We start from the raw sequence: 113389 nt of genomic DNA, 5'->3' as shown, positions 1-113389 counted from the left end.
GGCGCGCGGTGGAGGGTTGCGAGTAATCGATGATCGCCAGATGGCGTGAGGGGCGCGCGCCATTGTTGACCGCGCATTGCATGGCGTTCAAGGCGCCTTTGAGCGCTTGGGGATTGAGTTCCGGCGCGGCGTGCGCGAGGCTGGTGAAAAGAACCGGCGATGGCTTGCCGGCGGCGAAAGCTGGGCTGCTCACGGCGACGAGGGTCGCGCTGGTCAGCAGAAGTCGGCGCAAAAACGTCAACATTTATACAGTGTCCTCACTGGCTACTTATTTGGCACTTTGGCTCCTGACTCCCAGTCATACCCGACAGACCCCTGTTTCGAGCCTGACTGTTCAGCGCACCTGATGTAAGGTTGACCGTCAATGAGACGGCCACGGATTGGAGTAAAGCAGTTGTTCAAAAAGTACGCATGCTACTTGAGCATTTGTTTGCTCGCTGCGCCGTTTGTCGCTTGTGCCGATGAACCCTTGCCGCCGTTGCAGACCCTGCCGACGCCGCCGGCGCAAATGCCGGTCGAACCACAAAGTCCGCTGCAAGCGGTGCTGATCGGTTTGCCTCAGGCATGCCCGGCGATTGCCGCACAGCTGAGTGGTCCGGCGCTGGCGCAACTGCAAGCGTTCTACCAGCAGCAGGACTGGCTGCCGGTGTGGGCCAGCGAGTCCGGGCGTTTGCCGGCCTTGCGCGCGCAGTTGCAGCTGTTGGCCGACGATGGCCTCAATCCCAAGCGCTATCCGGTGGCCGTCAATCCACCGCAGGACGGCGAGTTGTGTGCCGATATCGACATCAGCCGCTTTTATCTGCAAGCGCTGCAAGACCTGCATTTCGGGCGTCTGTTGCAGTCACATTTCGAGCCGCTGTGGCATGCCGATGACACCCCGCGTGATCGTCAGGCGGAATTGCTGGCGATCGCGGTACCCGGCCTGCACGACATCACAGCCGCGTTCGATCTGGCGCGTCCGCGTCTGGCGCAGTATCAAAGCCTGCGTCATCTCTACGCCAGCCAACGGTTGCAGGCCTTGCCGCATTGGCAGGCGGTGGGCAACGGCCCGCTGCTGCGCCCGGCGATGGAGGACAAACGCGTGCCGGAACTGGCCCAGCGCCTGTTCAACGAGGGCTATCTGACCCACGTCACCGGCACGCCCGGCAATGCCTATGAGGGTGTGCTGGTGGAAGCGGTGAAGAGCTTTCAGGCCAACCATTCATTGCAGGCCGACGGGGTAGTCGGGCCGGGGACGATTGCCGAGCTCAACATCAGCCCGCTGACGCGCCGCGAGCAGTTGCGAGTCAACCTCGAACGCTTCCGCTGGCTGGCGCAGGACATGGAGCCCAATGGCTTGCTCGTTAACGTCGCCGCCGCCGAACTGACCCTGTATCAGGGCGGCGTGCCGGTCTGGCAGACCCGTACCCAGGTCGGTCGCGCCGAACGGCAGACCCCGCTGCTCAAATCCCGGGTCACGCGCCTGACCCTGAACCCGACCTGGACCGTGCCGCCGACCATCTGGAAAGAAGACAAACTGCCGGCGATCCGCAAGGATCAGACCTTCCTCAGCCGGCAGAACCTGCAAGTCCTCGACGCCCATGGCCAGCCGTTGGCCGCGGCGGATATCGACTGGGACAATCCCGGCAACATCATGCTGCGCCAGGAGGCCGGGCCGCGGAATCCGCTGGGGCAACTGGTGATCCGCTTCCCCAACCCGTTCGCCGTGTACTTGCACGATACGCCGAGCAAGGCCCTGTTCGACAAAGGCCCGCGCGCTTTCAGTTCGGGCTGTGTGCGGGTCGAGCACCCGATGCAACTGCGTGACTTGCTGTTGACCCCGGCGGAACGTACGCGCACCGACACCTTGCTCGCCACCGGCAGCACCCACGAATTCCGCCTGTCGGCACCGGTGCCGATCCTGATGACCTACTGGACGGCGCAAGTCGGCAAGGATGGGCAGGTGCGTTATGCGCCGGATATCTACAGCCGCGACAGTGCGCTGCTCGCCGGCCTCGACGGGGCACTCTGACCGATCTCTGTAGGAGCTGCCGCAGGCTGCGATCTTTTGATGTTGATCTTGCCCCTCAAAATCAAAGTCAAAAGATCGCAGCCTTCGGCAGCTCCTACAGGGTTTGTGTGATTCCGCAAGCTTGCGCAGCGTCTAGCCCCAGTGTCCCCGCAATCCCATGGGGCGAGACTTCGGAACCCGGCATGCAAGCGCTGTTGAACGAGATTCTTGACGCTGTCCGGCCCCTGATCGGGCAGGGCAAAGTGGCTGACTACATTCCCGCCCTCGGCACCGTGCCGGCCAATCAACTGGGCATCGCCGTGTACGGCAACGACGGCGAAATGTATTGCGCCGGCGATGCCGAGACGCCGTTCTCGGTGCAGAGTATCTCCAAAGTGTTCAGCCTGGTGCAGGCCATCGAGCATTCCGGCGAGGCGATTTGGGAGCGTCTGGGTCACGAGCCGTCCGGCCAGCCGTTCAACTCGCTGGTGCAGCTGGAGTTCGAGCGCGGGCGCCCCCGTAATCCGTTCATCAACGCCGGGGCGCTGGTGATCTGCGACATTAACCAGTCGCGTTTCGCCGCGCCGGCCCTGTCGATGCGTGATTTCGTGCGGCGCCTGTCGGGCAATCCGCAGGTGATCGTCGACGGCAAAGTCGCCGAATCCGAATACCAGCACCGCGCCCGCAACGCGGCCATGGCGTACCTGATGCAATCGTTCGGCAACTTCCACAACGACGTCGAAGCGGTATTGCGCAGCTACTTCAGCCACTGCGCGTTGCGCATGAACTGTATCGACCTGGCGCGGGCGTTCTGCTTCCTCGCCAACGACGGGTTCTGCAAGCACAGCGGCGAACAGATCCTCACCCGGCGCCAGACGCAGCAGGTCAACTCGATCATGGCCACCAGCGGCCTGTACGACGAGGCCGGCAATTTCGCCTATCGCGTCGGCCTGCCGGGCAAGAGCGGGGTCGGCGGCGGGATTGTCGCGGTGGTGCCGGGGCAATTCAGCGTGTGCGTGTGGTCGCCGGAACTCAATGCTGCCGGCAACTCGCTGGCGGGGATGGCGGCGCTGGAGATGCTCAGTTCGCGGATTGGCTGGTCAGTCTTCTGACCCGATCTTCCAAACACTGCAAAACTTTGTGGGAGCTGGCTTGCCAGCGATAGCGGTGGTTCAGCAACGTCAATGCCGGGCTTGCCGGCCTCATCGCTGGCAAGCCAGCTCCCACAGGTTTGCTGGTGTTTGTAGAAGGTGTGTTTCAGCGCAGAATCCGCTACATTTTCCGGCCGCCCCTCATATGGTGAATCCGCTTCATGTCTCTTGCGCTCGAACGTCTAGTCGCCGGCACGCCGATCCCTTTCGCTGGTAACCGCGTGACCGTGGTCAGCCCCGAACTGGCGGCGCGGTTTCAGCCCGGTGACCACCTTTTGGTCGAGCAGGTGAGTGGCGAGCTGTTGCTGATTCCGGTGGTCGATCAACAGGCCGCTGCGGTAGCCATCGAACGCGCTGAAGCGGCTTTCACTGCCTTGTCGGCGGTGACCGACCAAGCCATCAGTCGTTTCTTCGATCTGTTCGCCCAACGTCTGGAAACCCCGGAATGCTGGAGCCTGATCGAAGCGGCAAACCTGGCCGACATCGAACGCGCCAAGGCCCGTGGTCGCTCCACCACCCGGCTGCTCGCCGACGAGCGCATGCGCCGTGACATGATCGCCGGTCTGCGCGCTTGGCGGGATGCGCCGGCCACGCGCGGCAAGGTCATCAGCAGCGTCGAACACGACGGCTGGAAGGTCGAGCAAGTGGTGTCGCCGCTGGGCATTGTGGCATTCGTGTTTGAAGGACGGCCGAACGTGTTCGCCGATGCCGCCGGCGTACTGCGCACCGGCAACACTGCGGTGCTGCGCATCGGCAGCGATGCATTGGGCACTGCGCAAGCGATCGTCACTCACGCGCTGAACCCGGCGCTGGCCGATGCCGGTCTGCCGGCGGGGGCGGTGTCGCTGGTGGAAAGCGTCAATCACGCCGCCGGTTGGGCGATGTTCGCCGACCGGCGTCTGTCGCTGGCGGTGGCCCGGGGCTCGGGGCGTGCGGTCAGCCAGTTGGGCAGCATCGCCCAGCAGGCGGGCACGGCGGTCAGCCTGCATGGCACTGGCGGCGCATGGCTGATTGCCGATCGTGATGCCGATGCCACACGCTTCGCCGCCGTGGTGCGCAACTCGCTGGATCGCAAAGTCTGCAACACGCTGAACGTTTGCCTGATTCAACGCGACCGTGTCGCCGAACTGCTGCCGTTGTTCCTCGATGCGCTCAAACAAGCGGGCACGGCACGCGGGCAGGGCTGCAAACTGCACATCGTCGCCGGCAGTGAAAGCTACCTGCCGGCCGAGTGGCAGAACGCGACGGTCGAGGTCTATCGCGCCGAGGGGTATCAGACCGAGGCCTTGGCCGAAGCGCTGGCGGAATCCGATTTGGGCCGCGAGTGGGAATGGGAAGAAACCCCGGAAGTCAGTCTGATGATCGTCGATGATCTGGATCAGGCGATCGCGCTGTTCAATCGCTACAGCCCGCAGTTCACGGTGTCGCTGATCAGTGAGGATGCGGCGGCCCAGGAACGCTTCTACAACGCGGTGAACGCGCCGTTTGTGGGCAACGGGATTACCCGTTGGGTCGATGGGCAGTACGCGTTGAACAAGCCGGAGCTGGGGCTTTCGAACTGGGAGAGCGGGCGCCTGTTTGCGCGCAGTGCGATTCTTTCGGGGGATGGGGTGTTTACGGTGCGTAGCCGTATGACGCAGGTCGACCTCAGCGTAAAACGCTGAAAACGCCTTATCCCGATTGATGCACACCGGCCCTGTGGTGAGGGGATTTATCCCCGATGGGGCGCGAAGCGGCCCCAAGAGATCGGGCCTGCTGCGCAGTCCATCGGGGATAAATCCCCTCGCCACAAGTTCCTCTTCACCTCAGCGGATTTGTATCAGGCGGCTGCGCTGGCGTTTGCCTGAATGGCACACGTCGCCGGTTGCTCAGCCAGCGGCACAAACGTACGGCGATCCGCCGCCAGCGCGTCGATTGACCCGGTCTCGATGTCATAGACCCAGCCATGCAGGTTCAGCAGGCCTTTTTCCTGGGCCAGGCGCACGCTCGGGTGGGTCTGAATGTTCGCCAGTTGCGCGATCACATTTTCCCGCACCATCGCACTCAATTTCGCCGCGTCATTGGCGTGCGGTCGTGCCTCGTTCACCACTTTCGCCGACTCGGCATGTTGCAGCCAGCCGCTGACGGCGGGCAGGTGATCCATGCATTTGCATTGGGCAATCGCGGTCATCGCGCCGCAATCGGAGTGGCCGCAGATCACGATGTCAGTCACCCCAAGCACCGCCACCGCATATTCCACCGTCGCCGACACCCCGCCCGGATGCGGGCTGTAGGACGGCACGATATTGCCCGCGTTGCGGATCACGAACAGTTCACCGGGTTCTTGCTGGGTCAGCAGTTCCGGGACGACGCGGCTGTCGGAACAGGTGATGAACAAGGTCCCGGGTTGTTGAGTGGTCGCCAAGTGTTTGAACAGTTCGGTGCGTTGCGGAAACGCCTCGTTCTGGAACTTCAGGAAGCCTTCGATCAGGTTTTTCATGGTGTTGTCCTCTCAGTTCGAACAGCCGGTGCCGAATTCGCTGTATTGAAGAATGTGTTTTGCGCCGTGGCTGTCGAGGTAGGTCATCTCGACCGGTACAACGCCGCAGACGTCGGCGACCGGGGTGATGCTCACGACTTCAGCAATATCCAGCGCCATGCCGTAGCGGTAGGCAATGGCCTCTTCATCAGCCTGGGCCTGGGCGGCGAGGCCGGCGAGCAGGGCCAGGGTCAACAGAATTTTGTGCATGGGGCAGCCTCCAGGCGGATGGGGGGACGATTTGGTAATTCGGGTTTGGATGGGCCCGCACCTCAGGTGCGGGCCGGGTGGATCAGAACGGACGCAGTGGCAGGAACTTGCCGTCGAGGGTGACCACGGCGCGGGAGCCGCCTTCCGGGTCTTCGACTTTCTTGATGTCGAGCTTGAAGTTGATGGCGCTGATGATGCCGTCGCCGAACTGCTCGTGGACCAGGGCTTTGAGGGTGGTGCCGTAGATCTGGATCATCTCGTGGAAGCGGTAGATGGTCGGGTCGGTCGGCACGCCGCTGAGGCTGCCGCGCAACGGGATGATTTGCAGGGCGGCAACGGCGTCGGCGTCCAGTTCAAGCTTGGCGCCGACCACTTGCGCGGCGTCTTGCGGCAAAGGGTGCTGGCCGAGCAGGGCAGCGGTGACGTAGGCCAGGCTCAGGCCGGTGTCGTCAGCCAGATCCTGCCACGACAGATTTTTGCGGGCCTTGATGTCGAGAATGCGGGTGGTCAGGGCCAGGCTGGCATCGTTGTAAGCGTGGGACTGTTGCATGGTGTCGCTCCTTTCAAGGTTGGCTTGCTGTGTGGGAGCCATCTTCTGCCGATTGATCCATAGCGTCCAAGACCGATATACAATGCTTTGCATAAGTCCTGCCTATAGATGGTGAGCCCGATGCTGTTGCGACATTTGCGTTATCTGCTGGCCGTGGCCGACCACGGCGGATTCACCCGGGCGGCGGAGGCGTTGCACGTGTCGCAGCCGACCCTGTCGCAACAGATCCGCCAACTTGAGGAAACTCTGGGGGTGGCCCTGTTTGATCGCACTTCGCGCACGGTCAAGGCCACCGATGCCGGCGAGGCTTACATTGAGTGTGCGCGGCGGGTGCTGGTGGAGCTGGAGGCGGGCAAGCGGGCATTGCATGACGTGAAGGATCTGTCCCGTGGCAACCTGCGTCTGGCCATGACCCCGACCTTCATGGCGTATCTGGTCGGGCCGTTGGTGCGTGATTTCGCGGCGCGCTACCCGGGTATCCATCTGCAGATTCTCGAGCTGTCGATGGACGATATCGAGGCTGGACTGGCGGACGATTCGTTGGATATCGCGATTGCCTTTACCCCGGTGCGCCACCCCGATCTCGAGTGCATTCCGGCGTTTACCGAAACCCTGGGGATCATGGTCGGGCGCGAGCATCCGCTGTACGACAGCAGCGGGGTACTGACGTCGAGTGACCTTGCACAGCTGGATTTCGCCTTGCTGGCACCGGACTTCATTACCCGGTTATCAATCGATGAATATTTTCGTCAGTTGGGGATCACGCCGCAGGTGCGCATCGAAGTGAACTCGGTGAGCACGTTGCTGGAGGTGGTGCGACATGCGCCGATGGCGACGATGTTGCCCGAGGCGATTGCGTCCGAAGACCGCGCGTTGCGTCGCTTGAGCGTCGAGCATGAAGCGCCGCAGCGTGGAGCGGCGTTGTTGCGGCGGCGCAATAATTACCACAGTGCGGCGGCAGTGGCGTTCATGAATCTGGTGCTGGAACTCAATATCCCTCTGTAGGAGCTGCCGAAGGCTGCGATCTTTTGATCTTGATCTAAAAAACAAGATCAAAAGATCGCAGCCTTCGGCAGCTCCTACAGTGCAGTTTCAGGGAGCAATAAAAAGGGCCTGCTTCTTTTGGAAGCAGGCCCTTTTTATTTATTGAAGTTGTAACTCAGCAAAACCGGTCAATCACCCGAACTTCATTCTTGTTCTGCATCGAATCCCACGCCTGTTTCAGCGTCTGCAGCACATTGCCGATGAAGTCCTTGTCGGCTGCGGCTTTCTTGCCGACATAACCGTGGCCGCGGCGGTACATCTTCAGGCGGGCCAGCAGGTTCTGGTTGTTGCGGTCGAATTCTTCTTCACCAGCGTGGGGCGACAGGCAGTCGATATGCACCTGACCCGACTTGCTGATCCAGAGAATGTGGCTGTCGTGGCTGTCTTTTTGCGCCGCGAACATACGAGCCAGTTCTTCGATAGTAGGTTGATTGTTCAGATTCATGATGTTTGCCCCTTGACCAGTCTGGTGATCTTTCAAAGTTGATTCGCTAATACAGGTAGCCCATCGGTTAGTTGATCCCTGGCACCGAAACCAGGACGTCAGCGGTCGCCCGTGAGAAGTACGGGGTCATGCGTCTGTTGCATGTAGTCGTGTTGAATAACTGCTACGCAATAGCGTCACAACGAGGAGAAGCAGCGAAAACCGGGAGGCTCCTTGACGACGTTTTCAGGGTCGACCACAAGCATCTTGAGAATTTTCGCCAGCGCTTCTCGTCCTTGTACTGGACGTTCAGGCCAGGTCAGCTTCTTCAATCTGCCTTGTGGGCAGCGTGTATCCGGAAAAAACAACTCGGCGGTCAGACGAGTTTGCTCAAGCGTGTTACCGATGTTCCCGATCGGGGAACGTCTTCATCATGCAAAAGCAAAACGACGCCGTCAACGGTTTTGTAGTGATTATTTTTGATCACTACATATTGTCGGACAAAGCTGTTTTGGAACGAGAAAAGTTCCGTTCAGGCAACGGACGCGGGGCTGTGAAAGATGTAGAAGGTGCAGGGATAACCGTCGACCGAACGCTGCTGGCGGACGAACTCACCACCGCTCAATTTGGGGATCAACCGGGCCCAGAAGTGCCGTGCAGGCAGGTTGGCGTCGATATGAAAAATCTGCCACTGACCGGGCAAACGACTCAAGAGGGCAGAGACGACAAACTGCGCGACGCCTTGGCCACGGAAGCGTCGTGTGAGGAAGAGGTAGCTGATGTTGTATTCAGTGCCCTCGATGCGGGTGTCATTGTCGACGATCACGAACCCGGCCAATTCGCTGTCGATGCGGATCAGGAAAGGTTGGGTAGCTGGATTGCGCCAGTAGTCGTCTTTCGGCTGAATACTGAAGAAGCCATGTTCGCCGAGTTTCAGTGGTAGCCATTGGCTGAAGTCGTACATGTAGAACTGCATGAGGTTTTCGATGGTTTGCAGTTCGTCGCGGTGGGCGGGGTGCAGTTCGATGGTGGGCATTGGGGAGAACTCCTGAAGATTGCGGCTTCAGTATTGTCGAATCATACCTTGTGGCGAGGGGATTTATCCCCGATGGGCTGCGAAGCGGCCCCAGCTTTTCCTTAAACCGGGGGACTGCTGCGCAGTCCATCGGGGATAAATCCCTTCGCCACAGTTGCCCCGGCGGTTTTGCTTCGGGTCGATTTGCGTTTCTTTTTCCACGGCGCGGCAGCCTTGCCGGCCGGTGGCGGGCCGCTGATGGTCAGGTTCAGCGCAGAACAGCGGGTGACCTGCTTGCTCATCCACGCCGCCTGTTTGGTGACGAACTCTTCCAGACTCATCTCGCCGCTCTGCACCATGTCCAGCGCCTGCTCCCAGATGGCGGTGGTGCCGGGATCGGCAATCGCCCGCGGTACGGCGTCGATAAGGCTGAAGGCCGGCGGGGTCGCGGCCAGCGCCTTGCCGTTCTTCACCAGATAACCACGATCCAGCAGGCCCTGAATGATCGAGGCGCGCGTGGCTTCGGTGCCGATGCCGGTGGTGTCCTTGAGTTTCTGTTTGAGCAGCGGATCTTCCACCAGTCTGGCGACGTTCTTCATCGCCTTGATCAGATCGCCTTCGGTGTAGGGTTTCGGCGGCTGCGTCCAGAGGTCCTTGAGGTTCACGCCGGCCACGGCGCAATCGATACCCTGGCTTAGCGCCGGAAGCGTTTGTGGGGCTGGCGCTTCACGGCCCTTGGCCGGGGCGAGGGCTTCAGGCAGGGCACGTTTCCAGCCCGGTTCAATGATCTGCTTGCCGACCGCGCGCAACGCTTCACCGGCGCAATCGAAATCGGCCTGAGTACGATCGTATTCATGGTTGGGCAGGAATTGCGCCAGATAACGCGCGCGAATCAGGGTATAGACCGCCCGGTGTTTGCCGCTCAGGCGTTCGAGATTTTTCGCCGCAGCCGTGGGGATGATGCCGTGGTGGGCGCTGACCTTGGCGTCGTTCCACGCTCGGGAGCGACGCTGCGGGTCGAGGTGACCGTTCAGCGCGTCGAGGCTCGGGTCGGCCTGACGCAGTGCCGCAAGTATCCCCGGCGCTTCGCTGTGCTGGCTCAGCGGCAGAAAGCCGCAATCGCTGCGCGGGTAGGTGATGACCTTGTAGGTTTCGTAGAGCGCCTGGGCGATGTCGAGGGTTTCCTGGGCGCCGAGACCGAGTTTCTTCGAGCAGACTTCCTGCAGGGTGCCCAGATCGAAAGGCAGCGGTGCCACTTCACGCATGCGCTCGGTGCGTAGCTTCATCACCCGCGCAGTGGCGGCATTGCTGATTGCCGCCGCCGCTTGTTGCGCCAGTGCCTGATTCAGACAGCGATCCTGATCGTCGCAAACGTTGCTGGTCGCACGCCATTGCGCAGTGAACCGCGTGCCGTCGTGCAGCAGTTGCACATCGATCGCCCAATACGGCACCGGGACGAAATCGGCGATGCTGCGGTCGCGATCCACCACCAGTCGCAGCGTCGGCGTTTGTACCCGACCGACCGGCAGCACGCCCTGATAGCCGGACTGCCGGCCCAATAGAGTGAACAGGCGGCTCATGTTCATGCCGATCAGCCAGTCCGCCCGCGAGCGCCCTAGCGCCGAGTGATACAGGCTGAAGGTTTCCGCTCCCGGCTTCAGCGCGGCCAGAGCCTTGCGAATTGACGCCTCGTCCAGCGCCGACAGCCACAAGCGCCGGATCGGCCCGCGATAGCGGCAGTGTTCGACCAGTTCCCGGGCAATCATCTCGCCCTCACGGTCGGCGTCGGTGGCGATGATCAGCTCGCTGGCCCCGCCGAGCAGGCGCTTGACCGCCTTGTACTGGCTGGCGGTACGCGGCTTGACGGTCATTTTCCACTTGTCCGGGATGATCGGCAGATCCGCCAGTACCCAGCGTTTGTAGCGCGCGTCGTAGGCATCCGGTGGTGCGGTTTCCAGCAGATGGCCGATGCACCAGGTCACTGTGACGTCCGTTCCCAGCCAGCAGCCGTCGCCCCGACGCCTGGCGCCCAGCACGGCCGCGATGTCTTTGGCCTGGGAAGGTTTTTCACAGAGGTACAGCCGCATAACCACCGTCGTCGATCAGTTCACTGGAGGTGCACAGAATGGCCGCAGTTGGCGCTCGGGGCAACTTTTATCTGTATGGATATACAGATCAAAACATTGCCGGAGATGACCGGTATTATCGGGACGTCGCGAGCGGCTATCGAGAAATCGATTGGCAAGGCAGTTGACGCCCGTGTCAGGTTCACCGGGCTTCTCAGAAACGCGAGTGACCGGGCGATCTCGCTAGTGGATCGCCGTGCTCGACGCGTACTGCCAACTCTGAAACAAGGAAGTCCCACCATGGCTCAAGCCAAAGCGAAAACCAGCAGCGCCTATGACGAAGTGAACGCCTTCAGCCACCTGTACGACCGTGGCGTCGGCCTGGTGAACGGCAAACCGTCGTTCACTGCCGACCAGGCGGCTGACGAAATCCTGCGCAAAAACCTGTCGTGGCACGACAAGAACGGCGACGGCAAAATCTCCCTGACCTACACCTTCCTTACCGAGAAACCGGCAAACTACAATCCGAACCTCGGCAACTTCAGCCAGTTCAGCGCTCAGCAAAAGGCTCAAGCCATACTGGCCATGCAATCCTGGGCCGACGTGGCCAAGGTCACGTTCACTGAGGGCAAGGGCGGCGACGGCCACATGACCTTCGGCAACTACGACGTCAGCACTGGCGGTGCGGCGTTCGCCTACCTGCCGAGCGGCGGCAGCTATGATGGCCAGTCGTGGTACCTGATCAACAACCAGTATCAGGTCAACAAGACCCCGGACACCAACAACTACGGGCGTCAGACCCTGACCCACGAGATCGGTCATACCCTTGGCCTGTCGCACCCGGGCGCCTACAACGCCGGCAACGGCAACCCGACCTACAACGACGCCAAATATGCCGAAGACACCCGTGGCTACAGCCTGATGAGCTACTGGAGCGAAGCCAACACCGACCAGAACTTCAGCAAGGACGGCAGCGGCGCCTACGCCTCGGCACCGCTGCTGGACGATATCGTCGCCGTGCAAAAACTCTACGGCGCCAACTATGAGACTCGCGCCGATAACACCACCTACGGTTTCGGCTCCAATACCGGGCGCGATTACTACAGCGCCACCTCGGCGTCGTCGAAGCTGGTGTTCTCGGTGTGGGACGGTGGCGGCGATGACACGCTGAACTTCTCCGGCTTCACCCAGAACCAGAAAATCAACCTCAATGAAGGCTCGTTCTCCGATGTCGGCGGGCTGGTCGGCAACGTGTCGATCGCCTATGGCGTGACCGTGGAAAACGCCGTTGGCGGTTCCGGCAATGACCTGCTGATCGGAAACTCGGCCGTCAACCATCTGTTCGGCGGAGCCGGCAACGACATCCTTTACGGCGGTGGCGGCGCGGATGTGCTGTGGGGCGGCGAGGGTGCGGACACCTTCGTGTTCGGTGCGGCCAGTGACTCGACCAACAACCAGCCGGACTGGATCATGGATTTCAAAAGCGGCGTGGACAAGATCGACCTCTCGGGCATCGCCGGTTTCGCCACGGGCGCGGCCACGCTGAACTTCGTCAGCGGTTTCACCGGCCATGCGGGCGATGCAATCCTGACTTATTACGCACAGAGTGGTCAGACCGGGCTGCTGATCGATCTGACGGGGCAGGGTGAGGTGGACTTTGCCGTAGGTGTGGTGGGGCAGGCGCTGGCGACGGATATCGTGGTTTGAGCTGATCCTGACTGACACCGATTCAGGGCAACTATCGTCCTGTGGCGAGGGAGCTTGTCGAATCGTCGCACCGTCCCGCTCGGCGGCGAAGCCGTCGCAAACTCGGAAATCGCGTTATACCTGACACACGCGATTCCCGGATTCAGGGCTGCTACGTAGCCCAGCGGGACGGTGCGACGATTCGACAAGCTCCCTCGCCACAGTTCATTTGTCCCTGGAGAACCCCCCATGAGCACCACCGGCCTCAACCCCGTCATTACCCTCGAAGAGCTTCCCGGTTGCCTGCTGGTGAAGTTCCACGGCATCCAGGTCGCGGCGTCCTCGCATGTGCTGGTCCTCCATGAGGCCAACTACCCGCCGGTGTACTACGTGCCCCGCGAGGACATCGACGAAAAATACTTCGCCCGCACCGACCACACCAGTTATTGCCCGTACAAGGGCGACGCCAATTACTTCAGCCTGCAGGTGCCGGGGCATGAGGCGGCGAATGCGGTGTGGACGTATGAGAAACCGAAAATCTCGGTCGATGCGATCAAGAACTATGTGGCGTTTTATCCGGACCAGGTGAAGTTCGAGGTGATCAAGGCGGATGCCTGATTCTTGGCTGAGGAGATTCAATTGTGGCGAGGGGATTTATCCCCGATGGACTACGTAGTAGTCCCCTTTTTCACGGGGGCGCTACGCACCCCATCGGGGATAAATCCCCCTCGCCACAGGTTTTTTTCACCCAAGGATCATGTGCGCAGGTTCAGATTCAGTTCTTGTCCAGATCGATATTCTTCGTCTCCCGCAGACAAATCATTCCCACCACCAGGCTCACCCCGGTAATCAGCACCGGGTACCACAGCCCATAGAAAATATCCCCGGTGTACACCACCAACGCGAACGACACCGTTGGCAGGAAGCCGCCGAACCAGCCGTTGCCGATGTGATACGGCAGGGACATCGAGGTGTAGCGGATGCGCGTCGGGAACAGTTCGACCATCAGCGCCGCCAGCGGGCCGTAGCACATGGCCGAGATGATGATTAGCGCGACAATCAGTGCCACGATCATCGGTTTGTTGATCTGCTGCAGGTCGGCCTGTTGCGGGTAGCCGGCGAGGGTGACGGCGCCGCGCAGGGCCGATTCGTCATAGCCGTCGATCTTCACGTCGCCGATGCTCACCTGCACGCCGCTGCCGGCCGGCGCTGCGGCGCTGGTGTAGGGCAGGCCTTGCTTGACCAGGAAGGTCTTGACCTTGTCGCACGGGCTGTCGAATTTGGCCTTGCCCACCGGGTCGAACTGAAAGGTGCAGGTTGCTGGGTCCGCCAGCACGGTGATCGGCGCCTGACGACTGGCCTGATCGATTGCCGGATTGGCGTAGTGGGCGAGGGATTTGAAAATCGGGAAGTACAGCGCCGTCGCCAGCAGCAAACCGAGCATCAACACCGGTTTGCGTCCGACCTTGTCCGACAGCCAGCCGAAAATGATGAAGAACGGCGCACCGATCACCACGCTGATGATCAGCAGGCTGTTGGCAACGGCCGGATCCATTTTCAGAAACTGGGTCAGGAAGAACAGCACGTAGAACTGCGCGGCGTAAAAGGTCACCGCTTGCCCGGCATTGATGCTGAACAGCGCAATCAGCACGACTTTGAGGTTCTCCCATTGGCCGAACGATTCGCGGATCGGCGCCTTCGACGCTTTGCCTTGCTCTTTCATTTTCAGGTAGGCCGGCGACTCGTGCAGGCTCAGGCGGATCCAGGTGGAAATGCCCAGCAGCACGATCGACAGCAGGAACGGAATACGCCAGCCCCAGACTTCGAATTGGTCACCGGTGAAGTACCGGCAACCGAGCACCACCAGCAGTGACAGCAGCAGACCGAGGGTCGCGGTGGATTGAATCCAGCTGGTGTGGAAACCGCGCTTGCCGATGGGCGCGTGTTCCGCCACGTAGGTCGCGGCGCCGCCGTATTCACCGCCCAGCGCCAGGCCCTGGAGCATGCGCAGCACCACCAGAATGATCGGCGCGGCGATGCCGATGCTGGCGTAGTTCGGCAGCAGACCGACACAGAACGTGGCGATGCCCATCAGGACGATGGTCGCGAGGAAGGTGTATTTGCGCCCGATCATGTCCCCCAACCGACCGAACACCAGCGCCCCGAACGGCCGCACGATAAACCCGGCGGCGAAGGCCATCAGCGCGAAGATGAACGCCGTGGTGTCGTTGACGCCGGCGAAAAACTGCTTGCTGATCACCGCCGCCAGGGCGCCGTAGAGGAAGAAGTCATACCACTCGAACACCGTCCCCAGGGACGAGGCGAAGATGACTTTCTGTGTGGCATTGCTGGTGCTGGCGCCGCTCGCGGCATCCAGCGGCTGAGCGTGTTCTGACATATCGGTATCCCTCACAGTGATTGTTTTTGTTGTTCCACTGGTGTTGCGCGCTGCCTTGAACGAATTACACGGCCCCCTGTAGGAGCTGCCGCAGGCTGCGATCTTTTGATCTTGTAAAAGCCAAAGGCAAAAGATCGCAGCCTGCGGCAGCTCCTACAGGGTGTGGGCCAGTTCGGGAGTGGGTGTGCAGGTCCTGATCGGTGGGTTGAGGATCATCTGCGCCGCCTTCTCGGCAATCATCAGCGTAGGCGAACAGGTGTTGCCCGAGGTGATGCGCGGCATGATCGAGGCGTCGGCGATGCGCAGGCCGGGCACGCCATGCACGCGCAGTTGTGCATCGACCACCGCGTCAGCGTCATTGCCCATGCGGCAGGTGCCGACCGGGTGGAAGATCGTCGTGCCGATTCGCGCCGCCGCTTCGTGCAGTTGCACCTCGCTCTGCAGGCTGTCGCCGGGCAGATACTCCACCGGTTTGAACGCCTGCAGGGCTGGGGCGCTGACGATGCGGCGGGTCAGGCGGATCGCATCGGCGGCCACGCGCAAATCTTCGGGATGGCTGAGGTAGTTGGGTTGAATCAGCGGCGCGTCCTGAGGATTCGTCGAACGGATGTCGATCCGCCCACGGCTCTGCGGACGCAGATCACAGACCGACGCGGTGAACGCCGGGAAACTGTGCAGCGGCTCGCCAAAGCGCTCCAGCGACAGGGGTTGCACGTGGTATTCAAGGTTCGCTGAAGTCTGCTCCGGCCCGGATCGGGCAAACGCGCCCAACTGACTCGGCGCCATCGACAGCGGCCCGCTGCGGTCATACAGATAACGCAAACCCATGCCCATCTTGCCCCACAGGCTGCCGGCGATCTGATTCAACGTGCGGGCGTTTTGCAGTTTGTAGATCAGGCGCAATTGCAGGTGATCCTGCAGGTTGCCGCCAACCCCCGGCAGCTCATGAATCACGCCGATGCCGAGGCGTTCCAGCAACGGCCGCGGGCCGATTCCGGAGCGCTGCAGAATGCTCGGCGAACCGACGGCGCCGGCGCAGAGGATGATTTCCTTGCGCGCCTTGAAGCATTTGACCTGGCCTTGGTGGCGGGCACTGACCTTCGATGCGCGGCCGTTTTCCAGCAACACGCGATCCACTTCAACGCCGGTCAGCACCGTCAGATTGGCCCGCTCGCGAATCGGTTTGAGAAATGCTTTCGCCGCGTTCCAGCGCACCCCGGCCTTCTGGTTGACCTGAAAGTAGCCGCAACCCTCGTTGTCGCCCTGGTTGAAGTCGTCGATGCTGGCGATGCCGCTCTGTTCGGCGGCGCTGCGAAACGCGTTGAGAATCGGCCATGACAACCGCTGTTGCTCAACCCGCCATTCACCCGTGGCACCGTGAAATTCAGCGGCGCCGGCAAAGTGGTTTTCGCTCTGTTTGAACAGTGGCAGCACGTCGTTCCAGGCCCAGCCCGGATTGCCCTCGGCCGCCCAGCCATCATAGTCGCCGGCCTGGCCGCGCATGTAGATCATGCCGTTGATGGAGGAGCAGCCACCGAGCACTTTGCCGCGCGGGTAACTCAGGCTGCGACCCTGCAGGCCGGGTTGGGCTTCGGTCTTGAAGCACCAGTCGGTGCGTGGGTTGCCAATGCAGAACAGATAGCCGACCGGGATGTGAATCCACGCATAGTTGTCGCGTCCGCCGGCTTCGAGCAGCAACACCCGCTGCTGCTTGTCTGCCGACAATCGATTGGCCAGCAGGCACCCGGCAGGTCCAGCACCGACCACGATGTAGTCGTATTCATCAAGGGAAGTCTGCATTCCCTGACCTCGCTTTTTGTTTTTATTGTCCGACACTCTAGTTGTCAGCTTTCGTTAAAAGAATGTTAGTTTTTACCCAGCCGCTGTGCGTTTTCGAACAGCCTGGCTTGACCCTGGCTGACAAGGACACCCCATGTTCGACTGGAACGACCTGCGGTTTTTTCTGGAGTTGCAACGCAGCGGCCGCCTGCTCACGGCCGCCCGACGCCTGAACACCACTCACGCCACCGTCGCCAGGCACATTGAGGCCATCGAACGGAGCCTCGGCACCGCACTGTTCGTCCAGCATGCCCAAGGCTACGAAATGACCCCGGCGGGGGAGGCGCTGCTCAAGCACGCCGAAGCCATGGAAAACGTCGCGCTATTGGCCCAGGAAGAGATCACCCAATCCACCGCGCCGCTGGGCAAGATCCGCGTCGGCGTCACCGAAGGGCTGGGTATCAAGTTTCTCGCCAGCCGCATGATCGGCCTGTTCGAACGCTATCCCGGCCTGGAGGTGGAGCTGGTGGCCGTGCCGCGGTTCGTCAGCATCCTCAACCGCGAGGCGGAAATCAGCATCCACCTCGAACGCCCGGCTGCCGACATGCTGGTCACGCGCAAACTCACGGACTATCGGTTGGCGCTCTACGCCAGTCAGGCCTACCTCGACAAGGCACCGCCGCTACAGAGTCGCGAAGACCTCGCCCGGCATGCGTGGATCGGCTATGTGGATGATCTGCTGTTCAGCCAGGAACTGATGTTTCTCAACAGTTTCTGTCGCAGCCCGCGCGTTGTATTCCACAGCACCAGCGTGATCGCCCAGCAGGAGGCGGCGCGCTCGGGCCTGGGGATTGCTGTGTTGCCCTGCTATATGGCGGCGTCGGATCCGGATCTGCGCCTGTTGCTGCCGGATGAGCGCATTGAGCGCAGTTACTGGATCAGCACCCGGCGCGAGCTGCACAAATCGGTGCGGCTGCGGGTGGTCTGGGATTATGTGGTGGGGCTGTGCGAGGCGGAGCAGGGGCTGCTCACCGGCAAACACTGACACCTCAAGGTTTTTCAGCCGGCTCGAGATTTCACCGATCTGGATCAATATTTCCCTTTGAAATATCACCTAACTTAAAAGATCCAGGCCCTTGTTGCGGTATCGACTACAGTGCTCCGGTGCGCAATTTGCTGCGCTCATGGAGTAGCCCGGCAGCCCCCACCAATAACCACAACGGGTCGCCAGGCAGAGTGCAGCAAGGAGCTGACGTAGAACTCCCCCTGAAACTTTTCACGGATGAACATCGTAATGCACTGCCTCGAACGCACCTTTGATATCCAGCCCCTGACCCAGGCGGATATGACTGTCCACATCAACGGCCAACCGGTTAGCGCGGCCATCGGTGAAACGGTCCTCAGCGTTATCCAGTCCCTCGGTGTGCGCCAGGTCGCACGCAACGATCATGACCAGATCAGCGGCGCCTATTGTGGCATGGGCGTGTGCCAGTGCTGCCTGGTGAAAATCAACGGTCGGCACAAGCGCCGAGCCTGCCAGACGGTGGTGCGCGACGGTATGCGGATTGAAACCCGGGTCAACCGCATCAACGAGCAGGAGGTCGTATGAGCCTGCAACCGGTGATCGTCGGCGGTGGTCCGGCGGGGATGGCGGCGGCCATCGAGCTGGCGCGCCATGGTGTGCGCTGCACCTTGCTCGAAGAGGCTTCGCGCCTCGGTGGAGTGGTCTATCGCGGGCCGTTGCGTGACGGCGTGCAACTGGATTACCTCGGGCCACGTTATTCCGAAGCCCTGAGCAAACTGCACGGTGATTTTCAGCAACAGGCCGGGCTGATTGACGTGCGCCTGAATCATCGCGTGGTTGGCGCCGAAGGCACCCGTGCCCTGGTGGTGCTGGATGGCGATGAGCAACTGCATGAGATCGATTATCCGCAATTGCTGCTGGCCGCCGGTTGTCACGAACGCAGCGTGCCGTTTCCCGGCTGGACCCTGCCGGGGGTGATCATGCTCGGCGGCCTGCAACTGCAAATCAAAAGTGGCGTGGTCAAGCCGCAGGGGCCGGTGGTCATCGCCGGTACCGGGCCGTTGCTGCCGCTGGTGGCAACGCAGCTGCACGCGTCCGGCGTCAAGGTCGCGGGCGTATACGAAGCCTGCGCCTTCGGCAAGATCGCCCGCGAAAGCCTGGCGTTGCTGAACAAGCCGCAGCTGTTCCTCGATGGTTTGAGCATGCTCGCTTACCTGAAACTGCACGGCATTCCGATGAACTACGGCTGGGGCGTGGTCGAAGCTCACGGCGACGGCGAGCTGAAAAGCGTCAGCGTGGCACCGTACTCGGCCACCTGGGAGCCGGACCTGACACGCATCGAGCGCTTCGAAGCCCAGACCCTGGCGGTCGGTTACGGTTTTATCCCGCGCACCCAGCTCAGTCAGCAGATGGGCCTCGACCACGGTTTCAGCGACGACGGTTACCTGCGCGCCAATGCCAACAGCTGGCAACAAAGCAACGAGCCGCATGTGCACCTGGCCGGTGACATGGGCGGCATTCGCGGCGGTGAAGCAGCGATGCTCGCCGGCAGAATCGCTGCCACTTCGATCCTGCTGCAACGCGGGATTATCGAAGAGGATCTGGCACGGGTACGCCGCGACCGCTACTTGGGCAAACTCAAATCCATCGTGCGCTTCCGCGCGGCTGTTGATCGCTACACCGAACGTGGTGTCGGCCAGACCGCCTTGCCGGCTGCCGATACGGTGATCTGCCGCTGTGAACATGCGACCCGCGCGGACATTGATCTGGCGCTGGAGCAAGGCGTGCAGGACATCGCCAGCCTGAAGATGCGCACCCGCGTCAGCATGGGCGATTGTCAGGGCCGGATGTGCGTCGGCTACTGCAGCGATCGCCTGCGCCAGGCGACCGGGCGCAAGGACGTTGGCTGGTTGCGTCCGCGTTTCCCGATCGATCCGATTCCTTTTTCCGCGTTCCAGTCCGGCGGCACGGAGGCCGTTTCCCATGAGTAAGTTCTATGACGTGATCATTGCTGGCGGCGGCGTGATCGGGGCGTCCTGCGCCTATCAATTGTCCAAGCGCGAGAACCTCAAGGTGGCGTTGATCGACGCCAAACGCCCGGGCAACGCAACCCGCGCTTCGGCCGGCGGCTTGTGGGCCATCGGCGAGTCGGTGGGTCTGGGCTGCGGAGTGATTTTCTTCCGCATGATGTCGGCCAACCGCAAACGCGAAACCCAGGGCGCGGCCGTCGCGGTGGACGCCAGCACGCCGCATATCCTGCCGGAGTCGTTCTTCGATTTCGCCTTGCAGTCCAACGCGCTGTACCCGGCGTTGCATCGCGAGTTGAAGGACAAGCACGGGATGGATTTCAAGTTTGAAAAGACCGGACTGAAGTTCGTCATTTATGACGACGAAGACCGGCTCTACGCCGAGCACATTGTCGGCTGCATTCCGCATCTGGCCGATCAGGTGCGCTGGCTCGATCAGGCTGCGCTGCGCGAAGCCGAGCCTAGCGTCAGCCATGAGGCTCGTGGGGCACTGGAATTTCTCTGCGACCACCAGGTCAGCCCGTTCCGTCTCGCCGATGCCTACATGGAAGGTGCGCGGCAGAACGGCGTCGACATCTTCGTCAATACCAACGTCACTGGCGTGTTGCACCACGGCAGCCGCGTGACCGGCGTGCAGACGGCCGAAGAGGGCGTGTTCCACTGCAAGACCCTGATCAACGCCGGCGGCGCCTGGGCGGCGGATTTGAGCGAATGGGCCACCGGTGTGCGGATTCCGGTGAAGCCGGTCAAGGGCCAGATCCTGCTGACCGAACGCATGCCGAAGATCCTCAACGGCTGCCTGACCACCAGCGACTGCTATGTGGCGCAGAAGGACAATGGCGAGATCCTGATCGGCAGCACCACCGAAGACAAAGGCTTCGACGTCACCACCACCTACCCGGAAATCGCCGGACTGGTGCAGGGCGCGGTGCGCTGCCTGCCGGAACTCAAGGACGTCAATCTCAAGCGCACCTGGGCCGGATTGCGTCCGGGGTCGCCGGATGAGCTGCCGATCCTCGGGCCGATGCGTGGGGTGGAAGGGTATCTGAATGCCTGCGGACACTTCCGCACCGGCATCCTGACCTCGGCGATTACCGGGGTGCTGCTGGATAAACTGGTCAACCAGGAAGCACTGCCGCTGGATATCACACCGTTCCTCGCGGATCGGTTTGAGGTGGCGCCGGTCAAGCAAGAACGGGAATTAGAGCTGGCCTGATCCAATCCCCTGCGGCAGCTCCCACAGGGTTTTCGGTCGTTCACAAAACCTGTGGGAGCGGGCTTGCCCGCGAAGGCGTCGGTGCTGTCGGCCTGAAGTTTGGATCTGTGCAAGGACGTCAGGCCTTGCGCGCTTCCTCTTCCAGTTGATCCGATTCGAACAGCCGCGCCAGTTCCGCGCGGGCTTCCTGAGCGGTCTGCAGGACTTTGGCCGCGTCGTCGTAAACGGCGTGCTGCGCCTCCAGCACCTGCTCGTCGTGGTGCTTGAAGCGCTTGATCCGCGCATCGGCCTGAGCCTGGGTCAAACCCAGGCCGACCAGGGTACGGCGGCTCATTTCCAGACTGGAGTAATAGGTCTCACGAATCGGCTCGGCGCCGACATCCACCAGGCGGTGCACGTGCTGACGGTTACGTGCGCGGGCGATGATCTTCATGTGCGGATACAGCTTGCGCACGATCTCGGCGGTCTTGATGTTGGTCTCCGGATCGTCCGTGGCAATCACGAAGTATTCCGCCTCGCCAACCTTTGCCGCATTGAGGATTTCCGGGCGCATCGGGTCGCCATAGAACACCGGTACGCCGCCAAAACTGCGCGACAGTTCGATGGTTTCCACCGAAGTGTCGAGGGCGACGAACTTGAAGTTCTGCGCTCGCAGAATCCGCGCCACGATCTGGCCCATCCGGCCCATGCCGGCGATCACCACGCGCGGTGCCTCGGTATCGATTTCGCGGAATTTCTCCGGTACTTCCACCGGCTGCACTTTCGGGCTGACCAGCCGTGCGCAGATCAGCAGCAGCAACGGCGTCAAGGCCATCGACAAGGTGATGGTCAGCACCAGCAAGTCATACAGGCGCGGTTCGAACAAGCCCTGATCGCGCCCGATCTTGAACACCACAAAGGCAAATTCACCGCCGGCGGCGAGCACGATACCCAGGCGAATCGCACTGACCTTGGTCAGCCCACCAGCTAGGCGCCCGACCACAAACAGCAGCGGCAACTTCAAGCCGATCAGCAACAGCGTCAGGCCCAGCACGGTGATCGGCGCACTCAGCAGCAGACTCAGGTTGGCGCCCATGCCGACGCTGATGAAAAACAGCCCGAGCAGCAAGCCCTTGAACGGCTCGATTTGCGCTTCCAGCTCATGCCGATATTCGGAGTCCGCCAGCAGCAGGCCGGCAAGGAAAGCCCCGAGGGCCATCGACACGCCGACCAGATCCATCAGCCACGCCGTGCCGATCACCACCAGCAATGCGGTGGCGGTAGACACTTCCGGCAGACCGGTTTTCGCCACCACGCGGAACACCGGACGCAACAGATAACGCCCGCCGACCACCACCACGGCGATCCCGCCGAGTACTTGCAAACCGTGATTCAGGCTTTCCGCGTTGCTGGTGGCATGCGCGCTGCCGGCGAGCATCGGCACCAGCGCGATCAACGGGATCGCGGCGATGTCCTGAAACAGCAGAATGGCAAACGCCAGCCGCCCGTGCGGGCTGGTGAGTTCCTTGCGCTCGGCCAGGCTCTGCAGGCCGAATGCGGTGGACGACAGCGCCAGGCCAAGGCCGAGCACAATTGCACTGTTCAGCGGCTGACCGAACACATACAACGCCAGCACGCCGATTACTGCCGCTGTCAGCAGCACCTGCGCCAGGCCCACGCCAAACACCGATTTGCGCATCACCCACAAGCGCCGTGGCGACAGTTCCAGGCCGATGATGAACAACAGCAGCACCACGCCCAGTTCGGAAATATGCGCGACACTTTGCGGATTACCGATCAGACCGAGCACCGACGGGCCAATGATTACCCCCGCCAACAGATAACCGAGCACCGCGCCCAGTTGCAGACGTTTGGCCAAGGGCACGGTGAGCACTGCGGCGAACAGAAACACGACAGCGGCTTGTAACAGGTTGCCTTCATGGGGCATGGGTTGACTCCTGACAGCGGTACGGCGGGGGTGACAAGGATAAAGGCTGAAACGATTCAAGATCCACCGAAGATCCGCTGCAGGAGCTGCCGCAGGCTGCGATCTTTTGATCTTGATTCCGGAGATCAAAAGATCGCAGCCTGCGGCAGCTCCTACAGGGTTCAGTGTAAGTCTGTAATAATTTGCATCAAATGGTTACATTGATAGCCTTCGCGAATCAGTCTTTCCGAGTCCGCCATGGCCATCAACTTCGACCTCAACGACCTGCAAGCCTTTCGCGCCGTGGTCGAACAGGGCAGCTTCCGCAAGGCCGCCGACACCGTGCGCCTGTCACAACCGGCCTTGAGCCGTCGCATCGAAAAGCTTGAGGACGCCCTCGGCGTAAAACTGTTCGAACGCACCACGCGCAAAGTCAGCCTGACTCAGGCCGGGCGCGGCTTCATGCCCAGTGTCGAGCGTTTGCTGGACGATCTGGATGTGGCGTTGCTGGGCATCAGCGAAGTCGCTTCGACGCGAATGGGCCACGTCACCGTGGCCTGCGTGCCGTCGGCGGCGTACTACTTCATGCCGCGCGTGGTCGCCCGTTATCACCGGCAATTTCCCCGCATCAAGGTCAAAGTCCTCGATTCCAGCGCCCACGACGTGCTCAGTGCGGTGGTCAATGGCGAGGCGGATTTCGGTTTGAGCTTCATCGGCACACAGGATGCCAAAGTCGATTTCGAACCGCTTGTGCAGGAGTGCTACGTTGTCGCCTGTCGCCGTGATCATCCGTTGGCCGGGCGCAGCAGCGTGAGCTGGGACGAGTTCTATCAGCAGGATTACATCTCGCTGGACAAGACGTCCGGCAACCGGTTTCTGCTCGATCAGGCCTTGAGCCGAGTGGTGCCGCAACGCCAGAGCATCTGCGAGACGCGGCATGTGACGACGATGATTGGTCTGGTGGAAGCGGGGCTTGGCGTGGCGGCGGTGCCGCTGATGGCGATGCCCGGGCCGGATCATCCGATCCTGACCCGGGTGCCGCTAACCGATCCGCAAGTGATGCGCAGTGTCGGCATCATCAAGCGCCGGGGTCGCACGTTGACCCCGGCAGCACTGGAGCTGGAACGGCTGGTGGTGGAAATGAAAGTCCAGCCGCCGACGCTCAGCGCTTGACCGAATCCAGCCCGGTGGCCTGTACGTCAGCCTGAGCGGCAGGCGCGGCGAGGTAGTCGAGCAGGGCCTTGGCCTCTTTTGGATGCTGCGCACCGACCGGGATGCCGGCGGCAAAACGCGTCACCGACTGCACCGATTCCGGAATCTTGCCGACAAAACTTACCCCCGGCACCGGCAGCAATTCGCTGACCTGCTGGAAGCCCAGTTGATAATCGCCGGTGGCAACCACTGAACCGACCGGGACTTTCGGGACCATCTTCGCTTTCGGTTTCAGCTGCTCCTCGATACCGAGTTTGTTGAACAACTCCTTCTCGATGTACACGCCGCTGGCACTGTCGGAGTAGGCCACCGATGTTGCGTCGAGCAGGGTTTTCTTCAGGCTTTCGACGCTGCTGATGTTCGGCTTCGGCGCGCCCTCACGCACTACCAGACCGATCCGCGAATCCGCCAGTTCGACCCGCGAGGCCGGGTCGACCTTGCCTTGTTTGATCAGATCATCAAGGGCATAGCCGACCATGATCACCACGTCGGCGTGTTCGCCACGGGCGAGGCGGTTGGGGATCGCTTCCGGCGCCTTGCCCATCGACGGGCCGAGCTGGGTGTCGAGGGTGTTGCCGGTGGCCGCCGCGAATTTCGGGCCGAGGATTTTGTAGGCGGCGGTGAAGCCGCCTGACGTCATCACGTTCAGCTGTTCAGCATGGGCCAGGGCGCTGAAAGCGAAGAGGGCGATGGCGCTGAGATTGATCAGTTTTTTCAAGGTGATTGCTCCTTATGCGGCAACCGGTTGCAAACGGCCGCCTGCGCGGCGATAGAGGTACAACGTGGCGCCCAACGCGCACAGTGCGCCGACGCTCATCCAGTAACCCGGCGCGGCCTTGTCGCCGGTGTACTGGATCAGGAAGGTCGACATCGCCGGGGTGAAACCACCGAAAATCGCGGTCGCCAGACTGTAGGCGAGGGAGAAGCCGGCCACCCGCACTTCCACCGGCATGATCTCGGTCAGCGCCGGAATCATTGCGCCGTTGTACATGCCGTAGATGAACGACAGCCACAACAGCGACAGCAACATGTGACTGAAACTCGGCGCCTGCACCAAGTACGACAGCGCCGGGTAGGTGCTGGCCAGCGCCAGCAGCGACATCGCAATCAACACCGGGCGCCGGCCGATGCGGTCGGACAACATGCCGCCAATCGGCAGCCAGAAGAAGTTAGACACGCCCACCAGCAAGGTCACCAGCAACGCATCGGAGGTGCTCAGGTGCAGCACGGTTTTGCCGAAGGTCGGCGCGTACACGGTGATCAGGTAGAACGCGGTGGTGGTCAGCGCGACCATCAGCATGCCGCCGAGCACCACGCCCCAGTTCTGGCCGAGGGTGCGGAACACTTCCTTCATGCTCGGGCGGTGTTTGCGTGCGGCGAATTCTTCGGTTTCCGCCAGGTTACGGCGCAGCAGGAAGATGAACGGCACGATCAGGCAGCCGACGAAAAACGGAATCCGCCAGCCCCAATCGGCCACCACGCTCGGCGCCATCCACGCGTTCAACGCGTAGCCCAGCGCCGCCGCGACGATGATCGCCACCTGTTGACTGGCCGACTGCCAGGCGGTGAAAAAACCTTTGCGGCCCGGTGTGGCGATTTCGGACAGATACACCGAAACACCACCCAGTTCCGCACCGGCGGAGAAGCCTTGCAACAGCCGTCCGATCAGCACCAGCGCCGGCGCAAACAGGCCGATGCTCTCGTATCCGGGCACCAGCACAATCAGGATCGTGCCGCTGGCCATGATCGACAGCGTAACGATCAGCCCCTTGCGACGACCGACGTCGTCGATATAGGCGCCAAGCACAATGGCACCCAGCGGACGCATCAGAAAGCCTGCGCCGAATACGGCAAAGGTCATCATCAGGGAAGCGAACTCACTGCTCGCCGGGAAGAACACCGCCGCGATCTGCGTGGCGTAGAAGCCGAACAGAAAGAAGTCGAACTGTTCGAGGAAGTTGCCCGAGGTTACCCGGAAAATGGCGCCGGCCCGCGAGCCGCCGTGTGGGATTGAGGCTGTCATAGAAAAAATCTCCACCGCTTTTATGACGTGCGCGACGTGGAAGCGGCGCACGGTTGTTATTGCGGCGGATGGTCGCGCAGCTGTAACAGGATGTTAATTGCATTGTTGGCATGGATTGATGCGCAAAGCGGATCAATCCTGAAAACACGTCTAACCTGTGGGAGCGAGCCTGCTCGCGAAAGCGGTGTGTCAGGTAATGAAGAGGCTGAATGTGCCGACGCCATCGCTGGCAAGCCAGCTCCCACCGTTTTTGCGGTGTACCCGCTGTTCCTGCAACACCAAGAAAACCTGTGGGGGCTGGCTTGCCAGCGATAGCGGCCTCACAGACAACTACAATTCCCGGCCAGTCCACGCAAAAAAACAAGGAATGATTCCAGTCCTCCGCAGTCGGAGTTCAGGTATCACACACCTGAAGGAGGTTCACCGATGAACAGCAAAACCCTAATCGCCAGCCTGGCCCTCGTCGCCGGCATTGCCGGGATCAGCCCACTTGTTCAAGCGGCGCAAACCTCAAGCGAACCCACCGTCCAGTCGCCGACCAGCGACCGTGAATTGAAGGTCAACGACCGCGCTCCAGACATTTATCAGCGCAGCGACAAGGCATTGAAAAACTGGAAACAGAAAGGCTTGAAAGCACCGGTCGACCAGGCGCAGTGGGTGCAGATCAACGACAAGTACGTGATGGTCATGATCACCAACGGCACCATTGTCGAGATGCAGCCTGTCGAGCGTTAAACTCCCGGACTCAAAGGCCCTGGGCGTGCAGCCGCGCAGGGCTCTCGCCCCCCAATCGATACTGATTGTTCCCACTGCGCTTGGCCTCATACATCGCCAGGTCGGCAATGTGCAGCAGTCGGTCCATGGTCGGCGCATGGTCGGGAAATACCGCGACGCCAAGGCTGGTGCCGATGTGGCGTTGGTCATTGCCGATGCTGATCGGCGGCGACAGTTCGATGAAAATCTTCTGACAGATGCTGCGGGCTTCCTCCTGCAGGTTGAGGCTCGGGGCCAGGCCTTGCAGGATCACCACGAATTCGTCGCCGCCAATCCGCGCGACGGTGTCGGTGGCGCGCAGGATGCGTTTCAGACGCGTCGCCGTGGTGATCAGCACGCGGTCGCCGGCGGCGTGACCGTAATGGTCGTTGATCGCCTTGAAACCATTGAGATCGATAAACACCAGTGCCACGCGGGTCAGGCTGCGGCGCGCCTGTTCCAGTGCTTCGGATAAACGCTCTTCAAGCACCAGACGATTGGGCAAACCGGTCAACGGGTCGAAGTGGGCGAGGTGCTGAAGGTAACTCGCCGAGGCTTTTTCCTCAGTGATGTCGCGCACCACACCCATCATCTTGATCACCGCATCGTGGTCGTTGCGCACCACATTGCCGGTTTCCCGCAGCCAGCGAATCGTGCCGTCGGGCCAGACCACGCGGTATTCCTCGTCATGGTTTTCACCGGTCTCCAGACAACGCAATTCACCCTCGCGCACTCTGACGCGGTCGTCCGGGTGCACACAGGCGCAGAATAGCGCATAAGACGGGGTGATTTCGCCGATCTTGAACCCGAACATGCCGTAGATCGCGTCCGACCAATACAGCCGGTCGGTGTCGACTTCCCAATCCCAAGTGCCGATGCGGGCAAAGTACTGGCTGCGTTTGAAACGCTCGGCGTCACCGTCCTGGTGGATGTTCTGGCGTTCGGCGGCGCGGGTCAGCAGCTCGCGGTATTCGTCCAGTTGCTTGCGCAAGCCGCGCTCGCGCCAGATCAGGACGACGATCAATCCAAGCATGACAACGCCAAGGGCAAGGCTGATCCAGAGGTCAGTCATTCGGGAACTGCCAGCATGAACAATCGATCCGTGAAGTAATGGCGGTTGGCTATCTTAATGGGTTGGCAGTCACTTCGGATACAGCGCCAATCTTCGTTAATGAGTTGCGAACAGCCGCCATTTCTGGGAAAACGGCGGCCAGCTGAACAATAGAGTGAATGGCATGAATGATGAACTGCAGGTAATCGATCTCCAGGTGGGCGAGGGCAAGGCTGCCGTCAAAGGTGCACTGATCACCACCCATTACACCGGCTGGCTGGAAGACGGTAGCGAGTTCGATTCTTCCCACCGCCGAGGCAAACCTTTCCAGTGCGTGATTGGCACGGGGCGGGTGATCAAGGGCTGGGATCAGGGGCTGATGGGCATGCAAGTGGGCGGCAAGCGCAAACTGCTGGTGCCGGCGCATCTGGGGTACGGCGAACGAACGATGGGCAAGATCCCGCCGAATTCGAATCTGGTGTTTGAGATTGAGTTGCTGGAGGTTTTGACGCGGGAGGATTGAGGCGGGCAACCGCCGATCAATCAATTTCCATGTAACCTGTGGCGAGGGGATTTATCCCCGATGGACTGCGCAGCAGGCCTTCTTGAGGTATCGCTTCGCGATCCCCCTCGTCACGGTTACTCAGGTCACCATTGCCATCGCGTTCTGCGCCCGGTGCCGATCCCGCTCATTGAGGCCCATGGCGACTTATGCGACGACGTGGGCATCTGTTTTATTGGTCATGTGAAATTCTCCTTTGCGCCGTTTTCCTTGTGGCGAGGTAGCTTGCTCCCGCTGGGTTGCGAAGCGACCCCAAGATCCATCGATCCGGATCGGATCCGGATTTCGACTGCCGTGCAACTAGCAGGTCCACCGCTTTCGCGAGCAGGCTCACTCCCACAGGGGGAGTGAAATCGCTTTCCGCATCCCGTTCATCCCTTGAAGGCTCACCGAACTTGCGATTGCCCAAGCCATCGGCGACTATGCGCGCCATATAGGGGTAGGGGGTATAGGTATGTCGCACATTCACGAACACAAAGACGAGTTGCTCAACCGCGTGCGGCGGATTGCCGGGCAGGTGCAGGCGGTGGAGAAAGCGCTGGAAGGCGATGCCGATTGCGCCAAGACCTTGCACCTGGTGGCGGCGATTCGCGGGGCGGTCAACGGGTTGATGGAGCAGTTCATCGAGGCCCACACCCGTGAGCACGTGGCGCATCCCGACCTCACCGACGAACAGCGGGCCCAGGGCGCCGAAGATCTGTTGCAAGCCATCCGCCGTTATTCCAAATAGAGCATCCGCATCATGAGCCTGACCCCAAGCGCTGAGCGTTTTAGCCACGATCACCAGTTTCTCGGCGCATCTCACGACGAAAATGCCCGCCGCACTTTGTGGGTGGTGGCGCTGACGTTGGTGATGATGATCGGCGAGATTGCCGCCGGCTACATCACCGGCTCCATGGCCCTGCTGGCCGATGGTTTCCACATGGCGACCCATGCCGGCGCGTTGGGTATCGCCGCGGCAGCCTATGGTTTTGCCCGGCGCAATGCCAACAACCGCCGCTACAGTTTCGGCACCGGCAAAGTCGGCGATCTGGCCGGATTCGCTTCGGCGATGGTGCTGGGGCTGGTGTCGCTGGGCATTGCCGGCGAGTCGATTTTTCGTTTGTTCGAACCGACCACCGTGGCGTTTGGCGAAGCGACTGTCATTGCGATTGTCGGCTTGGGCGTAAACGTCCTCAGCGCCTTCCTGTTGATGGGCCATCACGGCCATGACCACGGCCATCAGCATGACCACGGTCATGATCATCATCACCATCACGACAACAATCTGCGCTCGGCCTACGTCCATGTGCTGGCCGATGCCCTGACCTCGGTGCTGGCGATTGCCGCGTTGCTGGCCGGGCGCTATCTCGGTTGGGTATGGCTGGACCCGGCGATGGGGATTGTCGGTTCGATTGTCATCGCGAAATGGGCTTACAACCTGATGCGCGACAGCGCCGCGGTGCTGCTCGACACCACCGACGAGCCGGTGGCGGCGGAGATCCGCGAGTTGCTGGAAACCTCCGACGATGTGCGCATCAGCGATCTGCATGTCTGGCAGGTCGGCCCGCAGGCGCGGGCGGCGATTGTCAGTGTGGTCGCGGCGGCGGGCGTGACGGCGGAGGCGATTCGCGAACGGCTGGCGCCGGTGCATGAACTGTCGCACCTGACCATTGAGTTGCGCAGCGCTTAAGGCTGCACTGCGCTGAACAGTGGAATCCGCCCATTGAGCGATGGGCGGTAATGCCACGTCAGTTGTTGCAGATTCACGCCCTGATCAAGGATTTCTCTGACAGTCGCAGCGGCAATGCTCAGCGCCAGCGTCTGCCCTGGACACTGATGCCGGCCGCTGCCAAAGCTGAAACTGCGCCGGTCAGGACGATCCAGCAGAAACCGCTCGGGCTCTGCATTTAACAAAGGATCGCGGTTGGCCGAGGCCAGCAGCACCAGAATCACCTCGCCAGCCTCGAGCCGCACGCCATCGATTTCGCAAGCCTGTGCGACAAAGCGCCGAGTGTTCTGCACCGGCGGATCAAAGCGCTGAACCTCGGCCAACAGTGCGTCCACAGAGGCATCGCGCAACTCAGGTTCACGCCGTAACGCAATCAGTGCATTGCCGATCAGCCCGGCTGTCGCCTCAAATGTCTGCGAGCAGAGTCCGATCAGGTTGGCGATCAGGGTTTCTTTGTCCCCCGCGAATCGCTGCTCGATCGCCTGGAGCAAATCACTGTTGGCTTCAGCCAGCAACTCGATGAAGTAACCGCGCAATTGCTCAGCCGCCGCATGCGCCGCCGCCAGTTGCAGGACATTGCTCAGTGGCGACAGGCAGGCGACGAAATCCGCCGTCAGCTCACTGATCGCCCGACCTTGCGTCGGGGTGAAGCCAAGCAGCGTCGCGACCACACACACCGGGCCGCGAAACATCGCCTTATATAAGCCGTCCGCGTCCGCTGTCATCAGCCGTGCTGCCACCAATGCGCGTACCTGATCGTCATCGATCAACTGCAGCGCCGGTTCCACCGCAGAGCGTGGGCAGCGCTGACGCTCGCCATCGTTCATCCGCATCAACTGTCCGAACACCTTGCCAGCCAGCCCCGAGGCAATCGCCTTGGGCACCGGTTCCTGCAGCGGCCGCACCCGGCAATCGGCATGCGTCAGCACCGCACGCACCGCTCGGGCGCTGCTGGCGACCCACAGTTTCAAGCCATGATCAAAGGTCAGTCCGCCCTCGGCGCGCAGTTTGGCGTAGTAAGGGTAGGGATCGGCATGCGTCGCAGCGATGATCGGGTCCATGGTGCACAGCCTTGTCGTCGGGAAAGTGATGCGAGTATCTTCAGCTCGCAGCGAGGACGATTCGTCGGGGAACGAAATATGCACGCAGAACATCAAGACATCGGCGTTTCGCAGGTGGCAGCCGCCATCGCCGAACCGGCACGCACCAAAATCCTCTGCTCGCTGATGGACGGCCACGCCCGCACCAGCACTGAATTGGCCGCCGTTGCCGAGGTCAGCGCCTCTACCGCCAGCGCGCACCTGGCCAAACTCAAGGATCTGTCGCTGGTGCGCCTGCACGTGCAGGGCCGCCATCGTTATTACAGCCTCGCCGATCAACGGGTGGCGCAGGCGCTGGAAGCGTTGATGGTGATCGGCCAGAACGCTGTGCCGAGCTTCAAGCCGCACACTCCAGATCGTCTGCAATTCGCGCGCACCTGCTATGACCATATGGCTGGCACGCTGGCGGTGTTGCTGCATGACCGTTTGCTCGCGGCGGGATGGCTGGTGGAAACCGGCGAGCGGGCTTATCGCTTGAGCGAGAGTGGCGAGGCGCTGTTCGTGGGCTTGGGTATTGAGGTACAGGACTTGAGTACCTTGCGCCGCAAGTTCGCTTGCCCGTGCCTGGACTGGAGCATGCGTCGGCCGCATCTGGGTGGTTCGTTGGGCGCGGCGTTGTTGCAGATGGCGTTGAAACGCAAGTGGGTGACGCAGGATCTTGACAGTCGGGCGTTGGCACTGACCGTGGCGGGGCGCAAAGCAATGGGTACGCGGTTTGGTCTTGAGTTGCCGTTAGACGCGAAGGTCAAAAGATCGCAGCCTGCGGCAGCTCCTACAGTAATCGCGTACACCCGATAATTCTCGGCCCTGCCCCAGTCCCTGTAGGAGCTGCCGAAGGCTGCGATCTTTTGATCCCGTTTTGCACCTTGTGCCAATCCGACAGACTCGATACTGTACGCATAACCAGTACAGGGTCTTCGCCATGCAAATCATCGACAAGCTCAGCATTCTCGCCGACGCCGCCAAGTACGACGCCTCCTGCGCCAGCAGCGGTGCGCCCAAGCGCAGCTCCGAGGGCAAGAGCGGGTTGGGTTCGACCGACGGCATGGGCATCTGCCACAGCTACACGCCGGACGGTCGTTGCGTGTCGTTGCTGAAAATCCTCCTGACCAACTTCTGTCTCTACGACTGCCAATATTGCGTCAACCGCCGCTCCAGCGATGTTCCGCGCGCACGCTTCACCCCCGAGGAAGTGGTGACGCTGACCCTGGATTTCTACCGGCGCAACTGTGTCAGCGGGCTGTTTCTCAGTTCCGGGATCATCCGCTCGGCGGACTACACCATGGAACAACTGGTACGCGTGGCGAAGCTGTTGCGCGAACAGCATGAGTTTCGCGGCTACATTCACCTCAAGACCATTCCCGAGGCCGATCCGGCGTTGATCGAGGAGGCCGGGCGTTATGCCGATCGCCTCAGCGTCAATATCGAACTGCCCACCGATGCCAGCCTGCAAACCCTGGCGCCGGAGAAACAGATCGGTTCGATCAAGCAGGCGATGAGCACCATTTACACCGGCGTGCAAACGGTGCTCAACGAACCGCGTTCGGCGAAATTCGCTCCCGCCGGACAGAGCACGCAAATGATCGTCGGCGCCGATGACACCGACGACAGCACGATCCTGCACAGCGCTCAGTCGCTGTATGGCAACTACCGCTTGCGCCGCGTCTACTACTCGGCCTTCAGTCCGATTCCCGACAGCCCGAAAAGCGTGCCGCTGGCCGCGCCACCGCTGATGCGCGAACACCGTCTGTATCAGGCCGATTTCCTCTTGCGCAGCTACGGCTACAACGCTGATGAGTTGCTCAAGGGCCCGGGTAATCTGGCGCTGGACATCGACCCCAAACTGGCTTGGGCGCTGCAGAATCGCGAAGTGTTTCCGCTGGACCTGAACCGCGCCGAGCCGTCGCTGATCGCGCGCATCCCGGGCATTGGCCTGCGTACCACCGAGCGTCTGGTGCAATTGCGCCAGCAACGGCGCATTCGCTACGAAGACGTGGCGCGCATGCGCTGTGTGCTGGCCAAGGCCAAGCCATTCATCATCACCAGCGACTACCACCCGCAGCAGGCTGAAGTCACCAGCCACATGCTCTATCAGCAACTGCGCGACCGGCCGCAGCCGCAACAGATGGGATTGTGGGGATGATCAATCTCGATTGCGACGACCTGTTCGACACCTGGCGTCAGCAGGCGCGCTGGCTGCTCAGCCATGAAGTCGACCCGAGTCTGGTGAGTTGGGCGTCGGAAGGGGTGAGCGATCTGTTTGCCAGTGACGTACATGTGCCGGAGGGGCAGGGGCCGTTTCAGGCGCGCATCCCTCGCGCATTGCTTGATACCCTGGAGCAAGCCGCACGCTACCGGGGCGACCAGCGCTGGAGTCTGTTGTATGAAGTGCTGTGGCGGGTCAGCCACGGCGACCGCACGGCGATGATGGCCGGCGATAAACTCGGCAGCGAGTTGCAGCGGCGGATCAAGCAGGTACAGCGTGAAGCCCACCATTTGCATGCGTTCGTGCGCTTCATCGAACGCCCACAGGATCAGCCGGGCCCGCAATACGTCGCATGGCACGAGCCGGCCCACGACATCCTGCACAGCGCCAGCGAGCATTTCATCGGGCGCATGGGCCGGCATCGCTGGTTGATCGCCACGCCGCGTGACGGGGTTTATTACGATGGCGAGCAATTGATCCATCAACGCCAATGCCCGCTGGAATGGCAGCAACTGGCGCAGAACGTCGATGACCCGCACGGCGAGTTGTGGCTGACGTACTACAGCCACATCTTCAACCCGGCGCGGTTGAACGAGAAGGTCATGCAAGGGCACTTGCCGGTGCGTTTCTGGAAGAATCTGCCGGAAGGGGAGTTGATTCCCGGATTGATTACCCAGGCGCGCACGGGCAAGCAACAGAATGGTCAGGCCAGCGGGATCGCTGCGCGAGGTGGGAAGCGGATTGCGCTGAAATAGAAAATCAAAAGATCGCAGCCTGCGGCAGCTCCTACAGGAGATCTGTGTAGGAGCTGCCGCAGGCTGCGATCTTTTGATCTTGCTTCCAATAAAAAGCCCCCCATCGATCACTCGATGAGGGGCTTTTGTGCAACTGGCCGTCAGATCAAACCTTGACGATCCAGCCCGCTGGCGCTTCGATGTCGCCGGTCTGCACGCCAGTCAGCTCTTTGTAAAGCTTCTGGGTGACCGGGCCGACTTCGGTTTCGCTGTGGAACACGTGCAGGTGGTCGTTGTAGCTGATGCCGCCGATCGGGGTGATCACCGCAGCGGTACCGCAGGCGCCGGCTTCCTTGAAGTCCGACAGCTTGTCGATCAGCACGTCGCCTTCCACCACTTCCAGGCCCAGACGGGTTTTCGCCAGTTCGATCAGCGACAGGCGGGTGATGCCTGGCAGTACGGAGGGCGAGTTCGGGGTGACGAACTTGTTGTCGTGGGTGATCCCGAAGAAGTTGGCCGAACCGACTTCCTCGATTTTCTTGTGGGTCAGCGGATCCAGGTAGATGGCGTCAGCGAAGTGCGCCTTCTTGGCCTGGGAGCCCGGCATCAGGCTGGCGGCGTAGTTGCCACCGACCTTGGCCGCACCGGTGCCTTGTGGCGCGGCGCGGTCGAAGCTGGAGATCTGGAAATTGTGCGGGGTCAGGCCGCCCTTGAAGTAGGCGCCGACCGGGATCGCGAACACCGAGAAGATGAACTCTGGCGCGGTGCGCACGCCGATGTTGTCACCCACGCCGATCACGAACGGACGCAGGTACAGCGCGCCGCCGGTGCCGTATGGCGGGATGAAGCGCTCGTTGGCGCGAACCACTTCTTTGCACGCTTCGATGAACTGCTCGGTCGATACGTGCGGCATCAGCAGGCGGGCGCAGCTGCGCTGCATGCGCGCGGCGTTCTGGTCGGGACGGAACAGGTTGATCGAGCCGTCCTTGCAACGATAAGCCTTCAGGCCTTCGAAGCACTGCTGGCCATAATGAAGGGCCGTCGAGCCTTCGCTGATGTGCAGCACGTTGTCTTCGGTCAGGGTGCCTTTGTCCCACTCGCCATTGCGAAAGTACGACAGATAGCGTTTGTCGGTCTTGATGTAGTCAAAACCCAGCTTGTCCCAATTGATGCTTTCGTTACCCATGACACCCTCTATCACTGAACAACCGTCGAAACGGTTCAAGGCTTCTGACGTTTTTTTGGATGGGCACAACAATACTTCATTCTGGAGCGGTTTCGCAGCCCGGACGATGGGGGGAAAAGCAGATTTATTAGCCTGCTTATGAAAAATCCTTGTCCATCGCTGAAAAGATCGCAGCCTGCGGCAGCTCCTACAGAATCGGCAACCCCCCGTAGGAGCTGCCGCAGGCTGCGATCTTTTGATCTTTAAAGGTGCAACGCATGCCCCAAAGCCCGCAACGCCGCTTCCTGCACCGCTTCACCCAGGGTCGGATGCGCATGGATGGTGCCGCCGATGTCCTCCAGGCGCGCGCCCATTTCCAGGCTTTGCGCAAACGCCGTCGACAATTCGGAAACACCTGCTCCGACCGCCTGCCAGCCGACAATCACATGATTGTCGCGACGCGCGACTACGCGCACGAAGCCGCTTTTCGATTCCAGGGTCATCGCCCGGCCATTGGCGGCGAACGGGAAGCTGGAAACGATGCAGTCCAGCCCGGCAGCCTTGGCCTCGTCCGGGGTCTGGCCGACCACCACCAGTTCCGGGTCGGTGAAGCACACGGCGGCGATGGCGGTCGGATTGAATTCGCGGTGCTTGCCGCTGATCAGTTCGGCAACCATTTCGCCCTGGGCCATGGCGCGGTGCGCGAGCATCGGTTCGCCGCTCAGGTCGCCGATGGCGTAGACGTTGCGCATGCTGGTCTGGCAGCGGTTGTCGATCTTGATCGCCGAGCCGTTCATATCCAGATTCAGCGCTTCGAGGTTCCAGCCCTGCGTATTCGGCTTGCGACCGACGGCCACCAGCACCTGATCGGTTTCCAGATTGAGGGTGTCGCCGTTCGGGTCACGCACCTGCAGAGTGCCGTCGAAACCCAGCACGCTGTGCTTGAGATAGAGCTTCACGTCCAGTTGCTTCAGCGCTTCGTGCACCGGTTGCGTCAGCTCGGCGTCATAGGCCGGCAGGATGCGATCCTGCGCCTCGACCACGCTGACTTCGGCGCCGAGCTTGCGGTAAGCAATGCCCAGCTCCAGACCGATGTAACCGCCGCCGACCACCACCAGACGTTTGGGTACCGCTTTCGGTGCCAGCGCTTCGGTGGAGGAGATGATCGGCCCGCCAATCGGCAAAATCGGCAGGTTGACGCTGGTCGAACCGGTGGCCAGCACCAGATGTTCGCACTGGATCCGCGTGTCGCCGACTTCCACGGTTTTGCCGTCGATGACTTTGGCCCAGCCATGGATGACCTGGACCTTGTTCTTTTTCAGCAGCGCGGCGACGCCGGTGGTCAGGCGATCAACGATGCCGTCCTTCCACTCGACGCTTTTAGTGATGTCGAGGGTCGGCGCGGAAACGCTGATGCCCAGTGCCGAATGCTGGTTGTGGTGTTGAGTCTGGTGAAACTGCTCGGCTACATGAATCAGCGCTTTCGACGGAATGCAGCCGATGTTCAAGCAGGTGCCGCCGAGCGATTGGCCTTCGACCAGAATCGTCGAGATGCCCAGTTGCCCGGCGCGAATCGCCGTGACGTAGCCGCCGGGGCCGCCGCCAATGATCAGCAGCGTGGTGTTCAAGGTTTGCATGGCGTCACTCCACAAACAGGGTCGCGGGTTGTTCGAGCAGACCACGAATGGCCTGGATGAAGAGCGCCGCGTCCATGCCGTCGACCACGCGGTGATCGAAGGAGCTGGAGAGGTTCATCATCTTGCGGATCACCACCTGGCCTTTGACGACCATCGGCCGTTCGACGATTTTATTCACGCCGACGATCGCCACTTCCGGCAGGTTCAGCACCGGCGTGCTGACGATGCCGCCAAGGGCGCCGAGGCTGGTCAGGGTGATGGTCGAGCCGGACAACTCGTCGCGGCTGGCCTTGCCATTGCGGGCGGCATTTGCCAGACGCGAGATTTCTGCGGCGCTGTCCCACAGGCTGCGCGCCTCGGCGTGACGCACCACCGGCACCATCAGGCCGACATCGCTTTGGGTGGCGACGCCGACATGCACCGCGCCAAGGCGGGTGATGACCTGGGCTTCGTCGTCGTAACGGGCGTTCATCTGCGGAAAGTCGCGCAGGGCCACGACCAACGCGCGCACCAGGAACGGCAGCAAGGTCAACTTGCCCCGGCTGGCGCCGTGTTTCTCATTCAGATGCGCGCGCAGTTCTTCGATGGCGGTGACGTCGATTTCCTCGACGTAGCTGAAGTGCGCGGCACGCTGAGTGGCGTCCTGCATGCGCTGGGCGATCTTGCGGCGCATGCCGATCACCTGAATCTGTTCTTCGTCGTTGCGCTGGGCGTAAGCGGCGACCGGTGCCGAAGCGTTCGACTGCCCCTGCGCCAGATAGGCTTCGAGGTCTTCGTGCAACACGCGACCGGCCGGGCCAGTGCCGCGGACCAGACGCAATTGAATGCCCAGATCCAGCGCATGTTTGCGCACGGCCGGCGAGGCCAGCGGACGTTCATCGGCTTCGCGGGCAACCATAGGGCCCTGGCACACTGGCGCCGGACGCGGTGCGGCAGCGGCGGCAGGTTTGCTTTCAACGACAGCTTCAACTTTGGGTGCGACTGGCGTTTCTTTCGCCGTAACAGGCGCCGGTTTGTCCGACTCCTTCAGATTGCCGGCGCCTTCCACTTCGATGCTGATCAGCACACTGCCGACCGCCATCACTTCCCCCGGCTGACCGCCGAGGGCAATCACTTTGCCGTGGACCGGTGACGGAATATCGACCATTGCCTTGTCGGTCATCACGTCCGCCAGCACCTGGTCTTCAACGACCAGATCACCGACCTTGACGTGCCACTGCGACAGCTCTACTTCTGCGATGCCTTCGCCGATGTCCGGCATCTTGATAACGTGCGTGCCCATTCAGACCTCCATGACCCGTTTCAACGCCGCGCCCACTCGGGACGGCCCTGGGAAATACGCCCACTCTTGCGCGTGCGGGTAGGGCGTGTCCCAACCGGTGACGCGTTCGATCGGCGCTTCCAGGTGATGGAAGCAATGCTCTTGCACCAGCGCTACCAGCTCGGCGCCGAAACCGCAGGTGCGAGTGGCCTCGTGTACCACCACGCAACGCCCGGTTTTTTTCACCGATTTGACGATGGTGTCCAGGTCCAGCGGCCACAGGCTGCGCAAGTCGATGACTTCGGCATCCACGCCGGATTCTTCGGCAGCCACTTGCGAAACATACACGGTGGTGCCGTAGGTCAGCACGGTCACGTCCTTGCCTGGACGGGTGATCGCGGCGACGTCCAGCGGTACGGTGTAGTAACCGTCCGGCACCTGAGCTTGCGGGTGTTTCGACCACGGGGTTACCGGGCGGTCGTGGTGGCCGTCGAACGGGCCGTTGTACAGGCGTTTTGGCTCGAGGAAGATCACCGGGTCATCGTTTTCGATCGAGGCGATCAGCAGGCCCTTGGCGTCATACGGATTGGACGGCATCACGGTGCGCAGGCCGCACACCTGAGTGAACATCGCCTCGATGCTCTGGCTGTGGGTCTGACCGCCGTAGATGCCGCCGCCGCAGGGCATGCGCAGGGTCATCGGCGCGGTGAACTCGCCGGCCGAGCGATAACGCAGACGGGCGGCTTCGGAAATGATCTGGTCAGACGCCGGGTACACGTAGTCGGCAAACTGGATTTCGGCGACAGGACGCAAGCCGTAGGCGCCCATGCCCACCGCCACACCGACGATGCCGCTTTCGGAGATCGGTGCGTCGAATACCCGCGAGGTGCCGTACTTGGTCTGCAGGCCTTCGGTGCAACGGAACACGCCGCCGAAGTAGCCGACGTCCTGCCCGAACACCACCACATTGTCGTCACGCTCAAGCATCACATCCATGGCCGAGCGCAGGGCCTGGATCATGGTCATGGTGGTCGTGGTCATGGCGGTTTCCAACTGAATATTGTTGTTGTGATCGTTCATGTCAGATCCCCAACTGCTGACGCTGGCGCTTCAAGTGCTCCGGCATCTCTTTGTAGACGTCTTCGAACATGGTCGCGGCGCTTGGAATCTGGCCGCCGGCGAGGGTGCCGTACTGTTCGGCCTGTTTCTGCGCGGCAATCACCTCGGCTTCGAGTTCGGCGCTGACGGCGGCGTGCTCTTCTTCCGACCAGTGGCCAACCTTGATCAGGTGCTGCTTCAGGCGGGCAATCGGGTCGCCCAGCGGGAAGTGGCTCCAGTCGTCAGCAGGACGGTATTTCGACGGATCGTCGGAAGTCGAGTGCGGGCCGGCGCGGTAGGTGACCCACTCGATCATGGTTGGGCCGAGGTTGCGCCGGGCGCGTTCAGCCGCCCAGGCGGAGGCGGCGTAGACTGCGTAGAAGTCGTTGCCATCGACGCGCAACGAGGCGATGCCGCAACCGACGCCGCGTCCGGCGAAAGTGGTGGCTTCACCTCCGGCGATGGCCTGGAAGGTCGAGATTGCCCATTGGTTGTTGACCACGTTGAGAATCACTGGCGCGCGGTAAACGTGGGCGAAGGTGAGGGCGGTGTGGAAGTCCGATTCGGCGGTGGCACCGTCACCGATCCACGCCGAGGCGATTTTGGTGTCGCCCTTGATTGCCGAGGCCATGCCCCAGCCGACGGCTTGAATGAACTGAGTGGCGAGGTTGCCGGAGATGGTGAAGAAGCCGGCGTCCTTGACCGAGTACATGATTGGCAACTGCCGGCCCTTGAGCGGATCGCGCTCGTTGGACAGCAGCTGGCAGATCAGGTCGACCAGCGGCACTTCGCGGGCCATCAGAATGCTTTGCTGGCGGTACGTCGGGAAGCACATGTCGTCGATGTTCAAGGCCAGGGCCTGGGCGCTGCCGATGGCTTCTTCGCCAAGGCTTTGCATGTAGAACGACATTTTTTTCTGGCGCTGGGCGACCACCATGCGGTTGTCGTAGATCCGCGTCTTGAGCATGGCACGCATGCCCTTGCGCAGGATGTCGACCGGCACATTTTCAGCCCAAGGGCCGAGGGCGTTGCCCTGATCGTCGAGCACCCGAATCAGCCCACGCGCCAGGTCGGCGGTGTCGGCAGGTTCGACGTCAATGGAAGGTTTGCGCACCGTGCCGGCATCGGTCAGATGCAGGTAGGAGAAGTCGGTTTTGCAGCCTGGGCGGCCCGAGGGTTCAGGGACGTGCAGACGCAGCGGTTCATACGCTTGGGTCATGGCTTCTACGCTCGATCTTGTGAATTTCTTGTAGTGAGCTGGCAATCATTCTTGGGTGAAAGAAATCTTGTCCTACAACAATCATAGGCCCGGCCAAGAAGAATATTTCTCTCTGTTTCGTTGCGTTGGAGACGATTTGCAGATAGAAATTCTGCATAAACATAAAAAACAGGTGGTTTTGTCTCATGCGCAAACTGGACCGTACCGACATCGGCATTCTCAACAGCCTTCAGGAGAATGCGCGCATCACCAACGCCGACCTCGCACGCTCGGTGAACCTGTCGCCGACGCCGTGTTTCAACCGGGTCAAGGCAATGGAGGAATTAGGGCTGATTCGCGAGCAGGTGACGCTGCTGGATGCCGATCTGCTGGGGCTGCACGTGAACGTGTTCATTCACGTCAGTCTGGAGAAGCAGGTCGAGGAGGCGTTGCAGCATTTCGAAGAGGCGATTTCCGACCGCCCCGAGGTGATGGAGTGCTACCTGATGGCCGGCGATCCGGACTATCTGATCCGGGTGCTGGTGCCGACGATTCAGGCGCTTGAACGCTTCATGATGGACTTTCTGACCAAGGTGCCGGGGGTGGCGAACATCCGGTCGAGTTTTGCCTTGAAGCAGGTGCGCTACAAGACCGCGTTGCCGTTGCCGGCGAATGGGTTGACGCTGGGTTCTTGAAGATCAAAAGATCGCAGCCTTCGGCAGCTCCTACGCAGGGCACGCACAAACCATGTCCCTGTAGGAGCTGCCGAAGGCTGCGATCTTTTGCTTTTAGAGCTTATTGATCGGCACCTTCAGGTAAACCACACCATTGTCCTCGGCCGCCGGAAAATTCCCCGCCCGCACATTCACCTGAATCGCCGGCAGCAACAGCGTCGGCATGCCCAACCCCGCATCGCGCTGGGTGCGCATCTCGACAAACGCCGCCTCGTCGATCCCGTCATGTACATGAATATTGCTCAGACGCTGCTCACCGACGGTGGTCTGGCACTGCGCGGCGCGGCCTTCGGGCGGGTAGTCGTGGCAGACGTAGAGTTTGACGCTGGCGGGGAAGGCCAGCAGTTTGTGGATCGAGTTGAACAGCTGATGCGCGTCGCCGCCGGGGAAGTCGCAGCGGGCGGTGCCGACGTCGGGCATGAACAGCGTGTCGCCGACCAGGATCTGCTCGCCGTCGATCAAGTAGGCCATGTCCGCCGGGGTGTGGCCGGGGACGTGCAGGGCGGTGGCTTTGAGATTGCCGATCCTGAACGACTCGTTCGGGGCGAAGAGGTGATCGAACTGCGAGCCGTCGACGCAGAATTCCGGCTCCAGATTGAACAGCGTCTTGAACACATTCTGCACTTTGCTGATCGACTGACCGATGGCGATCTTGCCGCCCAGTTCGCGGCGCAGGTACGGCGCGGCGGACAGGTGGTCGGCGTGGGCATGGGTTTCCAGCAGCCATTGCACCTGCAGGCGGTGGTCACGAACGAAGGCGATGATTTTGTCGGCCTGTACGGTGCTGGTGCGACCGGCGGCGCCGTCGTAATCGAGGACCGGATCGACGATTGCACATTGCCCGCCATCGGCTTCATAGACCACATAGCTGTAGGTCGAAGAGGCGGGGTCGAGGAAAGCTTCAATCTGCGCGGGCATGGACACCAACCTGAATCAGGGAAATGGGTTGCAACACTTTATCTAAAAACATAATGTTCGCAGCTTAAGTGACGTTGAAGGCATCATGCAAATGCAATCCAGTCTGACCGAATGTGAAGTCGCCCAATTGCGGGCCTCCGCCTCCAAGGCCTGCGCGCTGCTCAAGGCTTTGGCCAATGAGGACCGTCTGTTGATCCTGTGCCAGCTGACTCAGGGCGAACGCAACGTCGGCGAGCTGGAAAAAATGACCGGTGTGCGCCAGCCGACGCTGTCCCAGCAACTGGGCATCCTGCGCGATGAAGGCCTGGTGGCGACCCGCCGTGAAGGCAAATACATCTTTTACGGCCTGGCCAGCCCTGAAGTGATTCAGGTGATGAAGACCCTGTCCGGGTTGTATTGCGGGGCGGTGCTCAAGAGCTGGGGCCACCCATAAATGTCAGCCAACACAATACAAAACCTGTGGGAGCTGGCTTGCCAGCGATGGCGGAGTGTCAGTCGCCATCAATAGCGGTTGACAAGTCCCTATCGCTGGCAAGCCAGCTCCCACAGGTTTCGTGGTTTGATTCGAAAAAATCCTTGCGTGCAGCAATAAGGAACAAGCAATGAACGATCAACACTGGGGCCCATCCATCAGTGCAGACATCGTGGTCATCGGCGGCGGCACTGCCGGCATCGGTTTTGTCGCCAGTCTGCTCAAGCGTGATCCCACTCTGAATATCACCGTGATCGAGCCGAGCGCCCACCACTACTACCAACCGGCGTGGACGCTGGTCGGCGGTGGCGCCTATGACGTCAAGGACACCGTGCGGCCGATGAGCAAAGTGATGCCGCGTCAGGCCACCTGGATTCAGGCGGCGGTGACAGCGGTGGATCCCGACACACGTCACCTCACGCTCAACGATCAACGCCGCGTCAGCTACCAGAACCTGATCGTCTGCCCCGGCCTGCGTCTGGCCTGGGAGAAAATCGAAGGCCTGCAGGAAAGCCTCGGCCAGCATGGCGTGACGTCCAACTACAGCTATCAGCATGCGCAGTACACCTGGGATCAGGTGCAGAAACTGCGCGGCGGCAAGGCGCTGTTCACTCAGCCGGCGATGCCGATCAAATGCGCTGGCGCGCCGCAGAAGGCGTTGTACCTGTCGTGCGATCACTGGCGCAAGACCGCTATGCTGAATAACGTTAACGTCGAGTTCAACCTCGCCGGTGCCGCACTCTTCGGTGTCGCGACCTTCGTCCCGCCGCTGATGAAGTACATCGAGAAGTACAACGCGCAACTGGCCTTCAACAGCAATCTGGTCAGGGTCGACGGCCCGGCGAAAACCGCCTGGTTCGAGATCAAGGACGCTGACGGCAACGTCACCACACAGGCGAAAACCTTTGACCTGCTGCATGTCGTGCCGCCGCAAGTCGCGCCGGACTTCATCGCCCAGAGCCCGCTGGCCGACGCCGCCGGCTGGTGCGAAGTCAATCCGCACAGCCTGCAACATCCGCGATACCCCGAAGTGTTTGGTCTCGGTGACATCTGCGGCACCCCTAACGCAAAAACCGCTGCCGCCGTGCGCAAGCAGGTCGTGGTCGTCGCCGAAAACCTTCTGGCGCTGCGCAAGCGGCAGCCGTTGCCACTGAAGTACGACGGCTATGGTTCCTGCCCGCTGACGGTGGAGAAGGGCAAGGTGATCCTCGCCGAGTTCGGTTACGGCGGGAAGTTGCTGCCTACCTTCGCCCTTGATGCGACCGTGCCGCGCCGCTCGGCGTGGTTTCTCAAGGCGACGCTGCTGCCGTGGTTCTACTGGAACGGCATGCTCAAGGGCCGCGAGTGGCTGACCGGTTTGTCCAACGTCGACTGAGAACTCCCTATGTTGCTGGCAAGTCTGTTTGGCGTGTTGATGGGGCTGATTCTCGGGCTGACCGGGGCGGGCGGCGGGATTCTCGCGGTGCCGGCGCTGGTGCTCGGCCTCGGCTGGAGCATGACTCAGGCCGCGCCCGTGGCGTTGTTCGCGGTGGGCAGTGCGGCAGCCGTCGGTGCCATCGACGGTTTGCGTCATGGCTTGGTGCGCTATCGCGCGGCACTGCTGATTGCGGCGCTTGGCGCGGTGTTTTCGCCGCTGGGGATCTATTTCGCGCATCAGTTGCCGGAGCAGGTTCTGATGATCCTCTTCAGCCTGCTGATGGTCATGGTCGCCTGGCGCATGTTGCGCCGCGAGCGTGCGCAAGAGGGACCGAGCGACCACGGCCACGCGAGCTGGGGGCAGAAGAACTGCATGCTCAATGAACAGACCGGGCGCTTCGACTGGACCGCCAAATGCACCGCGACTCTTGCGGTATTGGGCGCGGTGACCGGCGTGGTTTCGGGCTTGCTCGGCGTCGGCGGAGGGTTCCTGATCGTGCCGGCGTTCAAGCAACTGACCGATGTGCAGATGCGCGGGATCGTGGCGACGTCGCTGATGGTGATCAGCCTGATTTCGGCGATTGGCGTGATCGGATCGTTTCACGCAGGCGTGCGGATTGACGCACAGGGCGCGGCGTTTATCGTCGCCAGCATCGTCGGCATGATCATCGGGCGCAAGCTTTGTGCGCGGGTCCCGGCGCGGACGTTGCAGGTGGGGTTTGCCAGCGTGTGTCTGGTGGTGGCGGGGTATATGTTGTTGCGTGCCTGAATGTTGGCAGATCAAAAGATCGCAGCCTTCGGCAGCTCCTGCAGGAATCGCATTCCCATGTAGGAGCTGTCGAGTGAAACGAGGCTGCGATCTTTCAGGCTGTTACAACACCAAGTGCGGTAGCCACAGGGAAATGGCGGGGATGTAAGTGACCAGCATCAACACCAGAAACAGCACGGCATAGAACGGCAGCAGCGCTTTCACGGTGCCTTCGATACTGACCTTGCCCACCGCCGAACCGACAAACAGCACCGCGCCCACCGGCGGTGTTATCAGCCCGATCCCGAGGTTGACCAGCATGATCATGCCGAATTGCACCGGGTCGACACCGATGCCAAGAATCACCGGCATCAGAATCGGCGTGAGGATCAGGATCAGCGGCGCCATGTCCATCACCGTGCCGAGCAACAGCAGCATGACGTTGATGCACATCAGGATCACGTAGCGGTTGTCCGACAGGGTCAGGAACAGCGTGGTGATCTTCGCCGGTATCTGCATCAGGGTCATGATGTAGCCGAAGCTTGCGGCGAAACCGATCAGGATCATCACGATCGAAATCGTCCGCACGGTGCGGTGCATCAGTTTCGGCAGTTCGCTCCACTTGTAATCGCGGTAGATGAACATGGTCACGAAGAATGACCACAGCACGGCAATCGCCGCCGATTCCGTGGCGGTGAAGATCCCCGAGAGGATGCCGCCGAGGATGATCACCATCGCCATCATGCCCCAGAGTGCTTCGCCGACGATTTTCAGCGCCTGGCGCATCGGGATCACTTCACCCTTGGGGTAGTTGCGCTTTTTCGCGAAGATCAGGCACAGCACCATCAGGCAAGCGCTCATCATCAAGCCCGGCACGATGCCGGCCATGAACAGCGAGGCAATCGAAACCGTACCACCGGCAGCCAGAGAATAGAGCACCGAGTTATGGCTTGGCGGCGTGAGCAGGGCTTGCACCGAGCCGCTGACGGTCACCGCGGTGGAGAATTCCCGAGGATAGCCCTTGCGTTCCATTTCCGGAATCAGCACTGAACCCACCGACGCGGTGTCGGCCACCGAGGAACCGGAGATCGCGCCGAAGAAGGTCGAGGCGACGATGTTGACCAGCGACAGACCACCGCGCACGAAACCCACCAGCACTCCGGCACATGCCACCAGCCGGCGGGACATGCCGCCCTCGGCCATGATCGCACCGGCCAGGACGAAGAACGGAATGGCCAGCAGTGAGAATTTGTTCACCCCCGACGCGACCTGAATCATCACCGCCTGGAACGGGATGTCGATCCACCATGCACCGATCAGTGCGGCGGCGCCCAGCGCGTAGGCGACTGGCATGCCGATCAGGATCAATACGATAAAACTGCCCAGCAGAATCAGAGCGTCCATTAAGCGGCACCTTCGCTTTCTTCAACCAGATCGAACTGCACGACACGCCGTTTGCTCTGGTCACCGAGCAAGAGCTTTTCCAGAACGAAAACCAGCGTCAGCAAGCCGCCCACGGGAATCGGCAAGTAGGTCACGCCAACCCGCAGATCGGGCAGGGCTGCCATGAACTGATTCCAGGTGGACATGCACAGCTTGGCGCCCCAGATGGTCATGAAAATGCAGATCGACGCCATGAGCAGTTGCGAGAATATCGCCGCCGCAGCTCTCAGTTGTGGGGGCATGCGATCGGTGAGCATGGCCACGGCCATGTGTGCGCCGGCGCGGTAACTGGCGGCGGCGCCGATGAAGGTAAACACCATCATCAGCAGGATCGCCGTGGGCTCTGGCCAGCTCGAACCGGTGCCCAGGACGTAGCGGGCGAACACGCCCCAGGGAATCATCAGGGAAATCGCCAGGACGGCAAGGCCGGCGACCCAGATGCACGTCATGTAGATCTTGTCGTTGATACGCAGCAGCAGATTCTTCATCGGGTTCCACCGTAACCGGGCGCACCTGAGTCATCAGGTGCGCCGGGCCTGGTTAATGAGTACGGAGCGGGAGGCGTTACTGAACGGCTTCGATTTTCTTGATCAGGTCGGCGTACGCCGCGCCATATTTTTCCCGCACTGGCGCGGTGGCGTCGTAGAAGGGTTTCTTGTCGACCTGGATGAACTCGACGCCCGCGGCCTTGAGTTTTTCTTCGCTGGCAGCGGACTTCTTGTCCCACAGCACGCGTTCTTCAGCCTGGGCAGCCTTGGCGGCGGTCTTGACCAGCGCCTGTTGTTCCGGGGTGAGTTTTTCCCAGGTGATTTTTGACATCACAATCGGCTCCGGCAGGATCAGGTGACCGGTCAGGCTGTAGAACTTGGCGTTCTGGAAGTGGTTGTGTTCGAGCAGGGTCGGCGGGTTGTTTTCCGCGCCGTCAATCACGCCGGTCTGCAAGGCGCTGAAGATTTCCCCGGTGTCCATGGCGATACCGTTACCGCCCATGGCGTTCATCATGTCGATGAACATCGGGTTGCCTTGCACGCGAATCTTCATACCCTTGAGGTCTTCGAGCTTGCGTACCGGTTTCTTGGTGTAGACGTTGCGCGTGCCGCCGTCCATCCAGGCCAGCGCCACCAGGCCGAATTCGGAGTGGGTGATTTTGTCGAGGATCTCGTCGCCCACCGGGCCATCGATGACGTTACGCATGTGTTGATGGTCGCGGAAGATGAACGGCATGTTGAACACGTTCACGTCCGGGACCACGGGGCCGACAATACCCAGGCTGACGCGAGACAGCTGCACCGCGCCGACTTGCATCTGCTCGATGACTTCCTTTTCAGAGCCCAGCACGCCGCCGGGGAAGTATTGGAAGGTCAGCTCGCCGTTGGTTTCCCGGGTCAGGGTCTTGCCCATGTTTTCTTCGGCTACCACCGTTGGATAACCGGCGGGATGGATGTCAGCGAATTTGAGTTGCAGGGCCTGGGCGGCGCCAGTGAAGGTGAACATCAGCGGGAGTGCAGCGGCCAGCAAGGTGCGTTTGAAGTTCATGGGGGTGAGTCTCCAGTCTTGTTATTGTTGTGTTCAAGGCGCAGCGGTGCAGCAGAGGGGTTTAAAGCAGATCGTTGAACAAGGGTTCGGCAAGGCCTTTGACGTTGGGCTTCAACGCGAACACGCCGCCGGCCAGGGATTGCGGATCGCGGTCGTCGCCGGGACGAATCGAGGCGACAAACAACGTGTCCATGTCGCTGCCGCCGAAGGCACACATCGTCGGTTTCTGCACCGGCACTTGCAGCGAGAAATCGAGGCGCCCGTCCGGAGCAAAACGGTGAATCAGTCCGGCGTCGTTGGCGCAAATCCAGTAGCAGCCTTCGGCATCCACGGCAGCGCCATCCGGTCGGCCGGGGAAGTGGTTCATGTCGACGAAAACGCGGCGGTTCGATGGCGTGCCGGTCTCGGTGTCGTAATCGAAGGCCCAGATCAATTGCACGTGCGGATGTGAGTCCGACAGGTACATCGTCTTGCCGTCGGGGCTGAAGCCGAGGCCGTTCGGCACGATGAACCCGTCGAGCTGCGCTTCGATCAAGCCTGACGAGACGGCGCCGTAGCGGTAGAGTCGGCCTGCAGGCGCGTTCAGGCCCATGTTCAGCACCATGCTGCCGGCCCAGAAACGGCCCTGGCGGTCGCAGCGACCATCGTTGAGGCGCATGTCTGCCCGGCTGTGCTCGACGGTGGCGAGTCGTTCGCTGTCGAGGCTGCCATCGCTGTGCGGATGCAGATGAAAAAAGCCGCTCTCCATTCCGGCAACCCAGCCGCCACCGCTGTGACGGGCGATGCAGGCGAGCATTTCAGGGGTTTTCCAGGCGTGCACATGGCCGGTGTCAGCGCTCCAGCGTTGCAGCCCGCCGTTGGGAATATCAACCCAATACAGCGCGTTTTCCTGCGGCACCCAGACCGGGCTTTCACCCACGGCGTTGCGAGCATCGACGATCAATTCGGCTTGCATACTCATTCCTTTGCGTCGTTGTCAGGGTGTTCAGTCGCCGAAGGGGCCGGCCGCGACGAACGCGCCACCCTGATAGATCCGCGCCGGGTCATCGGCGGCGGGCATGGGTTGCGCTTCGACTTTTTCGCGGAACACTTCGGAGCTGTCCCTGGCTTCAAAACCGAGGTGGCTGGCGAAGCGGTTGTCCCACCAGACGTCCTTGTTGGCGGACATGCCATAGATCACGGTATGGCCAACGTTGGGCGTGTACAGCGCGCGTTCGAGCAATTGGGTGAGGTCGTCAAAGCTGAGCCAGGTGTGCATCATTCGGCGGTTCTGCGGCTCGGGAAATGAGGAGCCGATGCGGATGCTGACGGTCTCGATGCCGTAGCGATCGAAGTAGAAACTGGCCATGTCTTCGCCGTAGGACTTGGACAATCCGTAGTAGCCGTCGGGGCGGCGGGCGCAGCTGGCGTCGAGCGGTTCGTCCTGTTTGTAGAAGCCGATGACGTGGTTGGAACTGGCGAAGATCACTCGCTTGACACCATGGCGGCGTGCAGCTTCGTAGATGTGAAATACGCCGCAGATGTTGGCGCCGAGGATCTCTTCGAAGGGCCGCTCCACGGAGACACCGCCGAAATGCAGGATCGCGTCGACGCCTTCGACCAGTTGGTGCACCGCCTGTTTGTCGGCAAGGTCGCAGAGGACGATTTCTTCGCGATCATCAACGGCCGGGGCGAGAGCGGCGATGTCCGACAGGCGCAAGACATGGGCATAAGGGCGCATACGTTCGCGCAGGACTTTGCCCAGGCCACCGGCGGCGCCGGTCAGCAGCAGACGATTGAACGGGGCACGGGGAATAGAGGTGGACGTCATGGCACTCCCTTACACGTTGTTATTAGGTTTGTTGTAGGTTGTCGTATGACTGCGCTGAAGTATCGGTAGGCTTTCCGGAACTTGTCAACGCGACTTTTGGTGTAAATGACGGAAGGGGCTCATTTACTTTTCAATCACCGCGATGCCTTCGTTGCACTGCAATTTCCTTGTGAGAGCGAGCCTGCTCGCGAAAGCGCTGTGGCAATGAACATCAATGGTGAATCTGCCGCCGCCATCGCTGGCTAGCCAGCTCCCACAGGTACCAGCGTTGTTTTCAATGACCGCATTCACTACAAATTCTGTGGCAGCTGGCTTGCCAGCGATGTGGCCGATCCAGGCACTCTTGCATCGACTGACCAATCGCCTTCGCGAGCAGGCTCGCTCCCACAGGGTAAAAAAGAGATCTGGTTACAACAATGAAATCGGATAGCTGATAAAGATCCGGTTCTCATCGAACTCATTGGTGCTGAAGTCCCGGCGTATCGTCGCGTTGCGCCATCTCACGTTGAGGTTTTTCAGCGGTCCGCTTTGCACGGTGTACCCCAGTTCCGACTCGCGGCCCCATTCCTTGCCGTCGGTAATCGTCCCGGTGTGCACGTTGTCGCCGCTGATGTAGCGGTTCATCAGGGTCAGGCCGGGAATGCCGAGGGCGACGAAGTTGTAGTCATGTCGCAACTGCCAGGAGCGTTCTTTGGCGTTGTCATAACTGGCGTTGTAGCTGTCGTTGGCCAGGGTGCCGCCGCTGGTGCCGTTGACCCGCATCCAGGCGTCGTCGCCGCTGAGTTTTTGCAAACCGACGTAGAAGGTGTTGCCGCCGTAGCGGGCCGACAGCAGGGCGAACGCGGTCTTGTTATCGAGGTCGCCGGCCAGGGCGCTGCCGTCTTCCTTGCCGGTGAAGAAACCGAGGTTGGCGCCCAGCGTCCAGTCGCCCAGCGGCTGACTGTGGCTGAGGTTGAAATACTGCTGCTGGTAGATGTCGCTGAGTTCGGCATACCACACGCCGAGCAGGGTGCGCTTGTCGTTGAAGGTGTATTCGCCGCCACCGAAGTTGAAACGGTCGGAGGTGAAGGCGCCGCGGCCGTTCATCGACATGTCTTCCATGCTGGCATCGTTGCGTGGGCTGTTGCCACGGAACTGCCCGCCGTAGAGGGTCAGGCCGTTGATTTCGGTGGAAGTGACCTGGCCACCGCGAAAGGTCTGCGGCAGGGAGCGGCCATCGTCCGAGCGCAGAATCGGCAGCACCGGCATCCATTCGCCAACCTTCAATTCAGTCTTCGACACCTTGGCCTTCAGCGCTACACCCAGTCGCCCGAAATTGTCTGCCGGGCGACCATCATCGTGGATCGGCAACAGTTGCGTACCGCCGGTGCCTTTGCCGCCATCGAGTTTTTGCGAATACATGCCCAGCACATCGAGACCGAAACCGACCGTGCCTTGGGTGAAGCCGGATTTGGCATCGAGGATGAAGTTCTGCGTCCACTCTTCAGCCTTGCCCTGCGGATAGTTCGGGTTGACGAAGTTGCGATTGAAGTAGGCGTTGCGCAGGTTCAGCGTGGCTTTGCTGTCTTCGAGGAAGCCTTCGGCGTCTGCGCTCATGGGCAAAACCAGGGCGAGGCTGCTGCAGCCGATCAAAGTCAGGGTGGAATACGGGCGGGGCATGGAAATACGGGACGTGCGAACGGAATTGCAGACGAGTGTGCTCACGGTGACGCTCCCTGTTTCATTTGTTGTTTTTATTATTGTTATACGTCGTCGTACAACATGGTTGCGGATAGTTGCGAGGTTTTCCGTAAAAGTCAACAGGGCTTTTTACGATGAGTTTGCGCGAGTTGGCAGCCCTCCAGATGCTGCGAAGAGGGCTGTTTTCGGCGGCTTACCGGTTGTAGAGCGCCTCCGTGTTGTCGATCAGCGGGTTTTTCTCGGTCAGGACGACCCGGGCGATCTGATCCTTGCGCATGAAACTTACCTTCGGATGCGCTTGCGCATAACGAATGAACCGCTCCATCGCCTCGACCATCGCCGGTGTGCCGCCGATGCGGTCGTGCAGACTCACCGACATCATCCGTCGCTGGCTCGCGCCTTCGGCGTACAGGCGATCAAATTCCAGCACCAGTTGCTGATAGAACTGCTCGGCGGAGAAATGCCGGCCCTCGATCAGCACGATGTCGTTATTGCGCAGGGTGTACGGCACCACGGCAAATTTGCGTCCACGGACCATGGTCACGAACGGTTCGTCGCGGCTGACGTCATCGATGTGATAGGTGAAATTCAGGTCTTGCAGAACCTTCAGCGTATTGGGGCTGCGCCGCAGCCAGTTGGCGTTGTAGCCCACTGAGCGCTGGCCGGTAAGTTTTTCCACCGCGTTGACACCGTCGCCGATGAACTGTTTTTCCTGGTCGTAACTCATGTTGTACGAATCGGCCCAACGCATGCCATGGGCCGCCAGTTCATGGCCGCGCGCAGCAATCGCTTTCGCCAGTTCCGGGTGCTTGAGCGCCGCTTCGCCGACCACATGCGAGGTGACCTTGATGCCGGTGCGATCCCACAGGTCGAGCATCCGCCACAAGCCTTCCTTGTAGCCATAATCAAACCAGGTCTGCGCCGGCAGATCCGGATAACCCTTGGGCAGCGGCGTGCCGGAGAACGGACTTTCCGCGCCTTCGGGCTGACCGCCGGTTTCGAACTGCATCGACACCGAGATCACCAGTTGCGAACCGTCCGGCCACGGGCGTTCCTGAGCGAAGGCGAGGGCCGGCAGCAGCAGGGCGGCCGCCACAAGGTTTTTTAAAAAGCGTGGGGAGCGTTGCCGGTGGGGCGTGGTCATAACGGGCACCTTGCAGGTTGAGAAGGGCTGCAAGGGTGGCAGTTGCCCGGTGCGGGAAAAATCCGTTGCGGGCGAGAAGACCTTTAAACAGAATTTACGAATCCGCCGCAAACCTGTGGGAGCGGGCGGCCGGTCACCCTGTTGCCGAGCCGAGTGTCGCCATCGCTGGCAAGCCAGCTCCCACAGGATTTTGGGTTTGCCGCAAGATGTGCGGCAAACTCCCGGCAACACAAGCACAAGGTCTTTCAATGGATCGATACGCCCCGCGCAACTGGCAGCCGCACGAGAAGCCCAGTCTGCCCGGTTCCCCCTCGACGCCGCTGCACTCCAACCCCAAGCGCCTGGCCTATGCGCTGGTCGGGCTGTTGGTGGCGGTGACCGGTGGTCTGGGCAACTCGCTGGTGGTCGCCAACCTGCCTTACCTGCAAGGCGCGTTGGGTGCGACCACGGCAGAGATGGCCTGGCTGCCGGCCGCGTACGTGATGACCAACGTGTCGATGAACCTGCTGCTGGTGAAGTTTCGTCAGCAGTTCGGCCTGCGTGCATTCACCGAGGTGTTTCTGGTGCTGTATGCGCTGGTGACCTTCGGCCACCTGTTCGTCAACGACTTGAACTCGGCCATCGCGGTGCGCGCGGCGCACGGCATGGTCGGTGCGGCGCTGAGTTCGCTGGGTCTGTATTACATGATCCAGGCATTTCCGGCCAAGTGGCGGCTGAAGGCGCTGGTGCTGGGCCTGGGGGCTTCACAACTGGCGCTGCCGCTGGCGCGCCTGTTTTCCGAAGACCTGTTGCAAATCGCCGAATGGCGTGGCTTGTACCTGTTCGAATTGGGCATGGCCTTGTTGTCGCTGGGCTGCGTGTTGCTGCTCAAGTTGCCGCCCGGTGACCGCTTCAAAACCTTTGAACCGCTGGACTTTCTGACCTTCGCCATCCTCGCCAGCGGCGTGGCCCTGCTCTGCGCGGTGTTATCGCTGGGGCGGATTGACTGGTGGCTCGAGGCCGACTGGATCGGCTATGCGCTGGCGGCCTCGATTGCTCTGATCCTCGCGGGCCTGGCGATCGAGCACAACCGCAGCAACCCGATGCTGATGACCCGCTGGCTCGGCAGCGGCACGATGATCCGCCTGGCGTTGGCGGTAACCCTGATTCGCATGGTCACCTCGGAGCAGTCCACCGGCGCGGTCGGTTTCATGCAGAACCTCAACATGGGTTATGAGCAACTGCACAGCCTCTACGTGGTGATGCTGATCGGCAGCATCGCCGGGCTGGCGACCAGTGCGCTGACCATCGACCCCAAGCACCTGCTGATGCCGCTGATCATCTCGCTGGCGCTGATGGCCACCGGCTCGGTGATGGACAGTTTCTCCAACAACCTGACCCGTCCGCAAAACCTGTATTTCAGCCAGTTCCTGCTGGCCTTCGGCAGCACGTTTTTTCTGGGCCCGACCATGGTCTTCGGCACCCGCAACGTATTGACCAACCCGCGCAATCTGGTGAGTTTTTCGGTGTTGTTCGGGATCTGCAACAATCTCGGCGGCCTGCTCGGCGCGGCGTTGTTGGGCACATTCCAGATCGTGCGCGAGAAGTTCCACTCCAGCCACCTGGTCGAGCACCTGACGCTGTCCGATCCGCTGGTGGCCGCGCGCGTACAAAGCGGCGGTTCGGCGTATGGCAGCTTGCTGGCCGACCCGAGTCTGCGCAACCTCGCCGGGATTCGCAGCCTGTCCAACGCGGCCACCCGCGAAGCCAACGTGCTGGCCTATAACGATGTATTCATGCTGATCGCCGTGATTGCGGTGCTGACCATGATCTGGCTGTCCATTCGCGCGCTGTGGCTGATGAGCACCACCAAAGCCGTCGACCCAGCGCCTTCCGTACCTCCTGACGGTGCCTCCCATTCATGACCGAACCGACCACCACAACCACCAATGCCATCGCCGCCACCCCGGAAGGCGTAGCGCCGCCGTCCTCGCCGAACACCGAGCCGCGCTCGTTGCGGGTGCGGATCATCTCATCACTGGGCTTTGCCGCGATTGCCATCGTCGGCGTGCTGATCGTGCTCTACGCCTGGCAACTGCCGCCGTTCAGCAGCGCCGTCGAAACCACGGAAAACGCCCTGGTGCGCGGGCAGGTGACGATCATCGGCCCGCAACTCAGTGGCTACGTGTTCGAGGTGCCGGTGCAGGATTTCCAGTACGTGAAGGCCGGTGATTTGCTGGTGCGCCTGGATGACCGGATTTATCAACAACGCCTCGATCAGGCGCTGGCGCAACTGGCGGTGCAGAAAGCCGCGCTGGCCAATGTGGTGCAGCAACGCAACAGTGCCGAAGCGACGATCAAGTTGCGTCAGGCGGTGGTGGCCGACAGCGAGGCGCAGTTGCGTAAAAGCGAGGCGGATCTGCGCCGTAACAAGGAGCTGGTGAGTGACGGCTCGGTGTCGAAACGCGAAATGGACGTGGCGCTCGCGGCCAATGCACAAGGTATTGCGGCGGTGGCGCAGGCCAAGGCCAATCTGGAAATCGCCCGGCAGGATCTGCAGACGGTGATCGTCAATCGCGGTTCGCTGGAGGCGGCGGTGGCCAGCGCTGAAGCGGCGGTGCAACTGGCGCGAATCGACTTGTCGAATACGCGCATCGTCGCTCCGCGAGACGGCCAGCTCGGGCAGATCGGCGTGCGCCTGGGCGCCTACGTCAACTCCGGGGCGCAGCTGATGGCGTTGGTGCCAAACCAGAAATGGGTGATCGCCAACATGAAGGAAACCCAGATGGACAACGTGCGTGTCGGGCAGCCGGTGCGCTTCACCGTTGACGCGCTGAACCACCGTCAGTTCACCGGGCATGTGCAGCACATTTCGCCCGGCACCGGTTCGGAGTTCGCCCTGTTGCAGGCGGATAACGCCACGGGCAACTTTGTGAAAATCGCCCAGCGCGTGCCGGTGCGGATCACCATCGACCCGGATCAGCAGGAGGAGGAACGCTTGCGCCCGGGGATGTCGGTGGTGGTCAGCATCGATACCGCAGCGGGCGACACGCAACCGCATTGAGCAACACGAAACCCTGTGGGAGCTGGCTTGCCAGCGATGACGTCGGCACATCCGAAAATATCTGTTCCTGACACACCGCCATCGCTGGCAAGCCAGCTCCCACAGGGGGGGGCTTCAGACTGCAATCATCGGCGGCAGGGTACCGAGCAGGGAGACCGCCGCCACCGCACCCATTCCCAACAACCACTCCAGCAGGACACTGCGCTTGAGCGCGCCCATCCGCTGTTCACAATCCTCGATCCGCAAGCGGTTGAACAGCGCCAGTGCAAGCATGCCCAGCACCAGCAACGCCTTGATCAGCAGGATCAGGGCAAAGCCACTGAACAGCGGCGTCGGCCACCATTGCCCGGTCAGCACGCGCACATTGATCAGGCCGGTAATCAGCAGCCCGCCAACAATGGCGTAACCGACACCGCTGAAGCGTTGCAGGATCTGGCTCATCGTTTCGCCGGGTTGACGCAGGATCAATACCAGCAGCAATAGCCCGCCGAGCCATGCGGCGACGCAGGTCAGGTGAACGATCTGGTTGAGGATCAGCAGTTGCCCATTCAGACCGTCGAGCATCGCGCCGTGACCGACCGGCGCCAGGGTCGCCAGGAGCAGCGCGCTCAAGCCCAGGCGCAGCGGCAGGCTCGATCGCCACGGCGTAAACAGCAACGCCAGCAACAGCGCGTTGATCAGCAGATGCCAACGCCAGACCTGACCGAAAAACGTATTGCCCAGCACCAGGCCAATCGTGTCCGGATCGAACGCGGCCGCCGCCGAACCGGCCATGCTCGCGGTGATGAGCAGCGCCCAGGTGACACCGCTGACCAGCGCAATTGCCGTCAGCCAGCGCGCCAGTCGCGCCAGATGCCGATCCAGTGTCGGCACTGGCGCCTTGAGCAGCCGTGGCCGAAACAGCCAGGCGCCGAACAGCATCAATACCGCGCTGAAATGCACGAAGCGGCACAGCACCAGCGCTTCACTCATGAATTACTGGCCGACCTTGAACTGATAGGCGCCTTCGCTCTTGTGCGTGTCGACCGACACCGCATGCCATTCGACTTTGTATTCACCGGCACTGAGTGGCGCGGCGGGGGTGACGATCAGGGTTTTCTTGTCGCCTTCGGTACTCAAAGGTTTGATGGCGACCGGGGCGCCGTCGTGGGTCAGGCTGACTTTGGTGAAGCTGGCCTCGACGCCTTCGGAAAAGGTCAGGCGCAGATCGGCCGGCGCGGCGACGGTGCTGTCGGCGGCCGGGGTCTGGCTTTTCAAGTGGGCGTGGGCAAAAACGGAGGATGCGGCGCACAGCGAAGCGAGCAGGGCAGTGGTGGTCAGGACGTTCTTGAACAGCATCGCGGGTACCTCTGAGGCAGGACAAAGAAACGCCAGTTTAGCCATGCGCCGACCTTCGTACGAAGTTTTGTTTGCAGCGGTCGCCCCGAGGCCAGAGCGGATGCTAGTCTTCAACAACGTCGTTGTCAGGGAGCCCTCATGGGCAATCACAAGATCGAGATTCGTCGCAGTAACGTCGAGAAAATCCTGCTGGCGGCGGAAAAAGTCTTCGCCGAAAAAGGCTTCGGCGGCACCGCCATGGCCGATATCGCCGCCGAAGTGCAACTGCCGCGCTCCAACCTGCATTACTACTTTTCCACCAAGAGCGAACTGTACAGCGCGGTGCTGTTCGACCTGCTGGAGGTGTGGAAACAGGACGCGCTGTGCTTTGAGATGTTCGACGATCCACGGGTGGTGCTCAGCAGCTACATCCGCGCCAAAATGAACCACTCGCGCAGCCGGCCTTATGGTTCGAAAGTCTGGGCCAACGAGATTATCCACGGTGCGCCGACCCTGGGCGAGGCGCTGGACGTCAGCCTGTACGACTGGGCAAAGATGAAGGAAGCGAAGATCCGCCAGTGGGTGGAGGACCAGCGGATTCTGCCGGTGGAGCCGTCGAGCCTGCTGTACATGATCTGGGCCTCGACCCAGCACTACGCCGACTTCGATCATCAGGTGAATATTCTGAACGAGCACCAGCCGTTGTCGGACATGCAGTTCGAGCGGGCGGTGCAGACGGTGACCAGTGTGATTTTGCGGGGGATCGGATTAGAACCTTGAACCTTGTGTTGTGACTGCCGACCCCTTCGCGGGCAAGCCCGCTCCCACAGGTTTTCGGGTTGTCCTCAAGTGTCATGAACACCAGAGAACCCTGTGGGAGCGAGCTTGCTCGCGAAGGCGTCTGTTCAGACGCTACCTGGCCTAGGGTGAGACATGGTACGGATTGCGCGGATCATGATTCCAGTCCAGAAACGGCTTGCCGGTCTCCATCGGCACCATCTCGATGCAGTCCGCCACCGGGCAGGTGATCTGGCACAGGTTGCAGCCGACACACTCCTCATCGATCACTTCATATTTATGCGTGCCGTCGGCCTGCTTCAGGCTGCTGATCGCCTGGTGTGACGTGTCCTCGCAAGCAATGTGGCAACGCCCGCAACCGATGCACGCGTCCTGATCAATCCTGGCAATGACCTGATAGTTGATGTCCAGGTACTTCCAGTCAGTGGTATTGCCCACCGCACGCCCGGAAAACTCGGCGATGTTGGCGTAGCCTTGGCTGTCCATCCAGCGCGACAGCCCGTCCTTCATCTCCTCGACAATCCGGAAGCCATGCAGCATCGCCGCCGTGCACACCTGCACCACGCCGCTGCCCAGCGCCATGAACTCCGCCGCGTCACGCCAGCTGCCGATGCCGCCAATGCCGCAGATCGGCAGGCCTTGAGTCTGCGGATCACGGGCGATCTCGGCGACCATGTTCAGCGCGATCGGTTTGACCGCCGAGCCGCAGTAACCGCCGTGGGTGCTTTTGCTGCCGACGGTGGGCAGGGCGACCATGTGTTCCAGGTCGACGCTGGTGATCGAGTTGATGGTGTTGATCAGCGACACCGCATCGGCGCCACCGCGATGGGCCGCGCGGGCGGCGACGCGGATGTCGGTGATGTTCGGCGTCAGCTTGACGATCACCGGCAACGAGCAATAGGTCTTGCACCAGCGAGTGACCTGCTCGACGTATTCCGGCACCTGACCCACCGCCGCGCCCATGCCGCGTTCGGGCATGCCGTGCGGGCAACCGAAATTCAGCTCGATGCCGTCAGCGCCGGTGGCCTCCACCAGTGGCAGGATGTGTTTCCACGACTCCTCCACGCACGGCACCATCAGCGAGACGATCAGCGCACGATCCGGCCAGTCCTTCTTCACCTGGGTGATTTCACGCAGGTTGATTTCCAGCGAGCGGTCGGTGATCAGTTCGATGTTGTTGATCCCCAGCACCTCGCGGTTGTTGCCGTAGTGCGCCGAGTAGCGCGACGAGACGTTGACCGCCGCCGGGTCTTCACCCAGGGTTTTCCAGACCACACCGCCCCAGCCGGCCTCGAAGGCGCGGACCACGTTGTAGGCCTTGTCGGTCGGTGGCGCGGAGGCCAGCCAGAACGGGTTGGGGGCTTTGATACCGGCGAAGACAATCGAGAGATCGGCCATTTACGCAGCCTCCACGTTGAGCATCAGTTGCGCGTTGATCGCCTCGGCGGCGCGTTTGCCGTGCTGTACGGCTTGCACGGTGAGGTCTTGATCGAGACTGATGCAGTCGCCGCCGGCATACACGCCGGGGATGCTGGTGCGCAGGTTGTCGTCGACCTGAATCCGTTCGCCCTGACGCTTGAGCTCACGGGCCAGCGGGTCGGTGAGGGCGCTGCTGTCGAAGGCCTGGCCGATGGCTTTGAAGATCGCGTCGGCGGCCAGTTCGAAAGTTTCGCCCGTGGTTTGCAGACGACCGTCGACCAGATCGGTTCGGGCAAAACGCATGCCGCGCACCTTGCCTTGCGCATCGAGCAGCACTTCTTCCGGTTGCGCCCATGTCAGCAGGCGTACCTGATTGGCCTTGGCAATGTCCTGTTCATGACCGGTCGCGCCCATGTCCGACGCACCCCGGCGATACACCAGATTCACGTCACGCGCTCCGAGGCGGGCCATTTGCACGGCCATGTCGATGGCGGTGTTGCCGGCGCCGAGGACGATGCAGCGTTCGGCCAGTGGCAGTTGCGTCAGGTCGTCGGCCTGGCGCAGTTCGCGGATGTAGTCAGTGGCGGCGAGCAGGCCGGGCGCGTCTTCGTGGGCCAGGCCGAGCTGTTTGCTGGCATTCAGGCCGAGGCCGAGGAACACCGCGTCGAACTGCTGATGCAGCTCGCTGAGGGTCAGGTTCTCGCCGAGTTTCTGTCCGTGACGGATTTCGATACCGCCGATCTGCAGGAGGAAATCCAGCTCCTTCTGCGCGTAGTCGTCGACCAGTTTGTACTTGGCGATCCCGTATTCATTGAGGCCGCCTGCCTTTTCCCGTGCTTCGAAAATCACCACGTCGTGGCCGTGCATGGCACTGCGGTGGGCACAGGACAAACCCGCTGGCCCGGCGCCGACCACGGCGATGCGCTTGCCGGTGCTCGCCGCACGCTGGAACGGGTGCTCGGTGAAATTCGCGTTGTCCACGGCATAGCGCTGCAGCAGGCCGATCAGCACCGGCGCACATTCCTGAGCGTTGTTGCGCACGCAGGCTTGCTGACAGAGGATTTCCGTCGGGCAGACCCGGGCGCAACTGCCGCCGAGGATGTTCGCCGAAAGGATTTTCTGCGCCGCACCGGGCACGTTGTCCTGATGGATGTTGCGGATGAACGACGGAATATCGATCTCGCTCGGGCACGCGTTGACGCAAGGCGCGTCATAGCAATACAGGCAGCGCGACGCTTCCAGGTGTGCCTGCCGGGCATTGAGCGGAGGCGCCAGATCAGTGAAATGGCCGGCGAGGGCGGCCGCACTTTCGTGCGGGTGCGGGAGATGGTTCAGGGTCTCGATCACGGTTTTTTGCCTCACGGTTATTGAGGTTCTCTGCCTCTGTCGGGCAGTGGTTTTTGTGTTGTCTGGACGGGCCTCTTCGCGAGCAAGCTCGCTCCCACATTTGGAATGTGTACACCCTGTGGGAGCGAGCTTGCTCGCGAAGGCCGAAGGCCTGGATTTCAGCGTTTCACAGCCGTCGGCTTATGCATCTCAGCCCGCTTGCTCAGCAAATCAAACACCGCCGGATACGCCGGTCGTTCGATGTACCGCCCGGCGCCGCGCTCGGCGCGCAGATCGCCGTCGGCCCAGACCACTTTGCCCTGGCTGACGGTATGGCTCGGCACGCCGCGCACGGTCTTGCCTTCGAAAATGTTGAAGTCCACCTGCTGATGGTGGGTCTTGGCGGAAATGGTGCGGGTGCCTTGCGGGTCCCACAGCACCAGGTCGGCATCGGCGCCGACGCGAATCGCGCCTTTGCGCGGATAGAGGTTGAAGATTTTTGCGGTATTGGTGGAGGTAAGGGCGACGAAATCCTGCATCGACAAACGGCCGCTGTTGACCCCTTCATCCCACAACACCGCCATGCGGTCTTCGATGCCGGCGGTGCCGTTGGGGATCTTGCTGAAGTCGTCGCGCCCGGCGGCTTTTTGCTCGGCGCAGAAGCAGCAGTGGTCGGTGGCGGTGGTGTGCAGATTACCGCTCTGCAGGCCATGCCAAAGGGCCTCCTGATGCCCGCGCGGGCGGAACGGCGGGCTCATCACATAACCGGCGGCGGTCTGCCAGTCCGGGTGCTGGTAGACGCTGTCGTCGAGCAGCAGATGCCCGGCCAGCACTTCGCCGTACACCGGTTGGCCCTTGCTGCGGGCGTAAGTGATTTCGTCCAGCGCTTCCTTGGTCGACACGTGCACCAGGTACAACGGCGTGCCGATGGTCTCGGCAATGCGAATCGCCCGGCTCGCCGCTTCGCCTTCCACCTGCGAGGGCCGCGACAGTGGATGCGCTTCCGGCCCGGTAATGCCCTGGGCCATCAACTTGCGTTGCAGGTGATAAACCAGTTCGCCGTTTTCCGCATGCACGGTTGGCACGGCGCCGAGTTCCAGGCAGCGCTCGAAACTCGCCACCAGCGTGTCGTCGGCGGCCATGATCGCGTTCTTGTAGGCCATGAAATGCTTGAAGCTGTTGACCCCGTGGTGGCTGACCAACTCGGCCATTTCCTCGCGCACCTGCTCGCTCCACCAGGTGATCGCGACGTGGAAGCCGTAGTCCGATGCCGACTTCTCGGCCCAGCCACGCCACTGATGAAACGCTTCCATCAACGACTGCTGCGGATTGGGAATCACGAAGTCGATGATCGACGTGGTACCGCCAGCCAGACCTGCGGCAGTGCCGCTGTAAAAGTCTTCACTGGCCACGGTGCCCATGAAGGGCAATTGCATGTGGGTGTGTGGATCGATGCCGCCGGGCATCAGGTATTGGCCGCTGCCGTCGAGCACTTCGGCACCGGCGGGAATATCCAGGTTTTGACCAATGGCGTTGATCACGCCGTCGGCGCAATAGACGTCGGCGCGATAACTTTCATCATGGGTAACAACGGTGGCGCCACGGATCAACAGAGACATTCCGAGTTCCTCGCAGGCATGACCGACTTGTGCCGGTTCTCAATGTTTTATTGATGTACAGCGCTGATCGGCGTATTCCTGTCAGCGCTGTCAGGAATAGAAGCTAGCCGCAGTTCTGCAATTGATCAAGATTATTTTTTATAAGCTTATTGCTGTTTTAAATCATTGAAAAATAACGATAAAAAACATAAATCACCAAAATGGTGAGGCTGTTCACCATTTTGACGCACTTGACAGGATGGAAATATGAGCAAGATTTCCTATGTGAAATCAGCTGCTTGAAGTTGAGCTGCGGTTAATCGCCTGTAATGAAAAAAAGTGCAGTGCACCAGATTGAGTCCTGACAGTTCGGACAACTTGGCAAACGTTTAGCCTGAGCGTGCAGACAGGTTTTCGCGGACTCCTCCGGTGAATAATTAAAAGCGTGAATTATCAGAAAGTTGCAATGCGTTTGTAGTACCGCCTGAGCGTCGGACGGAGTACCCGGCACGTTTATTGATGCCGCCGCTGACACCATGGCCGGTGCAAGAAAGTTGTCAGTTCCTCCGGCCATCGTCCGGCTCGCACCCTGGTGTGCAGCCGCCTGATGAGCAAAAAAATAATCAGAAGAACAGTGGAGCGGCCATGCAACAGAACAGATCGCAAGTGACCGAGCGCGACGGCTTGTTCGAACTCGAAGCCGGCAGCGACGTCCTCGACAGTCCCCGTTACAACCACGATATGGCACCGACCAAGGTGCGCGAGCGGACCTGGAACAAATGGCACATCACCGCGCTGTGGGTCGGCATGTCGATCTGCGTGCCGACCTACACCCTCGGCGGTGTGCTCACCGCTTACTTTGGCCTGACCGTTGGTGAAGCGCTGCTGGCGATTCTGTTCGCCAACGTGATCGTCCTGATTCCACTCACGCTCAACGCCTTTCCCGGCACCAAATACGGCATTCCCTTTCCGGTGTTACTGCGTTCGTCGTTCGGCATTCTCGGCTCCAACGTGCCGTGCCTGATTCGTGCGCTGGTGGCGTGCGGCTGGTTCGGGATCCAAACGATGTTTGGCGGGCTGGCGATTCACCTGTTTCTCGGCTCGGTATTCGAGGGCTGGAAATCCCTCGGCGGCACGGGGGAGGTGATCGGCTTCATGATTTTCTGGTCGCTGAACCTGTGGGTGGTGATCCGTGGCGCCGAGTCGATCAAATGGCTGGAAACCCTGTCCGCGCCGTTGCTGGTGGCGGTCGGCATCGGCCTGCTGGTGTGGGCCATGCCCAATGTGTCGATGAGCGAGCTGCTGGCGATTCCACCGAAACGCCCGGAAGGCGCGAGCGTGGTCAGTTACTTCGCTGCGGGGCTGACGGCGATGGTCGGCTTCTGGGCCACGTTGTCGCTGAACATTCCCGACTTCAGCCGTTACGCCAAAAGCCAGAAAGACCAGATCCTCGGGCAGATTTTCGGCCTGCCGCTGACCATGTTCCTGTTCGCTTCGCTGGGGGTGGTGATGACCGCCGCGTCGGTGAAGCTGGTCGGTGTCACGGTATCGGATCCGGTCAGCCTGATCGGCCATATCCAGAGCCCGCTGTGGGTAGCGGTGGCCATGGCGCTGATCATCATCGCCACGCTGTCGACCAATACGGCGGCGAACATTGTTTCGCCAACCAACGACTTCCAGAACATCGCGCCCAAGGTGATCAACCGTACCAAAGCGGTGTTGCTCACCGGCTTCGTCGGGCTGGCGTTGATGGCCCACGAGCTGCTGAAAAAGCTCGGTCTGATCGTTTCCGATGTCAGCCTGGAAACCGTGTATTCCAACTGGCTGCTCGGCTATTCGAGCCTGCTCGGACCAATCGCCGGGATCATGGTGGTGGACTATTTCCTGATCAAGAAGCAGCAACTGGACCTGGCCGGGTTGTACCGGGACGACGTGTATCCGGCGTGGAACTGGGCCGGGTTTACTGCGTTTGGCGTGCCGGTGGTGCTGACCCTGCTGTCGCTGGGTAGCGATGCATTCAGCTGGTTTTACAGTTATGGCTGGTTTACCGGTTCGGCGCTGGGCGGGGTGATTTATTACGGGTTGTGCGTGATGCGGGCGCAGCCTTCGGTCGTGAAATCACCGGTGTGAGGGAGGGCCTCATCGCTGGCAAGCCAGCTCCCACAAAGATCAAGTCGTACACAAACCATGAGTTCACTCAAAACCTGTGGGAGCTGGCTTGCCAGCGATGGCGGCCTGGAAAACACCAAAGAAATACCCTAAGAAACTGCCTGAGGAGATCAACATGAACGCAGCCGTAGACGTTCTGCAATCCACCCATCAGCACATCAACCGCGACCGCCTCTGGGCCTCGCTCATGGAACTGGCCAAGCTCGGCGCCACAGTCAAGGGCGGGGTCTGTCGCCTGGCCCTGACTGACCTTGATCGCCAGGCCCGTGACCTGTTCGTGCAGTGGTGCAAGGACGCCGGATGCAGCGTCACGGTGGATGAAGTCGGCAATATCTTCGCTCGTCGTCCGGGGCGTAACCCGAACCTGCCGCCGGTGATGACCGGCAGCCACATCGACACCCAGCCCACCGGCGGCAAGTTCGACGGCTGCTTCGGCGTGCTCGCCGGGGTCGAAGTGCTGCGCACCCTCAATGACCTCGGCGTAGAAACCGAAGCACCGCTGGAAGTGGTGGTCTGGACCAACGAAGAAGGCTCGCGCTTTGCGCCGTGCATGATGGGTTCCGGCGTGTTCGCCGAAAAATTCACCCTCGAAGAAACCCTGGCCAAGGTCGATGCCGACGGCGTCACCGTCGGCGAAGCGCTCAACGCCATTGGTTACGCCGGGTCACGCAAAGTCAGCGGGCACAAGGTTGGCGCCTATTTTGAAGCACACATCGAGCAAGGCCCCATCCTCGAAGATGAGCAGAAAACCATCGGCGTGGTACTCGGCGCCCTCGGGCAGAAGTGGTTTGATCTGAAACTGCGCGGCGTCGAAGCGCACGCCGGGCCAACGCCGATGCACCTGCGCAAGGACGCCCTGGTCGGCGCCTCGGTGATTGTCGGTGCAGTCAACCGCGCCGCCCTCGGCCACCAACCCCACGCCTGCGGCACCGTCGGTTGCCTGCAAGCCTACCCCGGTTCGCGCAACGTCATCCCCGGCGAAGTGCGCATGACCCTCGACTTCCGCCATCTGCAGCCAGAGCGCCTCGATTCGATGATTGCCGAAGTGAAGCAGGTCATCGACGCCACCTGCGAAGAACACGGCCTGACCTATGAACTGACCCCGACCGCCGACTTCCCGCCGCTGTACTTCGAAAAGGGCTGCGTCGAAGCCGTGCGCAGCGCGGCGAAAGGCCTGGGCTTGTCACACATGGACATCGTCAGCGGCGCCGGCCACGACGCGATTTTCCTCGCCGAACTCGGCCCGGCCGGGATGATCTTCGTGCCGTGCGAAGGCGGCATCAGCCACAACGAAATCGAGAATGCCGCGCCGGATGATCTGGCGGCCGGGTGCGCGGTGTTGTTGCGGGCGATGTTGGCGGCATCGGCGATGGTAGCGGCGGGGCAGCGCGCCGCCTGAAAATGCGGCATGACCTGTGGGAGCTGGCTTGCCAGCGATAACGGTGGACCAGTCGACACTGGATCAACTGAAAGTCCGTCATCGCTGGCAAGCCAGCTCCCACAGGTTTTTGTTCAGTTGAGTAAAGTGATCAGCCGGGCCGGTCATTTTTGCCGGCAGTGCCCTGACGTCTATCGGAGCCGTTGGGGTTGCCCACATCCAGCAACCGTCGTTCGACCAACACATTCTCCAGTGCCTGACGCTCGACCGGCGCCATCTGGTGTTCGCGCTTTTTCAGCTCCAGCAGAATCGGGCTGGACCAGGTGCGATAAGTCTGTTCGATGTTGCGACGCGACGTCATCAGTCTCTCCTTGATCAAGAGCCCGGTGTAGCTGGCAGGGGCTCAATCCGATGAGGGATTAACGTTAGTCGACAATCCCTTAAGTCGCGAATCCTGTGCAATGGTGTTGTTGAAGTGCTCGGCACGATCACGAACGCCTGCGGTCGTAATCTTCACACGCGCATTCCCTGTGGAGATCCAATGAGCCAGGAAGTCCTGACCACTGAAACCAATCGTCGCCAGTTGCAGCAGATCATCGCCGGGCTGTCCGACGGGGTGATTCTGCTGGAACTCGATCAGAGCATCCTCTGGGCCAACGAGGCAGCACTGGCCATGCACGGTGTCAGCCGGATCGGCGAGCTGGGCACTAATGCCGATGAGTATGCCAAGCGTTTCACGCTGCGTTATCGCAACAACCACCTGTTGCCACCCGAGAACTATCCGATCAGCCGCGTCGCACGCTGTGAGGTATTCAGCGACCTGTTGGTCGAAATGTCTGCCATGGATGACCCGGAACGCGTCTGGGTGCACAGTGTGCGCAGCATGGTACTGACCGACCGCGAAGGGCAGCCGGAGTCGCTGGTGCTGATCATGAGCGATGTCACCGATTGGGCCAATGCCGAGCAGCGTTTCGAAAAGACCTTCAATGCCAACCCGGCGCCGGCGGTGATCTGCCGCCTCAGCGACTTGCGTTACATCAAGGTTAATCCGGGGTTTCTGGAGATGACCGGTTACACCCGCGATCAGGTAATCGGTACTTCGGCCTATGAAATCGATGTCTTCGATCAGGCTGAGAAAAAGGATCTGGCGATCCAGCGTCTGCGCGATGTGGCGACCATTCCACAGATGCAGGCTCAACTGCGTCTGCCCGATGGCGGCAGCAAGCAAGTGATCGTCGCCGGGCAACCGTTGGTGCTCAATGATGAGGATTGCATGCTGTTTTCCTTCGTCGACATGGAGCTGCGGCACAAGGCGGAAGTGGCGCTGCGTCAGAGTGAGGAACGCTTCGCCAAGGCGTTTCGCCTGACCCCGGTGCCGATTCTGATCTGCAGTGCTGACGAGCAGCAGGTGATCGATGTCAATCAGGCGTTCCTCGACACCCTCGCCTACGACAGCGACGAGGTGGTGGGCAAAACCGTGACCCAGCTGCATTTCATCGACGACGACGGTGCGCGGGCCCGGCTGCTGAACGCCCTGGCCAAAAGCGGTCGGATTGATCGGGTCGACGTCCGCGTGCGCAGGAAGGATGCAGAGCTGCTGGAGTGCGCGGTGTCGGCTGACACCGTGAACATTCAGGACACGCCGTGCTATCTGCTGGTGCTGATGGACATCACCGAACGCAAGCGCACCGAGCTGGAACTGGTGGCGGCGATCGAAGAGGTGATGAAGGATGCTTCGTGGTTCAGCCGGACGCTGATCGAAAAACTGGCGAATGTGAAGAAGGTCAACTCGCCGCAACTGCCGAGCGTGTCGTTCACTGATCTGACGGCGCGTGAGCGCGACGTGCTGGGGCTGATCTGCGAGGGGTTGGCCGACAAGGAGATCGCCGCCCGGTTGAAGCTGGCACCCAATACCGTGCGCAATCATGTAGCGACGGTGTATTCCAAGCTCGATGTACACAGTCGCAGCGAGGCGATTGTCTGGGCGCGGGAGCGCGGGCTATTTTCCGGCGAACGCGGCGCCAAGGGGCAGCGGTAGGTGCAAATGCACTAATCGATGAGGTGCAAATGCAGGTTCTGGCGCGGTGGGGCAGTTCTTAGTCTGGTGGGGTGCGATACGAGCCTGTTGGCTTGGGATCGTCTCCCTTCGAAACAGCTAAAGGAACAAGCTCCATGATGAATCTTGCGCAGTTGCGCGCCAGCCTTGAGCAGAGTTTCTCGCCCTTGGCGTGCGAGTGTTCAGTGGATGGGGATCATTCGCTGACGGTGAAGTTGTATCACCGTGAGTCGGGACAGGTGGATCTGGTGATCAGCGGGTTGAAGCTTGATGCGTTGCGTACGCCGGAGGCTGTGGCGGCGTTGATTGATGAGTTGCGGTATGAGTTGGAGAGTAATTCTTTGCGGGCTGCTCGGGATCCGGATATGGCTTAGGGTTTTAGGGGAGTTGGGTGTATATCCGTTGCTGCGGTAACGGCCTCCTATGGTTCCGCCCTTACGGCGGGTCACCTTTTCCAAACGCCGAAAAGGTAACCCAAAAGGCTTTACCCTGACGTTCGGCCCTCGCTCAGGCTCGGGTTCCTTCGCTGCGGGATTCATCCGGGGGCAGCGCCTACGGTTTGCTTCGCTGCACCTCCTCTCGCTGTGTTTGGCTGCGCCAAACGGTCGCTGCGCTCCCACCCCCGGATAAATCCCTCCACTCAGCCTGCCGACGGGCCCTCAGATCAAAAGCTTTACTCGAGCTAACGCTCATTGTGTTGAGTGGGGCGGCTTCGCCGCATGGGGTGTGCACGAATAAAGTTGTGGGAGCTGGCTTGCCAGCGATGGCGGCCTGACAGCCGACCAATCTCTAACTGAAAACATCCGATCCCACTGTGGGAGCTGGCTTGCCATCGATAGCGGCCTGACAGCCGACCCAATCTCTAACTGATGACACCCGATCCCACTGTGGGAGCTGGCTTGCCAGCGATAGCGGCCTGACAGCCGACCAATCTCTAACTGATGACACCCGATCCCACTGTGGGAGCTGGCTTGCCAGCGATAGCGGCCTCCCAGTCAACAAATTGCTTGCTGAGGCAACCCTTCCTCACAGAGTTTGCTCTCCACAAAATCGACAGCCAATTCCCTCATCCCCCTCCAGTTCACTGGCGCTCGCCGGGTAGTCGGCTATAAAGAATGAGTGGTCAGGTCTTCCGCCATCCGCGGTATTCGTGCGCGATAGCGGAAGTGGCTCTTCCATTCACCGCGGGTCGTCCTATGAATAATCCTGGGAAACGCGTGTATCTGCCGTTGTCGCTGGCTTTCTCTGTCGCGCTATTGAGCGGCTGCGCCAGTCCTCCGCCACCGCCTCCTGCTGCGCCGCCACCAGCGCCGGTGCGTACCTGCCAGACGCTGGAGAACACTCAGGTGTCTGGCGATATGTACGTTGACGAGCAGGTCACGCGCCATATCACCACCACCCGGTGTGTCACGCAGTAGCGTGGGGCGGCTTGGTTGGCGGTGCATTTTGGCTGGCATCTGGCCAAGGTCATTGCCTGACCTCAATCCCGTGTAGGAGCTGCCGAAGGCTGCGATCTTTTGATCTTTATCTGCAAAGTCAAAGTCAAAAAATCGCAGCCTTCGGCAGTTCCTGCACAGGCACGTCTGGTTTAGGACAGGAACCCGCCGTCCACATTCAGCGCAACCCCGGTGGTGTAGCTCGACGCGTCACTGGCCAGGTACAACACCGCCCCGGCCATTTCACTCGGATCGGCTACGCGCTTGAGCGGAATCTGCGTCAGCGCCTGCTTGAGGATCGCGTCGTTCTTGACCAGTGCCGAGGCGAATTTGGTGTCGGTCAGGCCCGGCAGCAGGGCGTTGCAACGGATGCCGAATTGCGCGCATTCCTTGGCGAAGACCTTGGTCATGTTGATCACTGCCGCTTTTGTCACCGAATAGATGCCCTGGAAGATCCCCGGTGAAATACCGTTGATCGACGCGACGTTGATGATGCTGCCGCCACCGTTTTCGCGCATCAGCTTGCCGGCTTCTACCGACATGAAGAAGTAGCCGCGGATGTTCACGTCGACGGTCTTCTGGAATGCGCTCAGGTCGGTGTCCAGCACGTTGCAGAACTGCGGGTTGGTTGCGGCGTTGTTCACCAGGATATCGAGGCGACCGAACTGTTCCTTGATCCCGGCGAATACCTGGCTGATCTGTTCCATTTCACCGATGTGGCAGGCCACGGCGGTGGCTTTGCCGCCAGCGGCGATGATCGCGTCGGCGACATGCTGGCAACCTTCGAGCTTGCGGCTCGAGACGATCACATGGGCGCCTTGCTGGGCCAGCAGTTTGGCGATGGCTTCACCGATGCCGCGGCTGGCGCCGGAGACGAAGGCGATTTTGCCGTCGAGGTCGAACAACTGAGTCTTGGACATGGGGGTTCCTTGGTATGGGCCGTCAGAGGCTCGATTTCGCAATGACCTGCAGGCTCATGTGCTCCAGCAGTTTGTTCATGTGAATGAACTGCGCGAAGCGTTTGTCCTGAGTCTGGCCGTGGTAGAAGCGGTAGTAGATCTGCTGCACGATGCCGGCCAGGCGGAACAGGCCGTAGGTGTAGTAGAAGTCGAAATTGTCGATGCGGATGCCCGAGCGTTCGGCGTAGTAATCGACGAACTCGCGGCGGCTCAGCATGCCCGGGGCGTGGCTGGGCTGGCGGCGCATCAGTTGCACGGGGGCCGGATCGTCCGCCTGAATCCAGTAGGCGAGGGTGTTGCCCAGGTCCATCAGCGGATCGCCGAGGGTGGTCAGTTCCCAGTCGAGCACGCCGATGATCTGCATCGGGTTGTTCGGGTCGAGGATCACGTTGTCGAAACGGTAGTCGTTGTGCACGATGCTTGAGGTCGGATGGTCGGCCGGCATCTTGTCATTGAGCCAGGCCTTGACCGTTTCCCAGTGCGGCGCATCCGGGGTCAGGGCTTTTTCGTAACGTTCGCTCCAGCCCTTGATCTGACGGGCGACGTAACCTTCCGGCTTGCCCAGATCGCCGAGGCCGCAGGCGTTGTAGTCAACCCGGTGCAGTTCGACGAAACGGTCGATGAAGCTCTTGCACAGTGCTTCGGTCCTGGCTGCATCGAGGCCCAGTTCTGGCGGCAGATCTGAGCGCAGGATGATGCCCTTGACCCGCTCCATCACATAGAACTCGGCACCGATCACCGACTCGTCGGTGCAGTGCACGTAGGCTTTCGGGCCGTAGGGGAAACCGTCGCGCAGTTGATTGAGGATGCGGAATTCGCGGCCCATGTCATGGGCGGATTTGGCCTTGTGGCCGAACGGCGGACGGCGCAGGACAAATTCCTGGTCCGGGTATCCCAGCAGGTACGTCAGGTTCGACGCGCCGCCGGGAAACTGGCTGATCTGCGGCGTGCCGGTCAGGCCCGGAATGTGGGCCTTGAGGTACGGGTCGATCAGGCTGGCATCGAGTTCTTCGCCAGAGCGGATACGGGTGGACTGGTCAGTAAGCGCCATGCTTATCCCTTCTGCTTATTTTGGAGGCCAGACATCATTGGCTAATCTAATGGCGCACCAGGGCGGCCACAAGCGCGCAGCGGTCTTATAGGTTAGCGTGTTGCAGGATAATCAGCGTTTCGAATAGGCACCGGCAGCAGGGTGCTGCCGGCGCTTGTTAATGCACGCGCTGGTTGGTGAGTCTCGGTGGCAGGATGACTGGCGTGAGCACTGGTTGCCCCGAAAAGAATGCCATCAGGTTTTTCCCCACCAGTTCCACCGTACCTTGTGTGGCTTCCGGCGACAGACCGGCGACATGCGGCGTGAGAATCACATTGTTCAGGGTTTTCAGCGCATCCGGCACCTGCGGTTCGTGATCGAACACGTCCAGCGCAGCCCCGGCAATCCGTCGTTGCTCAAGCGCGCTGATCAGCTCTGCGGTGGCGATCACACTGGCCCGGGCGATGTTGACGATGAAACCGGTCGGGCCCAGAGCATCAAGTACCGGGCGCGTCACCAGATGCTGGGTGCCAATCCCGCCCGGCGTGGCGACGATCAGAAAATCCGAGGCCCGTGCCAGTTCGGTCGGCGTGGAGCAGAACGCATAGGGCACATCACTGCGCAGCTGCCGGTTGTGGTAACTGATCTGCATGTCGAAACCAAGGTGAGCACGCTTGGCAATCGCCATGCCCACCGCCCCCAGGCCGAGAATCCCCAGGCGTTTATTGGCCAGCGACGGGCGCATGATCTTCGGCCATTCACCCCGGCGCACCGCCGCGTCGCAGCGCGGAATGTCGCGTACCAGTGCCAGCAGCATGGCCAGGGCATGGTCGGCCACCGACGAGGCGTTGACCCCGGCGCCGTTGGTCACGGTAATCCCGCGATCGCTGGCGGCCTGCAGGTCGACGTGTTCGTAACCGGCACCGATCACGGTGATGATCTTCAGCGCCGGCAGGGCGGCGATTTCCTCGGCGGTCAGGCCCAGCGGGCCACGAGTCAGTACCGCGTCGATCCGTGCCCCGTGGGTGGCGATGGCTTGCGCGCGTTCGGCAGGGGTTGGTGCGAGGATCAGATGAAAGCCCTGATGCTCGAGAATCGGCAGATAGTCATTGATGGTTTCAACCAGTACCAGAACGGTGGCGGGCATTGCGCGGCTCCTGTGATCAATGGCGGTTCGGTCGCGAAGTCGTGTCAGGGTGCTGATTCCAGAGCTGTTTGGCAATGATGGCCGCAGCCCCGCTTCAGCCAGTGTAGGAGCTGACACGGGGAGCGCGCGGGCGCTTCGTCAGAAGCTCGCCCCGGTATTGTTGATCGGCTGCACGAAGACGCCAGCGAGTCCAGTCAACTGGCGTATTGGGCGATGCCGTTGCCGAACGACCAGTTCTCCTTTTTGACTTCCACCAGATTGATGAACACGTCTTCCAGGCGAATGCCCAGTTGACTGTTCAGGCTGTGCGCGATGGTCTGGTACAGGGCTTTTTTCTGCTCCAGCGTCCGGCCTTCATTGAGGGTGATCTGGATGATCACCAATCCATCGCTGCGCTGGATGCCCAGGTACTGCGGGTCGAAGATGAAATGCTCGCCGTCGTGTTCGTTGAGGATCTGGAAGTTGTCGTGCTCCGGTACGTTGATGGTGCTGCGTATGGCGGCGTAGATCTGCTCGCCGATGCGTTTGGCGAAGGTGGGATCAGAGTGTTTTTTGATTTCGACGCGGACGAGGGGCATGGGCAAAGACTCCGTGGGGGCAAGGAACTCCTCTCACGCTAGAACATGTCGGCCAGATTGAAAGTGTGAGGTGATGAGCTCGCCGCTGTTTTTGTACGAGGCTACCTACGTTTTTCGCGGATTTTGCCTACGAATTTGGCAGATGCGTCTGCTACCCGAATGATGATGAACAAGCAATCATGAGGCACAAAGCAGCTCGGGCAGTGACTGCAATAGCTAAGGAAGGCGAATGCTCAAGAACGATCTTGAAAATCTGGAACTCGACAGGCTGGAGAATGAGTCAAGAAAGCTTGTAGCCGAGAGAAAAAAGCTAACGGCGGAGGAGAAAAAGCTTAATAGAGAGAAAGATTTGTATCCGCTCGCAGTATTGGCTGGGGTGGTGACAGCAATCACCGCAGTAGCAGGCGTTTTCTTCAAGTTCTGATGTTCGCGTTCCACAACTGTCAGACCATGACCCCAAAAAGGAAAATTCACATGAGTACCTATGATCGCAAAGCCAGAATGGAAGAGCTGGAACGTGAGCACGATGAATGGGAAGAAAGAATGCGCATCAAAAACAAGGGCGATATGTACCCAATCTGGGGAATGCTGGCGTTCGGCCTGTTTTGCATGTCACTCGGATTTCTCCTCGCTCGATCAATCTGATCGTCTTGCCGGTGGAGTTGTCGCTGGAACTTGTCGAAAAACGACATTTCACTTATCCGAAGCCGACAGCTATTTTCCCGAAAACGACAACCCGCTGATCTGCTCCGTACAACCATTCCTCAGCTAAGTCTTTGCTTCTGCTCATTTATCACGGAGAATCGCGCCCCTGTTTCGGCCGGAGCATGTCTGTCGGTTTTTTCCGACGCGTCCCGACCGAGTGGCAAGTGACCGGAATGCGGAGATCCGACCGGATGAATGATCAGGCCAATAGCGTCGACGAACGCTATGAAGCGGCAGCACCAGCTGAACTGTCGAGCTGGAATCGCCATGACACCACGTGGATGTTGGGACTGTTCGGGACGGCCATTGGCGCCGGTACCCTGTTTTTGCCGATCAACGCCGGTCTGGGTGGCTTCTGGCCGCTGGTGATCCTCGCGCTGCTGGCCTTCCCGATGACGTTCTTTGCCCACCGAGGCCTGACCCGCTTCGTCCTCTCCGGTCGCGAAGGCGCCGACATTACTGATGTGGTCGAGCAGCATTTCGGCATCAAGGCCGGTGCGCTGATCACCCTGTTGTACTTCTTCGCCATCTTCCCGATCCTGCTGATCTACAGCGTCGGCCTGACCAACACGGTCGCCAGTTTCCTCGAACACCAACTGCACATCACGCCGCCACCGCGCGCGCTGCTGTCATTCGTGTTGATCCTCGGCCTGCTGGCCGTAGTGCGTTGCGGCGAGCAGGCCATCGTCAAGGCGATGAGCCTGATGGTGTATCCGTTCATCGTTGCGCTGCTGTTCCTCGCGGTGTACCTGATTCCGCACTGGAACGGCGGCATTCTTTCCACCGCCTCGCAAGTGCCGGCACCGTCGGCGTTGCTGCACACCCTGTGGCTGGCGATCCCGGTCATGGTGTTTTCGTTCAACCACTCGCCGATCATCTCGGCGTTTGCGGTGGATCAGAAGCGTCGCTACGGTGTCAACGCCGACCAGCGCAGCTCGCAGATCCTCTGCCGCGCCCACCTGTTGATGGTGGTGATGGTGCTGTTCTTCGTCTTCAGTTGCGTGCTGACCCTGTCGCCGGAACAACTGGCCGAAGCCAAGGCGCAGAATCTGTCGATCCTGTCGTACCTGGCCAACCACTTCAGCAACCCGACCATTGCATTCGCGGCGCCGCTGATTGCGTTTGTGGCGATTTCCAAGTCGTTTCTCGGTCACTACATCGGCGCCAGCGAAGGCCTCAAGGGCCTGATCGTCAAGAGCGGCAAGCGTCCGGGCGCCAAGGCGCTGGATCGCATCGTGGCGGCGTTCATGCTGGTGGTGTGCTGGATCGTAGCGACCCTGAACCCGAGCATTCTCGGGATGATCGAGACCATCGGTGGCCCGGTGATCGCTGCGATTCTGTTCCTGATGCCGATGTACGCGATCCGCAAAGTACCGGCGATGGCGCGCTATCGCGGTCAGGCGTCGAACGTGTTTGTCACCGCCGTAGGTCTGGTGGCGATTTCGGCGTTGATTTATTCGCTGACTGCTTGAAGATCAAGAGATCGCAGCCTGCGGCAGCTCCTACAGGGTTTATGTATACCTGTAGGAGCTGCCGAAGGCTGCGATCTTTCGCTTTTCAGCTACAGTGGCCGCTGTGCGTGATGCGCACAGCGGCTTTTTTTTGTCTGGAGACAGTGGATTGTCGAGTACGGCCCAACCGGTAGAACCCACCAATCGCTGGCGTGACATCCTCGCCGGCCTGTCGATTGCCGGGCTGCTCTTGCCCGAAGCGGTCGCTTATTCGACCATCGCCGCGCTGGCGCCGCAGGCCGGCGTGATTGCCCTGTTTGCCGGATTGCTCTGCTACGGACTGTTTGGCACCAGCCGCTTTGCCATTGTCTCGGCCACGTCTTCGTCAGCGGCGGTGCTGGCGGCGACCACCGCGACCATGGCTAATGGCGATCCGCAGTTACGCGCGACGCTGGCGGTCGGCTTGGTACTGGTCACCGGTGGGCTGTTCTTGCTGGCGGGGATCTTTCGCTTCGGCAGCGTGACTTCGTTTATCGCCAAACCGGTATTGCGCGGTTTCGCCTTCGGCCTGGCGCTGACGATCATCCTCAAACAGGTCGCCAGCGTGGTCGGCGTGCACCTGACCGACGCCAATCTGGTGCGCTTCGCCCCGCAATTGCTCGAACAACTGCCGCAATGGAACTGGCCGGCGGCTGCTGTCGCTGCGGTGGCTCTGCTGTTGTTGAGCCTGTTCTCCCGTTTTCCACGGGTGCCCGGCGGTTTGCTGGTGGTAGTGATCGGTATCGTCGCCGGGCAATGGCTGAACCTGCCGGCCCACGGTGTGAAGTTGATCGGCTTGATCGACCTGAGCCTGGAAGTACCGAATCTGCCGGTGCTGCCGTTTGCCGACTGGCTGCGGCTGGGGGAGGTGGGGTTCGCGCTGGTGATGATTCTGTATGCAGAGTCGTACGGCTCGATCAGTGCGTTCGCCCTCAAACACGGTGATCGTGTGACCTCCAACCGTGATCTGCTGGCGCTGGGGGCCTCGAATCTGTTGTCCGGATTGTTCCATGGCATGCCGGCGGGGGCCGGGTATTCGGCGACGTCGGCGAACGAGGCAGCCGGGGCGACGTCACGCTGGGCCGGTGGCGTGGCGGCGCTGGTGGTGCTGGTGATCGTGCTGACGGTATTGCCGTGGATCGCCCTGACGCCGGAGCCGATTCTGGCGGCCATCGTGATTCATGCGCTGGCGCGTGGCTTGAGTCTGCAGCCGCTGGGGCGCTACTTCGTCTGGCGCCGGGATCGGCTGCTGGTGATGTGCGCGGTGGGGGCGGTGCTGGTGCTGGGCATTCTCGACGGCTTGCTGGTGTCGGTGGCGATCAGCGTGTTGCTGATGCTCAAACAGATGTCGGCGGCGGACATTCAGGTGCTCGGGCGAATCGACGGCGGGCACGATTTTGTCGATTTGCAGCGACATCCAACGGCGACGGTTGAGCCGGGAGTGCTGATTGTGCGGCCCAGTGAGGCATTGTTTTTCGCCAATGTGGAGCGGATTCTCGGTGCGGCGCTGCATTTGATTCGTCATTCGGAGGCGCCGGTACACACGGTGATCCTCAGTCTGGAGGAAACCCCGGACCTGGACGGCACCAGTATCGAGGCGATGCAAGAGTTTTTCCTGCGGGTGCATCAGGAGGGCAAGCGGCTGATTCTGGCGCGGCTCAAGCAGGAAGCGCTGGTCGCGTTGGAGGCGTTGCCCGAGGTAACGGCCAACGCGGTGATACTCAGCGGGCTGAGCGTCGATGGGGCGGTGCAGCAAGCCTTGAAATCTGACGCCTCCCTGTAGGAGCTGCCGGAGGCTGCGATCTTTTGATCTTGCTTTTTAAGATCAAGAGCAAAGATCGCAGCCTTCGGCAGCTCCTACAAGGAATGATGTGGAACAGAGCACGCATAAAAAAACGCCGCACATCTCACGATGGGCGGCGTTTTTTCATTGCGTTGCAGCGTTAGGCTTGAACGACCGGAATCTTGGCGTTCGCAGCCGCTTCACGGAACTCGGCGATCTGGTCGAAGGACAGGTAGCGGTAAACATCGGCCGCCATGCTGTCGATCTTGCCAGCGTATTCCATGTACTCTTCGACGGTCGGCAGGCGACCCAGGATCGAAGCCACGGACGCCAGTTCGGCCGAAGCCAGGTAGACGTTCGCGCCGTCGCCCAGACGGTTCGGGAAGTTACGGGTCGACGTCGAGACCACGGTGCTGTTCGGCTCAACGCGTGCCTGGTTACCCATGCACAGCGAGCAGCCTGGCATTTCCATGCGTGCGCCGGCCTTGCCGTAGATGCCGTAGTAGCCTTCTTCGGTCAGTTGGTGAGCGTCCATCTTGGTCGGCGGCGACAGCCACAGACGGGTTGGCAGCTGACCCTTGACCTGATCCAGCAGTTTACCGGCAGCGCGGAAGTGACCGATGTTGGTCATGCACGAACCGATGAACACTTCGTCGATCTTCTCGCCAGCGACGCTGGACAGCAGACGGGCGTCGTCCGGATCGTTCGGCGCGCACAGTACCGGCTCGTTGATGTCGGCCAGATCGATTTCGATGATTTCGGCGTATTCGGCGTCGGCATCGGCTTCCATCAGTTGCGGGTTGGCGATCCAGGCTTCCATCGCTTGCGCACGACGTTCCAGGGTACGTGCATCGCCGTAGCCTTCGCCGATCATCCAGCGCAGCAGGGTGATGTTGGACTGCAGGTACTCGGTGATCGATTCTTTCGACAGCTTGATGGTGCAACCGGCAGCCGAACGTTCGGCCGAGGCGTCGGACAGTTCGAATGCCTGTTCCAGGGTCAGGCCTTCCAGGCCTTCGATTTCCAGGATGCGGCCGGAGAAGGCGTTTTTCTTGCCTTTCTTCTCGACGGTCAGCAGACCGTTCTGGATGGCGAAGTAAGGAATGGCATGAACCAGGTCACGCAGGGTGATGCCAGGTTTCATTTTGCCTTTGAAGCGCACCAGGATCGATTCCGGCATGTCCAGCGGCATGACGCCGGTGGCAGCGGCGAACGCGACCAGACCGGAACCGGCCGGGAACGAGATGCCCATCGGGAAACGGGTGTGCGAGTCACCACCGGTACCTACGGTGTCCGGCAGCAGCATGCGGTTCAGCCACGAGTGGATGATGCCGTCGCCCGGACGCAGGGAAACGCCGCCGCGGGTCATGATGAAGTCAGGCAGGGTGTGGTGGGTGGTCACGTCGATCGGCTTCGGATACGCCGCGGTGTGGCAGAAGGACTGCATCACCAGGTCAGCGGAGAAGCCCAGGCACGCCAGGTCTTTCAGTTCGTCACGGGTCATTGGACCGGTGGTGTCCTGAGAACCTACGGTGGTCATTTTCGGTTCGCAGTAGGTGCCAGGACGAACGCCTTTGCCTTCTGCCAGACCGCACGCCTTGCCGACCATTTTCTGCGCCAGGGTGAAGCCCTTGGTGCTTTCAGCCGGTGCTTCCGGCTTCTTGAACAGGTCGAACGCAGGCAGACCCAGTTCGGCGCGAGCCTTCTCGGTCAGGCCACGGCCGATGATCAGCGGGATACGACCGCCGGCACGGACTTCGTCCAGCAGCACAGGGGTCTTCATTTCGAAGGTGGTGATGACTTCGTCGGTACCGTGCTTGCAGACTTTGCCGGCGTGCGGGTACAGGTCGATCACGTCGCCCATGTTCATGTTCGACACGTCGAACTCGATCGGCAGTGCGCCGGCATCTTCCATGGTGTTGTAGAAGATCGGAGCGATTTTGCTGCCGAAGCAGAAACCGCCAGCGCGCTTGTTCGGCACGTAAGGGATGTCGTCACCGAAGAACCACAGCACCGAGTTGGTCGCCGATTTACGCGAGGAACCGGTACCGACCACGTCACCGACGTAGGCGATCGGGAAGCCCTGGCCGCGCATTTCTTCGATCTGCTTCATCGGGCCGGTCTTGCCTTGCTCGTCCGGAACGATGCCGTCACGGGCCATTTTCAGCATGGCCAGGGCGTGCAGCGGGATGTCAGGACGCGACCAGGCGTCTGGTGCCGGGGACAGGTCGTCGGTGTTGGTTTCGCCGGTGACTTTGAACACCCGCAGGCTGATCTTGTCGGCCAGCACCGGGCGCTTCTTGAACCACTCGCCGTCAGCCCAGGATTGCAGCACGGCCTTGGCGTGAACGTTGCCGTTCTTGGCTTTTTCAGCCACGTCGTGGAAGGCATCGAACATCAGCAGGGTGTGCTTGAGTTCTTCGGCAGCCACTGGCGCCAGCTCGGCGTTGTCCAGCAGTTCAACCAGAGTCACGATGTTGTAGCCGCCCTGCATGGTGCCGAGCAGTTCTACAGCGCGCTTCTTGTCCAGCAGAGGGGAGGTGACTTCGCCTTTGGCCAGGGCCGACAGGAAACCGGCTTTGACATAAGCGGCTTCGTCCACTCCTGGTGGTACGCGATTGGTGATCAGGTCAACGAGGAAAGCTTCTTCGCCAGCCGGAGGATTCTTCAGCAGCTCGACCAGGCCTGCAGTTTGTTCGGCGTTAAGCGGCTGGGGAACGATACCCAGGGCTGCACGCTCTTCGATATGTTTGCGGTAGGCTTCAAGCACAGTTATTACCCTCATCAGTGGTCCCAAATGGGTGTCCGGGACGCTCATCCCGAAATTGCCGTACTCATGCACCGCACGACGTTGTGAGTCGTTTGGCCAGAATTACCGGCAATTCCTTACAGAAGCTGCTTTCAAAGTTTTACGCCTGCAGAACGGGGAGCTGATGAGGGTTGGCGTTGGGCTTTTCCCCGCTGGAAAAACCCTTCGCCAACACCGCTCTGAAGGAACGACTGTGCTCGTGACGCTTTGAAAACAGCTTCTAACGGACATTGGCGCCTTAAAAGGCTGGCTGATTCTACGGCAAAAAAAATTTAAAGGTAAGTCGCGCTCTATTGGACTTTGGTGGCGTTGTGCACGGGCGCGCCAAACCGCGATCCAGCGCTTGCCCCTGACGTTTGAGGGGTGATCAATGGCCGACAAAGGGCTAACATGCCGACCTGTTCCGCGTTTCAGTGTTTTGCCAATTTATGCCCAATCAGACCATCAAGACCCCCTGCGTCGGCCTCTGCTCCACTGTTTACGGAGATCTGGTGTGCCGTGGCTGCAAGCGTTTCCACCACGAAGTGATCCACTGGAACGGTTACGGCGAGGAGGAAAAGCGTGCGGTGTGGTTGCGTCTGGAGCAATTGCTGTCACAAGTGATGGCGAGCAAGGTCGAGATCTTCGATTCGGCGCGTCTGCGCCAGCAACTGGAACAGCGCAAGATCCGCTTTGTACCGCATCAGTCGGAGTATTGCTGGGCCTATCAGCTGATTGCGCGCGGGGCGCGGGTGATCATTAATCTGGAGGCCTACGGGATGGTGTTGCTGCCGGAGTTCCGCGACTGGAACCTGCCGGAACTGCGCGATGCCATTGATCGGGAATTCTTCCTGTTGTCGGAAGCGCATTATCAGCGCTATATCGCACCGGGCTTTCTCAAGGACGCCTTCGGCGCCTAGCAGCTTCGCGAGCAGGCTCGCTCCCACAATGATCGGAGTGAAATGCAAATATTGTGGGAGCTGGCTTGCCAGCGATGAGGGCGGTGCATCCAATATCAATGTTGACTGACCCACCGCTATCGCTGGCAAGCCAGCTCCCACAGGGATATGCATTCCAACGGTGGGAGCGAGCCTGCTCGCGAAGTCGCCGGTTCAGGCACCGTAATCCTCAGTGTTTCACCGCCAACTCCACCAGATGATCCTCAACCTCCTGCGGCTTGAGCACCAGCACGTCGCTTTCCAGGGCATCCAGCACCACTTCAGCGGTATTGCCGATCAACGCGCCCGACAACCCGCTGCGCGCCACGGTGCCGATCACGGTCACCGCCGCCTGCAGCTTGTGCGCCATGAACGGAATCAACACATCCGCCGGGCCTTCCTCGATATGCAGGTGCTCGTCGTCCACATCGAACTCGGCCTGAAACGCCTTGCACTGCTCGCGGTACCGCGCTTCGATGGTTTCCTTGAGCTGGAAGGTCGGATCCGCGGCCGAGAGCATGGGCGACGGATGCGCCGTGATCACATGCAGATGCGCCTTGGCCAGGCTGGCAATGTCGTAGCCATGATCAATGATCGTGGTGTGCAAATGCCGGTGTTCGCCATCGGCATTGCCCACATCCACAGCCGCAAGAATCACTCGGTCTTTCCAGGAGGTGGATGTTTTCACCAACAGCACCGGAGTCGGGCAGTGGCGCAGCAGTTTCCAGTCGGCCGGGGTCAGCAGGGCCTTTTTCAGCGCGCTGTCGGGATAGTGCTGTTTGATCACCAGCCCGCAACCTTCGGCCTGCTGCACGTCGATGATGGTCTCGTGCAGGCTTTCGTTCCACGCCTGTTCGGTGGTCACGCTGTAGCCATCCGCCAACAGCGCGGCTTTGAGCACGCCAAGCATGCCGGCATGGTCGTGCTTGCGGTCACACACCAGCAGGTGCAGATGGGCCTGGGTCACGCCGGCGATCAACTTGGCGCGCTTGAGCGCCAGGCTTTCCGAATGTTCGGGTTCGATGACCACCAGAATGCTGCGAATGGCTTGCATGAGCGGAGTCTCCAGCAAAGAAAAGGCACGGCGTTGCACAACTATAGTTGCTGCTCATGCGCCTGCGACTTGATGCACATCAACGCCTGCGACTGGTGGTCTGCGGGCAGGCCGGTATAATCGGCGGCCTTTGCTCGTACACCTTTTACCGTGAGCCTCATGATCCTTCCCGAAATCCACGAATTCCTTGGCTGCCGCACGCCCGACGCCTGGGTCCAGGCCGCACTGGCCGATCAGGAAACCCTGCTGATCGACCACAAGAACTGCGAGTTCAAGGCCGCCAGCACCGCGCTGAGCCTGATTGCCAAGTACCATTCCCACGTCGACCTGATCAACATGATGTCGCGTCTGGCCCGGGAAGAACTGGTGCACCACGAACAGGTCATGCGCCTCATGAAACGCCGCAAGATCGAGCTGCGCCAGCTGCACGCCGGGCGCTACGCCTCGGGATTGCGCAAAGTGGTGCGCAGCCACGAACCGGTGAAACTGGTGGATACGCTGGTGGTCGGCGCATTCATCGAAGCGCGCAGTTGCGAGCGTTTCGAAGCGCTGGTGCCGCATCTGGACGAAGAACTCGGCAAGTTTTATTTCGGCCTGCTGAAAAGCGAGGCGCGGCACTTCCAGGGTTATCTGAAACTGGCTTACCAGTACGGCGACGCGAAAGACATCGCTCAGGTGATCGACAAGGTGCGTGCTGCCGAGCAGGAACTGATCGAGTCGCCGGACGACGAGTTCCGCTTTCACAGCGGTGTGCCGGCTGCCGCATAACCTGTAGGAGCTGCCGAAGGCTGCGATCTGTTGATCTTGTTTCAAAAATCAAAAGATCGCAGCCTTCGGCAGCTCCTACTTGTTAAAAACTCTTAAGAGTATGAAATATCACCGAAAACCGGCCCCTGCGGCCGGTTTTTGTTGCCCGAAACAACGCCTTGCGAACGATTGCCGCCATACTGTCGACCATTTCACACATGGGTTGGCAGACGGTCGTTATGGATAACCTGGGTTTTGGCAAAGTCCTGCTGGTCGAAGACGATGAACGTCTGGCCACGCTGATTGCGCACTTTCTCGAGCAGCATGGCTACGAGGTGCGCGCGGTGCATCGCGGCGATCAGGCGGTGGCCGCGTTTCTCGAATTCCAGCCCAAAGTGGTGGTGCTTGATCTGATGCTGCCGGGGCAGAGCGGGCTGCACGTGTGCCGGGAAATCCGCAGCGTGTCGGACACGCCGATTGTCATCCTCACCGCCAAGGAAGACGACCTCGACCACATTCTCGGCCTGGAATCCGGCGCCGACGATTACGTGATCAAGCCGATCAAGCCGCCGGTATTACTCGCCCGGCTACGCGCCTTGCAGCGTCGGCAGATGCCGGAGGTCGGCGTGGTCAGTGCGCTGGAATTCGGCCGCTTGAGCATCGACCGCAGCTGCCGCGAAGTGCGGCTGGCTGGCGAGATCATCGAAATGACCACCATGGAATTCGAGCTGCTGTGGCTGCTGGCCAGCGCCGCCGGCAAAACCCTGTCCCGCGATGACATTCTCAACCGCATGCGCGGTATCGCCTTCGACGGGCTCAATCGCAGCGTCGACGTGTACATCAGCAAGTTGCGCAACAAACTCAAGGACAATCCCCGTGAGCCGGTGTGCATCAAGACCGTGTGGGGCAAGGGTTACCTGTTCAATCCATTCGCGTGGGAGCTGTAGATGCTGCGGTTATTCCTCGGGCTGTTTCTGGTGATGACGGTGGGCCTGGTCCTGGCCCTGCAAACTGTCGAACACACCTTCAACGCGTTGCTCGACAACCAGATGCAGGCCTACAACCGTGAGGCGGTGCGCGGGCAGGCGTGGTCACTGGTCGAGCACATGCGCGATCAGCAAGGCGCGGCCCGAGAACAGCAGCTGGAAGCGTTGCGCCCGCACTACGGCTTGTCGCTGAAGCTGATCGAAGCCGATCAACTGGACCTCAGCACCGAGGAGAAGGCCGAACTGGCGCAAAACCTGTTGGTGATCCGCGACAACTACACCCAGTTCATCAGCAACATCGACGGTGGCGCGCAACTGCTCAGCATCAAGCTGCCGCCCGAGCCGAGCCTGATGCCGTTCTACATCGCGGTGGCTTATGCGATGCTCGCGGTGCTGATCGGCATCGTCCTGTTCTTCTGGGTACGCCCGCACTGGCGCGATCTGGAAAAACTGCGTCTGGCCGCCGAGCGCTTTGGCGATAACGATCTGTCTGTGCGCATTCAACTGTCGAAACGCTCGAACATCCGCGATCTGGCGGAACACTTCAATCTGATGGCGGCGCGCATCGAGAGCCTGATCGCCAATCAGCGCGAGCTGACCAACGCGGTCTCCCACGAATTGCGTACGCCAATTGCACGGCTGTCGTTTGAACTCGACCAACTCAAGCAACAGCCGGATGCCAACCAGAACCGCGAACTGATCGCCGACATGTACGCCGACCTCGGCGAGCTGGAAGAAATGGTCTCCGAACTGCTGACCTACGCCAGCCTCGAACGCGGCGCGACGGTGATCAAACGCGAAAACATTCAAGCGGCCAACTGGCTCGACAGCGTGGTCGGCAGCGTTGCGCTGGAGGCGGAAGCGGCGGGGGTGCAGTTGCTGATTGGTGACTGCCGGCTCGACACCGTGCGCATCGAGCCGCGGTTCATGGCGCGGGCGGTGATCAATCTGCTGCGTAATGCCATTCGTTATGCCGAGCAGCGGGTCGAAGTGACGCTGGTGCGCAGCGGCGATTACTACGAGGTGCGGGTCAACGACGATGGCCCTGGGGTGCCAGTGGAGGGCCGGGAGAAAATTTTCGAACCGTTCTCGCGACTGGATGCCAGCCGCGACCGGCGTACCGGTGGCTTTGGGCTGGGCCTGGCGTTGGTGCGACGGGTGTCGCAGTCCCATGGCGGGCAGGTCGAGGTCGGGGAATCGGTGTGGGGTGGGGCGTCGTTCCGGATGACCTGGGCGCATCTGGACTGATCTGCGTTGTCGGTTCCAGCCCTATCGCTGGCAAGCCAGCTCCCACAGGTTTTGTGTACGCCGAGGAACCTGTGGGAGCTGGCTTGCCAGCGATAGGGCCATCAAAGCCAGCGCAAATCAATGCTCATTTGACCAGCCCCAAGCGCTCATGCCACTGCGCAATCGACTCTTCGGGATACACCGCAAACTGTTTGTCCTTGGGCTTGGCATCCACTTCGACCCAAGGCGCCTTCGACCCCAGCATCAAATGCGTGTGTTGCGGCGGCACCGGCAGCGGCGTATCGATGGCCGAGGCGAACGGGTGAATCAGCTCCGGCCACTCAGGGCTGAACAACCATAAACCGCTGCCGCACTGTGAGCAGAAATGCCGTTCGGCTGTGCTGCGATGGGCACGTTTGTCACCTTCGTCCTTCATCTTCGCGTGGTAGATGCTGATGTGCTTGCGCCCCTGAACCTTGAGGCTGGCCGCGTCGCCACCCAGGTTGATCGCGTAACCGCCACCGCCCTGGGTCTTGCGGCAGATCGAGCAGTAGCAGCGTTGATAGGGATAGGGATGGGCGCTGGTCAGGCTGAAGGTGACGGCGCCGCAGTGGCAGGAGCCTTCGAGGTGCATGAGGGGCCTCCGGTTGGCTGGATGGGTTTGAATGAGCCTAGAAGAATTGTGTGAATGTGCCGACGCCATCGCTGGCAAGCCAGCTCCCACAGTGATTTTTTGGTGTGCGCGACTTTGCCGTTCGACACAAAACCTGTGGGAGCTGGCTTGCCAGCGATGAACGATAACGCGGAGCCACTGGACGCCTGCTCAAGGCCCAGTCAGCATGTCCCCAAAAAAGGCACCCCAACCCATGCGAAGACTCCCCTCACTGGCCGCCCTCAGAACCTTCGAATGCGCCGCCCGCCACGCGCATTTCGGCCGGGCTGCCGCCGAGCTGTGCGTCACCGACAGCGCGGTCAGCCACCAGATCCGTCAGCTCGAAGAGCAGCTCGGCGTCTCGCTGTTCATCCGCGAAGGCCGGCAGATCCGCCCGACCATCGCCGCCGGGCGCCTGATGCAGAGCCTGCAGCAGGCCTTCGAATTGATCGGCGAGGCCTGCGATGAACTGCGCGACCCATCCTCGCTGGCGGTCGTGCGTCTGGCGGTCACAGCCGAGCTGGCGCAGAAGTGGCTGATGAACCGCCTCACCGATTTCTATGCGCGCTATCCGCACATCACCCTGCATCTCTACGAGCAGCCGATCGACGCCAGCGCGCCCGGCGAGGACATTGATCTGGCGATCACCTATGGCACCGGACCTGTCGACAGCAGTTCCTGCTTCGTGCGGCCGTTGCCGGCGCTGCAATTCTTCCCGGTGTGCAGCCCCGGGCTGTTCAACCAGGGCACTTTGAAGTCGCCGAAGGACCTGGTACGCCATTGCCTGCTGCACGACGATCAGGATGGCAAGACCTGGACAACGTGGCTCACCAGCCACGCCGGCGATCTGCGCCCGCAGCGTCAGCTGTATTTCGCCCATGCCGGGTTGGCGCTGGAAGCGGCGGCGCAGGGGCAGGGCGTGGCGATGGGCGACAACCTCACCGCGCAAGAAGACCTGCTGAGCGGGCGACTGGTGCGGCCGTTCAGCGCGAGCATGACCGCGCTCGGCCAATACGCGCTGGTCTGCGAGCGGCTGCGGCTGGAGCGTCCGGCGGTGGCGCAGATGCTCGAATGGTTCAACGATCAGTTGAGCGATTGATGAGTTGAATTCAACGGTTCCGCAATAATCATCGTTGGCGAGCCTGCCGTCCGCGACCTTAGCCTGTGGTCATTCCCCACCCAAGACGAGGTTTGACCATGGCACGTTTGCTCGACTCCACCCCCAAACACGACGGCTTCCGTCTGCCCGGCGAATTCGAAGCCAAATCCGGCTGCTGGCTCGGCTGGCCGGAGCGCACCGATGTGTGGCGCAACGGCGCGAAACCGGCGCAGAAAGTCTGGGTGCAGATCGTCACCGCCATCTCCCACAGCGAACCGGTCACGGTCTGCGCCTCCGCCGCGCAATTTGCCACCGCCCGCCGCCAATTACCGCCGCAAGTGCGCGTGGTCGAGATGACCTGCAACGACACCTGGTTTCGCGACAGCGGCCCGTGCTTTGTGGTCAATGATGAAAGCGGCGAAGTGCGTGGCGTCGACTTCGAGTTCAACGCCTACGGCGGCCTCGACGGTGGCTTGTATTACCCGTGGGACAAGGACGACCAGATCGCCAGCAAGATCCTCGAAATCGAACGCTTCGACCGTTACCGCGCACCGCTGATTGCCGAACTCGGCGGCATCCAGAGTGACGGTCAGGGCAGCATCCTCACCACTGAGCAATGTCTGCTCAACCGCAATCGCAACCAGCATCTGGGCAAGGACGAGGTCACTCGGCGCCTGACTGATTACCTTGGCGCCGAACAGGTGATCTGGCTGCCGCGCGGCTGCAAGTTCGACGAAACCGATGGCCATGTCGATGACCTCGCGTGCTTCGTGCGCCCCGGCGAAGTGGTGTTGCAATGGACTGACAACCGCGATGATCCGCAATGGGAAATCTATCAGGAGGCCTACGACATCCTGCGCAGCACCCGCGACAGTCGAGGTCGCGCGTTGATCGTGCACAAGCTGCCGCAACCGGACGTGCTGGAGTGGACCGCCGAGGAAGCCGAAGGCCTCGATCAGCAGGACAGCACCCACACCCGTCAGGCCGGCACCAGAATCTGCGCGTCGTACATCAACTACTACGCCGGCAACAGTTCGATCGTGGTGCCGCTGTTCGGTGATCGCAACGATCAGGTGGCCATGGCGACCCTCGCCGAACTGTTCCCGCAGCACAAGATTGTCGGCATCGAAAACTCCCGGGAAATCCTTCTCGGCGGCGGCAACGTCGCGTGCATCACCATGCCGCAATACGCTGGCACGCCAAACATCAAGGGGGTGTGATGATGGGCCTGCACAAACTGACTCAAGCGTTATTGCTGGTGCTCGCACCCCTGTGTGTGCAGGCCGCCGACACCGCCAGACCGGTGGTCAATCTGTACATCTGGGGCGAGTACCTGGCCCCGGATACGCTGAAGAATTTTGAAGCGCAGACCGGCATTCAGGTGGTCGCCGATCACTTCGATTCGCTGGAAACCGTGGAAACCAAACTGCTCACCGGGCGCAGCGGTTATGACCTGGTGCTGACCGCCGGCCAGCACCTGTCGCGGGCCATCGAGAGTGGTGCGATCCAGCCGCTGGACAAGGCGCAAGTGCCGCACTTTGCCGGGGTTGGCGAGGAGTTTCGCCAGCACATGGCGGTGTTCGATCCGGGCAACCGCTACGCCGGGATTTACGCCTGGGGCACCACGGGGGTGGGCTATCAGGAACAGGCGATCAAGCAGCGCCTGCCTAATGCGCCGACCGACAGTTGGGCGATGCTGTTTGACCCGGCCGTGGTGGCGAAATTTGCCGATTGCGGGGTAAGTCTGCTCAACGATCCGAACGAAGTGTTCGCGGCGGTCATGAAGTACATGGGCCTGGACATCAACCGGCAGAACCTCGATGACCTGAAACTCGCCGAGCAGCAACTGGCGAAGATCCGCCCGTACATCCGTTACTTCGACAACGACCTGAACATCAGCGACCTGGCCAACGGCAACACCTGCGTGGCGATGTCATGGAACGGCAACGTGGCGATTGCAGCAGGGCAGGCGCAAGCGGCGAACAAGCCGTTCCAGCTCAGTTACCGCATCCCCAAAGAAGGTACGTTGATCTGGTTTGACGCCATGGTCATTCCCAAGGATGCGCCGCATCCGCAGGCCGGGCTGGCGTTGATGGATTATCTGATGACGCCTGAGGTGATTGCGCCGATCACTGATACCATCCACTACGCCAATGCGATCACGGCGGCGGATGCTTTGGTTGACGCGTCGATCCGCAATGATCCGGGGACGTACCCGTCAGCGGCGGTGCGGGCTTCGCTGTACAGCAAGAACGACAATGGCAAGGCGTTCAATCGGGCTTTGATTCGGGCGTTCAGCAAGTTGAAGTCAGGTCTGTGATTTGAGATTGAATCAACTGGTGCCTTCGCGAGCAGGCTCGCTCCCACCTTTGCAACGCATTCCCCTGTAGGAGCTGCCGCAGGTTCGGGCAGCTCCTACAGGGGTTTGGGTACGCGCCACAAATACCAGGCCGCCACCGTCCGATACGGGCTCCACGCCAAGCCGATCTCGATCATTTGCTTGCGCGTCGGCTGCACCTCCAGCCCCTTCAATCGGCGATAGCCCTCGCGCACGCCAAAGTCATCCGCCGGCAAAATATCCATGCGTTCCAGGCTGTAGATCAGCAGCATCTCCACCGTCCAGCGGCCAACCCCGCGCAGGCTGACCAGACGTTCAATCAGCGCCTCATCGTCCATCGCCAGCGCGCTGGGGTAGTTCGGTACCACGCCGTCCAGCGTTGCCTGGGCGATGCCCTGAATCGTTGCAATCTTGCCCGCCGAAAAGCCGCAGCCGCGCAGTTGATCAAAGTCGGTCGCGAGAATCTGTTCAGGCCGGGGAAACGTCTGCCCGGGAAACAACGCCACCAGGCGCCCGACAATCGCGTCCCCGGCCTTGGCGTGCAGTTGCTGATAGGCAATCGCCCGCACCAGCGACTGATACGGATCACGCGTCGGGTGCGGCTGATGCAGGCAGGGGCCGACGGCGGCAATGTGGCGCTGCCAGTCCTCGTCGAGTGCGGCCAGAAACTCACTGGCCGCCTGATAACGATCCGGCATGCTATTTCAGCAGACCGTTGACTTCGCCGTAGGTCAGCGCCTTCAGATCATGGGTATCGAGCTTGCCGCTGGCGAGGAAGCTTCTCACCAGCGCACCCATCGCGCCATAGAGGAATTCGGCGATCCCGGACCCGGCGCTCAAGCGCCGCACGCCCAGGGCTTGCAGCTCGGTCGGCGAGGGCAGGCAGGCGAAGCCGAGCACGTTCACCGGCAGTGACGTGCCCTTGCAGATTGCCTCGATTTCATAAGCGGCGGTCACGCCAGCGGCAAACAGCCCATCAGCCCCAGCCGCCTGATACAACGCCGAACGGCGCAGGGTTTCGGCGACGCGATCCTCAGCCGGTACCAGACCCTTGAGGTAGACGTCCGTGCGGGCGTTGATGAACAGCTTCACATTGCGCTTGCGAGCGGCTTCGCGGGCGACTTCGATCTTGCGTGCCAACAGTTCCGGGGCGCCGCTGCCGTCCTCGATATTGATCCCGACCGCACCGGCAGCGAGCACCGCATCAATGACTTCGGTCACGCGCCCGAGGTCATCGGAATAACCGGCCTCGATGTCCACGCTCAGCGGCACCTGGATCACCCGCGCGATGGATTCCACGGTTGAAATCAACCGTTCAAGGGGCAGGGTGTTGCCGTCTGGGTAGCCATGCGCCCACGCGACTGCCGCGCTGCTGGTCGCGACCGCTTTACCGCCCGCATGCTCGACCAGCCGCGCACCGGTAGCGTCGGCGACGTTGGTCAGGATCAGCAGACCCTCCTGGTGTAACTGGTGGAACCGAGTGTCGAGCGGGTTCATCGAAATCCCTTTTTGTGAGTGGAGCGAAGTGTCAGAAAGCCAGGGGTTGTGTGATCTGCACCGCAGCGTTTTCCAGCCTCAGCAGAAACGCCTTGCGCGGCTGCCCACCCCCATAGCCGGTCAGTGAGCCATCCGCGCCAATCACCCGATGGCACGGCACCACGATCGACAACCGATTGTGCCCGTTGGCCAACCCCACCGCGCGACTGGCGCCGGGTTTGCCCAAACGTGCCGCGATGGCACCGTAGGTGCTGGTGTGGCCGAAGGGAATGTTCAGCAGTTCGTTCCAGACTTGCCGGTCGAACGTGCTGCCGGGCAGGTGCAGTGGCACGCTGAAGGAGCTGCGGGTGCCGGCGAAATATTCCTTCAGTTGTTGTTCGATCTGCTGCAGATGGGCATCGTGCCCCGGTGCGACCACGTAGCCGTGACGGGCCTGCAATTCCTCGACTTCGCGGGTCAGCGCCGGGCGGTCGAGAAACTCCAGCAACACCAGTCCCCGACGTTCGGCCATGGCGATCATCGGCCCCAGTGGTGTGGTCAGGCGGGTGAACAGCAGCGGTTCGCTGTTGGCCGCGCGTCCCGGCGTGATGTGGAAGGATTTCTGGAATGCGTCACGAAAACCGCTGAGTGATTCATAGCCGGAATCAAATGCCGCGTGATCAATCGAGGCGCCCTGGCGAATGCCACCCAGCGCCATGCCGAGCCGGCGCGTGCGCAGCCAGGCATGGAAGGTCATGCCGAAGTGCTGCTTGAACCAGCGCCGCAGCTTCAGCGGTTCGATGCCTTCGGCCAGCAACTGGGCGTCGCTCCAGCGCATTTCGGGGTCGGCATCGACGGCTTTGAGCAGGCGCTGCACCCAATCGGGCGCGATGGCCGCAGCGTCCAGCGGCTTGCAGCGCAGGCAGGCGCGATAACCGGCGCTCAGGCACTCATCGGCATGGGCGAAAAATTCGACGTTTTCCGGCTTCGGCTTGCGCGCCGTGCAACTGGAGCGGCAGAAGATCCCGGTGGTTTTCACGGCCGTGAAGAACACCCCCTCGTAGGCGGTGTCGCGTTCGAGCATGGCGCGAACCATCTCGGCGTGGGGCGGCAGCAGTGCGGTTTGTATGTTCATGGCCTGAGCTTAAATCCAGGATTTCGATGGCTCCACCGAAAAATCGACAGTGAATTTCCAGAACCTCTGAACTACCGTGTAGGAGCTGCCGCAGGCTGCGATCTTTTGATCTTGTTTCTTAAAATCAAAAGCAAAAGATCGCAGCCTGCGGCAGCTCCTACAGAGTGGGTGAGGTGTCGAGTTTATGCATCCGTTTTCGATTCAACATATTGATCACATCGTCCTGCGCGTCGCCGATCTGCAGCGCAGTATCGATTTTTACCGCCAGGTCTTCGGTGCCGAGGTGGTCAGGCACAACGAACCATTGGGTCTGGTGCACCTGAGCGCCGGGACTTCGATGATCGATCTCGTCGACTTGCAAGGCGAGCTGGGCAGGAAGGGCGGCGGTGCCGCTGGGACCGAGCGGCGCAACGTCGATCACTTCTGCCTGCGCATCGAACCGTTCGACGAGGCGGCGCTGGTCAGCCACTTGCAATCCTGCGGCCTGACCGTGGAAAAAGCCGCCCGACGCTTCGGCGCCGAGGGCTACGGCCTGTCGTTGTATTGCTTCGACCCGGACGGCAATCAGGTCGAACTCAAAGGCCCGTCCGAGGCTTAAGCGCGCTTGGCGAACAACAGCACTGAAGCGGCCGCCGACAGCAGCCCTGCGCAGCAACTGTTGAAGACCCGTTTGCCGCGCGGCTCGGCGAACCAGCGACGCATGTGCAGACCCATCCACGCATAGGCACCGATCGCGATCCATTCCAGCAGCAGGAACAGTGCACCGAGCACGGCGAATTGCGCCGGCACCGGGCGGCTCGGGTCGACGAATTGCGGCAGGAACGCGGTGAACAGCAAAATCGCTTTCGGATTGCCCGCCGCCACCAGAAACTCCTGACGCGCCAGGCGCCAGAATCCCACCGACGCTCCCGCCATTTGCTGCTCGGCCTCGGGATTGGCGCGCCACAGTTGCCAGGCCAGGTACAGCAGATACGCCGCGCCGATGACCTTGATCGCATGGAACAGCCATTCCGAGGTCTGCAGCACCACTGACAGTCCGGCGCCGGCGAGGGCGATCATCCCGGCGAACGCGATAATCCGCCCGATACCGGCGGCGCAGGCCCGGCGATAGCCATAGCGGGTGGCATTGCTGACCGACAGCAAATTGTTCGGGCCGGGGGCCATGTTCAAGGCAAAGCAGGCCGGCAGAAACAGCGTAAGCGTGGCGAGATCCATGGATGTGGGCTCCAGAAGCGATGCCGCTTTTTTATCACAGGCGGCGGCCGCGTTGACCCATACAGTCGCGCGGCGCTGTCGCGGTACAGCCTTGGCAGTTCCTTCAATCCAGTCGAACTTTTCCGATTGGCCGGAACTCTCAAAAGTCTGAAGGCGCTGGTTTCGTCAGAAAAATCTATGCGCCAAGTCAGAAAAAGGCGTTTGCCGTGTAATATTCGTCCAAAGCTGCAAACACCCTGCCGGCCCCGAAGCGGCCCCACCAAGAGCGATTTACATGCAAGCAAAGGCCCGTGAAGTTTATGTGCCGCCGGTGCTGCAAGATCTGCGAGCCGGCACTGCCGAACTGCACATCGCACTGGAAAAACGTCTTCCTTTTTTCTCCAATACCCTCGATTTCAAGGCTTTCGTACGGTTGATGCAGGCTTATTACGGCTTTTATCGGCCACTGGAAAACGCATTGCTCGACAGCGGCGCGATCCCGGTGGATTTCGATCTTGCGCCACGCCTCAAATCGCAGATTTTGCTCGATGATTTGCAGGCTCTGAGTCTGACGACCGAGAACATCGCCCGTTTGCCACAGTGTCAGACGTTGCCCGTGATCGACTCCGGGCCGACTTGCCTGGGTGTGCTGTACGTGCTGGAAGGGGCAACCCTCGGCGGGCAGATCCTGCGTCGCGAAATCGCTTCGCGGTTGCGTCTGGACGCCGACAACGGCGCGGCATTCCTCGACGTTTACGGCGCTGCCACCGGCCGCCGCTGGCGCGATTTCATTGATTACCTGGGCAGTCGACCGCTGAGTGCGGATGAACGTGAAGCCGTGGTTGCGGCGGCCCAATCCACATTCAGTTGTTTCGAGCGCTGGCTCGAAAGCCGGGAGGTACTGGCATGAACCCGCAAGACCAAGAAGCCTTTGAAGAACTGCTGGCCAACTGTGCCGACGAACCGATCCGCTTTCCGGGTGCCATCCAGCCCCATGGCCTGTTGCTGACCCTGAGCGAGCCGGCGCTGGACATCATTCAGATCAGCGCCAACGTCGAGACCCTGCTGGCACGCCCGGCGCAAGAACTGATCGGCCAGCCACTGCACGAATTGCTAGGTGAGACGCACGCGGCGGTCGTGCGCGAGGCGTTGCAACAACCGGTATTTGCCGATGCCGGACCGCTGCATTTCCGCCTCAACGGCACCGCGTTCGAAGGTCTGCTGCACCGTCATCAAGGCGTGTTGATTCTGGAACTGGAAATCCACGTCGAAAACTTCCAGCCGCGTAACGTCGCCGGCAACCGGACCCATCTGGGCCGCATGCTTCAGCGCTTGCAGGCAGCCACCACATTGCAGGCGCTGTATGACATCAGCGTCAAGGAAATCCAGGCGATGACCGGTTACGACCGGGTGCTGATCTACCGCTTCGAAGAGGAGGGCCACGGCCAGGTGATTGCCGAGGCGTCCGATCCGTCGATGGAAGTGTTCAACGGTCTGTTCTTCCCGGCTTCGGACATCCCCGAGCAAGCGCGCGAGCTGTACCGCACCAACTGGCTGCGGATCATCCCGAATGCCGATTATCAGCCAGTGCCGCTGGTGCCCAAGCTGCGCCCGGACACCCAGACCCCGCTGGACCTGAGTTTCGCCACCCTGCGCAGTGTCTCGCCGATTCATTGTCAGTACATGAAAAACATGGGCGTTCTGTCGTCGATGAGCATCTCGCTGCTCAAGGGTGACAAACTCTGGGGCCTGATCAGCTGTGGCAACCGCCAGCCGCTGCATGTGCCGCACGAGTTGCGCAGTGCCTGTCAGACCATCGGTCAGGTGCTGTCGCTGCAGATCAGCGCGATGGAGGCGCTGGAACTCAGCCGTCAGCGTGAAGAAAAGGTCGAGGCGCTGGCGTTGCTCAATCAGGCCATGATCGACTCGCCGCAAAACGTCTTCGATGGTCTGGCGCAACAGCCGCAAGTGTTGATGGCACTGGCCGGGGCCGGGGGCATTGCGATCATCGAAGACAAGCAGTTGCACCGTTACGGCAACTGCCCGGAACCGGAAGACATTCGCGCCCTGCACAAGTGGCTGCAGGAAACCGGCGAGCCGGTGTTCGCCAGTCATCATTTGGCCAGCGTCTATCCGCCGGCCGCGCAGTTTCAGCAAGTGGCCAGCGGCGTGCTCGCCATGAGCCTGCCCAAACCGGTGGACAACGGCGTGTTGTGGTTCCGCCCCGAGGTCAAGGAGAACATCAACTGGAGCGGTGATCCGCGCAAGCCGCTGGACCTGGAAAACTCCGATGCCGGCCTGCGTCTGCGCCCGCGCACCTCGTTCGAAATCTGGAAAGTCGAGATGGCCGGGATCTCCACCAAGTGGAGCCACGGCGATCTGTTTGCGGCCAATGACCTGCGCCGCTCCGCACTGGAAAACGACCTGGCCCGGCAGGTGCACCGCGAGCAGGAAGCGGTGCGCGCCCGGGATGAGCTGGTGGCAGTGGTTTCCCACGACTTGCGCAATCCGATGACCGTGATTTCCATGCTCTGCGGCATGATGCAGAAGACCTTCAGTTCCGACGGCCCGCACACTTCGCGGCGCATCTCCACCGCGATCGACACCATGCAACAGGCGGCGGGGCGGATGAACACGCTGCTCGAAGACTTGCTCGATACCTCGAAAATCGACGCCGGGCGCTACACCATCGCCCCGCAGACCCTGGACGTCGGGCAGATGTTCGAGGAAACGCAATCCCTGCTGGGGCCGCTGGCGCTGGACAAGGACATCAGCATCTCGTTCCAGGCCGACCCCGACCTGAAAATCCATGCCGACCCGGAGCGCCTGTTTCAGGTGTTGTCGAACCTGATCGGCAACGCGATCAAGTTCACCCCGCGCAAAGGTTCGGTGGGCGTGCTGGCCAAGTCTGACGGCAAGGAAATCGTGTTTACCGTGCGCGATACCGGTGAAGGCATTCCCAAGGAAAACCTGGCGCGGGTGTTTGACCGCTACTGGACGGTGAAGGAGGGCAACCCGACCGGAACCGGACTGGGTCTGTACATCACGCAGGGGATTGTTGAAGCTCACGGCGGACGCATCGAGGCCAGCAGTGAGCCGGGTGAGGGCACGGAGTTTCGGTTTACCGTGCCGGCGATGGTCGGGAGCGACTGACAGCCGTGAATCGTGACAGAACACAGCCCGGCAGGCGCTGGCCGGCCGGGCTGTGGGTCTACTCAGCGTGGCGATTTTGCGGGTTTTCAGTCCAGACCATGCAGCGCGCTGAATGCTTCTTTCGACAGCGGATTGAACCGGTTCTTTCGTATCTCGCTGATCGCATACAAGGCACGGCCCGTGCGGCCATTTCCATCACCAAAACCGTGGAAGCCAACCACTGTGCCGAGTAGCTGTTTGCTGAAGTGCTCGTGAGCGGTGTCCAGTTTCTTCAAATGCTCCTGCATCACGGCAAAGCCACTGATGCTACTGGCGTATTTCTTGTCGTTGACGCCTACACGAACAACGTCCGAGGTGGCAGGTGCGATGCTGACATGTAGCTGTCTGATCACGTCGGGGTCGGTCAACGCCTTATTGCTGTTAGCGTACTCTCGCAAGACGGCCACGATGCTGGCGAGATCGTTACCCTGAGAGTTCGAGGCATGAACGATCCAGGCGCCGGCTCGTTGGGCGTTATCGGTGAAGCCTTGAACGTTGTAGTGCGACTCTGGCAGCACGCCGTTGTAAGGGGCTTTTCCCAGATCCTGTCTCAGCAGATTCTGCTGATGGCCTTTCATGTAGTTGACCTTGCGTGCCTCGATCTCGCTGACCGTTTCCAGCAAGTCGGTATATCCCTTGCCCGCCGAGCGTGCGGCCTGGAGATCGATACCGTTCTTTGCCAAGACCGTCGCCAGCAGTTCATCGATTGCGGTTTTGCCGATCAACGCTTCAAGCTCCTGCGCTTTTTGCAGCCTTCGCGTAGTGTCGATGACGGCTTTGTTGAAGAGGTGTTCCAGCTCCGCAGGGCTGGCGGTTTTCGGTAAAGGAATTTTCGTGTCTGTCAGTCGATTGAGGATTTGGCTGGCACTTTCCAGGGTGTCATCCTTGAACAGTGCCCGCGCATGAGCCACCGTCGGCAGGGTCATGCGAATCTCGGCCGCCGCCCCGGACTTGCTCAACGCTTTGACCAGGTCGTAGGAGCCACTGCTGGCGGTCGTCAGTCGACGCAACTGGCGGGCGGCTGTCATGCTGATCGAACTGCCAGCCTGGCTGAGTTTCAGCGCGCCTTTGCCTGCCAGTTTCCCGGCGCCGACGATCACTTGGGGAACACCGTCAACGGGGTTGAAGATTGACACCAGAACACTGCCGGCCACGCGCCCCAGGCTCAGCAGCCTGGTGCTGCTTGCCACAGCCTTTGCCAGCGCACCGGCCGCGCCGATAAAGACAAAGGACACCGCGAGGGCGTCGATGACGCAACTGAAGGCGGCCCCGCTGCGTTTATCCGGATCATCCGAAGTCAGTTGCTGGATACAGCCTCTGAATGGAATGAAGATATTCAGAATGATGTTGGCAACGCGCTCGTACGCTTCCTGCTTTTCCTCGTATTCAGTCTGGTCATAGCCCATCCGGTAGTATTCGTCGTAGGTGATCGGCGGGTTCTTTTGCGCAATGAAGTCGGCAATGTCTTTCAGCCTCGGCGATTGGTAACTTTCCATTGGCGATGTGTACCAGGCTGACTCTTTGTCGTATGGCGCAAATTGACCAAACCGATCAAGCAGCATGCCGAACTCGTGAACATCTGCGTGTTCGGCCAGTTCCCAGTGGCGGCGCGGCAGTAATTTATTGATGTCTGCCTGTTCGCTCTGGGAAGGCGTTGCACCCTGAAAGTACGCCGCGTGCTCGGTAATGATGTTTTCCAGATAGGTAAGGCGCGGGAAGTTCCCGTTCTTGCCGTTGGTCGCTCCGTCGAAGCTTGCTGTGTCTTCGTTAAATACATGACCGCTGGCGAAAGCCTCGGCCAGGCGATCGCTTTTGCGGCACAGTCCTTGTAACGGGAACAACTCATAGCAATGGTTTCTCGATTGGTGACGGCACAGGATGACCACCCCGTGCGGCGAGAAGTGGTCGGCGCTGTGCCCGGGGATATTGCGGTTGCCGCGCACCAGATAGAGCGTTAATGCGCCCTGTGTCAGTGCTTCTCGATCACTCAGGCCGAGGCGGGAAAATGCCAGCCGGATCATGGTGCTGATTCCCGACTTGAAGGTTTCGTGCTGCCCCTTGATCTTTGCGGCGTACAATTGATTGACGGGCGCAAGGCTGGCCAATGTCGGATGCACGTCGTGCAAATTGCGCCGGGTCGATGTGTTGGTGAGGTTTTTACGGTGTAACTGGTTGGCAAGGTAAAGATTGATCACCGTGTCGCTGATCAGTCCCCCTTTATTGTGCGGCGAACGAAATACCTCCTGATGGTGGTTGATGTCGGCATCGAACAGCGTTTGCTGCGCCAGGTTCCTTCGGCTGACCGGCGCAGTGGTTATAGACTTCAGTGCCGCCTCCAGTTCATCGGCATATGTGTTGTAGTGATTCATTGCCGCTGTTGCGATTTGTGCTTCGGATAATGTCGAATCTTCACGGAGCATCACTTCGTTGATGTTTGCCCAATCCAGCACGCACTGCAGATTGAGTAATTGATGCAGGGAGCGTTGTGCATCGCTGAGCGGCGCCAGTTCGGCAAATTTCATCAGTTGCTCATAAGACAGTTTGCGCGACAACCCGGGAGCGATCCTTTCTGTCAGCATGACCGCCTTGCGCAACATGACCCAGCCTGGTGAGCCGATCAGCAGTGTCGGCGGGGTAACGACCAGAAACTCTGGTGATTGCCCCGCCAGCACCAGTTCCACTGCCAGGTAAGCGGCAAACAGACTGACGCGGTTGATCTGCTCAAAGTGGCGCTTGAGACGAGTCCGCGCCTGCGCCGGGGTTTCATGCACATACAGCGATTCATAACGCAGACTTCGATGAGTTTCGACCCGTTCCTCCGAGCCCATGTCCAGGTCCAGCACGACCGCGGCCAGCAACAGCCGGCTGCGGGTGACCTCCGTTACGGTGGGTGCCTTGCCTTCGATCAGAAGTGCATCGAAACAGCTCTGAGCCAGACGGTGTGCCTCGCTCGTTTGCATCAAATACTCCCACGCCAGTCGCGGATCTTCCTGCAGCAAGGCGCCGCTTTTTCTCTTGAGCACCACATCCGTCAGGTAGTTGATCAACGGTTCGGAATGCCGCCCCAGGTCGGCCATCAACTTTCGCACGACCTGCATGATCACAGGATACTGTGCGGGCTCGATGATCAGTGCGACATCCTGAGTCTCTTCGGAAATGCCCCAGTAGTTAGCGAATTTTGGCGGTGCGGGCATTTTGAAGTTGAGGCAGTCAATCAAGTTTGCAAGGTCTGCGTAGTCGTTGGGCGGATCGATTTCCTGAAACGCCAGCCAGTTGCGCAGTGGCACGGTGGCGCTGGAGGAAATAATGCCGCCAGAACGCCATGCGGTTTTAGACAGGAGTTCGATATCGGGCCGTAAAGATTCGATCTCATACAGTTCGTCGGTAATGATGGTGGATTGGATGTAAAAGCCCGTAGCACCGAATTCCTCATAGGCGGCGTAAACTTCACCATTGCTTCTGACCATGAAAAAGTGATCGGCAGGAAGGTCGAAGGAGGCAATGAATTCAATGAATTCCGGATGTTTGCTGAGTGAGCGCAGCAATAATTTGCCAGCGAGATGTTCGCTGTCGAAACGACTTCCCGACACCACTTCCGTGGCGAGTTGCATGAGGTCTTCTTCAGCACGAAAAGATTGTCGAAGGAAATTTCGGTTCTCCAGAGCCCTGGCGATTTTCAATCGTTCTACTTCGTCGGCCGATGCAGGGGTCGTTGCAAAAAGGTTGCGGTTAATATCCATATTGAGTTGTTCTGGTCCGTGTTGGTTAGTGCGGCAATCAGCCAGGTTAACGTGGCTGGTTGTGAAGGGGGCGGGAATATAAAACATCGAGCAAAGTTGGTTTTTTATTTTAAGTTGCAAGTTGTTTTTGAAAGTGTCGAGATGTCTCTTTGAGGTATTAAGTGGCAACAGAAACTTCGTCGCCGGTTTCAATGGCCTGAGTGGTGGCGCGGGTCGTGGGTGATTTTGTTCAATACGCGGGCGCACGGCGCTGTCTACTGTTGACTCCTTGTTCCCCAATTTGCAGCAGGTGCGTAATGAGTCTGATTGTGTCGATGGCGGCGTTTGCGCTGGTGGCATCCATAACCCCGGGGCCGGTAAATATCGTCGCGCTGAGTTCCGGGGCGCAATACGGCTTTCGGGCCAGTCAGCGGCATGTGGCGGGGGCGACGCTGGGCTTTGTGCTGTTGCTGGTGCTGATGGGGTTGGGCCTGCATGAAGTCCTGAAACTGTGGCCATTCCTGACCCGGGTGGTGCAATTGGCCGGGGTGGCGTTTCTGTTGTTCATGGCCTGGAAGCTGGCTGCCGATGACGGCCAGTTGCATGCCGGCGAAGCGGGGCGGGCGCCGTCGATGCTGTACGGCGCGGTGATGCAATGGCTCAACCCGAAAGCGTGGCTGGCCTGTGTGGCAGGGATGGGCGCGTTTGTCGCCGATGGCGAGGCGCGGCTGGTCTGGCAGTTCGCCGCGGTGTATCTGGTGATCTGTTATCTGTCGGTCGGATGCTGGGTGTACGCCGGAACGTTTTTGCGGGGGTATCTGGGCAATCCGGCGGGGATGCGCCTGTTCAATCGCTTGATGGCTTTGCTGCTGGCAGCGAGCGCGGTTTATCTGCTGTTGCCGTGAGCCCGAAGTCGATGGTCAGCCGCGATATTGGCCGGGTGTCGCGGCCAGATGCTGTTTGAATGCACGCTGAAAATGAGCCTGATCGGCAAACCCTGCATCCAGTGCAACATCAGCGATCAGCTGGCCGCTGCGCAGACGTTCGCGGGCAAACTGGATGCGCTGGTTGACCAGGAACGCGTGCGGCGTCATGCCGTAATGCTGCTTGAATGCGCGGATCAGATACGACGCTGATAACTGCGCCGCCGTGCAGATGTCCTCCAGGCTGAGCAGGTCAGTGCAATGTTCGCGGATGAAATCGGCGGCGCGTTCGAGCTTGAAATTCGGTTCGCGCAGCGCCGGTTCAGCCGGGTTCAGGCGCCATTGCAAATCACTGAAAAACTCCACCGCTGCGCTGTGTTTACGCAGTGCGTCCTGCTGCTCATCGACCAATATGGCGTAAAGCCCTTGCAGGTCACGAAACAGTCGCAGGTCATCCAGGTGCGTGGTGGCAAATCGGCGAAACTCAAGTTCGGCACTGAACCCCAACTGATGCTGCAGATCGGTCAGCCATGGCGTCTCGACATACAACATCAAGTACGACCACGGCTGATCATCGATCGGATTGCAGGCATGCACGTCGCCCGGATTCATCAGCACCACGGTGCCGGCGGCCACTTCGAATGTCGATTGCTCATGCACATAAATGCTGCGCCCGGCCGTGATCGCGCCGATGGAAAAGTGCGCATGGGAATGGCGTGAGTAGCAGACCTCACGACCATCGGCGATGGCCCGCGCTTCGATGAAGGGCAGGGCATCGTCCCGCCAGAAGCGTGGGGCTTTTTGAGGATTTTTGGCGGCAGCGTGTTTCATCGTTATGGTTCCCGGCAGGCCAGACCCGGAGTGTATTAGCTCTGGCCGGCAAAGGCCCGCTCCAGTTCGGCGATGTCGAGTTTTTTCATCGTGAACATGGCCTGCATTGCCCGTTGCGACTTGCTGGTGTCAGGGTCCTGCATCATGTGCATGAACGCCACGGGCACGATCTGCCACGACACGCCGAACTTGTCCTTGAGCCAGCCGCATTGCTGGGCCTCGACCGGGCCACCGGCCGACAGGTTGCCCCAGAAGTGGTCGATTTCTTCCTGATTCTGGCAGTTGACCTGAAACGAAATTGCCTCGCTGAACTGGAACATCGGCCCGCCATTGAGACCGGTGAAACTGTGGCCGTCGAGTTCGAAACTGACGGTCATCACCGCGCCTTCCGGCTTGCCGTGGAATTCCTCGCCGACCTTGCTGTAGTGGGTCAGTCCGGTGATTTTCGAATGATCGAAGATCGAGCAATAGAACTTCGCAGCCGCTTCGGCCTGATCATCGAACCACAGGCACGGTGTGATTTTCTGGAAACGTTGCATGGCAGTCATCCTCGGCAGGTTAGACACGCGGGATTTACAGCGTAGTCAGTCCTTGGTCGACTGGCGGTGCCGTAGATCGACAAGTGCAGTGCAATTCAGCAACACCCTGAACCTGTGGGAGCTGGCTTGCCAGCGATGAGCCGGCACGTTCAGAAGTGATGCTGTCTGAGCCACCGCCATCGCTGGCAAGCCAGCTCTCACAATGTCTGTGACTCAGTCAGGATGTGCAGGAAGTCAGCGCCGTTCGGCGACCATCAGCAGCGATTGCGGCACGGGGCTTTGCGGATGCTGCGGCTCCTGCAAACCGAGCATGTGAAACCCGGCCATGTCCAGCGCGGTGCACCAGCTCGACAGCGTGCGGAAATACCACGGCATCGGCTGCCACTGGCCCTTGAACGCGGCAAACGATTCTTCACGCCAGCCATCCTGATAATTGCCGGCCGCCACGGCCCACGGATGCAGGGTCTGAATGATGATGGCGCCGCCGGGAACCAGCAACGCATGCATCGCAGCAAGCAGCGGGATGATGTCCTGATGCAGCAGCGAAAAGTTGGCACAGATCAAATCGTAATCACGGCCAATATCAATCTCGGCGTCGACCAGCGCCGCGTAACGGGCGACATGCACCTTTGTCGAACCGGCCGCGCGTGCCGCCTCGATCAGACTCGCATCGCCGTCGACACCCGCCGCATCAATGCCGCGATCCGCCAGCGCGCGCAACAACCAGCCTTCGCCGCAACCCAGATCCAGCACGCGTTCCGGTTGGCGGCCCATGATCGCCAGCAGGATCGCCTGATCGGTGACCTGCTGACGGCTTTCGATGGCACCGCTGCGGATCACCTCGATCCAGGCTTCAGCGTTGGCGTGCCAGCTCTGCAACAAGGTGGATTCAAGGGAGGGCATGGCGCTGTCTCCGAAATTGTGAGCGTTCGCTTGTACGGCTGCTATGTTCAAAGGCTGAACAAAGTCTGGCAGAGGATAGACACCATGACCCCATTAACCGGCGGTTGCCTGTGCGGCGACGTTCGCTTCGAAGCCGCGGGCCAACCTTACCGCATCGGCATTTGCCATTGCCTCGATTGCCGCAAACATCACGGCGCATTGTTTCACGCATCGGCAATATTTCCCGAGAAGGCGGTGACCGTCAGCGGGACTCTCGGCGAGTATCAAGGGCGGGTGTTTTGCCCGCGCTGTGGTTCGCCGGTACTAGCGCGTTCGGGGGATGAAATTGAAGTGAATGTCGGCTCGCTGGACGAGCCGAACCAGTTCAAGCCGACTTATGAGCTGTGGACCATCCGCCGCGAGGCCTGGTTACCGGCGTTGCCGCTGGCGCACCACTACGAACGTGATCGCGAAGGGACGGGCCGTACCGAGGCGTAGTACGCAGTCAAGCCAATCACCCAGTCCCCTGTGGGAGCGAGCCTGCTCGCGAATGCGGGGGGCAGCCAACCCATTACTGACTGACCGATTGCCTTCGCCAGCAGGCTCGCTCCCACACGGTTTCTGGTGTGACCGAGTATGCAGCAGGCATCTGAAAACCTGTGGGAGCTGGCTTGCCAGCGAGGGGGCCGGCACATCCACAGTTGATGTTGCCTGACCCACCGTCATCGCTGGCAAGCCAGCTCCCACAATGATGTGTGTCAGCCGCGAATAAACGCCAACAAATCCGCATTGATCGTCGGCGCTTCAGTTGTCGGCATTCCGTGCGGAAAGCCCGGATACGACTTCAGCGTGCCATTTGGCAGCAGTTTCGCCGACAAAGGCCCCGAGTTCGCATACGGCACGATCTGGTCGTCCTCGCCATGCATCACCAGCACCGGTACGGTGACCTTCTTCAGGTCTTCGGTGAAGTCGGTCTGCGAGAAGGCAACGATCCCGTCGTAATGCGCCTTGGCCCCGCCGATCATGCCCTGACGCCACCAGTTGCCGATGATCCCTTCCGAAGGTTTTGCTCCCGGGCGGTTGTAGCCATAGAAAGGACCGCTGGGAATGTCGCGATAGAACTGCGCGCGATTGGCCGCCAGTTGTGCCTGAAAATCATCGAACACCGATTTCGGCAAACCACCGGGATTGCTTTCGGTCTGGACCATCAACGGTGGCACCGCGCTGATCAGCACGCCTTTGGCCACGTTGTCCTGCCCATGCCGGGCGATGTAGTGGATGACCTCACCGCCGCCGGTGGAGTGGCCGACGTGCACCACGTTCTTCACTCCCAGATGCTGAACCACCGCCAGCGCATCGTCGGCGTAATGATCCATGTCGTGACCGTCCCAGACCTGGCTCGATCGCCCGTGCCCGCGCCGGTCATGGGCAATCACCCGAAAGCCCTGGGCCAGAAAGAACAGCATCTGCGCATCCCAGTCGTCCGAGCTGAGTGGCCAGCCGTGGTGGAAGTGGATCACCGGAGCGTCCTTCGGGCCCCAGTCCTTGTAGAAGATATCGACGCCGTCTTGAGTGGTGACAAATCCCATGTTCGCGACTCCTGACCAATGTGATGGGTGACCGCGCTCGTCGCAGGCCGGTGGTGCTGGCTCGGGTGAGCGCCGTTATCAGCCAGAAGATTAAAGTCGACATTTTTACGTTGAGGCATGACCGGTGGTCGCAACGTCTGGCTTGCGGCGCAATTTGGGCTTTGCTGAAAGGGATAAGCCGAGGCGCGCACAGGCTTCGATGGCCGTAGCGACGCCCCTTCAGAACACCGTGAGTCTGAGGAAAATCCCCGATGCTGACCTTGAATATCAATGGCAAGGATCAGGAACTCGATGTGCCGGCAGACATGCCGCTGCTTTGGGTCCTGCGTGATGTGGCGCACCTGACCGGTACCAAATTCGGCTGTGGCATGGCCCAGTGCGGCGCCTGCACCGTTCACGTGGATGGGGCACCGTTGCGTGCCTGCATCACGCCCGCCACTGCCGTGGCCAACGGCCAGAAAATCCTCACCATCGAAGGCCTGTCCACCGACGGCTCGCACCCGGTGCAGCAAGCCTGGGCCGAACTGGATGTGGTGCAATGCGGTTACTGTCAGTCCGGGCAGATCATGTCTGCCGCGGCGCTGCTGGCGAAAATCCCCAAACCTACCGACAGTGATATCGATCAGGCGCTCTCCGGCAACATTTGCCGCTGCGGCACCTATCCGCGAATCCGCGCAGCAGTGAAACGTGCGGCCGAAATTGGCTGATTGGGAGACAGACGATGAACAGTCCTGTATCGCGTCGCGGCTTTCTCAAGGGCAGTGCCGTGCTGGGTGGCGGTCTGGTGGTGGCGTTTGTCGTGCCCGGTGCCCATCGGTTTGCGCGGGCAGCGGAGAATGAAGGCAAGGTCTTCGCGCCGAATGCGTTTTTGCGCATCGCCGCCGACAACAGCGTGACGGTGTTGCTCGGGCATTCGGAAATGGGCCAGGGCATCTGGACTGGCCTGACCATGCTGATCGCCGAAGAGCTGGACGCCGACTGGTCGACGATCCGCGTCGAGCACTCGCCGGCCTCGGCGGCCAATTACGGCATGCCGGCGTTTGGCGGAATGCAGATTACCGGCGGCTCGACTTCGACCTGGATGGAGTTCGATCGTTACCGGCTCGCAGGGGCCACGGCGCGGCAGATGCTGGTGGAAGCGGCGGCCAAGCGCTTCAACGTTGCGGCGTCGACGATTCGCACTGAGTCGGGCGTCGTGATTGCCGGCGATAAACGCGCGACGTATGGCGAGCTGGCAGACGCTGCCGGGCAACTGCCGGTACCGGATCCGAAGTCGATCACCTTCAAGGAGGCGAAGGACTGGAAGGTCATCGGCAAACCGACCAAACGCCTCGACACCCCGGAGAAAATCACCGGGCGCGCCAAGTTCGGCATGGACGTGCAGTTCGACGGCTTGATGACCGCGATGGTCGCGCGGGCGCCGGTGTTCGGTGCCACGGTCAAATCCTTCGAGGGGGCCGAGGCGCTGGCGGTGCCCGGCGTGCACAAAGTGGTACAGGTGCCGACCGGCGTGGCGGTGATTGCCGATCATTACTGGGCGGCGAAACTCGGGCGTGATGCGTTGAAAGTCGATTGGGACATGGGCCCGCACACTGACCTGAGTAGCCAGGGCCTGCTCGACAGCTTTCGCAAACTGGCGGCGACACCGGGGACTTCCGCCAGCCAGGCCGGGAATCCGCAGGGCAACTTCAATAAGGCGGCGAAGAAAATCGACGTCGAATACAGCGTGCCGTATCTGGCGCATGCACCGATGGAACCGCTCAACTGCACGGTGAAGATCAGCGCCGACAAGTGCGAAATCTGGACCGGCACGCAATTCCAGACCCTCGACCAGATGGTCGCCGGCAAGATCACCGGGCTCAAACCGGAGCAGGTGGAGATTCACACCGAGTTTCTCGGTGGCGGTTTCGGGCGCCGGGCCAATCCGACCTCGGACTTCGTCGCTGAAGCCGTGCAAGTGGCGAAAGCGGCCGGGATGCCGGTGAAAACCGTGTGGTCCCGTGAGGATGACATTCGTGGCGGTTATTACCGCTCGATGTTCCTGCATCAGGCGCGCATCGGCCTCGACGGGCAGGGCATGCCGTTGAGCTGGCAGCATGTGCTGGTCGGTCAGTCGATCATGGCCGGCACGATGCTTGAACAGACCATGGTCAAGAACGGCATCGACGCGACTTCGGTCGAAGGTGTGGCTGACAGCCCGTATATCAAAGGCCTGGCTCATCAACAGGTCGAGCTGCATTCGCCGCAGACCGGGATCAATGTGTTGTGGCTGCGCTCGGTCGGGCACAGCCACACCGCGTTTGTCATGGAGTCACTGATCGATGAAATGGCCACGGCGGCCGGCAAGGACCCGGTGGAATACCGGCGAACGTTGCTCAAGGATCATGCGCGCCATCTCGGTGTGCTGAATCTGGCGGTGGAGAAGGCCAACTGGACAGCGCCATTGCCGGACGGGCATGCGCTGGGCGTGGCGGTGCACGAGTCGTTCGGCAGTTATGTGGCGCAGGTGGCCGAGGTCTCCCAGGACAATCTGGCGATCCGCGTGCACCGCGTGGTGTGTGCGGTGGATTGCGGGATCGCGGTCAATCCGCAGAGCATCGCGGCGCAGATGGAATCGTGCATCACCTTTGGCCTGGGCATGGCGCTGCACAGCAAGCTGACGGTCAAGGACGGCGCGGTGGTGCAATCCAACTATCACGACTATCAGGTGCTGCGCCTCAATGAGATGCCGCTGGTCGAGGTGCATATCGTGCCCAGCCGCGACAAACCCGGCGGCATCGGCGAGGCCGGTGTTCCGCCTACCGCGCCGGCGGTGGCCAACGCGGTGTATGCACTGACCGGGCAACGCCTGCGTGAACTGCCGCTGCAACTGTCGGGGGTGTGAGATGAAACGACATCTGCTGTTGGGCACGGTGATTCTGCTGGGGCTGGGCGGCTACGCTTCGGACCTGTTCGCCGATGATCAGGAGGCGCTCAAGGCGTTCGGCACGGTGCAGAAGGTGTTCCAGAGCCCGCGTTGCCAGAACTGCCACATTCCCGGCGACTCGCCGCTGCAATTCGATGCCGGCAAACCGCATGCGATGAATGTCGTGCGCGGCATGGATGGCAAGGGCGCCGCCGGTTTGCCTTGCGCCACCTGTCATGCCGAGCGCAACCCGCCCGACAGTTATGGCCCGCATGCGCCTCCGGGGGCGCCGCACTGGAGCCTGCCACCGGCGGCGCACAAGATGGCCTGGATTGGCCTGCCGCCGGACAAGTTGTGCGCGATGATCAAGGATCGTTCCAGCAACGGCGACCGTGATTTCGCCGCGCTGATCAAACATGTCAGCGACGACAAACTGGTGCTGTGGGGCTGGAATCCCGGAGCCGGGCGCGCGCCGGTGCCAGTGCCGCATGATATTTTTGTGGCCCAGTTCAAGCTTTGGGCCGATGCCGGCGGGCCGTGCCCGGTGGCGGGCGGTTGAGTGTGTGAGTCGCTGGCGATTCAAGCTACTCTAACGGTCGTTGACCCTGATGGAGTGCGTGATGCTGGCCCCGATCAAACCCGCCAATGAAGCTGTGCGAATCCAGGCATTGCACGGACTGAACGTCCTGGACTCTGCGCCCGAAGAGCGTTTCGACCGTTTGACGCGTCTGGCCAAACGGCTGTTCAACGTGCCGATTGCGTTGGTCACGCTGGTCGACAAGGATCGGCAATGGTTCAAGTCGTGCGTCGGCCTCGACGTCAACGAAACGCCACGGGATGTGTCGTTCTGTGGGCACGCGATTCTTCAGGATGAATTGCTGCTGGTGCCGGATGCCAAGCAAGACAAACGCTTTCATGACAATCCGCTGGTGACCGGCGAGCCGAACATCCGTTTTTACGCGGGCTACCCGCTGACCGTGCCCAACGGCAACAAGATGGGCACGCTGTGCCTGATCGACACCAGGCCGCGCGAGCTCGATGATGAAGAGCGCGGGCTGTTGCGCGATCTGGCCGGCATGGCCGAACAAGAGTTGATGGCGGTGCAGATGGCGAACATGGACGAGCTGACGCTGCTGTCCAACCGCCGTGGCTTCAAGGCGCTTGCTCAGTATGCGCTGGAGGCCTGCAAGCACCGGGACAAACCGGCGACGCTGCTGTTTTTCGATCTCAATGACTTCAAACACATCAATGATCACTATGGGCATGCCGAAGGCGACAGTGCGCTGAAGACCTTCGCCGACGTGCTGCGCATCGCTTTTCGCGAGAGCGACGTGGTCGGGCGCCTGGGCGGTGATGAGTTCGTGGCGCTGCTGACCGGCTCCAGTCACGTCGAAACCACGGCGATCATGGCGCGGCTCAAGGACATCCTCGACGAGCGCAATACGATGTTGCAACGCGGCTACGACATCCGCTTCAGCGTCGGCCAGATCGAATACGATCCGCAACAGCATGACACGGTGGATCGGCTGCTGGCCGATGCCGATAGCGCAATGTACGAACACAAGCAGCAATTGAAGCGCGGCCATTGAGGGCCTCATCGCTGGCAAGCCAGCTCCCACAGATTTCGCGGCTGCCCACACAATCCAGGGACTGCACGTAACCTTGTGGGCGCTGGCTTGCCAGCGATAGCGGCCGGTCAGACGCCACACTTTTATTTGGCAAACAACTGCCCGATATCCTTGAACGCCTTGAACTCCAGCGCATTGCCACACGGGTCGAACAGAAACATCGTCGCTTGTTCGCCCACCAGGCCCTGAAAGCGAATCCCCGGCTCAATCACAAACCGCGTGCCCAGCGATGTGAGGCGTTCGGCCAGCGCCTGCCATTGCGCCATCCCCAGCACCACTCCGAAATGCGGCACCGGCACGTCATGCCCGTCCACGGCATTGGTGTGGGCAGCTTCCTGTGCAGCGTTTTTCGGCGCCAGATGAATCACCAGTTGATGGCCGAAGAAGTTGAAGTCGACCCAGTGTGCGCTGGAACGACCTTCCTCCAGCCCGAAAACTTCGCGGTAAAAGTGCCGTGTGGCGGCCAGGTCATAGACGGGGATGGCCAGATGGAATGGGCTGAGTGACATAGGTGCGGTCTCGATCAACGGTTGGGGTGAGCTGAGTCTAGCGCTGTGCATTTCGATTGAAAGACGATAGTTTTTGCGCCGAGCTCAAATTATTTCGATCAATCGAGGTGTCCATGCTGCGTGAACTCAAGACCTTTCTGGCGGTGGCGCAGCACGGCACGTTTGCCGCGGCGGGTCTTCATGTCGGCCTGACGCAATCGGCGGTCAGCGCGCAGATCCGCAATCTGGAACAGACCCTCGGCGTAAGGCTGTTCGATCGCACCGGTCGGCAGGCGATCCTCAATCCGGCAGGGCAGCGCGCGGTGCCGATGGCGCAGGAAATGCTCGCCACCTTCAGCCGCATGGCGATCAGCGAAGACGCCAGCGAGTTTTGCGGCGAGCTGAGAATCGGCGCCGTGGCCACCGCGCAGACGGGGTTGTTGCCTCAGGCCTTGCTGCGCTTGCGCCAACAGGCGCCCGGCGTGGAGCCGAAACTGGTGCCTGGTGTGTCGCTGAACCTGCTGAGCCAAGTGGATGCAGGGCAGGTCGATCTGGCGGTCATGATCAAGCCGCCGTTCGAATTGCCCAAGGAGCTGTCAGCGCAGGTGATCCGACGCGAACCGTTCGTGCTGATCGTACCGCGCGGTGTCGAGGGCGATGATCCGCTGCAATTGCTCGCCGAGCATCCTCATGTGCGCTACGACCGTAACTCGTTCGGGGGGCGACTGGTGACGCGCTTTCTGCGTGAGCAGCGGATAGACGTCCACGTAGCGCTGGAGCTGGATGAGCTGGAAGCGATCGTTAAAATGGTCGAATGCGGGCTCGGGGTTTCGTTGCTGCCCATGGCTGGGCTGTGGCTGGAGCATCCGCTGAGGGTGAGAGTGATCGACCTGGGCGAGCTGAAGTTTTATCGGGAGATGGTGCTGTTGCAGCGTTACAGCCAGCGCAGCCAGCCGATTCAGCAGTTGTTCGCCCGTTGCCTGGCATCGCAGGCATGAAAAAGCCCGCCAATTGGCGGGCTTTTTATCGGCAGCGCGAAGATTACTCTTCGATGTTGCCCATGGCGGTGGTGTTGAAGCCGCCGTCCACGTACATGATTTCACCGCTGATGCCCGACGCCAGGTCGGAGCACAGGAAGGCGCCGGCGTTGCCGACTTCTTCGATGGTGACGTTGCGGCGCAGTGGAGTTTGCGCTTCGTTGGCGGCCAGCATCTTGCGGAAGTTCTTGATGCCGGAGGCGGCCAGGGTACGGATCGGGCCAGCCGATACGCAGTTGACGCGGGTGCCGTCCGGGCCCAGGGAACCGGCCAGGTAACGTACGCCAGCTTCCAGCGAAGCCTTGGCCATGCCCATCACGTTGTAGTTCGGCATGGTGCGCTCGGCGCCCAGGTACGACAGGGTCAGCAGGCTGCCGTTGCGGCCTTTCATCATTTCGCGGCCAGCCTTGGCCAGGGCCACGAAGCTGTAGGCGCTGATGTCGTGAGCGATGCGGAAACCTTCACGGGTGGTGGCTTCGGTGAAGTCGCCGTCCAGTTGGTCGCCCGGGGCGAAGCCGACGGAGTGCACGATGCAGTCCAGGCCGTCCCACTTCTTGCTCAGTTCTTCGAAGACCTTGGCGATTTCTTCATCGCTGGCCACGTCGCACGGGAAGCACAGCTCAGGGCTCGAACCCCAGCCCTGTGCGAACTCTTCAACGCGACCCTTGAGTTTGTCGTTCTGATAAGTGAAGGCAAGCTCAGCGCCCTCGCGATGCATGGCGGCAGCGATGCCGGATGCGATGGACAGCTTGCTGGCGACACCGACGATCAGTACGCGCTTACCGGCGAGAAAACCCATGTGTTGCTCCTCTTTCAGGTTATTGCGCAGTGGCTGGTGCCAGAAAAGCGGCTTCCAGCAACTGCTGTGTATACGAATGTTTGGGAGCGGCAAAGATGGCTTGCGCGTCTCCCTGTTCGACCACTTGGCCATGCTTGACCACCATCAGCTGGTGGCTCAGCGCTTTGACGACAGCCAGGTCATGGCTGATGAACAAATACGTCAGGTTGTACTTGGCTTGCAGTGAACGCAACAGCTCCACCACTTGCCGCTGCACCGTGCGGTCGAGCGCCGAAGTGGGCTCGTCCAGCAGGATCAGCGCCGGTTTCAGCACCAAGGCCCGGGCAATGGCGATACGTTGCCGTTGCCCGCCGGAAAATTCGTGGGGGTAGCGGTGCCGGGTTTCCGGATCCAGACCTACCTCCTTCAATGCCGCAATAATCGCCGCTTCCTGCTCGGTCGCGGTGCCCATCTTGTGAATCCGCAGGCCTTCGCCAACGATATCGCTGACGCACATTCGCGGGCTCAGGCTGCCGAACGGGTCCTGAAACACCACCTGCATCTCCCGCCGCAACGGGCGAACCTCGTTCTGCGTCAGGCAGTCTAGCTGCTTGCCCTCAAAGCGGATCGCGCCTTTGCTGCCGATCAGCCGCAAAATCGCCAGACCCAGCGTGGATTTGCCGGAACCGCTTTCCCCCACGATCCCCAGAGTCTGTCCCTGAGGCAGGCTGAAATTGATGCCGTCCACTGCCTTGACGTAATCCACCGTGCGCTTGAGCAGGCCTTTCTTGATCGGGAACCAGACTTTCAGGTTCTCGACTTCGAGCAGCGGCGCCCCGATTTTATTGGTCGCCGGGCCTCCGCTGGGCTCCGCGCCGAGCAATTCCCGAGTGTACGGATGCTGCGGCGAACGGAACAGCTCTGCGCACGATGCCTGTTCGACGATGCAACCGCGCTGCATGACACATACGCGATGCGCAATTCTTCGCACCAGGTTCAAATCATGACTGATCAGTAACAGCGACATGCCCAATCGAGCCTGAAGTTCCTTGAGCAAATCGAGGATTTTCAGCTGAACGGTCACGTCCAGTGCGGTGGTTGGCTCGTCAGCGATCAGCAGTTCCGGCTCGTTGGCCAGCGCCATGGCGATCATCACCCGCTGGCGCTGGCCGCCAGACAATTCGTGGGGCAGGGCCTTGAGACGTTTGTGCGGCTCGGGGATGCCGACCATCTCCAGCAGCTCCAGCGTGCGCTTGGTTGCGACTTTGCCGCTCAAGCCCTTGTGGATGCCCAACACCTCGTTGATCTGCTTCTCGATCGAGTGCAGGGGGTTGAGCGAGGTCATCGGCTCCTGAAAGATCATCGCGATGCGGTTGCCACGGATGTGGCGAATGGTCTTTTCGCTCAGGTCCAGCAGATTCTGCCCGGCATAGGTGATGCTGCCGGCCGGATGGCGGGCCAGCGGGTAGGGCAGCAGGCGCAGGATCGAGTGCGCGGTCACCGATTTGCCCGAGCCGGACTCGCCGACCAGCGCCAGGGTTTCGCCGCGCTTGATGTCGAAGCTCACGCCCTCGACCACCCGGTGCAGTCGCTCATTCATGCCGAACTCGACGGCGAGGTCGCGCACTTCGATCAGATTGTCCTGATTCATTTCACTTCCTCGGGTCGAAGGCATCGCGAGCGGACTCGCCGATAAACACCAGCAAACTCAACATCAGCGCCAGCACGGCAAACGCGCTGATGCCCAGCCACGGCGCCTGCAGGTTGGATTTGCCTTGGGCCACCAGTTCACCCAGCGACGGGCTGCCGGCCGGCAAGCCGAAGCCGAGGAAATCCAGCGCGGTGAGGGTGCCGATGGCGCCGGTGAGGATGAACGGCATGAAGGTCATGGTCGAGACCATCGCGTTGGGCAGAATGTGGCGGAACATGATCGCGCCGTTCTGCATGCCCAGCGCCCGCGCCGCACGCACGTATTCGAGGTTGCGCCCACGCAGGAACTCGGCACGCACCACGTCGACCAGGCTCATCCACGAAAACAGCAGCATGATCCCCAGCAGCCACCAGAAATTCGGCTGGACGAAACTGGCGAGGATGATCAGCAGGTACAGCACCGGCAGCCCCGACCAGATTTCCAGAAAGCGCTGCCCGGCCAGATCGACCCAGCCGCCATAAAAACCCTGCAACGCGCCGGCAATCACGCCGATGATCGAGCTGAGCACGGTCAGGGTCAGGGCGAACAGCACCGAGATGCGGAAGCCGTAAATCACCCGCGCCAGCACATCGCGGCCCTGATCGTCGGTGCCCAGCAGGTTGTCCGCCGAGGGCGGGGCCGGGGCCGAGACTTTCAGGTCGTAGTTGATGCTCTGGTAGCTGTAGGGAATCGGCGCCCACAACAC

At 60.9% G+C, this 113389-nt stretch carries 103 protein-coding genes (2 of these 103 cut by a window edge); 50 read left to right on the top strand and 53 right to left on the bottom strand.

Going from position 1 to position 113389, the window contains the following annotated elements; translation table 11 throughout:
• Positions 1–244, bottom strand: partial view of a murein L,D-transpeptidase catalytic domain family protein gene (locus L6D63_RS07855; protein ID WP_047293537.1) — the beginning only. The gene continues 470 nt to the left of window position 1, outside the view; only the first 244 of its 714 coding nucleotides appear in the window; its start codon is at positions 242–244; the stop codon falls past the left edge of the window.
• 150 nt (positions 245–394) lie between these two features.
• Here L6D63_RS07855 and L6D63_RS07850 point away from each other — a divergent pair, with 150 nt between their 5' ends.
• From L6D63_RS07850 to L6D63_RS07840, 3 genes are all read left to right on the top strand, one after another.
• Positions 395–2011 carry a L,D-transpeptidase family protein gene (locus L6D63_RS07850; protein WP_131671298.1) on the top strand — a complete coding sequence of 539 codons (1617 nt, stop codon included), beginning with the start codon at positions 395–397 and terminating at the stop codon, positions 2009–2011.
• Positions 2012–2193: 182 nt separating this feature from the next.
• Positions 2194–3102 (top strand): glutaminase B, encoded by a 909-nt coding sequence (gene glsB, locus L6D63_RS07845; RefSeq protein ID WP_027611723.1) that lies wholly within the window; start codon positions 2194–2196, stop codon positions 3100–3102.
• A 200-nt stretch (positions 3103–3302) separates the two neighbouring features.
• Entirely contained in the window at positions 3303–4805 is a 1503-nt protein-coding gene (locus tag L6D63_RS07840) for an aldehyde dehydrogenase family protein (protein WP_131671299.1), read from the top strand.
• A 155-nt stretch (positions 4806–4960) separates the two neighbouring features.
• On the opposite strand, the gene L6D63_RS07835 is transcribed toward L6D63_RS07840, so the two are convergent.
• The 3 genes from L6D63_RS07835 to cynS form a co-directional block, all read right to left on the bottom strand.
• Entirely contained in the window at positions 4961–5620 is a 660-nt protein-coding gene (locus tag L6D63_RS07835) for a carbonic anhydrase (RefSeq protein ID WP_131671300.1), read from the bottom strand.
• 12 nt (positions 5621–5632) lie between these two features.
• Positions 5633–5869, bottom strand: a complete 237-nt coding sequence (locus L6D63_RS07830; protein WP_047293546.1) for a DUF2790 domain-containing protein — start codon at positions 5867–5869, stop codon at positions 5633–5635.
• 82 nt (positions 5870–5951) lie between these two features.
• Positions 5952–6419, bottom strand: a complete 468-nt coding sequence (gene cynS, locus L6D63_RS07825; protein WP_041073392.1) for a cyanase — start codon at positions 6417–6419, stop codon at positions 5952–5954.
• Positions 6420–6539: 120 nt separating this feature from the next.
• On the opposite strand from cynS, the gene cynR reads away from it, so the two are divergent.
• Positions 6540–7424 carry a transcriptional regulator CynR gene (gene cynR / locus L6D63_RS07820; RefSeq protein ID WP_131671301.1) on the top strand — a complete coding sequence of 295 codons (885 nt, stop codon included), beginning with the start codon at positions 6540–6542 and terminating at the stop codon, positions 7422–7424.
• Positions 7425–7578: 154 nt separating this feature from the next.
• Here the strand turns inward: cynR and L6D63_RS07815 are convergent, their stop codons facing one another.
• The 3 genes from L6D63_RS07815 to L6D63_RS07805 all read right to left on the bottom strand — a co-directional run bounded on the left by L6D63_RS07815 (position 7579) and on the right by L6D63_RS07805 (position 10989).
• Entirely contained in the window at positions 7579–7908 is a 330-nt protein-coding gene (locus L6D63_RS07815; protein ID WP_047293552.1) for a hypothetical protein, read from the bottom strand.
• Between the two features lie 511 nt (positions 7909–8419).
• Entirely contained in the window at positions 8420–8923 is a 504-nt protein-coding gene (locus tag L6D63_RS07810) for a GNAT family N-acetyltransferase (protein ID WP_131671302.1), read from the bottom strand.
• A 101-nt stretch (positions 8924–9024) separates the two neighbouring features.
• Positions 9025–10989 carry a DNA topoisomerase III gene (locus L6D63_RS07805; RefSeq protein WP_131671303.1) on the bottom strand — a complete coding sequence of 655 codons (1965 nt, stop codon included), beginning with the start codon at positions 10987–10989 and terminating at the stop codon, positions 9025–9027.
• Between the two features lie 279 nt (positions 10990–11268).
• Between L6D63_RS07805 and L6D63_RS07800 the strand changes: the two genes are divergently transcribed.
• Together L6D63_RS07800 and L6D63_RS07795 are read left to right on the top strand one after the other, a co-directional pair.
• Positions 11269–12675, top strand: a complete 1407-nt coding sequence (locus tag L6D63_RS07800) for a serralysin family metalloprotease (protein WP_095668916.1) — start codon at positions 11269–11271, stop codon at positions 12673–12675.
• 228 nt (positions 12676–12903) lie between these two features.
• Positions 12904–13272 carry a DUF427 domain-containing protein gene (locus L6D63_RS07795; protein WP_047293561.1) on the top strand — a complete coding sequence of 123 codons (369 nt, stop codon included), beginning with the start codon at positions 12904–12906 and terminating at the stop codon, positions 13270–13272.
• A 157-nt stretch (positions 13273–13429) separates the two neighbouring features.
• Here the strand turns inward: L6D63_RS07795 and L6D63_RS07790 are convergent, their stop codons facing one another.
• Both L6D63_RS07790 and L6D63_RS07785 read right to left on the bottom strand, forming a co-directional pair.
• A complete protein-coding gene (locus L6D63_RS07790) occupies positions 13430–15052 on the bottom strand; it encodes an MFS transporter (RefSeq protein WP_047293563.1) in 1623 nt (540 codons plus the stop codon).
• Positions 15053–15205: 153 nt separating this feature from the next.
• Complete coding sequence (locus L6D63_RS07785; RefSeq protein ID WP_131671304.1) at positions 15206–16852, bottom strand: GMC family oxidoreductase; 1647 nt, start codon at positions 16850–16852, stop codon at positions 15206–15208.
• A gap of 133 nt (positions 16853–16985) precedes the next feature.
• Between L6D63_RS07785 and L6D63_RS07780 the strand changes: the two genes are divergently transcribed.
• The 4 genes from L6D63_RS07780 to hcnC all read left to right on the top strand — a co-directional run bounded on the left by L6D63_RS07780 (position 16986) and on the right by hcnC (position 21098).
• Positions 16986–17876 carry a LysR family transcriptional regulator gene (locus L6D63_RS07780; protein WP_047293567.1) on the top strand — a complete coding sequence of 297 codons (891 nt, stop codon included), beginning with the start codon at positions 16986–16988 and terminating at the stop codon, positions 17874–17876.
• Positions 17877–18125: 249 nt separating this feature from the next.
• Positions 18126–18440 carry a (2Fe-2S)-binding protein gene (locus L6D63_RS07775; protein ID WP_047293821.1) on the top strand — a complete coding sequence of 105 codons (315 nt, stop codon included), beginning with the start codon at positions 18126–18128 and terminating at the stop codon, positions 18438–18440.
• The gene (gene hcnB / locus L6D63_RS07770) at positions 18437–19846 is read left to right on the top strand and encodes a cyanide-forming glycine dehydrogenase subunit HcnB (RefSeq protein ID WP_047293569.1); all 1410 of its coding nucleotides are present in this window, start codon (positions 18437–18439) and stop codon (positions 19844–19846) included. The genes L6D63_RS07775 and hcnB overlap by 4 nt, the downstream gene beginning before the upstream one ends.
• Positions 19839–21098, top strand: a complete 1260-nt coding sequence (hcnC, locus tag L6D63_RS07765) for a cyanide-forming glycine dehydrogenase subunit HcnC (protein ID WP_131671305.1) — start codon at positions 19839–19841, stop codon at positions 21096–21098. The genes hcnB and hcnC overlap by 8 nt, the downstream gene beginning before the upstream one ends.
• Before the next feature lie 118 nt (positions 21099–21216).
• On the opposite strand, the gene L6D63_RS07760 is transcribed toward hcnC, so the two are convergent.
• Entirely contained in the window at positions 21217–23025 is a 1809-nt protein-coding gene (locus tag L6D63_RS07760) for a monovalent cation:proton antiporter-2 (CPA2) family protein (RefSeq protein WP_131671306.1), read from the bottom strand.
• A 237-nt stretch (positions 23026–23262) separates the two neighbouring features.
• Between L6D63_RS07760 and L6D63_RS07755 the strand changes: the two genes are divergently transcribed.
• Positions 23263–24177 (top strand): LysR family transcriptional regulator, encoded by a 915-nt coding sequence (locus L6D63_RS07755; protein WP_121186034.1) that lies wholly within the window; start codon positions 23263–23265, stop codon positions 24175–24177.
• On the opposite strand, the gene L6D63_RS07750 is transcribed toward L6D63_RS07755, so the two are convergent.
• Together L6D63_RS07750 and tcuC are read right to left on the bottom strand one after the other, a co-directional pair.
• Positions 24167–24934, bottom strand: a complete 768-nt coding sequence (locus L6D63_RS07750; protein ID WP_131671308.1) for a substrate-binding domain-containing protein — start codon at positions 24932–24934, stop codon at positions 24167–24169. The genes L6D63_RS07755 and L6D63_RS07750 overlap by 11 nt on opposite strands.
• Positions 24935–24946: 12 nt before the next feature.
• Positions 24947–26239, bottom strand: coding sequence for an MFS transporter (gene tcuC / locus L6D63_RS07745; RefSeq protein ID WP_047293577.1), 1293 nt, complete (start codon positions 26237–26239; stop codon positions 24947–24949).
• A 426-nt stretch (positions 26240–26665) separates the two neighbouring features.
• Between tcuC and L6D63_RS07740 the strand changes: the two genes are divergently transcribed.
• A complete protein-coding gene (locus L6D63_RS07740) occupies positions 26666–26974 on the top strand; it encodes an RcnB family protein (protein ID WP_027613230.1) in 309 nt (102 codons plus the stop codon).
• 10 nt (positions 26975–26984) lie between these two features.
• On the opposite strand, the gene L6D63_RS07735 is transcribed toward L6D63_RS07740, so the two are convergent.
• On the bottom strand, positions 26985–28064 hold the full coding sequence (locus L6D63_RS07735; protein WP_095668920.1) for a sensor domain-containing diguanylate cyclase: 1080 nt from the start codon (positions 28062–28064) through the stop codon (positions 26985–26987).
• 163 nt (positions 28065–28227) lie between these two features.
• Here L6D63_RS07735 and L6D63_RS07730 point away from each other — a divergent pair, with 163 nt between their 5' ends.
• From L6D63_RS07730 to dmeF, 3 genes are all read left to right on the top strand, one after another.
• Positions 28228–28566 carry an FKBP-type peptidyl-prolyl cis-trans isomerase gene (locus L6D63_RS07730; protein ID WP_131671309.1) on the top strand — a complete coding sequence of 113 codons (339 nt, stop codon included), beginning with the start codon at positions 28228–28230 and terminating at the stop codon, positions 28564–28566.
• A 493-nt stretch (positions 28567–29059) separates the two neighbouring features.
• Positions 29060–29335: a metal/formaldehyde-sensitive transcriptional repressor gene (locus L6D63_RS07725; protein WP_003223990.1), complete on the top strand. Its 276-nt coding sequence runs from the start codon at positions 29060–29062 to the stop codon at positions 29333–29335.
• A gap of 12 nt (positions 29336–29347) precedes the next feature.
• On the top strand, positions 29348–30277 hold the full coding sequence (dmeF, locus tag L6D63_RS07720; RefSeq protein ID WP_131671310.1) for a CDF family Co(II)/Ni(II) efflux transporter DmeF: 930 nt from the start codon (positions 29348–29350) through the stop codon (positions 30275–30277).
• Here the strand turns inward: dmeF and L6D63_RS07715 are convergent.
• Positions 30274–31377, bottom strand: a complete 1104-nt coding sequence (locus L6D63_RS07715) for a cytochrome P450 (RefSeq protein WP_131671311.1) — start codon at positions 31375–31377, stop codon at positions 30274–30276. The two genes, dmeF and L6D63_RS07715, sit on opposite strands and share 4 nt — an antisense overlap.
• A gap of 78 nt (positions 31378–31455) precedes the next feature.
• Here L6D63_RS07715 and L6D63_RS07710 point away from each other — a divergent pair, with 78 nt between their 5' ends.
• From L6D63_RS07710 to L6D63_RS07700, 3 genes are all read left to right on the top strand, one after another.
• Entirely contained in the window at positions 31456–32214 is a 759-nt protein-coding gene (locus tag L6D63_RS07710; RefSeq protein WP_131671312.1) for an ArsR/SmtB family transcription factor, read from the top strand.
• A gap of 124 nt (positions 32215–32338) precedes the next feature.
• The gene (locus L6D63_RS07705) at positions 32339–33559 is read left to right on the top strand and encodes a putative DNA modification/repair radical SAM protein (protein ID WP_047293587.1); all 1221 of its coding nucleotides are present in this window, start codon (positions 32339–32341) and stop codon (positions 33557–33559) included.
• Positions 33556–34377, top strand: coding sequence for a TIGR03915 family putative DNA repair protein (locus tag L6D63_RS07700; RefSeq protein ID WP_047293589.1), 822 nt, complete (start codon positions 33556–33558; stop codon positions 34375–34377). The genes L6D63_RS07705 and L6D63_RS07700 overlap by 4 nt, the downstream gene beginning before the upstream one ends.
• Positions 34378–34522: 145 nt before the next feature.
• Here L6D63_RS07700 and L6D63_RS07695 read toward each other — a convergent pair whose 3' ends face one another.
• The 5 genes from L6D63_RS07695 to L6D63_RS07675 all read right to left on the bottom strand — a co-directional run bounded on the left by L6D63_RS07695 (position 34523) and on the right by L6D63_RS07675 (position 40736).
• Positions 34523–35542 (bottom strand): branched-chain amino acid aminotransferase, encoded by a 1020-nt coding sequence (locus L6D63_RS07695; protein ID WP_047293591.1) that lies wholly within the window; start codon positions 35540–35542, stop codon positions 34523–34525.
• A gap of 242 nt (positions 35543–35784) precedes the next feature.
• Positions 35785–37158 (bottom strand): dihydrolipoyl dehydrogenase, encoded by a 1374-nt coding sequence (gene lpdA / locus L6D63_RS07690; RefSeq protein WP_095668923.1) that lies wholly within the window; start codon positions 37156–37158, stop codon positions 35785–35787.
• A gap of 4 nt (positions 37159–37162) precedes the next feature.
• Entirely contained in the window at positions 37163–38440 is a 1278-nt protein-coding gene (locus L6D63_RS07685; protein ID WP_095668924.1) for a dihydrolipoamide acetyltransferase family protein, read from the bottom strand.
• Positions 38441–39499 carry an alpha-ketoacid dehydrogenase subunit beta gene (locus L6D63_RS07680; protein ID WP_041073339.1) on the bottom strand — a complete coding sequence of 353 codons (1059 nt, stop codon included), beginning with the start codon at positions 39497–39499 and terminating at the stop codon, positions 38441–38443. It lies immediately after the preceding gene.
• Position 39500: 1 nt separating this feature from the next.
• The gene (locus tag L6D63_RS07675) at positions 39501–40736 is read right to left on the bottom strand and encodes a 3-methyl-2-oxobutanoate dehydrogenase (2-methylpropanoyl-transferring) subunit alpha (RefSeq protein WP_041073337.1); all 1236 of its coding nucleotides are present in this window, start codon (positions 40734–40736) and stop codon (positions 39501–39503) included.
• A 185-nt stretch (positions 40737–40921) separates the two neighbouring features.
• Here L6D63_RS07675 and bkdR point away from each other — a divergent pair, with 185 nt between their 5' ends.
• Positions 40922–41410 (top strand): Bkd operon transcriptional regulator BkdR, encoded by a 489-nt coding sequence (gene bkdR, locus L6D63_RS07670; RefSeq protein ID WP_027613216.1) that lies wholly within the window; start codon positions 40922–40924, stop codon positions 41408–41410.
• 93 nt (positions 41411–41503) lie between these two features.
• Here bkdR and L6D63_RS07665 read toward each other — a convergent pair whose 3' ends face one another.
• Complete coding sequence (locus L6D63_RS07665) at positions 41504–42367, bottom strand: MBL fold metallo-hydrolase (RefSeq protein WP_095668926.1); 864 nt, start codon at positions 42365–42367, stop codon at positions 41504–41506.
• Positions 42368–42458: 91 nt separating this feature from the next.
• Between L6D63_RS07665 and L6D63_RS07660 the strand changes: the two genes are divergently transcribed.
• The 3 genes from L6D63_RS07660 to L6D63_RS07650 all read left to right on the top strand — a co-directional run bounded on the left by L6D63_RS07660 (position 42459) and on the right by L6D63_RS07650 (position 45024).
• Positions 42459–42800: an ArsR/SmtB family transcription factor gene (locus L6D63_RS07660; RefSeq protein WP_003224002.1), complete on the top strand. Its 342-nt coding sequence runs from the start codon at positions 42459–42461 to the stop codon at positions 42798–42800.
• A 169-nt stretch (positions 42801–42969) separates the two neighbouring features.
• A complete protein-coding gene (locus L6D63_RS07655) occupies positions 42970–44214 on the top strand; it encodes an NAD(P)/FAD-dependent oxidoreductase (protein WP_131671313.1) in 1245 nt (414 codons plus the stop codon).
• A 9-nt stretch (positions 44215–44223) separates the two neighbouring features.
• A complete protein-coding gene (locus L6D63_RS07650) occupies positions 44224–45024 on the top strand; it encodes a sulfite exporter TauE/SafE family protein (RefSeq protein WP_131671314.1) in 801 nt (266 codons plus the stop codon).
• A gap of 102 nt (positions 45025–45126) precedes the next feature.
• Here L6D63_RS07650 and L6D63_RS07645 read toward each other — a convergent pair whose 3' ends face one another.
• The 7 genes from L6D63_RS07645 to L6D63_RS07615 all read right to left on the bottom strand — a co-directional run bounded on the left by L6D63_RS07645 (position 45127) and on the right by L6D63_RS07615 (position 52616).
• Positions 45127–46407, bottom strand: a complete 1281-nt coding sequence (locus tag L6D63_RS07645; RefSeq protein WP_131671315.1) for a TRAP transporter large permease — start codon at positions 46405–46407, stop codon at positions 45127–45129.
• Complete coding sequence (locus L6D63_RS07640; RefSeq protein ID WP_047293601.1) at positions 46407–46934, bottom strand: TRAP transporter small permease; 528 nt, start codon at positions 46932–46934, stop codon at positions 46407–46409. The genes L6D63_RS07645 and L6D63_RS07640 overlap by 1 nt, the downstream gene beginning before the upstream one ends.
• Positions 46935–47010: 76 nt before the next feature.
• Entirely contained in the window at positions 47011–47982 is a 972-nt protein-coding gene (locus tag L6D63_RS07635) for a TRAP transporter substrate-binding protein (protein ID WP_121186013.1), read from the bottom strand.
• Positions 47983–48043: 61 nt separating this feature from the next.
• On the bottom strand, positions 48044–48937 hold the full coding sequence (locus L6D63_RS07630; protein WP_131671316.1) for an SMP-30/gluconolactonase/LRE family protein: 894 nt from the start codon (positions 48935–48937) through the stop codon (positions 48044–48046).
• Positions 48938–48967: 30 nt separating this feature from the next.
• A complete protein-coding gene (locus tag L6D63_RS07625) occupies positions 48968–49792 on the bottom strand; it encodes an NAD-dependent epimerase/dehydratase family protein (protein WP_131671317.1) in 825 nt (274 codons plus the stop codon).
• Positions 49793–50200: 408 nt separating this feature from the next.
• Positions 50201–51496 (bottom strand): OprD family porin, encoded by a 1296-nt coding sequence (locus L6D63_RS07620; protein ID WP_047293609.1) that lies wholly within the window; start codon positions 51494–51496, stop codon positions 50201–50203.
• 169 nt (positions 51497–51665) lie between these two features.
• The gene (locus L6D63_RS07615; RefSeq protein ID WP_131671318.1) at positions 51666–52616 is read right to left on the bottom strand and encodes a polysaccharide deacetylase family protein; all 951 of its coding nucleotides are present in this window, start codon (positions 52614–52616) and stop codon (positions 51666–51668) included.
• A 248-nt stretch (positions 52617–52864) separates the two neighbouring features.
• Between L6D63_RS07615 and L6D63_RS07610 the strand changes: the two genes are divergently transcribed.
• Both L6D63_RS07610 and L6D63_RS07605 read left to right on the top strand, forming a co-directional pair.
• Positions 52865–54520 (top strand): MFS transporter, encoded by a 1656-nt coding sequence (locus L6D63_RS07610; protein WP_131671319.1) that lies wholly within the window; start codon positions 52865–52867, stop codon positions 54518–54520.
• Positions 54517–55659, top strand: coding sequence for an HlyD family secretion protein (locus L6D63_RS07605; protein WP_121186003.1), 1143 nt, complete (start codon positions 54517–54519; stop codon positions 55657–55659). The genes L6D63_RS07610 and L6D63_RS07605 overlap by 4 nt, the downstream gene beginning before the upstream one ends.
• 114 nt (positions 55660–55773) lie before the next feature.
• Here L6D63_RS07605 and copD read toward each other — a convergent pair whose 3' ends face one another.
• Both copD and copC read right to left on the bottom strand, forming a co-directional pair.
• Positions 55774–56631 (bottom strand): copper homeostasis membrane protein CopD, encoded by an 858-nt coding sequence (gene copD / locus L6D63_RS07600; RefSeq protein WP_131671321.1) that lies wholly within the window; start codon positions 56629–56631, stop codon positions 55774–55776.
• 3 nt (positions 56632–56634) lie between these two features.
• Positions 56635–56997 (bottom strand): copper homeostasis periplasmic binding protein CopC, encoded by a 363-nt coding sequence (gene copC, locus L6D63_RS07595; protein ID WP_131671322.1) that lies wholly within the window; start codon positions 56995–56997, stop codon positions 56635–56637.
• Positions 56998–57135: 138 nt separating this feature from the next.
• Between copC and L6D63_RS07590 the strand changes: the two genes are divergently transcribed.
• Complete coding sequence (locus tag L6D63_RS07590) at positions 57136–57756, top strand: TetR/AcrR family transcriptional regulator (protein WP_064587091.1); 621 nt, start codon at positions 57136–57138, stop codon at positions 57754–57756.
• Positions 57757–57897: 141 nt separating this feature from the next.
• Here the strand turns inward: L6D63_RS07590 and preA are convergent, their stop codons facing one another.
• From preA to hydA, 3 genes are all read right to left on the bottom strand, one after another.
• Positions 57898–59172, bottom strand: coding sequence for an NAD-dependent dihydropyrimidine dehydrogenase subunit PreA (gene preA / locus L6D63_RS07585; protein ID WP_131671323.1), 1275 nt, complete (start codon positions 59170–59172; stop codon positions 57898–57900).
• Positions 59173–60540, bottom strand: coding sequence for an NAD(P)-dependent oxidoreductase (locus L6D63_RS07580; RefSeq protein ID WP_131671324.1), 1368 nt, complete (start codon positions 60538–60540; stop codon positions 59173–59175).
• A 158-nt stretch (positions 60541–60698) separates the two neighbouring features.
• Positions 60699–62138: a dihydropyrimidinase gene (hydA, locus tag L6D63_RS07575; protein ID WP_047293622.1), complete on the bottom strand. Its 1440-nt coding sequence runs from the start codon at positions 62136–62138 to the stop codon at positions 60699–60701.
• Between the two features lie 624 nt (positions 62139–62762).
• Here hydA and L6D63_RS07570 point away from each other — a divergent pair.
• On the top strand, positions 62763–64247 hold the full coding sequence (locus L6D63_RS07570) for an NCS1 family nucleobase:cation symporter-1 (protein ID WP_047293623.1): 1485 nt from the start codon (positions 62763–62765) through the stop codon (positions 64245–64247).
• A gap of 154 nt (positions 64248–64401) precedes the next feature.
• Positions 64402–65685 (top strand): Zn-dependent hydrolase, encoded by a 1284-nt coding sequence (locus L6D63_RS07565; RefSeq protein ID WP_047293625.1) that lies wholly within the window; start codon positions 64402–64404, stop codon positions 65683–65685.
• 130 nt (positions 65686–65815) lie between these two features.
• Here the strand turns inward: L6D63_RS07565 and L6D63_RS07560 are convergent, their stop codons facing one another.
• Positions 65816–66025: a hypothetical protein gene (locus L6D63_RS07560; protein ID WP_095668944.1), complete on the bottom strand. Its 210-nt coding sequence runs from the start codon at positions 66023–66025 to the stop codon at positions 65816–65818.
• Positions 66026–66205: 180 nt separating this feature from the next.
• On the opposite strand from L6D63_RS07560, the gene L6D63_RS07555 reads away from it, so the two are divergent.
• Both L6D63_RS07555 and L6D63_RS07550 read left to right on the top strand, forming a co-directional pair.
• Positions 66206–67702, top strand: coding sequence for a helix-turn-helix transcriptional regulator (locus tag L6D63_RS07555; protein WP_041073285.1), 1497 nt, complete (start codon positions 66206–66208; stop codon positions 67700–67702).
• Positions 67703–67836: 134 nt separating this feature from the next.
• Complete coding sequence (locus tag L6D63_RS07550; RefSeq protein WP_047293628.1) at positions 67837–68094, top strand: DUF1652 domain-containing protein; 258 nt, start codon at positions 67837–67839, stop codon at positions 68092–68094.
• A 1214-nt stretch (positions 68095–69308) separates the two neighbouring features.
• On the opposite strand, the gene L6D63_RS07545 is transcribed toward L6D63_RS07550, so the two are convergent.
• From L6D63_RS07545 to L6D63_RS07530, 4 genes are all read right to left on the bottom strand, one after another.
• Entirely contained in the window at positions 69309–70076 is a 768-nt protein-coding gene (locus L6D63_RS07545; protein ID WP_047293630.1) for an SDR family oxidoreductase, read from the bottom strand.
• Between the two features lie 22 nt (positions 70077–70098).
• Positions 70099–71166 (bottom strand): phosphotransferase family protein, encoded by a 1068-nt coding sequence (locus L6D63_RS07540; protein WP_131671325.1) that lies wholly within the window; start codon positions 71164–71166, stop codon positions 70099–70101.
• 157 nt (positions 71167–71323) lie between these two features.
• Entirely contained in the window at positions 71324–72292 is a 969-nt protein-coding gene (locus tag L6D63_RS07535; RefSeq protein ID WP_131671326.1) for a 2-hydroxyacid dehydrogenase, read from the bottom strand.
• Between the two features lie 194 nt (positions 72293–72486).
• A complete protein-coding gene (locus tag L6D63_RS07530; RefSeq protein WP_131671327.1) occupies positions 72487–72870 on the bottom strand; it encodes a tautomerase family protein in 384 nt (127 codons plus the stop codon).
• A 229-nt stretch (positions 72871–73099) separates the two neighbouring features.
• Between L6D63_RS07530 and L6D63_RS07525 the strand changes: the two genes are divergently transcribed.
• From L6D63_RS07525 to L6D63_RS07510, 4 genes are all read left to right on the top strand, one after another.
• Positions 73100–73294: a hypothetical protein gene (locus tag L6D63_RS07525; RefSeq protein WP_047293637.1), complete on the top strand. Its 195-nt coding sequence runs from the start codon at positions 73100–73102 to the stop codon at positions 73292–73294.
• Between the two features lie 50 nt (positions 73295–73344).
• Positions 73345–73515: a hypothetical protein gene (locus tag L6D63_RS07520; RefSeq protein ID WP_186448472.1), complete on the top strand. Its 171-nt coding sequence runs from the start codon at positions 73345–73347 to the stop codon at positions 73513–73515.
• Positions 73516–73766: 251 nt separating this feature from the next.
• Positions 73767–75047, top strand: coding sequence for an HAAAP family serine/threonine permease (locus L6D63_RS07515; protein WP_047293638.1), 1281 nt, complete (start codon positions 73767–73769; stop codon positions 75045–75047).
• A 148-nt stretch (positions 75048–75195) separates the two neighbouring features.
• Positions 75196–76848, top strand: coding sequence for a SulP family inorganic anion transporter (locus tag L6D63_RS07510; protein ID WP_131671328.1), 1653 nt, complete (start codon positions 75196–75198; stop codon positions 76846–76848).
• 160 nt (positions 76849–77008) lie between these two features.
• Here L6D63_RS07510 and acnB read toward each other — a convergent pair whose 3' ends face one another.
• Entirely contained in the window at positions 77009–79618 is a 2610-nt protein-coding gene (gene acnB, locus L6D63_RS07505) for a bifunctional aconitate hydratase 2/2-methylisocitrate dehydratase (RefSeq protein ID WP_047293641.1), read from the bottom strand.
• A gap of 467 nt (positions 79619–80085) precedes the next feature.
• Between acnB and L6D63_RS07500 the strand changes: the two genes are divergently transcribed.
• The gene (locus tag L6D63_RS07500; RefSeq protein ID WP_041067373.1) at positions 80086–80556 is read left to right on the top strand and encodes a DUF1289 domain-containing protein; all 471 of its coding nucleotides are present in this window, start codon (positions 80086–80088) and stop codon (positions 80554–80556) included.
• Positions 80557–80764: 208 nt separating this feature from the next.
• Here L6D63_RS07500 and L6D63_RS07495 read toward each other — a convergent pair whose 3' ends face one another.
• A complete protein-coding gene (locus L6D63_RS07495; RefSeq protein ID WP_041067371.1) occupies positions 80765–81628 on the bottom strand; it encodes a universal stress protein in 864 nt (287 codons plus the stop codon).
• A 159-nt stretch (positions 81629–81787) separates the two neighbouring features.
• Here L6D63_RS07495 and L6D63_RS07490 point away from each other — a divergent pair, with 159 nt between their 5' ends.
• The 3 genes from L6D63_RS07490 (at position 81788) to L6D63_RS07480 (ending at position 84609) form a co-directional block, all read left to right on the top strand.
• The gene (locus L6D63_RS07490; protein ID WP_047293644.1) at positions 81788–82396 is read left to right on the top strand and encodes a MiaE family protein; all 609 of its coding nucleotides are present in this window, start codon (positions 81788–81790) and stop codon (positions 82394–82396) included.
• A gap of 218 nt (positions 82397–82614) precedes the next feature.
• Positions 82615–83322 (top strand): response regulator, encoded by a 708-nt coding sequence (locus L6D63_RS07485; protein ID WP_047293823.1) that lies wholly within the window; start codon positions 82615–82617, stop codon positions 83320–83322.
• A complete protein-coding gene (locus L6D63_RS07480) occupies positions 83323–84609 on the top strand; it encodes an ATP-binding protein (RefSeq protein WP_047293646.1) in 1287 nt (428 codons plus the stop codon).
• Positions 84610–84733: 124 nt separating this feature from the next.
• On the opposite strand, the gene L6D63_RS07475 is transcribed toward L6D63_RS07480, so the two are convergent.
• Positions 84734–85222 (bottom strand): GFA family protein, encoded by a 489-nt coding sequence (locus L6D63_RS07475; protein WP_047293648.1) that lies wholly within the window; start codon positions 85220–85222, stop codon positions 84734–84736.
• Positions 85223–85454: 232 nt separating this feature from the next.
• On the opposite strand from L6D63_RS07475, the gene L6D63_RS07470 reads away from it, so the two are divergent.
• The 3 genes from L6D63_RS07470 (at position 85455) to L6D63_RS07460 (ending at position 88659) form a co-directional block, all read left to right on the top strand.
• Complete coding sequence (locus tag L6D63_RS07470; protein ID WP_131671329.1) at positions 85455–86339, top strand: LysR substrate-binding domain-containing protein; 885 nt, start codon at positions 85455–85457, stop codon at positions 86337–86339.
• A gap of 98 nt (positions 86340–86437) precedes the next feature.
• Entirely contained in the window at positions 86438–87559 is a 1122-nt protein-coding gene (aguA, locus tag L6D63_RS07465) for an agmatine deiminase (RefSeq protein WP_131671330.1), read from the top strand.
• A gap of 2 nt (positions 87560–87561) precedes the next feature.
• Positions 87562–88659: an extracellular solute-binding protein gene (locus L6D63_RS07460; protein WP_131671381.1), complete on the top strand. Its 1098-nt coding sequence runs from the start codon at positions 87562–87564 to the stop codon at positions 88657–88659.
• A gap of 95 nt (positions 88660–88754) precedes the next feature.
• Here L6D63_RS07460 and L6D63_RS07455 read toward each other — a convergent pair whose 3' ends face one another.
• The 3 genes from L6D63_RS07455 to L6D63_RS07445 are packed head-to-tail and all read right to left on the bottom strand — an operon-like array spanning position 88755 to position 91288.
• Positions 88755–89375 carry a DNA-3-methyladenine glycosylase family protein gene (locus tag L6D63_RS07455; RefSeq protein WP_131671331.1) on the bottom strand — a complete coding sequence of 207 codons (621 nt, stop codon included), beginning with the start codon at positions 89373–89375 and terminating at the stop codon, positions 88755–88757.
• A 1-nt stretch (position 89376) separates the two neighbouring features.
• Positions 89377–90174, bottom strand: coding sequence for an isocitrate lyase/PEP mutase family protein (locus L6D63_RS07450; protein ID WP_131671332.1), 798 nt, complete (start codon positions 90172–90174; stop codon positions 89377–89379).
• A 31-nt stretch (positions 90175–90205) separates the two neighbouring features.
• The gene (locus L6D63_RS07445; protein WP_131671333.1) at positions 90206–91288 is read right to left on the bottom strand and encodes a bifunctional transcriptional activator/DNA repair enzyme AdaA; all 1083 of its coding nucleotides are present in this window, start codon (positions 91286–91288) and stop codon (positions 90206–90208) included.
• Positions 91289–91472: 184 nt separating this feature from the next.
• Here L6D63_RS07445 and L6D63_RS07440 point away from each other — a divergent pair, with 184 nt between their 5' ends.
• Entirely contained in the window at positions 91473–91886 is a 414-nt protein-coding gene (locus L6D63_RS07440; RefSeq protein WP_131671334.1) for a VOC family protein, read from the top strand.
• Here L6D63_RS07440 and L6D63_RS07435 read toward each other — a convergent pair.
• Positions 91883–92503, bottom strand: a complete 621-nt coding sequence (locus L6D63_RS07435; protein ID WP_131671335.1) for a LysE family translocator — start codon at positions 92501–92503, stop codon at positions 91883–91885. The two genes, L6D63_RS07440 and L6D63_RS07435, sit on opposite strands and share 4 nt — an antisense overlap.
• 274 nt (positions 92504–92777) lie before the next feature.
• Between L6D63_RS07435 and L6D63_RS07430 the strand changes: the two genes are divergently transcribed.
• Together L6D63_RS07430 and L6D63_RS07425 are read left to right on the top strand one after the other, a co-directional pair.
• On the top strand, positions 92778–93392 hold the full coding sequence (locus L6D63_RS07430) for a biliverdin-producing heme oxygenase (protein WP_121185960.1): 615 nt from the start codon (positions 92778–92780) through the stop codon (positions 93390–93392).
• On the top strand, positions 93389–95635 hold the full coding sequence (locus L6D63_RS07425) for an ATP-binding protein (RefSeq protein ID WP_131671336.1): 2247 nt from the start codon (positions 93389–93391) through the stop codon (positions 95633–95635). The genes L6D63_RS07430 and L6D63_RS07425 overlap by 4 nt, the downstream gene beginning before the upstream one ends.
• A gap of 86 nt (positions 95636–95721) precedes the next feature.
• Here L6D63_RS07425 and L6D63_RS07420 read toward each other — a convergent pair whose 3' ends face one another.
• Positions 95722–99414 (bottom strand): hypothetical protein, encoded by a 3693-nt coding sequence (locus L6D63_RS07420; RefSeq protein WP_131671337.1) that lies wholly within the window; start codon positions 99412–99414, stop codon positions 95722–95724.
• A 296-nt stretch (positions 99415–99710) separates the two neighbouring features.
• On the opposite strand from L6D63_RS07420, the gene L6D63_RS07415 reads away from it, so the two are divergent.
• Complete coding sequence (locus L6D63_RS07415; RefSeq protein ID WP_108182964.1) at positions 99711–100298, top strand: LysE family translocator; 588 nt, start codon at positions 99711–99713, stop codon at positions 100296–100298.
• Positions 100299–100313: 15 nt separating this feature from the next.
• On the opposite strand, the gene L6D63_RS07410 is transcribed toward L6D63_RS07415, so the two are convergent.
• From L6D63_RS07410 to L6D63_RS07400, 3 genes are all read right to left on the bottom strand, one after another.
• Complete coding sequence (locus L6D63_RS07410; RefSeq protein WP_131671338.1) at positions 100314–101147, bottom strand: AraC family transcriptional regulator; 834 nt, start codon at positions 101145–101147, stop codon at positions 100314–100316.
• 35 nt (positions 101148–101182) lie between these two features.
• Positions 101183–101686, bottom strand: coding sequence for a VOC family protein (locus L6D63_RS07405; protein ID WP_131671339.1), 504 nt, complete (start codon positions 101684–101686; stop codon positions 101183–101185).
• Positions 101687–101920: 234 nt separating this feature from the next.
• The gene (locus tag L6D63_RS07400) at positions 101921–102589 is read right to left on the bottom strand and encodes a class I SAM-dependent methyltransferase (protein ID WP_131671340.1); all 669 of its coding nucleotides are present in this window, start codon (positions 102587–102589) and stop codon (positions 101921–101923) included.
• Between the two features lie 84 nt (positions 102590–102673).
• Here L6D63_RS07400 and L6D63_RS07395 point away from each other — a divergent pair, with 84 nt between their 5' ends.
• Positions 102674–103066, top strand: a complete 393-nt coding sequence (locus L6D63_RS07395; protein WP_131671341.1) for a GFA family protein — start codon at positions 102674–102676, stop codon at positions 103064–103066.
• Between the two features lie 260 nt (positions 103067–103326).
• Here the strand turns inward: L6D63_RS07395 and L6D63_RS07390 are convergent, their stop codons facing one another.
• Positions 103327–104157 carry an alpha/beta fold hydrolase gene (locus L6D63_RS07390; protein ID WP_047293684.1) on the bottom strand — a complete coding sequence of 277 codons (831 nt, stop codon included), beginning with the start codon at positions 104155–104157 and terminating at the stop codon, positions 103327–103329.
• Positions 104158–104408: 251 nt separating this feature from the next.
• Here L6D63_RS07390 and L6D63_RS07385 point away from each other — a divergent pair, with 251 nt between their 5' ends.
• The 4 genes from L6D63_RS07385 (at position 104409) to L6D63_RS07370 (ending at position 108651) form a co-directional block, all read left to right on the top strand.
• Positions 104409–104864, top strand: coding sequence for a (2Fe-2S)-binding protein (locus tag L6D63_RS07385; protein WP_025111491.1), 456 nt, complete (start codon positions 104409–104411; stop codon positions 104862–104864).
• A gap of 14 nt (positions 104865–104878) precedes the next feature.
• Positions 104879–107041 (top strand): xanthine dehydrogenase family protein molybdopterin-binding subunit, encoded by a 2163-nt coding sequence (locus tag L6D63_RS07380; RefSeq protein ID WP_131671342.1) that lies wholly within the window; start codon positions 104879–104881, stop codon positions 107039–107041.
• Position 107042: 1 nt separating this feature from the next.
• Positions 107043–107621: a hypothetical protein gene (locus L6D63_RS07375; RefSeq protein WP_041067306.1), complete on the top strand. Its 579-nt coding sequence runs from the start codon at positions 107043–107045 to the stop codon at positions 107619–107621.
• Between the two features lie 61 nt (positions 107622–107682).
• Positions 107683–108651, top strand: coding sequence for a sensor domain-containing diguanylate cyclase (locus L6D63_RS07370; RefSeq protein ID WP_131671343.1), 969 nt, complete (start codon positions 107683–107685; stop codon positions 108649–108651).
• A gap of 122 nt (positions 108652–108773) precedes the next feature.
• Here the strand turns inward: L6D63_RS07370 and L6D63_RS07365 are convergent, their stop codons facing one another.
• Complete coding sequence (locus L6D63_RS07365; RefSeq protein WP_131671344.1) at positions 108774–109199, bottom strand: VOC family protein; 426 nt, start codon at positions 109197–109199, stop codon at positions 108774–108776.
• 113 nt (positions 109200–109312) lie between these two features.
• On the opposite strand from L6D63_RS07365, the gene L6D63_RS07360 reads away from it, so the two are divergent.
• Positions 109313–110176: a LysR family transcriptional regulator gene (locus L6D63_RS07360; RefSeq protein WP_131671345.1), complete on the top strand. Its 864-nt coding sequence runs from the start codon at positions 109313–109315 to the stop codon at positions 110174–110176.
• Positions 110177–110219: 43 nt separating this feature from the next.
• Here the strand turns inward: L6D63_RS07360 and fabI are convergent, their stop codons facing one another.
• The 3 genes in view from fabI to L6D63_RS07345 are tightly spaced (at most 19 nt apart) and all read right to left on the bottom strand, a layout consistent with a single transcriptional unit that may run on beyond the window.
• Complete coding sequence (gene fabI / locus L6D63_RS07355; protein WP_003202751.1) at positions 110220–111014, bottom strand: enoyl-ACP reductase FabI; 795 nt, start codon at positions 111012–111014, stop codon at positions 110220–110222.
• Between the two features lie 19 nt (positions 111015–111033).
• Positions 111034–112644 (bottom strand): ABC transporter ATP-binding protein, encoded by a 1611-nt coding sequence (locus tag L6D63_RS07350; protein ID WP_131671346.1) that lies wholly within the window; start codon positions 112642–112644, stop codon positions 111034–111036.
• Between the two features lies 1 nt (position 112645).
• Positions 112646–113389, bottom strand: partial view of an ABC transporter permease gene (locus tag L6D63_RS07345; RefSeq protein WP_131671347.1) — the 3' portion only. Its footprint extends 276 nt past the window's final position; 744 of the gene's 1020 nt are visible here — the last part of the coding sequence; its start codon lies off the right edge, out of view — the gene reads right to left on this strand; the stop codon is at positions 112646–112648.

The organism is Pseudomonas parakoreensis (assembly GCF_021602155.1).
In the GTDB taxonomy this organism is placed as follows: Bacteria; Pseudomonadota; Gammaproteobacteria; order Pseudomonadales; family Pseudomonadaceae; genus Aquipseudomonas; species Aquipseudomonas parakoreensis.
The sequence above is the reverse complement of the archived record's forward strand: the minus strand, read 5'-3'. Positions and strand labels throughout refer to the sequence as shown.

Coding starts and splice junctions, on each gene's coding strand:
- L6D63_RS07715 (WP_131671311.1), bottom strand. CDS start 31,377: ATGGACCCGATCATCGCTGCGACGCATGCCGATCCCTACCCTTACTAC.
- L6D63_RS07425 (WP_131671336.1), top strand. CDS start 93,389: ATGAACCCGCAAGACCAAGAAGCCTTTGAAGAACTGCTGGCCAACTGT.
- L6D63_RS07385 (WP_025111491.1), top strand. CDS start 104,409: ATGCTGACCTTGAATATCAATGGCAAGGATCAGGAACTCGATGTGCCG.
- L6D63_RS07640 (WP_047293601.1), bottom strand. CDS start 46,934: ATGAAGAATCTGCTGCTGCGTATCAACGACAAGATCTACATGACGTGC.
- L6D63_RS07380 (WP_131671342.1), top strand. CDS start 104,879: ATGAACAGTCCTGTATCGCGTCGCGGCTTTCTCAAGGGCAGTGCCGTG.
- L6D63_RS07615 (WP_131671318.1), bottom strand. CDS start 52,616: ATGACCACGCCCCACCGGCAACGCTCCCCACGCTTTTTAAAAAACCTT.
- hcnC (WP_131671305.1), top strand. CDS start 19,839: ATGAGTAAGTTCTATGACGTGATCATTGCTGGCGGCGGCGTGATCGGG.
- hydA (WP_047293622.1), bottom strand. CDS start 62,138: ATGTCTCTGTTGATCCGTGGCGCCACCGTTGTTACCCATGATGAAAGT.
- L6D63_RS07635 (WP_121186013.1), bottom strand. CDS start 47,982: ATGAACTTCAAACGCACCTTGCTGGCCGCTGCACTCCCGCTGATGTTC.
- dmeF (WP_131671310.1), top strand. CDS start 29,348: ATGAGCCTGACCCCAAGCGCTGAGCGTTTTAGCCACGATCACCAGTTT.
- L6D63_RS07450 (WP_131671332.1), bottom strand. CDS start 90,174: ATGAACCCGCTCGACACTCGGTTCCACCAGTTACACCAGGAGGGTCTG.
- L6D63_RS07785 (WP_131671304.1), bottom strand. CDS start 16,852: ATGCAGACTTCCCTTGATGAATACGACTACATCGTGGTCGGTGCTGGA.
- L6D63_RS07560 (WP_095668944.1), bottom strand. CDS start 66,025: ATGACGTCGCGTCGCAACATCGAACAGACTTATCGCACCTGGTCCAGC.
- L6D63_RS07835 (WP_131671300.1), bottom strand. CDS start 5,620: ATGAAAAACCTGATCGAAGGCTTCCTGAAGTTCCAGAACGAGGCGTTT.
- L6D63_RS07755 (WP_121186034.1), top strand. CDS start 23,263: ATGGCCATCAACTTCGACCTCAACGACCTGCAAGCCTTTCGCGCCGTG.
- L6D63_RS07490 (WP_047293644.1), top strand. CDS start 81,788: ATGATCCTTCCCGAAATCCACGAATTCCTTGGCTGCCGCACGCCCGAC.
- L6D63_RS07410 (WP_131671338.1), bottom strand. CDS start 101,147: ATGAAACACGCTGCCGCCAAAAATCCTCAAAAAGCCCCACGCTTCTGG.
- L6D63_RS07680 (WP_041073339.1), bottom strand. CDS start 39,499: ATGAACGATCACAACAACAATATTCAGTTGGAAACCGCCATGACCACG.
- L6D63_RS07805 (WP_131671303.1), bottom strand. CDS start 10,989: ATGCGGCTGTACCTCTGTGAAAAACCTTCCCAGGCCAAAGACATCGCG.
- L6D63_RS07830 (WP_047293546.1), bottom strand. CDS start 5,869: ATGCACAAAATTCTGTTGACCCTGGCCCTGCTCGCCGGCCTCGCCGCC.
- L6D63_RS07470 (WP_131671329.1), top strand. CDS start 85,455: ATGCGAAGACTCCCCTCACTGGCCGCCCTCAGAACCTTCGAATGCGCC.
- L6D63_RS07415 (WP_108182964.1), top strand. CDS start 99,711: ATGAGTCTGATTGTGTCGATGGCGGCGTTTGCGCTGGTGGCATCCATA.
- L6D63_RS07660 (WP_003224002.1), top strand. CDS start 42,459: ATGCAATCCAGTCTGACCGAATGTGAAGTCGCCCAATTGCGGGCCTCC.
- L6D63_RS07795 (WP_047293561.1), top strand. CDS start 12,904: ATGAGCACCACCGGCCTCAACCCCGTCATTACCCTCGAAGAGCTTCCC.
- L6D63_RS07695 (WP_047293591.1), bottom strand. CDS start 35,542: ATGGGTAACGAAAGCATCAATTGGGACAAGCTGGGTTTTGACTACATC.
- L6D63_RS07480 (WP_047293646.1), top strand. CDS start 83,323: ATGCTGCGGTTATTCCTCGGGCTGTTTCTGGTGATGACGGTGGGCCTG.
- glsB (WP_027611723.1), top strand. CDS start 2,194: ATGCAAGCGCTGTTGAACGAGATTCTTGACGCTGTCCGGCCCCTGATC.
- L6D63_RS07350 (WP_131671346.1), bottom strand. CDS start 112,644: ATGAATCAGGACAATCTGATCGAAGTGCGCGACCTCGCCGTCGAGTTC.
- L6D63_RS07525 (WP_047293637.1), top strand. CDS start 73,100: ATGCTCAAGAACGATCTTGAAAATCTGGAACTCGACAGGCTGGAGAAT.
- L6D63_RS07675 (WP_041073337.1), bottom strand. CDS start 40,736: ATGACCCAAGCGTATGAACCGCTGCGTCTGCACGTCCCTGAACCCTCG.
- bkdR (WP_027613216.1), top strand. CDS start 40,922: ATGCGCAAACTGGACCGTACCGACATCGGCATTCTCAACAGCCTTCAG.
- L6D63_RS07540 (WP_131671325.1), bottom strand. CDS start 71,166: ATGGCGCTTACTGACCAGTCCACCCGTATCCGCTCTGGCGAAGAACTC.
- preA (WP_131671323.1), bottom strand. CDS start 59,172: ATGGCCGATCTCTCGATTGTCTTCGCCGGTATCAAAGCCCCCAACCCG.
- L6D63_RS07445 (WP_131671333.1), bottom strand. CDS start 91,288: ATGAACATACAAACCGCACTGCTGCCGCCCCACGCCGAGATGGTTCGC.
- L6D63_RS07740 (WP_027613230.1), top strand. CDS start 26,666: ATGAACAGCAAAACCCTAATCGCCAGCCTGGCCCTCGTCGCCGGCATT.
- L6D63_RS07485 (WP_047293823.1), top strand. CDS start 82,615: ATGGATAACCTGGGTTTTGGCAAAGTCCTGCTGGTCGAAGACGATGAA.
- L6D63_RS07390 (WP_047293684.1), bottom strand. CDS start 104,157: ATGGGATTTGTCACCACTCAAGACGGCGTCGATATCTTCTACAAGGAC.
- L6D63_RS07625 (WP_131671317.1), bottom strand. CDS start 49,792: ATGACGTCCACCTCTATTCCCCGTGCCCCGTTCAATCGTCTGCTGCTG.
- L6D63_RS07780 (WP_047293567.1), top strand. CDS start 16,986: ATGTTCGACTGGAACGACCTGCGGTTTTTTCTGGAGTTGCAACGCAGC.
- L6D63_RS07440 (WP_131671334.1), top strand. CDS start 91,473: ATGCATCCGTTTTCGATTCAACATATTGATCACATCGTCCTGCGCGTC.
- lpdA (WP_095668923.1), bottom strand. CDS start 37,158: ATGCAAACCTTGAACACCACGCTGCTGATCATTGGCGGCGGCCCCGGC.
- L6D63_RS07370 (WP_131671343.1), top strand. CDS start 107,683: ATGCTGGCCCCGATCAAACCCGCCAATGAAGCTGTGCGAATCCAGGCA.
- L6D63_RS07685 (WP_095668924.1), bottom strand. CDS start 38,440: ATGGGCACGCACGTTATCAAGATGCCGGACATCGGCGAAGGCATCGCA.
- L6D63_RS07430 (WP_121185960.1), top strand. CDS start 92,778: ATGCAAGCAAAGGCCCGTGAAGTTTATGTGCCGCCGGTGCTGCAAGAT.
- L6D63_RS07515 (WP_047293638.1), top strand. CDS start 73,767: ATGAATGATCAGGCCAATAGCGTCGACGAACGCTATGAAGCGGCAGCA.
- L6D63_RS07815 (WP_047293552.1), bottom strand. CDS start 7,908: ATGAATCTGAACAATCAACCTACTATCGAAGAACTGGCTCGTATGTTC.
- L6D63_RS07700 (WP_047293589.1), top strand. CDS start 33,556: ATGATCAATCTCGATTGCGACGACCTGTTCGACACCTGGCGTCAGCAG.
- L6D63_RS07810 (WP_131671302.1), bottom strand. CDS start 8,923: ATGCCCACCATCGAACTGCACCCCGCCCACCGCGACGAACTGCAAACC.
- L6D63_RS07760 (WP_131671306.1), bottom strand. CDS start 23,025: ATGCCCCATGAAGGCAACCTGTTACAAGCCGCTGTCGTGTTTCTGTTC.
- L6D63_RS07650 (WP_131671314.1), top strand. CDS start 44,224: ATGTTGCTGGCAAGTCTGTTTGGCGTGTTGATGGGGCTGATTCTCGGG.
- L6D63_RS07550 (WP_047293628.1), top strand. CDS start 67,837: ATGATGAATCTTGCGCAGTTGCGCGCCAGCCTTGAGCAGAGTTTCTCG.
- L6D63_RS07495 (WP_041067371.1), bottom strand. CDS start 81,628: ATGCAAGCCATTCGCAGCATTCTGGTGGTCATCGAACCCGAACATTCG.
- L6D63_RS07365 (WP_131671344.1), bottom strand. CDS start 109,199: ATGTCACTCAGCCCATTCCATCTGGCCATCCCCGTCTATGACCTGGCC.
- L6D63_RS07655 (WP_131671313.1), top strand. CDS start 42,970: ATGAACGATCAACACTGGGGCCCATCCATCAGTGCAGACATCGTGGTC.
- L6D63_RS07710 (WP_131671312.1), top strand. CDS start 31,456: ATGCACGCAGAACATCAAGACATCGGCGTTTCGCAGGTGGCAGCCGCC.
- L6D63_RS07725 (WP_003223990.1), top strand. CDS start 29,060: ATGTCGCACATTCACGAACACAAAGACGAGTTGCTCAACCGCGTGCGG.
- L6D63_RS07590 (WP_064587091.1), top strand. CDS start 57,136: ATGGGCAATCACAAGATCGAGATTCGTCGCAGTAACGTCGAGAAAATC.
- L6D63_RS07530 (WP_131671327.1), bottom strand. CDS start 72,870: ATGCCCCTCGTCCGCGTCGAAATCAAAAAACACTCTGATCCCACCTTC.
- cynS (WP_041073392.1), bottom strand. CDS start 6,419: ATGCAACAGTCCCACGCTTACAACGATGCCAGCCTGGCCCTGACCACC.
- L6D63_RS07460 (WP_131671381.1), top strand. CDS start 87,562: ATGGGCCTGCACAAACTGACTCAAGCGTTATTGCTGGTGCTCGCACCC.
- L6D63_RS07435 (WP_131671335.1), bottom strand. CDS start 92,503: ATGGATCTCGCCACGCTTACGCTGTTTCTGCCGGCCTGCTTTGCCTTG.
- L6D63_RS07400 (WP_131671340.1), bottom strand. CDS start 102,589: ATGCCCTCCCTTGAATCCACCTTGTTGCAGAGCTGGCACGCCAACGCT.
- fabI (WP_003202751.1), bottom strand. CDS start 111,014: ATGGGTTTTCTCGCCGGTAAGCGCGTACTGATCGTCGGTGTCGCCAGC.
- L6D63_RS07545 (WP_047293630.1), bottom strand. CDS start 70,076: ATGTCCAAGACTCAGTTGTTCGACCTCGACGGCAAAATCGCCTTCGTC.
- L6D63_RS07375 (WP_041067306.1), top strand. CDS start 107,043: ATGAAACGACATCTGCTGTTGGGCACGGTGATTCTGCTGGGGCTGGGC.
- L6D63_RS07405 (WP_131671339.1), bottom strand. CDS start 101,686: ATGCAACGTTTCCAGAAAATCACACCGTGCCTGTGGTTCGATGATCAG.
- L6D63_RS07645 (WP_131671315.1), bottom strand. CDS start 46,407: ATGGACGCTCTGATTCTGCTGGGCAGTTTTATCGTATTGATCCTGATC.
- copD (WP_131671321.1), bottom strand. CDS start 56,631: ATGAGTGAAGCGCTGGTGCTGTGCCGCTTCGTGCATTTCAGCGCGGTA.
- L6D63_RS07360 (WP_131671345.1), top strand. CDS start 109,313: ATGCTGCGTGAACTCAAGACCTTTCTGGCGGTGGCGCAGCACGGCACG.
- L6D63_RS07555 (WP_041073285.1), top strand. CDS start 66,206: ATGAGCCAGGAAGTCCTGACCACTGAAACCAATCGTCGCCAGTTGCAG.
- L6D63_RS07665 (WP_095668926.1), bottom strand. CDS start 42,367: ATGCCCGCGCAGATTGAAGCTTTCCTCGACCCCGCCTCTTCGACCTAC.
- L6D63_RS07610 (WP_131671319.1), top strand. CDS start 52,865: ATGGATCGATACGCCCCGCGCAACTGGCAGCCGCACGAGAAGCCCAGT.
- aguA (WP_131671330.1), top strand. CDS start 86,438: ATGGCACGTTTGCTCGACTCCACCCCCAAACACGACGGCTTCCGTCTG.
- L6D63_RS07395 (WP_131671341.1), top strand. CDS start 102,674: ATGACCCCATTAACCGGCGGTTGCCTGTGCGGCGACGTTCGCTTCGAA.
- hcnB (WP_047293569.1), top strand. CDS start 18,437: ATGAGCCTGCAACCGGTGATCGTCGGCGGTGGTCCGGCGGGGATGGCG.
- L6D63_RS07775 (WP_047293821.1), top strand. CDS start 18,126: ATGCACTGCCTCGAACGCACCTTTGATATCCAGCCCCTGACCCAGGCG.
- L6D63_RS07420 (WP_131671337.1), bottom strand. CDS start 99,414: ATGGATATTAACCGCAACCTTTTTGCAACGACCCCTGCATCGGCCGAC.
- L6D63_RS07570 (WP_047293623.1), top strand. CDS start 62,763: ATGCAACAGAACAGATCGCAAGTGACCGAGCGCGACGGCTTGTTCGAA.
- L6D63_RS07535 (WP_131671326.1), bottom strand. CDS start 72,292: ATGCCCGCCACCGTTCTGGTACTGGTTGAAACCATCAATGACTATCTG.
- L6D63_RS07565 (WP_047293625.1), top strand. CDS start 64,402: ATGAACGCAGCCGTAGACGTTCTGCAATCCACCCATCAGCACATCAAC.
- copC (WP_131671322.1), bottom strand. CDS start 56,997: ATGCTGTTCAAGAACGTCCTGACCACCACTGCCCTGCTCGCTTCGCTG.
- tcuC (WP_047293577.1), bottom strand. CDS start 26,239: ATGACAGCCTCAATCCCACACGGCGGCTCGCGGGCCGGCGCCATTTTC.
- L6D63_RS07500 (WP_041067373.1), top strand. CDS start 80,086: ATGCCCAATCAGACCATCAAGACCCCCTGCGTCGGCCTCTGCTCCACT.
- L6D63_RS07630 (WP_131671316.1), bottom strand. CDS start 48,937: ATGCAAGCCGAATTGATCGTCGATGCTCGCAACGCCGTGGGTGAAAGC.
- L6D63_RS07705 (WP_047293587.1), top strand. CDS start 32,339: ATGCAAATCATCGACAAGCTCAGCATTCTCGCCGACGCCGCCAAGTAC.
- cynR (WP_131671301.1), top strand. CDS start 6,540: ATGCTGTTGCGACATTTGCGTTATCTGCTGGCCGTGGCCGACCACGGC.
- L6D63_RS07735 (WP_095668920.1), bottom strand. CDS start 28,064: ATGACTGACCTCTGGATCAGCCTTGCCCTTGGCGTTGTCATGCTTGGA.
- L6D63_RS07475 (WP_047293648.1), bottom strand. CDS start 85,222: ATGCACCTCGAAGGCTCCTGCCACTGCGGCGCCGTCACCTTCAGCCTG.
- L6D63_RS07455 (WP_131671331.1), bottom strand. CDS start 89,375: ATGCCGGATCGTTATCAGGCGGCCAGTGAGTTTCTGGCCGCACTCGAC.
- L6D63_RS07730 (WP_131671309.1), top strand. CDS start 28,228: ATGAATGATGAACTGCAGGTAATCGATCTCCAGGTGGGCGAGGGCAAG.
- L6D63_RS07800 (WP_095668916.1), top strand. CDS start 11,269: ATGGCTCAAGCCAAAGCGAAAACCAGCAGCGCCTATGACGAAGTGAAC.
- L6D63_RS07605 (WP_121186003.1), top strand. CDS start 54,517: ATGACCGAACCGACCACCACAACCACCAATGCCATCGCCGCCACCCCG.
- L6D63_RS07790 (WP_047293563.1), bottom strand. CDS start 15,052: ATGTCAGAACACGCTCAGCCGCTGGATGCCGCGAGCGGCGCCAGCACC.
- L6D63_RS07520 (WP_186448472.1), top strand. CDS start 73,345: ATGAGTACCTATGATCGCAAAGCCAGAATGGAAGAGCTGGAACGTGAG.
- L6D63_RS07840 (WP_131671299.1), top strand. CDS start 3,303: ATGTCTCTTGCGCTCGAACGTCTAGTCGCCGGCACGCCGATCCCTTTC.